This is a genomic window from Sphingomonas swuensis, assembly GCF_039538045.1.
Classification (GTDB): Bacteria; Pseudomonadota; Alphaproteobacteria; order Sphingomonadales; family Sphingomonadaceae; genus Sphingomicrobium; species Sphingomicrobium swuense.
The window spans coordinates 1-112,261 of sequence record NZ_BAABBQ010000001.1 but is presented as its reverse complement, the minus strand read 5'-3'; the positions used below and the strand labels follow the sequence as shown (position 1 = coordinate 112,261).

General features: G+C 67.3%; 110 protein-coding genes, 2 tRNA genes and 1 pseudogene. 64 read left to right on the top strand and 49 right to left on the bottom strand.

The genetic code is table 11. The features are described 5' to 3' along the window. Positions 1–22 precede the first annotated feature (22 nt). The 6 genes from ABD727_RS00560 to ABD727_RS00535 all read left to right on the top strand — a co-directional run bounded on the left by ABD727_RS00560 (position 23) and on the right by ABD727_RS00535 (position 3,115). Entirely contained in the window at positions 23–253 is a 231-nt protein-coding gene (locus ABD727_RS00560) for a hypothetical protein (protein WP_344705442.1), read from the top strand. 100 nt (positions 254–353) lie between these two features. Further along, on the top strand, positions 354–668 hold the full coding sequence (locus tag ABD727_RS00555) for a UrcA family protein (RefSeq protein ID WP_344705441.1): 315 nt from the start codon (positions 354–356) through the stop codon (positions 666–668). A 21-nt stretch (positions 669–689) separates the two neighbouring features. Further along, positions 690–1,418 carry an alpha/beta fold hydrolase gene (locus ABD727_RS00550; RefSeq protein ID WP_344705440.1) on the top strand — a complete coding sequence of 243 codons (729 nt, stop codon included), beginning with the start codon at positions 690–692 and terminating at the stop codon, positions 1,416–1,418. Positions 1,419–1,486: 68 nt separating this feature from the next. Then, positions 1,487–1,903: a VOC family protein gene (locus ABD727_RS00545; protein WP_344705439.1), complete on the top strand. Its 417-nt coding sequence runs from the start codon at positions 1,487–1,489 to the stop codon at positions 1,901–1,903. After that, positions 1,870–2,619 carry a hydroxyacylglutathione hydrolase gene (gene gloB / locus ABD727_RS00540; RefSeq protein WP_344705438.1) on the top strand — a complete coding sequence of 250 codons (750 nt, stop codon included), beginning with the start codon at positions 1,870–1,872 and terminating at the stop codon, positions 2,617–2,619. Before ABD727_RS00545 ends, gloB begins: the two co-directional genes overlap by 34 nt. A gap of 64 nt (positions 2,620–2,683) precedes the next feature. After that, positions 2,684–3,115 (top strand): DUF6491 family protein, encoded by a 432-nt coding sequence (locus ABD727_RS00535; RefSeq protein WP_344705437.1) that lies wholly within the window; start codon positions 2,684–2,686, stop codon positions 3,113–3,115. Between the two features lie 3 nt (positions 3,116–3,118). Here ABD727_RS00535 and ABD727_RS00530 read toward each other — a convergent pair whose 3' ends face one another. Beyond that, on the bottom strand, positions 3,119–4,888 hold the full coding sequence (locus ABD727_RS00530; RefSeq protein WP_344705436.1) for an AMP-dependent synthetase/ligase: 1,770 nt from the start codon (positions 4,886–4,888) through the stop codon (positions 3,119–3,121). A gap of 83 nt (positions 4,889–4,971) precedes the next feature. On the opposite strand from ABD727_RS00530, the gene ABD727_RS00525 reads away from it, so the two are divergent. Next, positions 4,972–6,690, top strand: a complete 1,719-nt coding sequence (locus tag ABD727_RS00525) for a gamma-glutamyltransferase family protein (protein ID WP_344705435.1) — start codon at positions 4,972–4,974, stop codon at positions 6,688–6,690. Here the strand turns inward: ABD727_RS00525 and ABD727_RS00520 are convergent. After that, positions 6,680–7,720 (bottom strand): quinone-dependent dihydroorotate dehydrogenase, encoded by a 1,041-nt coding sequence (locus ABD727_RS00520; protein WP_344705434.1) that lies wholly within the window; start codon positions 7,718–7,720, stop codon positions 6,680–6,682. The genes ABD727_RS00525 and ABD727_RS00520 overlap by 11 nt on opposite strands. Before the next feature lie 118 nt (positions 7,721–7,838). On the opposite strand from ABD727_RS00520, the gene ABD727_RS00515 reads away from it, so the two are divergent. The 10 genes from ABD727_RS00515 (at position 7,839) to thrS (ending at position 17,827) form a co-directional block, all read left to right on the top strand. Continuing rightward, positions 7,839–9,704 (top strand): DUF885 domain-containing protein, encoded by a 1,866-nt coding sequence (locus ABD727_RS00515; protein ID WP_344705433.1) that lies wholly within the window; start codon positions 7,839–7,841, stop codon positions 9,702–9,704. Between the two features lie 58 nt (positions 9,705–9,762). Then, the gene (locus ABD727_RS00510) at positions 9,763–10,188 is read left to right on the top strand and encodes an SUF system Fe-S cluster assembly regulator (protein ID WP_344705432.1); all 426 of its coding nucleotides are present in this window, start codon (positions 9,763–9,765) and stop codon (positions 10,186–10,188) included. Continuing rightward, positions 10,185–11,666 carry a Fe-S cluster assembly protein SufB gene (gene sufB, locus ABD727_RS00505; protein ID WP_344705431.1) on the top strand — a complete coding sequence of 494 codons (1,482 nt, stop codon included), beginning with the start codon at positions 10,185–10,187 and terminating at the stop codon, positions 11,664–11,666. Before ABD727_RS00510 ends, sufB begins: the two co-directional genes overlap by 4 nt. Next, the gene (locus ABD727_RS00500; RefSeq protein ID WP_344705430.1) at positions 11,663–12,049 is read left to right on the top strand and encodes a hypothetical protein; all 387 of its coding nucleotides are present in this window, start codon (positions 11,663–11,665) and stop codon (positions 12,047–12,049) included. Before sufB ends, ABD727_RS00500 begins: the two co-directional genes overlap by 4 nt. After that, a complete protein-coding gene (sufC, locus tag ABD727_RS00495; RefSeq protein ID WP_344705429.1) occupies positions 12,049–12,789 on the top strand; it encodes a Fe-S cluster assembly ATPase SufC in 741 nt (246 codons plus the stop codon). Before ABD727_RS00500 ends, sufC begins: the two co-directional genes overlap by 1 nt. Further along, complete coding sequence (locus ABD727_RS00490; protein WP_344705428.1) at positions 12,786–13,535, top strand: SufD family Fe-S cluster assembly protein; 750 nt, start codon at positions 12,786–12,788, stop codon at positions 13,533–13,535. Before sufC ends, ABD727_RS00490 begins: the two co-directional genes overlap by 4 nt. Beyond that, positions 13,532–14,722 (top strand): aminotransferase class V-fold PLP-dependent enzyme, encoded by a 1,191-nt coding sequence (locus ABD727_RS00485; RefSeq protein WP_344705427.1) that lies wholly within the window; start codon positions 13,532–13,534, stop codon positions 14,720–14,722. The genes ABD727_RS00490 and ABD727_RS00485 overlap by 4 nt, the downstream gene beginning before the upstream one ends. Continuing rightward, the gene (locus ABD727_RS00480; RefSeq protein WP_344705425.1) at positions 14,719–15,189 is read left to right on the top strand and encodes an SUF system Fe-S cluster assembly protein; all 471 of its coding nucleotides are present in this window, start codon (positions 14,719–14,721) and stop codon (positions 15,187–15,189) included. Before ABD727_RS00485 ends, ABD727_RS00480 begins: the two co-directional genes overlap by 4 nt. Then, the gene (locus tag ABD727_RS00475) at positions 15,189–15,551 is read left to right on the top strand and encodes a HesB/IscA family protein (RefSeq protein WP_344705424.1); all 363 of its coding nucleotides are present in this window, start codon (positions 15,189–15,191) and stop codon (positions 15,549–15,551) included. Before ABD727_RS00480 ends, ABD727_RS00475 begins: the two co-directional genes overlap by 1 nt. Positions 15,552–15,817: 266 nt before the next feature. Beyond that, a complete protein-coding gene (gene thrS, locus ABD727_RS00470; protein WP_344705423.1) occupies positions 15,818–17,827 on the top strand; it encodes a threonine--tRNA ligase in 2,010 nt (669 codons plus the stop codon). On the opposite strand, the gene ABD727_RS00465 is transcribed toward thrS, so the two are convergent. Then, positions 17,828–18,349, bottom strand: a complete 522-nt coding sequence (locus ABD727_RS00465; protein ID WP_344705422.1) for a hypothetical protein — start codon at positions 18,347–18,349, stop codon at positions 17,828–17,830. 214 nt (positions 18,350–18,563) lie between these two features. Between ABD727_RS00465 and infC the strand changes: the two genes are divergently transcribed. Continuing rightward, entirely contained in the window at positions 18,564–19,067 is a 504-nt protein-coding gene (gene infC / locus ABD727_RS00460) for a translation initiation factor IF-3 (protein WP_344705421.1), read from the top strand. A 156-nt stretch (positions 19,068–19,223) separates the two neighbouring features. Next, positions 19,224–22,121, top strand: a complete 2,898-nt coding sequence (locus tag ABD727_RS00455; RefSeq protein ID WP_344705420.1) for a TonB-dependent receptor — start codon at positions 19,224–19,226, stop codon at positions 22,119–22,121. A gap of 81 nt (positions 22,122–22,202) precedes the next feature. On the opposite strand, the gene ABD727_RS00450 is transcribed toward ABD727_RS00455, so the two are convergent. Then, positions 22,203–24,824, bottom strand: coding sequence for a [protein-PII] uridylyltransferase (locus ABD727_RS00450; RefSeq protein ID WP_344705419.1), 2,622 nt, complete (start codon positions 24,822–24,824; stop codon positions 22,203–22,205). Then, positions 24,821–27,409 carry a DNA mismatch repair protein MutS gene (mutS, locus tag ABD727_RS00445; protein ID WP_344705418.1) on the bottom strand — a complete coding sequence of 863 codons (2,589 nt, stop codon included), beginning with the start codon at positions 27,407–27,409 and terminating at the stop codon, positions 24,821–24,823. Before mutS ends, ABD727_RS00450 begins: the two co-directional genes overlap by 4 nt. 104 nt (positions 27,410–27,513) lie before the next feature. Here mutS and ABD727_RS00440 point away from each other — a divergent pair, with 104 nt between their 5' ends. Beyond that, complete coding sequence (locus ABD727_RS00440; RefSeq protein ID WP_344705417.1) at positions 27,514–29,793, top strand: NADP-dependent malic enzyme; 2,280 nt, start codon at positions 27,514–27,516, stop codon at positions 29,791–29,793. On the opposite strand, the gene ABD727_RS00435 is transcribed toward ABD727_RS00440, so the two are convergent. Beyond that, positions 29,790–31,880, bottom strand: coding sequence for a RelA/SpoT family protein (locus ABD727_RS00435; RefSeq protein ID WP_344705416.1), 2,091 nt, complete (start codon positions 31,878–31,880; stop codon positions 29,790–29,792). The genes ABD727_RS00440 and ABD727_RS00435 overlap by 4 nt on opposite strands. Before the next feature lie 152 nt (positions 31,881–32,032). Between ABD727_RS00435 and ABD727_RS00430 the strand changes: the two genes are divergently transcribed. After that, entirely contained in the window at positions 32,033–32,545 is a 513-nt protein-coding gene (locus ABD727_RS00430; protein WP_344705414.1) for a winged helix-turn-helix transcriptional regulator, read from the top strand. A gap of 15 nt (positions 32,546–32,560) precedes the next feature. Here ABD727_RS00430 and rpoZ read toward each other — a convergent pair whose 3' ends face one another. Next, complete coding sequence (rpoZ, locus tag ABD727_RS00425) at positions 32,561–32,902, bottom strand: DNA-directed RNA polymerase subunit omega (RefSeq protein ID WP_344705413.1); 342 nt, start codon at positions 32,900–32,902, stop codon at positions 32,561–32,563. Between the two features lie 151 nt (positions 32,903–33,053). On the opposite strand from rpoZ, the gene ABD727_RS00420 reads away from it, so the two are divergent. Further along, the gene (locus ABD727_RS00420) at positions 33,054–34,229 is read left to right on the top strand and encodes a phospholipase D-like domain-containing protein (protein WP_344705412.1); all 1,176 of its coding nucleotides are present in this window, start codon (positions 33,054–33,056) and stop codon (positions 34,227–34,229) included. A gap of 3 nt (positions 34,230–34,232) precedes the next feature. On the opposite strand, the gene ABD727_RS00415 is transcribed toward ABD727_RS00420, so the two are convergent. Continuing rightward, positions 34,233–34,865 (bottom strand): class I SAM-dependent methyltransferase, encoded by a 633-nt coding sequence (locus ABD727_RS00415; protein WP_425566738.1) that lies wholly within the window; start codon positions 34,863–34,865, stop codon positions 34,233–34,235. Positions 34,866–34,961: 96 nt separating this feature from the next. On the opposite strand from ABD727_RS00415, the gene ABD727_RS00410 reads away from it, so the two are divergent. Continuing rightward, positions 34,962–36,257 (top strand): MFS transporter, encoded by a 1,296-nt coding sequence (locus tag ABD727_RS00410; RefSeq protein WP_344705411.1) that lies wholly within the window; start codon positions 34,962–34,964, stop codon positions 36,255–36,257. Here ABD727_RS00410 and ABD727_RS00405 read toward each other — a convergent pair. Further along, complete coding sequence (locus ABD727_RS00405) at positions 36,254–38,554, bottom strand: CDC48 family AAA ATPase (RefSeq protein WP_344705410.1); 2,301 nt, start codon at positions 38,552–38,554, stop codon at positions 36,254–36,256. The two genes, ABD727_RS00410 and ABD727_RS00405, sit on opposite strands and share 4 nt — an antisense overlap. Before the next feature lie 168 nt (positions 38,555–38,722). On the opposite strand from ABD727_RS00405, the gene ABD727_RS00400 reads away from it, so the two are divergent. Further along, a complete protein-coding gene (locus ABD727_RS00400; RefSeq protein ID WP_344705409.1) occupies positions 38,723–39,970 on the top strand; it encodes a DUF418 domain-containing protein in 1,248 nt (415 codons plus the stop codon). On the opposite strand, the gene ABD727_RS00395 is transcribed toward ABD727_RS00400, so the two are convergent. Further along, positions 39,967–40,425: a peptidylprolyl isomerase gene (locus tag ABD727_RS00395; RefSeq protein WP_344705408.1), complete on the bottom strand. Its 459-nt coding sequence runs from the start codon at positions 40,423–40,425 to the stop codon at positions 39,967–39,969. The two genes, ABD727_RS00400 and ABD727_RS00395, sit on opposite strands and share 4 nt — an antisense overlap. Before the next feature lie 143 nt (positions 40,426–40,568). Between ABD727_RS00395 and mgtE the strand changes: the two genes are divergently transcribed. After that, positions 40,569–42,017, top strand: coding sequence for a magnesium transporter (gene mgtE, locus ABD727_RS00390; RefSeq protein ID WP_425566737.1), 1,449 nt, complete (start codon positions 40,569–40,571; stop codon positions 42,015–42,017). Positions 42,018–42,064: 47 nt separating this feature from the next. Further along, positions 42,065–42,466 carry a DUF1489 family protein gene (locus ABD727_RS00385; RefSeq protein ID WP_344705407.1) on the top strand — a complete coding sequence of 134 codons (402 nt, stop codon included), beginning with the start codon at positions 42,065–42,067 and terminating at the stop codon, positions 42,464–42,466. Here the strand turns inward: ABD727_RS00385 and ABD727_RS00380 are convergent. From ABD727_RS00380 to dinB, 4 genes are all read right to left on the bottom strand, one after another. Continuing rightward, complete coding sequence (locus ABD727_RS00380; RefSeq protein ID WP_344705406.1) at positions 42,463–43,161, bottom strand: GIN domain-containing protein; 699 nt, start codon at positions 43,159–43,161, stop codon at positions 42,463–42,465. The two genes, ABD727_RS00385 and ABD727_RS00380, sit on opposite strands and share 4 nt — an antisense overlap. A gap of 34 nt (positions 43,162–43,195) precedes the next feature. After that, a complete protein-coding gene (locus ABD727_RS00375; protein WP_344705405.1) occupies positions 43,196–43,918 on the bottom strand; it encodes a head GIN domain-containing protein in 723 nt (240 codons plus the stop codon). 118 nt (positions 43,919–44,036) lie between these two features. Then, positions 44,037–44,588, bottom strand: a complete 552-nt coding sequence (locus tag ABD727_RS00370) for a CarD family transcriptional regulator (protein ID WP_344705404.1) — start codon at positions 44,586–44,588, stop codon at positions 44,037–44,039. 161 nt (positions 44,589–44,749) lie between these two features. Continuing rightward, a complete protein-coding gene (gene dinB / locus ABD727_RS00365; RefSeq protein ID WP_425566736.1) occupies positions 44,750–45,862 on the bottom strand; it encodes a DNA polymerase IV in 1,113 nt (370 codons plus the stop codon). Positions 45,863–45,900: 38 nt separating this feature from the next. Here dinB and sucC point away from each other — a divergent pair, with 38 nt between their 5' ends. The 3 genes from sucC (at position 45,901) to ABD727_RS00350 (ending at position 48,895) form a co-directional block, all read left to right on the top strand. Further along, entirely contained in the window at positions 45,901–47,100 is a 1,200-nt protein-coding gene (gene sucC, locus ABD727_RS00360) for an ADP-forming succinate--CoA ligase subunit beta (protein ID WP_344705402.1), read from the top strand. Between the two features lie 116 nt (positions 47,101–47,216). After that, positions 47,217–47,966 (top strand): electron transfer flavoprotein subunit beta/FixA family protein, encoded by a 750-nt coding sequence (locus ABD727_RS00355; RefSeq protein ID WP_344705400.1) that lies wholly within the window; start codon positions 47,217–47,219, stop codon positions 47,964–47,966. Beyond that, a complete protein-coding gene (locus ABD727_RS00350) occupies positions 47,963–48,895 on the top strand; it encodes an electron transfer flavoprotein subunit alpha/FixB family protein (protein WP_344705399.1) in 933 nt (310 codons plus the stop codon). The genes ABD727_RS00355 and ABD727_RS00350 overlap by 4 nt, the downstream gene beginning before the upstream one ends. 36 nt (positions 48,896–48,931) lie before the next feature. Here ABD727_RS00350 and ABD727_RS00345 read toward each other — a convergent pair whose 3' ends face one another. From ABD727_RS00345 to ABD727_RS00320, 6 genes are all read right to left on the bottom strand, one after another. Beyond that, entirely contained in the window at positions 48,932–49,390 is a 459-nt protein-coding gene (locus ABD727_RS00345) for a hypothetical protein (protein ID WP_344705398.1), read from the bottom strand. A gap of 75 nt (positions 49,391–49,465) precedes the next feature. After that, on the bottom strand, positions 49,466–50,740 hold the full coding sequence (gene lysA / locus ABD727_RS00340) for a diaminopimelate decarboxylase (RefSeq protein ID WP_344705397.1): 1,275 nt from the start codon (positions 50,738–50,740) through the stop codon (positions 49,466–49,468). 9 nt (positions 50,741–50,749) lie between these two features. Further along, positions 50,750–51,757, bottom strand: coding sequence for a histone deacetylase family protein (locus ABD727_RS00335; protein WP_344705396.1), 1,008 nt, complete (start codon positions 51,755–51,757; stop codon positions 50,750–50,752). After that, positions 51,741–52,955, bottom strand: coding sequence for a Na+/H+ antiporter NhaA (gene nhaA, locus ABD727_RS00330; RefSeq protein ID WP_344705395.1), 1,215 nt, complete (start codon positions 52,953–52,955; stop codon positions 51,741–51,743). The genes ABD727_RS00335 and nhaA overlap by 17 nt, the downstream gene beginning before the upstream one ends. Before the next feature lie 52 nt (positions 52,956–53,007). Then, entirely contained in the window at positions 53,008–53,433 is a 426-nt protein-coding gene (locus ABD727_RS00325) for an OsmC family protein (protein ID WP_344705394.1), read from the bottom strand. Between the two features lie 67 nt (positions 53,434–53,500). After that, positions 53,501–56,332, bottom strand: coding sequence for a M16 family metallopeptidase (locus ABD727_RS00320; protein WP_344705393.1), 2,832 nt, complete (start codon positions 56,330–56,332; stop codon positions 53,501–53,503). 144 nt (positions 56,333–56,476) lie between these two features. Between ABD727_RS00320 and ABD727_RS00315 the strand changes: the two genes are divergently transcribed. Then, positions 56,477–57,496: a phosphoesterase gene (locus tag ABD727_RS00315; protein WP_344705392.1), complete on the top strand. Its 1,020-nt coding sequence runs from the start codon at positions 56,477–56,479 to the stop codon at positions 57,494–57,496. Beyond that, positions 57,493–58,671 (top strand): UV DNA damage repair endonuclease UvsE, encoded by a 1,179-nt coding sequence (uvsE, locus tag ABD727_RS00310; protein WP_344705391.1) that lies wholly within the window; start codon positions 57,493–57,495, stop codon positions 58,669–58,671. The genes ABD727_RS00315 and uvsE overlap by 4 nt, the downstream gene beginning before the upstream one ends. On the opposite strand, the gene ABD727_RS00305 is transcribed toward uvsE, so the two are convergent. The 7 genes from ABD727_RS00305 to ABD727_RS00275 form a co-directional block, all read right to left on the bottom strand. Next, positions 58,668–59,759 carry a histidine kinase dimerization/phosphoacceptor domain -containing protein gene (locus tag ABD727_RS00305; RefSeq protein ID WP_344705390.1) on the bottom strand — a complete coding sequence of 364 codons (1,092 nt, stop codon included), beginning with the start codon at positions 59,757–59,759 and terminating at the stop codon, positions 58,668–58,670. The two genes, uvsE and ABD727_RS00305, sit on opposite strands and share 4 nt — an antisense overlap. A gap of 59 nt (positions 59,760–59,818) precedes the next feature. After that, positions 59,819–59,894: transfer RNA gene (locus ABD727_RS00300), tRNA-Phe, on the bottom strand. A 44-nt stretch (positions 59,895–59,938) separates the two neighbouring features. Next, on the bottom strand, positions 59,939–60,115 hold the full coding sequence (locus ABD727_RS00295; protein WP_344705388.1) for a DNA gyrase inhibitor YacG: 177 nt from the start codon (positions 60,113–60,115) through the stop codon (positions 59,939–59,941). Next, entirely contained in the window at positions 60,099–61,049 is a 951-nt protein-coding gene (locus tag ABD727_RS00290) for a ribonuclease (RefSeq protein ID WP_344705387.1), read from the bottom strand. The genes ABD727_RS00295 and ABD727_RS00290 overlap by 17 nt, the downstream gene beginning before the upstream one ends. Then, positions 61,042–61,614 (bottom strand): Maf family protein, encoded by a 573-nt coding sequence (locus ABD727_RS00285; protein WP_344705386.1) that lies wholly within the window; start codon positions 61,612–61,614, stop codon positions 61,042–61,044. Before ABD727_RS00285 ends, ABD727_RS00290 begins: the two co-directional genes overlap by 8 nt. 9 nt (positions 61,615–61,623) lie before the next feature. Beyond that, the gene (gene infA, locus ABD727_RS00280) at positions 61,624–61,875 is read right to left on the bottom strand and encodes a translation initiation factor IF-1 (protein WP_029941555.1); all 252 of its coding nucleotides are present in this window, start codon (positions 61,873–61,875) and stop codon (positions 61,624–61,626) included. A gap of 77 nt (positions 61,876–61,952) precedes the next feature. After that, a complete protein-coding gene (locus ABD727_RS00275) occupies positions 61,953–63,278 on the bottom strand; it encodes a hemolysin family protein (RefSeq protein ID WP_344705385.1) in 1,326 nt (441 codons plus the stop codon). 137 nt (positions 63,279–63,415) lie between these two features. Here ABD727_RS00275 and ABD727_RS00270 point away from each other — a divergent pair, with 137 nt between their 5' ends. Next, entirely contained in the window at positions 63,416–64,084 is a 669-nt protein-coding gene (locus ABD727_RS00270) for a YiaD family glycine zipper/OmpA-like lipoprotein (protein WP_344705384.1), read from the top strand. Here the strand turns inward: ABD727_RS00270 and ABD727_RS00265 are convergent. The 3 genes from ABD727_RS00265 to ABD727_RS00255 are packed head-to-tail and all read right to left on the bottom strand — an operon-like array spanning position 64,081 to position 65,092. Continuing rightward, positions 64,081–64,308 (bottom strand): hypothetical protein, encoded by a 228-nt coding sequence (locus ABD727_RS00265; protein WP_344705383.1) that lies wholly within the window; start codon positions 64,306–64,308, stop codon positions 64,081–64,083. The genes ABD727_RS00270 and ABD727_RS00265 overlap by 4 nt on opposite strands. Then, positions 64,308–64,736, bottom strand: coding sequence for a nucleoside deaminase (locus ABD727_RS00260; RefSeq protein ID WP_344705382.1), 429 nt, complete (start codon positions 64,734–64,736; stop codon positions 64,308–64,310). Before ABD727_RS00260 ends, ABD727_RS00265 begins: the two co-directional genes overlap by 1 nt. 44 nt (positions 64,737–64,780) lie before the next feature. Beyond that, entirely contained in the window at positions 64,781–65,092 is a 312-nt protein-coding gene (locus ABD727_RS00255) for a hypothetical protein (RefSeq protein ID WP_344705381.1), read from the bottom strand. Between the two features lie 161 nt (positions 65,093–65,253). Between ABD727_RS00255 and rpmB the strand changes: the two genes are divergently transcribed. Next, complete coding sequence (gene rpmB / locus ABD727_RS00250; RefSeq protein WP_344705380.1) at positions 65,254–65,547, top strand: 50S ribosomal protein L28; 294 nt, start codon at positions 65,254–65,256, stop codon at positions 65,545–65,547. A 30-nt stretch (positions 65,548–65,577) separates the two neighbouring features. Here the strand turns inward: rpmB and ABD727_RS00245 are convergent, their stop codons facing one another. From ABD727_RS00245 to ABD727_RS00230, 4 genes are all read right to left on the bottom strand, one after another. After that, positions 65,578–66,516, bottom strand: a complete 939-nt coding sequence (locus ABD727_RS00245) for an esterase-like activity of phytase family protein (RefSeq protein WP_344705379.1) — start codon at positions 66,514–66,516, stop codon at positions 65,578–65,580. A 156-nt stretch (positions 66,517–66,672) separates the two neighbouring features. Then, positions 66,673–68,493: a cobaltochelatase subunit CobT gene (gene cobT / locus ABD727_RS00240; protein ID WP_344705378.1), complete on the bottom strand. Its 1,821-nt coding sequence runs from the start codon at positions 68,491–68,493 to the stop codon at positions 66,673–66,675. Further along, on the bottom strand, positions 68,494–69,498 hold the full coding sequence (gene cobS, locus ABD727_RS00235) for a cobaltochelatase subunit CobS (RefSeq protein ID WP_344705377.1): 1,005 nt from the start codon (positions 69,496–69,498) through the stop codon (positions 68,494–68,496). Positions 69,499–69,530: 32 nt separating this feature from the next. Continuing rightward, positions 69,531–70,202: a winged helix-turn-helix transcriptional regulator gene (locus ABD727_RS00230; RefSeq protein ID WP_344705376.1), complete on the bottom strand. Its 672-nt coding sequence runs from the start codon at positions 70,200–70,202 to the stop codon at positions 69,531–69,533. 91 nt (positions 70,203–70,293) lie between these two features. On the opposite strand from ABD727_RS00230, the gene ABD727_RS00225 reads away from it, so the two are divergent. The 8 genes from ABD727_RS00225 to ABD727_RS00190 are packed head-to-tail and all read left to right on the top strand — an operon-like array spanning position 70,294 to position 74,791. Then, positions 70,294–70,725: a VOC family protein gene (locus ABD727_RS00225; protein WP_344707989.1), complete on the top strand. Its 432-nt coding sequence runs from the start codon at positions 70,294–70,296 to the stop codon at positions 70,723–70,725. A 2-nt stretch (positions 70,726–70,727) separates the two neighbouring features. Next, a complete protein-coding gene (locus tag ABD727_RS00220; RefSeq protein WP_344705375.1) occupies positions 70,728–71,402 on the top strand; it encodes a glutathione S-transferase family protein in 675 nt (224 codons plus the stop codon). Then, on the top strand, positions 71,399–71,788 hold the full coding sequence (locus tag ABD727_RS00215; protein ID WP_344705374.1) for a DUF1428 domain-containing protein: 390 nt from the start codon (positions 71,399–71,401) through the stop codon (positions 71,786–71,788). The genes ABD727_RS00220 and ABD727_RS00215 overlap by 4 nt, the downstream gene beginning before the upstream one ends. 3 nt (positions 71,789–71,791) lie before the next feature. Then, entirely contained in the window at positions 71,792–72,154 is a 363-nt protein-coding gene (locus ABD727_RS00210) for a DUF1428 domain-containing protein (protein WP_344705373.1), read from the top strand. Then, positions 72,147–72,941 carry a VOC family protein gene (locus tag ABD727_RS00205; RefSeq protein WP_344705372.1) on the top strand — a complete coding sequence of 265 codons (795 nt, stop codon included), beginning with the start codon at positions 72,147–72,149 and terminating at the stop codon, positions 72,939–72,941. The genes ABD727_RS00210 and ABD727_RS00205 overlap by 8 nt, the downstream gene beginning before the upstream one ends. Continuing rightward, a complete protein-coding gene (locus ABD727_RS00200) occupies positions 72,938–73,435 on the top strand; it encodes a VOC family protein (protein WP_344705371.1) in 498 nt (165 codons plus the stop codon). The genes ABD727_RS00205 and ABD727_RS00200 overlap by 4 nt, the downstream gene beginning before the upstream one ends. Next, complete coding sequence (locus ABD727_RS00195) at positions 73,428–74,150, top strand: dihydrofolate reductase family protein (protein WP_344705370.1); 723 nt, start codon at positions 73,428–73,430, stop codon at positions 74,148–74,150. Before ABD727_RS00200 ends, ABD727_RS00195 begins: the two co-directional genes overlap by 8 nt. Beyond that, on the top strand, positions 74,147–74,791 hold the full coding sequence (locus ABD727_RS00190) for a glutathione S-transferase family protein (protein WP_344705369.1): 645 nt from the start codon (positions 74,147–74,149) through the stop codon (positions 74,789–74,791). The genes ABD727_RS00195 and ABD727_RS00190 overlap by 4 nt, the downstream gene beginning before the upstream one ends. Positions 74,792–74,838: 47 nt before the next feature. On the opposite strand, the gene ABD727_RS00185 is transcribed toward ABD727_RS00190, so the two are convergent. Further along, positions 74,839–75,420, bottom strand: coding sequence for a J domain-containing protein (locus tag ABD727_RS00185; RefSeq protein ID WP_344705368.1), 582 nt, complete (start codon positions 75,418–75,420; stop codon positions 74,839–74,841). A 38-nt stretch (positions 75,421–75,458) separates the two neighbouring features. Here ABD727_RS00185 and ABD727_RS00180 point away from each other — a divergent pair, with 38 nt between their 5' ends. The 9 genes from ABD727_RS00180 (at position 75,459) to ABD727_RS00140 (ending at position 83,983) form a co-directional block, all read left to right on the top strand. Beyond that, positions 75,459–75,746 carry a BolA family protein gene (locus ABD727_RS00180; protein ID WP_344705367.1) on the top strand — a complete coding sequence of 96 codons (288 nt, stop codon included), beginning with the start codon at positions 75,459–75,461 and terminating at the stop codon, positions 75,744–75,746. Next, on the top strand, positions 75,743–76,645 hold the full coding sequence (locus tag ABD727_RS00175) for a pirin family protein (RefSeq protein WP_344705366.1): 903 nt from the start codon (positions 75,743–75,745) through the stop codon (positions 76,643–76,645). The genes ABD727_RS00180 and ABD727_RS00175 overlap by 4 nt, the downstream gene beginning before the upstream one ends. Beyond that, positions 76,642–77,241: a hypothetical protein gene (locus ABD727_RS00170; protein ID WP_344705365.1), complete on the top strand. Its 600-nt coding sequence runs from the start codon at positions 76,642–76,644 to the stop codon at positions 77,239–77,241. Before ABD727_RS00175 ends, ABD727_RS00170 begins: the two co-directional genes overlap by 4 nt. Further along, entirely contained in the window at positions 77,238–78,137 is a 900-nt protein-coding gene (locus tag ABD727_RS00165; protein WP_344705364.1) for an alpha/beta fold hydrolase, read from the top strand. Before ABD727_RS00170 ends, ABD727_RS00165 begins: the two co-directional genes overlap by 4 nt. A gap of 10 nt (positions 78,138–78,147) precedes the next feature. Beyond that, entirely contained in the window at positions 78,148–78,618 is a 471-nt protein-coding gene (gene nusB / locus ABD727_RS00160; RefSeq protein ID WP_344705362.1) for a transcription antitermination factor NusB, read from the top strand. A gap of 1 nt (position 78,619) precedes the next feature. After that, entirely contained in the window at positions 78,620–79,555 is a 936-nt protein-coding gene (gene thiL / locus ABD727_RS00155; protein WP_344705361.1) for a thiamine-phosphate kinase, read from the top strand. Positions 79,556–79,684: 129 nt separating this feature from the next. Beyond that, a complete protein-coding gene (locus tag ABD727_RS00150; protein ID WP_344705360.1) occupies positions 79,685–81,841 on the top strand; it encodes a sodium-translocating pyrophosphatase in 2,157 nt (718 codons plus the stop codon). Positions 81,842–81,972: 131 nt separating this feature from the next. Next, positions 81,973–82,749, top strand: coding sequence for a nuclear transport factor 2 family protein (locus ABD727_RS00145; protein WP_344705359.1), 777 nt, complete (start codon positions 81,973–81,975; stop codon positions 82,747–82,749). Between the two features lie 82 nt (positions 82,750–82,831). Then, the gene (locus tag ABD727_RS00140; protein WP_344705358.1) at positions 82,832–83,983 is read left to right on the top strand and encodes an aspartyl protease family protein; all 1,152 of its coding nucleotides are present in this window, start codon (positions 82,832–82,834) and stop codon (positions 83,981–83,983) included. Positions 83,984–84,144: 161 nt separating this feature from the next. On the opposite strand, the gene ABD727_RS00135 is transcribed toward ABD727_RS00140, so the two are convergent. The 4 genes from ABD727_RS00135 to purD are packed head-to-tail and all read right to left on the bottom strand — an operon-like array spanning position 84,145 to position 86,444. Beyond that, positions 84,145–84,684, bottom strand: coding sequence for a hypothetical protein (locus tag ABD727_RS00135; protein ID WP_344705357.1), 540 nt, complete (start codon positions 84,682–84,684; stop codon positions 84,145–84,147). After that, a complete protein-coding gene (locus ABD727_RS00130) occupies positions 84,677–84,802 on the bottom strand; it encodes a hypothetical protein (RefSeq protein ID WP_344705356.1) in 126 nt (41 codons plus the stop codon). Before ABD727_RS00130 ends, ABD727_RS00135 begins: the two co-directional genes overlap by 8 nt. Next, positions 84,802–85,191 (bottom strand): hypothetical protein, encoded by a 390-nt coding sequence (locus tag ABD727_RS00125; RefSeq protein WP_344705354.1) that lies wholly within the window; start codon positions 85,189–85,191, stop codon positions 84,802–84,804. Before ABD727_RS00125 ends, ABD727_RS00130 begins: the two co-directional genes overlap by 1 nt. Beyond that, the gene (gene purD, locus ABD727_RS00120) at positions 85,188–86,444 is read right to left on the bottom strand and encodes a phosphoribosylamine--glycine ligase (RefSeq protein ID WP_344707988.1); all 1,257 of its coding nucleotides are present in this window, start codon (positions 86,442–86,444) and stop codon (positions 85,188–85,190) included. Before purD ends, ABD727_RS00125 begins: the two co-directional genes overlap by 4 nt. Here purD and xseA point away from each other — a divergent pair. From xseA to ABD727_RS00095, 5 genes are all read left to right on the top strand, one after another. Beyond that, positions 86,443–87,825, top strand: a complete 1,383-nt coding sequence (gene xseA / locus ABD727_RS00115) for an exodeoxyribonuclease VII large subunit (protein ID WP_344705353.1) — start codon at positions 86,443–86,445, stop codon at positions 87,823–87,825. The two genes, purD and xseA, sit on opposite strands and share 2 nt — an antisense overlap. 14 nt (positions 87,826–87,839) lie before the next feature. Further along, complete coding sequence (locus ABD727_RS00110) at positions 87,840–88,046, top strand: DUF2093 domain-containing protein (RefSeq protein WP_344705352.1); 207 nt, start codon at positions 87,840–87,842, stop codon at positions 88,044–88,046. Between the two features lie 367 nt (positions 88,047–88,413). Further along, entirely contained in the window at positions 88,414–91,527 is a 3,114-nt protein-coding gene (locus ABD727_RS00105) for a TonB-dependent receptor (RefSeq protein WP_344705351.1), read from the top strand. 85 nt (positions 91,528–91,612) lie between these two features. After that, entirely contained in the window at positions 91,613–93,073 is a 1,461-nt protein-coding gene (locus tag ABD727_RS00100; protein WP_344705350.1) for a sulfotransferase, read from the top strand. 31 nt (positions 93,074–93,104) lie between these two features. Continuing rightward, positions 93,105–93,440 (top strand): hypothetical protein, encoded by a 336-nt coding sequence (locus ABD727_RS00095; protein WP_344705349.1) that lies wholly within the window; start codon positions 93,105–93,107, stop codon positions 93,438–93,440. On the opposite strand, the gene clpB is transcribed toward ABD727_RS00095, so the two are convergent. Both clpB and ABD727_RS00085 read right to left on the bottom strand, forming a co-directional pair. Continuing rightward, a complete protein-coding gene (gene clpB, locus ABD727_RS00090; RefSeq protein ID WP_344705348.1) occupies positions 93,437–96,037 on the bottom strand; it encodes an ATP-dependent chaperone ClpB in 2,601 nt (866 codons plus the stop codon). The two genes, ABD727_RS00095 and clpB, sit on opposite strands and share 4 nt — an antisense overlap. A gap of 61 nt (positions 96,038–96,098) precedes the next feature. Continuing rightward, a complete protein-coding gene (locus ABD727_RS00085; RefSeq protein WP_344705347.1) occupies positions 96,099–96,956 on the bottom strand; it encodes a hypothetical protein in 858 nt (285 codons plus the stop codon). Between the two features lie 58 nt (positions 96,957–97,014). Between ABD727_RS00085 and ABD727_RS00080 the strand changes: the two genes are divergently transcribed. From ABD727_RS00080 to ABD727_RS00070, 3 genes are all read left to right on the top strand, one after another. Further along, complete coding sequence (locus ABD727_RS00080) at positions 97,015–97,338, top strand: polyhydroxyalkanoic acid system family protein (RefSeq protein ID WP_344705346.1); 324 nt, start codon at positions 97,015–97,017, stop codon at positions 97,336–97,338. 70 nt (positions 97,339–97,408) lie between these two features. Further along, complete coding sequence (locus ABD727_RS00075) at positions 97,409–98,722, top strand: FAD-dependent oxidoreductase (protein ID WP_344705345.1); 1,314 nt, start codon at positions 97,409–97,411, stop codon at positions 98,720–98,722. Between the two features lie 78 nt (positions 98,723–98,800). Continuing rightward, positions 98,801–98,877, top strand: a tRNA-Pro gene (locus ABD727_RS00070). Positions 98,878–99,255: 378 nt separating this feature from the next. Here the strand turns inward: ABD727_RS00070 and ABD727_RS00065 are convergent. Genes ABD727_RS00065 through ABD727_RS00050 form a run of 4 tightly spaced genes read right to left on the bottom strand, consistent with a single transcriptional unit; the run spans position 99,256 to position 104,333 of the window. Further along, the gene (locus ABD727_RS00065; RefSeq protein WP_344705344.1) at positions 99,256–100,125 is read right to left on the bottom strand and encodes an MlaD family protein; all 870 of its coding nucleotides are present in this window, start codon (positions 100,123–100,125) and stop codon (positions 99,256–99,258) included. Further along, entirely contained in the window at positions 100,125–101,606 is a 1,482-nt protein-coding gene (locus ABD727_RS00060) for an efflux transporter outer membrane subunit (RefSeq protein WP_344705343.1), read from the bottom strand. The genes ABD727_RS00065 and ABD727_RS00060 overlap by 1 nt, the downstream gene beginning before the upstream one ends. 16 nt (positions 101,607–101,622) lie before the next feature. After that, positions 101,623–103,185 carry a DHA2 family efflux MFS transporter permease subunit gene (locus ABD727_RS00055; protein ID WP_344705342.1) on the bottom strand — a complete coding sequence of 521 codons (1,563 nt, stop codon included), beginning with the start codon at positions 103,183–103,185 and terminating at the stop codon, positions 101,623–101,625. Between the two features lie 5 nt (positions 103,186–103,190). Beyond that, positions 103,191–104,333: an HlyD family secretion protein gene (locus tag ABD727_RS00050; protein ID WP_425566796.1), complete on the bottom strand. Its 1,143-nt coding sequence runs from the start codon at positions 104,331–104,333 to the stop codon at positions 103,191–103,193. A gap of 83 nt (positions 104,334–104,416) precedes the next feature. Here ABD727_RS00050 and ABD727_RS00045 point away from each other — a divergent pair, with 83 nt between their 5' ends. Both ABD727_RS00045 and ABD727_RS00040 read left to right on the top strand, forming a co-directional pair. Continuing rightward, positions 104,417–104,905, top strand: a complete 489-nt coding sequence (locus ABD727_RS00045) for a MarR family winged helix-turn-helix transcriptional regulator (protein ID WP_344705340.1) — start codon at positions 104,417–104,419, stop codon at positions 104,903–104,905. Next, the gene (locus ABD727_RS00040) at positions 104,902–106,518 is read left to right on the top strand and encodes an ABC1 kinase family protein (protein ID WP_344705339.1); all 1,617 of its coding nucleotides are present in this window, start codon (positions 104,902–104,904) and stop codon (positions 106,516–106,518) included. The genes ABD727_RS00045 and ABD727_RS00040 overlap by 4 nt, the downstream gene beginning before the upstream one ends. A gap of 280 nt (positions 106,519–106,798) precedes the next feature. On the opposite strand, the gene ABD727_RS00035 is transcribed toward ABD727_RS00040, so the two are convergent. Together ABD727_RS00035 and ABD727_RS13930 are read right to left on the bottom strand one after the other, a co-directional pair. Further along, positions 106,799–107,071, bottom strand: coding sequence for an Lrp/AsnC ligand binding domain-containing protein (locus ABD727_RS00035; RefSeq protein ID WP_344705338.1), 273 nt, complete (start codon positions 107,069–107,071; stop codon positions 106,799–106,801). A 60-nt stretch (positions 107,072–107,131) separates the two neighbouring features. Then, positions 107,132–107,275, bottom strand: a pseudogene (locus ABD727_RS13930) (Lrp/AsnC family transcriptional regulator); the annotation flags it as partial. Between the two features lie 150 nt (positions 107,276–107,425). On the opposite strand from ABD727_RS13930, the gene ABD727_RS00030 reads away from it, so the two are divergent. Genes ABD727_RS00030 through ABD727_RS00020 form a run of 3 tightly spaced genes read left to right on the top strand, consistent with a single transcriptional unit; the run spans position 107,426 to position 109,640 of the window. After that, positions 107,426–108,283 carry an EamA family transporter gene (locus ABD727_RS00030; protein ID WP_344705337.1) on the top strand — a complete coding sequence of 286 codons (858 nt, stop codon included), beginning with the start codon at positions 107,426–107,428 and terminating at the stop codon, positions 108,281–108,283. A gap of 31 nt (positions 108,284–108,314) precedes the next feature. Then, positions 108,315–108,998: a B3/B4 domain-containing protein gene (locus ABD727_RS00025; RefSeq protein WP_344705336.1), complete on the top strand. Its 684-nt coding sequence runs from the start codon at positions 108,315–108,317 to the stop codon at positions 108,996–108,998. A gap of 9 nt (positions 108,999–109,007) precedes the next feature. Beyond that, entirely contained in the window at positions 109,008–109,640 is a 633-nt protein-coding gene (locus tag ABD727_RS00020) for an FMN-binding negative transcriptional regulator (protein WP_344705335.1), read from the top strand. 14 nt (positions 109,641–109,654) lie between these two features. Here the strand turns inward: ABD727_RS00020 and sugE are convergent, their stop codons facing one another. Beyond that, on the bottom strand, positions 109,655–109,972 hold the full coding sequence (gene sugE / locus ABD727_RS00015; protein ID WP_344707987.1) for a quaternary ammonium compound efflux SMR transporter SugE: 318 nt from the start codon (positions 109,970–109,972) through the stop codon (positions 109,655–109,657). Positions 109,973–110,178: 206 nt separating this feature from the next. Next, positions 110,179–111,180, bottom strand: a complete 1,002-nt coding sequence (locus ABD727_RS00010) for a tyrosine-type recombinase/integrase (RefSeq protein ID WP_344705334.1) — start codon at positions 111,178–111,180, stop codon at positions 110,179–110,181. 221 nt (positions 111,181–111,401) lie between these two features. Between ABD727_RS00010 and ABD727_RS00005 the strand changes: the two genes are divergently transcribed. After that, entirely contained in the window at positions 111,402–111,974 is a 573-nt protein-coding gene (locus ABD727_RS00005) for a hypothetical protein (protein ID WP_344705333.1), read from the top strand. Positions 111,975–112,261: the final 287 nt, after the last annotated feature.

The following is a 112,261-nucleotide window of genomic DNA, read 5'->3' as shown; positions in this document are numbered from 1 at the left end:
CCGGACCCATCGTCAGGCCGCCTTGCTTCGCGCATCCGCCGCCAACGACCGGGGGGATCCGAGCGATGAACCGCGTCCCTGGCTCGGGGTGGTGCCCTACGCGCTGCTGATGATGGGCCTGGCGATCCTCGCGGTCGGGATCATGGTCGTGGCCTGGCCCGGCAAGCAGTCGCCGACAAAGCCTCCCGCGGCTCAAAAGGTGACCACCATCGAGGTCGGGACCGCGCCTCCAGGGTGGCTCGACGAGAAGTAAGCGGTTCAACGTTTCTGCAGAACGGCAGCGCAACATCGTTGCTCCCGACCAGCGTTCCCAAGGCGCATAGCGCTCCCGAACAGGACAGGGAGCGCGACTCATGAAGCAGGTTTCGATCATCATGGCAGCGGCCTCGATCGCTGCTGCAAGCCTTGCCCAGGCCCTTCCGGCGGCGATGCCGGGGCCAAGCGCTTCGGCGCGAGTGGTGACCAGCGATCTCGATCTCACGAGCAGGTCCGGCCAGGCGACGCTTCGTCACCGGCTCGCCATCGCCGCGGCAGAGGTCTGCGGGGAGGCGAGTTCGGCCGATCCCGCCGGCAGGCGCGCGATCCGCGACTGCCGGGTTGCGGTGACGGATCGTGCCCTCGCCGAACTTGCCGCAAGAGAAAGCGGCGGGCGGCTCGCCGCGCGCTGAGCGGACGGGTAAGGGGAGGGCATGGATCCGACCTGGCTTTCCCTTCCCGGCGACCGTCGTCTCGCCGTTCGCCATCGTTCCGGAAGCGGGCCGACGCTGCTTTTCCTGCCCGGCTATGCCTCGGACATGATGGGCAGCAAGGCCGTCGCCCTCGATGCGCTGGCAGAGAAGCGCGGCCTGCCGATGCTGAGGTTCGATTATAGCGGCACCGGCGAATCGTCCGGCACCTTTGCCGAGGGTACGCTCGACCGCTGGCTGGAAGAGGCCGAAGCGGTCTCGGCGCTGGCCGACGGACCGCTGCTCCTCATCGGCTCGTCGATGGGCGGATGGCTGATGCTGCTGCTCGCCGAGCGGCTCGGTCCACGAGTACAAGCGCTCGTCGGAATCGCCGCGGCTCCCGACTTCACGAGCTGGGGCTACTCCGACGATGACAAGGCCGAGCTGGAGCGGTCCGGAGAACTTCGCCGGCCCAATCCTTATGGCGGCGAAGCCGAGCTGACGACGCGCGCCTTCTTCCGGTCCGGCGAGCAGTTGAAGCTGCTCGATCGGCCAATCGATTTCGCGGGGCCGGTGCGATTGCTGCACGGCGACCGCGACGCCGAGGTCCCGCTCGAGGTGGCGTTCCGGACCAAGGATGCGCTCGTCTCGGCCGACGTCCAGCTCACGGTGGTCAAGGGCGGAACCCACCGCCTGTCCGAACCGGCCGAGCTGGCGCTGCTCCGCCGAACGGTGATCGACCTGCTGGACTAGGAACGAACCTTGAACTCCGGCGCTTCGTCGTCACCTTGGCGATCAACCACCCCCGGGAGTTCGACACCGTGAAGTTTCTCCACACCATGATCCGCGTCAGCGATCCCGACGCCACCATCCGCTTCTTCAACCTGCTCGGACTCGAGGAAAGGCGGCGGATCGACAATGAAGGCGGCCGTTTCACGCTCATCTTCCTCGGCGTTCCGGGCGACGAGGGCGGCGAGGTCGAGCTGACCCACAATTGGGATCCGGAGAAATATGACGGCGGCCGCAACTTCGGTCACCTCGCCTATGAGGTGGACGACGTCCACGCGACCTGCCAGCGGTTGATGGACGCCGGCGTGACGATCAACCGCCCGCCGCGCGAAGGACGCATGGCGTTCGTCCGGACGCCCGACAATATCTCGATCGAGCTGCTCAACAAGGGTGGTGCACGGACCCCGGCCGAGCCGTGGATCTCGATGCCGAACACGGGCGTGTGGTGATGGAGGTCGTCGCGCTTCCTGCGCTCAGCGACAATTACATCTGGCTGCTGCACGACGAGGAGCATGGGCACACCGCGGTGGTCGATCCGGGCGACGGCGAGGTTGCGCTTGCGGGTGCCCGCGAGCGAGGCTGGTCGATCGATCAGGTGCTGATCACCCACTGGCACCCCGACCATACCGCCGGAATTCCGGCGGTCGTCGCCGCGACGGGAGCCGGCGTCTGGGGACCCGAAGCCGAGCGCGACCGCTTCGCCGGGCTCGATCATGGCCTCGGCGACGGCGATCGGGTGATGATCGGGGCCCGCGAGGCCGAGGTATGGGCGGTCCCGGGCCATACGCTCGGGCATATCGCCTTCATCCTGCCCGACCGCGCCTTCGTCGGCGACACCCTCTTCGCAGGCGGTTGTGGACGACTGTTCGAGGGAACGCCCGAACAGATGCACGCCTCGCTCCAGAGGCTTTCGACCCTGCCCGACGAAACCATCATCTACCCGGCGCACGAATATACCCTCTCGAACTATCGCTTCCTGGCCGCGGAAGCGCCCAGCGACGAGGCGGTGAACCGCCGTTTCGCCGAGGTCGAAAGGCTGCGCGGGGAGGGGAGGCCGACCCTCCCGACGACCATCGGCGAGGAGAAAGCGAGCAATCTGTTCGTCCGCGCCCGCGACGCCGAGGAATTCGCGCGCCTGCGCTCGGCCAAGGACAGCTTCCGTTAAGCGAGGAGACAGCAAGCTCGGCCATGCGTTCAGCACACGAACCTCGCTTGAAGGATCGATCGACATGCGCCGCCTGACCCTTGCCGCCACCGCCGTTCTTGCCGCTACGCTCGGCCTTGCCGCCTGTGCGACCACCGACCGCGAGCCCGAGCAGCGTTCCGCCTCCGCCCAGAAGGAACTTGACCGCCTGCTTGGCGGAAAGGTCGCCGGGCAGCCGGTGTCATGCCTGCCGAGCTACCGAAGCCAGGACATGGTCGTCATCGACGAGAACACCATCCTGTTCCGCGAGGGCGGCAGCAGGGTCTGGCGAAACGATGTCACCGGCCCGTGCAGCGGTCTCGGGACGTCCGGCCGGGCACTCCTGACCAAGCAGTTCAGCAGCGGATCGCTCTGCCGCGGCGAGATCGCCCAAGTGATCGACACCTCGCAGGGTGCGACCGTCGGAAGCTGCGCGCTCGGCGACTTCGTGCCCTATACCGCACCCGGGCGCAGTTAGGCCCTACTTCCCGTAGAGCGCGTCGAGCCGCTCGCCGTACACGCCCTTGAGGACGTGTCGGCGGATCTTCATGCTCGGCGTCATCTGCTCATTGTCGACGGTAAAACCCTCGTCGGCGAGGGTGAAGCGGCGAACCTTCTCGACGACGCTCAGTTCGGCGTTCACCCGGTCGACCGCTTTCTGCAGGCGATTGCGGATCGCCGCGTCGTCGCGCTTCAGCTCGCTCACCAGCTCGGGTTCGGGGACGAGCAGCGCCACGAGGTGCGGCCGGCGGTCGCCATAGATCATCGCCTGCGCGATCTCGGGCTGGAGGGTGAGCATCCCTTCGACTCGCTGCGGCGAGACGTTGTCGCCCTTGTCGTTGACGATCAGGTCCTTTTTGCGGTCGGTGATGACGATCCGCCCCTGGTCGTCGAAGTGACCGATATCGCCCGTGTGGAGCCACCCGTCCTTGAGGACTCGGCGGGTCTCCTCCTCGTTGTTCCAGTAGCCGTGCATGACCAGCTCGCCGCGCACCAGCAGTTCGCCATCGTCGGCAACACGGACCTCGGTGTTGAGCAAAGGCGGGCCGACCGTCTCGATCCGGATGCCGACCTTGGGACGGTTGCAGCTGATCACCGGGCCGGCCTCGGTCTGGCCATAGCCCTGGAGCATGGTGATCCCGAGCGAATGGAAGAACATGCCGACGTCGGGATTGAGCGGCGCTCCGCCCGAGACCATCGCCTTGATCCTTCCGCCGAATTTCTGGCTGACCTTGCGCTTGAGGAGCAGCCTGATCGCGAGGTCGGCGGGCCAGTCCTTGAGGGGGATCGAACCCTGTTCGTAGCGTTCCTTGCCGATTTCGAGGGCACGGTTGAGCAGCTTCTGCGGGAGCCCGCCCTGCTTCTCGATCGCCTTGAGCATGCGCTGTCGGAGCATCTCGAACAGCCGCGGGACGACCACCATCAGGGTCGGCCGGACTTCCTCGATGTTGGCAGCGAGCTTCTCGAGGCTTTCGGCGAAGTAGATCTGCGCGCCGAGCCCGATCGGGAACATCTGCCCGCCGCTATGCTCGTAGGCGTGGCTCGCGGGCAGGAAGGAGAGGAAGATCTCGTCGTCCCAGCCGAAGTCGTTCGCGATGACGTCGATGCAGGCCGCGACATTGTGGAGAATGGCGCCATGGTGCTGGCGAACGCCGCGCGGTGCGCCGCCGGTGCCGCTGGTGTAGATGAGGCAGGCGAGGTCGTCGCGGCCGGTCGTCGCTGCGCGGGCACGAATCTCGGAAAGATCGCCCCCGGTGCCGACGAGCTCGGCCCAATGATGGAAGCGCGCGCCGTTGACCGGCTGGCCGGTGCGGATGTCCTCGATCCCGATCACGTCGTGGCAGTCGGAGGAGAAGAGCACCGCCGGAATCAGGGCCTTGGCCAGCTTCTGCGAGGAGACGATGACCGCCCGCGCTCCGCTGTTGGTGAGGATGTGCGTGTGGTCTCGGGTCGTGTTGGTCGTGTAGGTCGGGACCGTGACGCAGCCCGCCGCCATGATCGCGAGGTCGGCGATCAGCCACTCGGGCCGGTTCTCGCTGACCAGCATGACCCGGTCGCCGGGCTTGCAGCCGAGCCTCTGCAGGCTGGCAGCGAGTGCCGCCACCTGCCGCGCGGCCTCGTTATAGCTGGTCGAGTTCCACTGGCCGCCGCGCTTCGCCCACAGGAAGGGCGCATCACCGCGCTGGTCGACCCGGTCGAGGAACATGGCGACGAGGTTGGGAAACTGTTCGAGCTGTGTGCCTTTGCGCATGGTCGTCCTTCTGCCCGCGCGCCCGCTTCTAAGACGATATCGTGACATGCGCCACACCCCCGCCTAGCAGCGTTGTCATGCTCATGCGCTTGCTCCTCGCCCCTTTGTTCGCCCTTACCGCCACCGGTTGCGCGACCCTTTCCACGCGTCCGCCGGCAGCGCCGGTCCGCGACGGCTTCGTCATCGCCGCCAATCCGCTCGCCGCGCAGGCCGGGTTGGAGGTGCTCCAGCGTGGTGGCAGCGCCGCCGACGCAGCAGTGGCAGTGCAAGCGATGCTGAGCCTGGTCGAACCCCAGTCGAGCGGACTCGGCGGGGGTGCCTTCATGACCTGGTACGACGCCGGCAGCGGCAAGGTCATTGCCTACGACGGGCGCGAGATCGCGCCAGCGGGGGCGAGCCCGACCATGTTCATCGGCACCGACGGCAAGCCGCTCCCCTTCGCGACGGCGGTCATCAGCGGTCGCGCGACCGGTGTCCCGGGCGCGCTGCGGATGCTCGAGATGGTGCAGCGCGAGCATGGCGCGCTGCCCTGGTCGTCGCTCTTCACCACGGCCGAGCGTACCGCCGACGCCGGCTTCGTGATCAGCCCGCGGCTCGGCCGGATGATCGCGGGCGACTGGCCCGAGCTGACCGTGCCCGACGCGGTCAAATATTTCAGCAAGCCCGACGGTACCCGGCTCAAAGCCGGCGAGACGTTGCGCAACCCCCTCTACGCCGGCTTCCTCCGCCGCCTCGCACGCGGCGGCGCCGACGTGCTCTACCGCGGCGAGACCGCGGCGCGGCTGGTCGAGCGCGTGCGCCAGGGCCCCTTTCCAAGCGCGATGACCAGCGCCGATCTTGCCCGCTATCGCCCGCTGAAGCGCGAGGCGCTCTGCCGCGACTGGCAGTCCTACGTCGCCTGCGTGCCGCCGCCGCCCTCGAGCGGAGTGGCGACGCTCCAGCTGCTCGGCATGCTCGACCGGACCGACATCGCGCAGCGCAACGCCACCGACCCACAGGCCTGGTACCTGTTCGCCGAAGCCTCGCGCCTGATGTACGCCGATCGCGACCGCTATGTCGCCGACCCGCGCTTCGTGACGGTGCCGGTCGAGGGGCTGCTCGAGCCCACCTATATCGAGGGACGGGCTCGGCTGATCGCGCCCACCGCCGGAGTGGCACCGCAAGCGGGAACGCCGCGCGGCGCCGTCATGGCCGGCATCGACGGGACTCGAGAGCCCGCTGGAACCTCGCACTTCATCATCGGCGACAGCGCCGGCAACGTCGTCAGCATGACCACGACGGTCGAAAGCATCTTCGGCTCGGGCCGGATGGTCGACGGCTTCTTCCTCAACAACCAGATGACCGACTTCAGCTTCTCGCCGGTCGAGGCGTCCGGCCGTGCGGCGGCCAATGCGGTCGCGCCGGGCAAGCGCCCGCGTTCGTCGATGACCCCGCTCGTCCTGCTGACGAGGGATCGCCAGTTCGCCGGTGCCTTCGGGAGCCCGGGCGGAAGCGCGATCCTCGCTTATGTCGGAAAGACGCTGGTGGCGTCGGTGCTGTGGAAGATGCCGGTGCAGCAGGCGATCGAGCTGCCCAATCTCGTTGCACGTGGAACCAGCTTCAACGGCGAGGTGCCGAAATTCGCGCCGGGGGTCGTTGCCGGGCTGCGCGCCAGGGGCGTCGAGGTGAAGCCGGGGCAGGGGGAGGACAGCGGCATCCATGCCGTCCTCCTTCGTGACGGCGGGCGGCTCGACGCCGGCTTCGATCCGCGCCGCGAGGGCGTGGTCCTGATCGACGAACGCCGGACCCCGGTCAGGCGCTAGAGCCGACCGCCTCGGCGAGGGTGGAAAAGCGCGTCCGGGCAAGGCGTCCTAGCAGATAGTCGGCGATCGTCCGCGCGATACCGGGACCCTCGTAGACCATCGCCGAGTAGAGCTGCACGAGGTTGGCGCCGGCGCAGATCCGGTTCCACGCGTCATGACCCGAGGCAATGCCGCCCGCCGAGATCAGCGGGATCTCGCCGTCTGCGACCGAGCGGAACGCCTTCAGCTGGTGCATGGCGAGGCTGGCGAGCGGCATCCCCGACAACCCGCCGGCCTCGTCGCGGTGGCGCGAACTGAGCGGGGGACGGGTCACCGTCGTGTTCGACACGATGATCCCGTCGATGCCATGGTCCACCACTGCCCGGACGATCCGGATCGGGTCACCCTCGTCGAGGTCGGGGGCGACCTTGAGGAAGACGGGTGGGTTCGTCGTCAGCGACCCGCGCGCCTCGCGTACCGCAGCCAGCAGTTCGGCCAGCTCGCCCCCCGCCTGGAGGTTGCGAAGACCTGGCGTGTTGGGCGAGCTGATGTTGATCGTCAGATAATCGGCCACGGGCGCCATCCGACGGACGCCCTCGGCATAGTCGCGGATGCGGTCAGTGCTGTCCTTGTTCGCGCCGATGTTGACCCCGACAACCCCTCCGCCGCGCCGGGCGCGGAGCTTGGCGAGCGCCGCCTGCTGGCCCTGGTTGTTGAAGCCCAGGCGGTTGATCACCGCCGCATCCTCGACCAGCCGGAACATGCGCGGCTTGGGATTGCCCGGTTGCGGAAGCGGGGTGACCGTCCCGATCTCGACGAAGCCGAAGCCCAGGCCGAGCATGGCGTCGAACACCTCGGCGTCCTTGTCGTAGCCTGCGGCGAGGCCGACCGGCGACGGGAAGGACAGGCCGGCGACCTCCATGCGCAGCGCCGGATCGAAGGCGGGCTGCCGCGCCGCCGGGAGCGCCTTCAGCCCCGCGATGCTGAGCCGGTGGGCGCGTTCGGCATCGAGCCGGAAGACCAAGGGGCGGAGGAGGGGATAAAGAGCCATGCGTTCCCGCTGTTGGTCGAAAGCCTGCCCGACCCGGCTTGAGCCGGACCATCCCGCCTGCAACAAGCGGGGGGCTTGCCGGCTGTAGGTCCGGCGCGACGAACCGGAAAGGCCCGACTTGAAGCACATCCTTCTGCTCGCCTCCACCGCGCTGCTGGCAGCCTGCGCAACCACCGCGCCCGACCCGCTGGTCGTCCCTCCGGCGCTTGCCGAAGCGCCGCCGGAAGCTGTTCCGGCACCGGTGTCGATCCCCGCTCGGAATGCGGCTCTCGCGGCCTTCTTCGAGGAGTATGACAAGGCCGAACTCGCTTTGTCGCCACTGTCCAAGGCCTATCGCGGGATCAAGGACGCGGACTATGGCAAGTGGGACGAGCTGAGCGACGCCGCCGACGAGCGCGACCGTGCGCTCGACCGGCGCTACCTGGCCGAGCTTCGGAGCCGCTTCCCGCGGGCCACGCTCAGCCCCGAGGACCAGCTGAGCTTCGACCTGTTCGAATATCGGGCCGCGCGCCGCGAGGTGGTCGAGCCGTTCCGCAAGAACGGTCTGGTGTTCGACCAGATGAACGGGGCGCAAAGCGACGGCCCGGCATTCCTCATCAACATCCACAAGGTCGACAATGTCTCGGACGCCGAGGCTTACGTCAGCCGCATCTCCGCCATTGCCGTCTACCTCGACGAGGCGATCGCCGAGGCGAAGGCGCGCGAAGCCGGCGGCGTGCTCGCGCCCAAGTGGGTCTATCCCTACGTCATCGCCGACAGTCGCAACCTGATCCGCGGCGCACCCTTCGACAGGCAGGCCGACAACGACCTGTGGGCGGACTTCCAGGCCAAGGTCGGAAAACTCGACGCAGACGCTCCGACCAAGGCACGGCTGCTCGCGGCCGGACGGACCGCGATGGTCCGTGACCTAAAGCCTGCCTACGAGCGGGTCATCGCCGCGATGCAGGCGCAGATGGCCCGGGCAGGTACCGACGACGGAATCTGGCGCTTCGCCAACGGTGCCGCGGAGTATCAGGCGCGGACCAAGTTCTACACGACTACCGACCTGACGCCCGACCAGATCCACGACCTTGGCCTCGCGCAGGTGGCGCGGATTCACGGCGAAATGACCGCGCTCAAGGACCGGGTCGGATTCAAGGGTTCGCTTCAGGACTTCTTCAAGTTCATGCGCGAGGACCGGCGCTTCTATTACCCGAACAATGCAGCGGGAAAGCAGAAGTATCTCGACGAGAGCCTCAAGGCGCAATCCGCGGTGCAAACCGCGCTTCCGCGTTTCTTCGGCCGCCTCCCCAAGGCGCCGCTGCTGATCAAGCCGGTCGAGCCCTTCCGTGAGAAGAGCGCGGGCAAGGCCTTCTACCAGGATCCGCCGCCCGACGGCTCGCGCCCGGGCACCTACTACGTCAACCTCTACGACATGGACGACATGCCTTCGATCGAGGTCGAGGCGCTGTTCTGCCACGAGGGCATTCCGGGTCACCACCTCCAGGGCGCGCTGCTCAGCGAGCTCGGCAAGGGAGAGGTGCCGCCCTTCCGCCAGTTCAGCGGCTACACCGCCACAGATGAAGGCTGGGGGCTCTACGCCGAGAAATTGTGCAAGGAGATGGGACTCTACGAGGACCCCTATCGCGACTTCGGTCGGCTGCAGCTCGAGCTTCACCGCGCGATCCGGCTCGTGGTCGACAGCGGACTTCACCACAAACGCTGGAGCCGCGAGCGGGCGATCAAATATGTCGAGGACAATAGCGCCGACGCCAAGGGTGGGATCGTCAAGGCGATCGAGCGTTACGCCGTCTATCCCGGCCAGGCGACCGCCTACATGATCGGCAAGCTGAAGATCGAGGAACTGCGCGCCAAGGCCAAGGCCGCGCTCGGGCCGAAGTATGACGACCGGCAGTTCCACGACACGGTCCTGCTCGCCGGATCGATGCCGTTGAGCATGCTCGAGACCCGCGTCGACGAGTGGATCGCCCGGACCAAAGCCTAGGACAGGACCGGTTGTAGAATCGGGTGCTCCGGCCTAAATAGGACCGGAACACTCCATTATGCGACTGACCCACCTTGCCGACTATGCGGTCGTGATCCTGACCGCTGCCGCCGCCCGCTCGGGTGGCGAACGGCTCAGCGCGTCCCTGCTTGCGGCAGAGACCGGGGTTCCGTTGCCGACCGCCCAGAAGGTGCTGGGCAAGCTCGCGACGGCCGGCCTGCTGCAGACCAGCCGCGGGGTCGGTGGGGGATTCGTCCTCGCCCGCGAAGCCACGACGATCACGCTCGCCGACATCATCGAGGCGGTCGAGGGGCCGATCGCGATGACGCAGTGCAGCGGGTCGGACGAAGTCAGCGACTGCGCACTCGACAGCCGCTGCCGCCTGAAGCCGCACATGAATATTGTCAGCCGGACCGTGCGCGACGCGCTGGCCGGTATCACGCTTGAGCAATTGGCGTCCGAGCGCCGCATGGAAATCGCATGAACGAAGCCACCACCATCCGGAACCAGGAAGCGCACGAGGCCGCCGAGAAGCTCGCCACCTACGAGTGGGGCTTCACCAGCGACATCGAATCCGAGTTCGCGCCAAAGGGCCTGTCCGAGGACACCGTCCGCTTCATCAGCGCCAAGAAGGGCGAGCCCGAGTGGCTGCTCGAATGGCGGCTGAAGGGTTATCGCGCCTGGCTCGAGATGGAGGAGGTCGACTGGGCCAAGCTCGACATTCCGCCGATCGACTATCAGGACGCCTATTATTACGCCGAGCCGAAGAAGCGGCCGACGATCGCGAGTCTCGACGAGCTCGATCCCGAAATCCGCCGGACTTACGAGAAGCTCGGCATCCCGATCGAGGAGCAGAAGGTGCTCGCCGGCGTCGAGGGTGCGCGCAAGGTCGCGGTGGACGCGGTGTTCGACAGCGTCTCGGTCGCGACGACCTTCCGCGAGGAGCTCGACCGCGCAGGCGTCATCTTCCGCTCGATCTCGGAAGCGGTGAAGGAATTCCCCGATCTCGTCCGCAAGTATCTCGGGAGCGTGGTCCCGCAGCGCGACAACTTCTTCGCCTGCCTGAACTCGGCCGTCTTCTCCGACGGCACCTTCGTCTACATCCCCGAGGGCGTCCGCTGCCCGATGGAGCTGTCGACCTACTTCCGCATCAATGCCGAGAATACCGGCCAGTTCGAGCGCACGCTGATCGTCGCCGACAAGGGCAGCTACGTCAGCTACCTCGAGGGCTGCACCGCGCCGATGCGCGACGAGAACCAGCTTCACGCTGCGGTGGTCGAGATCTTCGCCCACGAGGATGCGGAGGTGAAATACTCCACCGTCCAGAACTGGTACCCGGGCAACGCCGAGGGCGTCGGCGGGATCTACAATTTCGTGACCAAGCGGGCGATGTGCTCGGGAGCGCGCTCGAAGGTGTCGTGGACGCAGGTCGAGACCGGCTCGGCGATCACCTGGAAGTACCCCAGTTGCATCCTCAAGGGCGATGGCAGCGTCGGCGAATTCTACTCGGTCGCGCTGACCAACAACCGGCAGCAGGCCGACACCGGCACCAAGATGATCCACATCGGCAAGAACACCCGTTCGACCATCGTTTCGAAGGGCATCTCGGCCGGCCGCTCCGACAACACTTATCGCGGGCTGGTGAAGGTCATGCCGGGCGCCGAGAACGTCCGCAACTTCACCCAGTGCGACAGTCTGCTGCTCGGCGACCAGTGCGGCGCCCACACCGTGCCTTACATCGAGGTCAAGAACCCGACCGCGACGATCGAGCATGAAGCGACCACGTCGAAGATCAGCGAGGATCAGCTGTTCTACGCCATGGCTCGCGGGCTCGACCAGGAAGCGGCGGTGGCCCTCATCGTCAACGGCTTCGCCCGCGAGGTGCTGAAGCAGCTGCCGATGGAATTCGCGGTCGAGGCGCAGAAGCTGCTGGGGATCAGCCTCGAGGGGAGCGTGGGGTGATTTCGCTCTTTCTTCTTGCGTCGGCCACGACGGCCGCGGATCTCGACATGCTTGGCAAGGCGGTAGCAACTTGCGACCGCAGCCTGACCAATCCGACCTTCTCGGCGGAGGCGGCTCGACGTAGTGAATTCATGCTCTCCACCTTCCGCGAGCAGGAGGCAATTGTCGCCCAACGGCGCGATCTAGTCGCGCGCCGAATGGCCTTGCGGCAACAGCCGTCGGTCGCCGCCGAACAGGACTTATCGTTGGCTGAGGCCGCGGCTGAGAACCGTCAGCGCAGCTTGAACGACGAGCGACTGCTGGAGAGCCTCCGTCGCGAGACCATCGACACCATGCGCCACCAATTTCTGCAGACATGCCCCGCTGGAAAGCCAAAGAACTGATGTTGGACATTCAGAACCTCCAGGCGACCGTCGCCGACAAGCCGATCCTGAACGGCCTTTCGCTCGCCGTTCCGGCGGGCGAGGTGCATGCGATCATGGGACCAAACGGAGCGGGCAAGTCTACGCTGGCTTACGTGCTGGGCGGACGGCCGGGCTATGAGGTCACCGGCGGTTCTGTCACGCTCGACGGCACCGACCTTCTCGCGCAGGAGCCGCACGAGCGCGCCGCCGCCGGGCTGTTCCTCGGCTTTCAATATCCCGTCGAGATCCCCGGCGTTTCCTCGATGCAGTTTATCCGCGAGAGCCTCAACGCCCAGCGCCGCGCGCGCGGCGAGGCCGAGCTGTCGGGCGCCGAGTTCATCCGCCTCGCAAAGGCCGAAGCGGCCGAGCTGGGTATGGACGTCGATATGCTCAAGCGTCCGGTCAACGTCGGCTTCTCGGGCGGCGAGAAGAAGCGCGCCGAGATGGTCCAGATGGGCATCATGCGGCCCAAGTTCGCGGTGCTGGACGAGACCGACAGCGGGCTCGACATCGATGCGCTGCGGATCGTCGGCGCCGGCATCAACCGGATCATGCGCGCGCCCGACAAGGGCGTGCTGCTGATCACCCACTATCAGCGCCTGCTCGACTATGTGCAGCCCGACCGCGTCCACGTCCTGACCGCGGGCCAGATCACCCGTTCGGGCGGTCCCGAGCTTGCGCATGAGCTTGAGCGCGGAGGCTACGCCGAGGTCGCATGAGCGTCGCCACTCTTCCGACCCGCAAGGACGAGGCCTATCGCTACGCCGACCTGGCGGCGCTCGACCGCGTCTGGCACGGCCTCGCGCCCGCACGCCGCATCGACATTCCGGCCGGCGAACAGGATGCCCACGTTCTGATCGTCAATCAGGACAGCGTGGAGGTCCACCGTGCCGAGATCGTGCTGGAGCCCGGCGCCACACTGTCGCTGTTCGTCCTCAATGGCGCGACCGACTATGGCAGGGTCGAAGTCGACGTGACGGTCCGTGACGGCGCGCATTTTGCGCTTCATGCCGCCAATATCGCTGGGGGCAAGGCGACGCAGGAAATCGTCACCGTCGTCCGTCATGAGGAGCCGAACGGCACCTCCAACCAGGTCGTTCGAAGCGTCCTCGCCGGGACTTCGACCGGCTCCTACCTCGGCAAGGTCGCGGTCGCGCGCAACGCGCAGAAGGTGGACGGCGAGCAGTCGGTCAAGGCGATGCTGCTTGACCGCGGCGCCACCGCCAACTGCAAGCCCGAGCTCGAGATCTACGCCGACGACGTGAAGTGCGCCCATGGCGCCTCCGTCGGCGAGCTCGATCCCGACCAGCTCTTCTACGCCCTGTCGCGCGGGCTCGACCCTGCTAGCGCCAAGGCGCTTCTGCTCGAGGGTTTCGTCCTGCAGCTGTGGGACGAAGCACCCGCTGATCGTCGCGACGAGTTGATCGCCGAAACCCGTCGCCTGTTGCGCAAGGTGGCGCGGTGAACGTCCAGGCGCCGATCAGCGCGGCGCTCGACGTGCGCGACCAATTTCCCGCAATCGCCGGCTGGCATTATCTCGACAGCGCCGTTTCCGCCCAGAAGCCTCGGGCGGTGATCGACGCGATCACCCAGGCCTATGCGCGGGACTATGCCTCGGTGCATCGCGGCGTCTACCAGCGCAGCGCCGACATGACGCTGGCTTATGAGGCCGCCCGCGCCCGCGCCGGCAACTTCATCGGCGGCGCGGCCGAGGAAACCGTCTTCACCCGCGGCGCGACCGAGGCGATCAACCTCGTCGCGCAGGTGCTCCCGAAGGAGGGAAGGGGTCGAGTCCTCCTTTCTGCGCTCGAGCATCACAGCAATATCGTGCCCTGGCAGCTCGCCGGCTACGCGATCGACGTCGTGCCGCTGACCGCGGATGGCCGGATCGACCTCGACGCCGCCGAGGCGATGATCAGCGACGAGCATCGCCTTGTCTCCTTCGCGCATGTTTCGAACGTGCTCGGCTCGATCCTCGACGTGGAACGCGCGGCTCGGATCGCGCACTCCAGGGGCGCGCTGCTGCTGCTCGACGGGTGCCAGGCCGCGCCGCGAGTCGCCATCGACGTCGCTGCCAGCGGCGCTGACATCTACACCTACTCGGGTCACAAGCTCTACGGGCCGACCGGGATCGGCGTGCTGTGGGCGCGCAAGGCGCTGCTCGAGAGCATGCCGCCGTGGCAGGGCGGCGGCGCGATGATCGACAGCGTCTCGTTCGAGCGCACCACCTTCATGCCGCCGCCGCAGCGGTTCGAGGCCGGCACCCCGCACATCGTCGGCGGGATCGGGCTCGCCGCCGCGATCGATTGGGTCGAGGGCATTGGGATCGACCGTATCCACGCCCATGAGGCACGCCTCGTCGCCGAATGCCGCGACGCGCTGCGCGCTCTTGGCTTCGTCCGCCTCTTAGGGCCCGAGGAAAGCGCCGGGATCGTCAGTTTCGAAGTCGAGGGGGTGCATCCGCACGACGTCGGCACCATCTTAGACGATGAAGGCGTGGCGATCCGCGCCGGCCACCATTGCGCGCAGCCGTTGATGCAGCTGCTCGGTGTTCCGGCGACCTGCCGCGCCAGCTTCGCCGCCCATTCCGACAGCAGCGACATCGCCGCTCTGGTCGAGGGCCTCAGGAAAGTGAAACGGATCTTCGGATGAACGAGGAACGCAAGATCAACATCGAGGAAGTCGAAGCGGTCAGTCCGCCGCCCAAGGCGCGGGTCGAGGCGGAAACGCCGGCCGAGACCTTCGAACGCAAGCGCGACTATCTTGCCGGCTTCCTTGCCGAGCAGCCCGCGCAGGCGTCCCCGGCCGGCCCCGGCGGCGACCTGCAGGCGGCGATCGTCGAGACGCTCAAGACCATCTACGATCCCGAGATCCCGGTCGACATCTACGAGCTCGGGCTGATCTACGACGTTGCGGTCGATGCCGACGGTGACGCGGTGGTGACGATGACGTTGACCACGCCGCATTGCCCGGTGGCCGAGTCCATGCCCGGCGAGGTCGAGCTTCGGGTGCTGTCGGTCCCCGGCGTGCGCGATGCCGAGGTCAAGCTCGTCTGGGATCCGCCCTGGGATCCGTCCAAGATGAGCGACGAGGCCCGGCTCGAACTGGGGATGCTGTGATGAGCCAGGCGACCACCACCCGCCGCCCTCGCCCAGCCGCGATCACGCTGACGCCTGCCGCCGAGCAGCGCGTCGCCAAGCTCATGGCGCAGGCGCCCGCCGACGCGATCGGCGTCAAGCTGTCGACCCCGCGCCGCGGCTGCTCGGGTCTTGCCTATTCGGTCGACTACGTGACCACCGAAGACAAGTTCGACGAGAAGATCGAGACTTCCGGCGGGACCTTCTACGTCGACGGTGGCTCGATCCTCTATCTCATCGGATCGACGATGGACTGGGTGGAGGACGACTTCACTGCCGGCTTCACCTTCGCCAATCCCAACGCCAAGGGTGCCTGCGGCTGCGGCGAGAGCTTCACGGTCTAGGCTTCGACCCAGCTTCTGACGCAGGTCGGATCATGTTGATCTGCGGCCTCCCCGGAAAGGGAGCTTGCCATCCGGGCCGAGGAGCGTGACCTCGTCGGAGTATTCGGCGCGGACTATGAGGAATATCGGCAGCGGGTCGGGATGCTGATGCCTTGGCTCCAACTACAGACAGGTTCGGCGCCGCATCCGGCCGAGTAGTAGTGCGCAGGCCGCTCGTCCGGCGGGGGGGGTGCACAGTCGTTGCCGCACCCGCTAAGGGGCGAGCCATGTCCAGGATGTTTCGAATCTCGCTTCCCGATGGCTCCGTTCGGGAGATGCCCGAAGGATCGACCCCTGCCGACGTGGCTGCGGCGATCGGTCCGGGTCTGGCCAAGGCCGCGCTCGCGGCGCGGGTCGATGGCGAGGTCCGCGACATCATGCGCCCGTTCGAGGGCGATTCCGAGCTCGCGCTGATCACCGCGCGCGACGAGAAGGATGCGCTCGAGCTGGTCCGGCACGACTTCGCCCATGTCCTCGCCGAAGCCGTGCAGAAGCTCTTTCCCGGTACGCAGATCACCTTCGGTCCGGCGACCGACGATGGCTTCTACTACGACTTCGCTCCGGCCGAGGGCCGCGGTCCCTTCACCGAGGAGGACCTTCCCGCGATCGAAGAGGCGATGCGCCAAGTCATCGCGGCCGACGAACCGATGATCCGCGAAGTGTGGACGCGCGAGGACGTGCGCGACTATTTCGCCCGCACCGGCGAGCGCTTCAAGGCCGAGTGGGTGATGGAGCTGCCCGCGGGCGAGACCATCACCATGTACCGCTCGGGCAAGGGCGACGACGCCTGGATGGACCTGTGCCGCGGGCCGCACCTCGCCTCGACCGGGAAGCTCGATCCGCAGGCGTTCAAGCTGACCCGCGTGTCGGGTGCCTACTGGCGTGGTGACCCCGCCAATCCGATGCTTTCGCGGGTCTACGGCACCGCCTGGCTCAACAAGAAGCAGCTCGCCGAGCACCTCACCCGGCTCGAGGAGGCTGCCAAGCGCGACCACCGGCGGCTGGCCAAGGAGATGGACCTGTTCCACCTCCAGGAAGAAGCCCACGGCTCGGTCTTCTGGCACCCCAACGGCTTCCGCGTGTACCGCGAGCTCGAGGCCTACATGCGCCGCAAGATCGACTCGGCGGGCTATCGCGAGGTCAAGACCCCGCAGATCATGGACGCGCGCCAGTGGGAGCAGTCCGGCCACTGGGGCAAGTATCGCGAGAACATGTTCGTCATCCCCGACGAGGTTCCGAACACCGAGGACGAGGGCCCGGTGGTCAGCGGCGACGCGCGCTGGATGGCGCTCAAGCCGATGAATTGCCCGGCGCACGTCCTCATCTTCCGCCAGGGTATCAAGAGCTACCGCGACCTGCCGCTACGGCTCTATGAAAACGGCTGCTGCCACCGCAACGAGCCGCACGGCGCGTTGCACGGCCTGATGCGGGTCCGGCAGTTCACCCAGGACGACGCGCACATCTTCTGCACCGAGGAGCAGGTGGTCGAGGAGGTGAAGGCCTTCTGCGCGCTGGCCGACACCATCTACCGCGACTTCGGCTTCACCTATTCGATCAAGCTCGCGCTCCGTCCCGAGAAGCGGTTCGGCTCGGATGCCGACTGGGACAAGGCCGAGAACGAATTGCGCGACGCCGTCACCGCGGCCGGGTTGGCGACGCCGGAATATGGCTGGGAAGAGCTGCCGGGCGAGGGGGCCTTCTACGCGCCAAAGCTCGAGTGGCACCTGACCGATGCAATCGGCCGTACTTGGCAGGTCGGCACCATCCAATCGGACCGGGTGCTCCCCGACCGCCTCGATGCGACCTTCGTCGGCGAGGATGGCGAGCGGCATCGGCCGGTCATGCTTCACCGCGCGATCTTTGGCAGCTACGAGCGCTTCATCGGGATCCTGATCGAGCATCATGCCGGCCGCTTCCCGGTGTGGCTCGCGCCCACCCAGGCGGTGGTCGCGACGATCGTGTCGGACGCCGACGATTATGCCAATGAGGTGGTCTCGAAGCTGCAGGCGGCGGGCTTCCGGGCTGAAGCCGACACGCGCAACGAGAAGATCAACTACAAGGTTCGCGAGCACAGCCTCGCCAAGGTCCCGCTGCTGCTGGTCGTCGGCAAGCGCGAGGCCGAGGAAGGTAGCGTTGCGATCCGGCGGCTCGGCTCGGAGGAGCGCCAGCAGGTGATGAGCCTCGACGAGGCGATGGCCATGCTCCGCGACGAGGCGACGCCGCCCGACCTTCGCTGATCAGCGCGGCTCGCGGGTCGCCACCGCATCGAAATAATGGTGCATGGTGGTGAGCTGCTGATCGTCGCGCTCGCGGATGGCCCGCCGTGCGGCCTCGGCTTCCTCGCCGATCCGGACGAGCCGCTCGAGGGTCGGCGCGGCATAGTCGCAGCGCTCGTCGGTGCGCGCGGTACGGCAGCGCTCGAGGCAGGTGTCGAGCAGTTCGGGCACGCGCTTCTCGCAGCTGATCATCAGTTGCGCCTCGTGCGGGGTCAGCGCGGCCGAATTGCGCTCCGCCAGGAAGGCGCGGATCCGCTCCCGTGCGACCCGCGCCTGCTCGCGCTGCCGTCGATCGAGCAGGGCCGACAGCCGTGACCAGCGCGGATCGGGCACTCCGTTGAAGCCCGCCATGGACGGCGTGAAGAACGCTGCCGTTCCCTGGAAAACGCCGATCACCCGACGCGCGACCTTGAAGCCGAGCCATACGAGGGCAAGCACGAACAGCAGGAACATCAGCAGCAGGACGCCAAGCACTTCAAGCATCGTCGTTCGTCTCCTGCTTCCTATGTAGGGCGCGGTCGCGCGGACGCGAGGGTATCTGACGCCACTCCGCCACAGGCTGGCACAAAAAGGAGCCCTGCCGGCTCCGCCCCCTTTTCAGCGCAGGTCCGAGCGCCTAGCTGCCATGCTCACCACAATTGCATATGGAGATTGCGCTATACCCCCGCCATTTCGTCGCCCGCTGGCCCCGCCGCAGATGACCGGTCCCCGCTATAACGAGTTCATCCAGAGCCAGAAGGTGCGGGTGATCGACGAAAATGGCGAGAACCTTGGCGTGATGTTTACGCGCGAAGCATATGAGCAGGCCGTAAGTGTCGGCCTCGACCTCGTCGAGATCAGCCCGAACGCCGATCCGCCCGTCGCCAAGTTCCTCGATATCGGCCGCTTCAAGTACGAAGCCCAGAAGAAGGCCAACGAGCAGCGCAAGAAGCAGAAGACGCAGGAGATCAAGGAGATCAAGATGCGTCCGAACATCGACGACCATGACTACGACACCAAGATGAAGAAGGTGGTCGAGTTCCTGGGCGAGGGCGACAAGGTGAAGCTCACCATGCGTTTTCGCGGTCGCGAGATGGCCCATGGCCAGCTCGGCATGGCGGTCCTGCAGCGCGCTTCGGAGCAAGTCTCTGAGATTGCGAAGATCGAGGCCCATCCGCGAATGGAAGGCCGGCAGATGCTGATGGTGCTCGCGCCCAAGTAGGGTGCGTTGCAGCAAGATTGTTGCTGCACTGCAATATGTTGCAGACCGGTAACAGCCTGCAACTTACCACTTTGTTAGCAGGCGGCGCGCTTCCCAAGAGGCGCGCCGCCGCTCTATCCCTCCACCGGATACGTATTCACCGGAGGGGTCTCTATTATGCGCAAGTCCATCTGGCTGCTTTCGGCCGGCCTGTTCGCCATCTCCACGCCGGCCTTCGCCCAGTCGACCGACACCGACAAGGGCGCTGCTCAGCCGACCGACGGCGCAACCGCCGAAGCCGCCGCGGTTGACCAGACCGCGACCGAGCAGACCGCCGAGCAGGCGAACACCGCCGACACCGGCGACATCATCGTCACCGCCACACGCCGCAACGAAGCGCTGTCTGACGTTCCGCTGGCCGTCAGCGCGATCACCGCGCAGACCCTCGAGAACTCGGGCGTCGCCGACATCCGCCAGCTGGTCCAGGTCAGCCCCTCGCTGCTCGTCTCCTCGACCTCGTCCGAAGCCGGCGCGGGCGTCGCCCGTATCCGCGGCGTCGGAACGGTCGGCGACAACCCGGGTCTCGAGAGCTCGGTCGCGGTGTTCGTCGACGGCGTCTACCGCTCGCGCACCGGCGTCGGCCTGACCGAACTCGGCCAGATCGACCGCATCGAGGTCCTCCGCGGTCCGCAGGGCACGCTGTTCGGCCGCAACGCCTCGGCCGGCCTCATCTCGATCATCACCGCCAAGCCGTCGTTCAAGACCGCGATCAACGGCGAACTGACGCTCGGCAACTACGACCTGCGCCGTGTCGAAGTGGGCGCCACCGGCGCAATCACCGACGGCTTCGCGGTTCGTGCCGACGCCGTCTACCTCAAGCGCGACGGCTACCTGACCGACGTGGTCTCGGGCCGCGACGTCAACAACCGCGATCGCTACCTTCTTCGCCTCCAGAGCCTCTACAAGCCCAACGACAACTTCAGCTTCCGCCTGATCGGCGACTATTCGAAGCGTGACGAAGAGTGCTGCGGCGCGACCTATCTGCGCGCCCGCAACTACGCCCGCGTCGGCGGCGTCACCGTCGAGCAGCCCTCGACGGTCGCAGGCCTCGAGCGCGCGCTCGGCGGAATCATCAACGACGACACCTTCTCGCGCAAGATCGCGATCACGCCCGGCCGCGACTATGATTCGCAGGTCAAGGACTATGGCGTGTCGGGCGAGGCGGTCTACGACTTCGGTGGCGCCGAGCTGACCAGCATCACCGCCTACCGCTACAACAACTACGTCCGCGGCCAGGATGCCGACTTCAACAACCTCGACATCATCTACCGCGCCTCGGACGGCGACGCGTTCAACAAGTTCAAGACCTTCACCCAGGAGCTTCGTCTCCAGGGCTCGGCGCTGAACGATCGTCTCGACTGGCTGGTCGGCGGCTACTTCGCTCGCGAGAACCTGCGCGTCTCGGACAACCTCAGCTACGGCGCCGACTACGACCGCTATGCCAACTGCCTGCTGTTCAGCGGCAATCCGGCGCTCACCAGCTTCTTTCAGCCGAGCTCGTCGACCTGCGTCAACAGCGGCGCCCTGGGCACCGCGCTCGGCCAGATCCAGGGTGGCATTGCCGCACTGAGCGCCATCCCGGTCGGATCGCGCACCCCGGCGCAGGTCGCGCAGCTTGCGACCCTGCAGGGCCAGTTCGCACAGCTCGCCCCGCTCAACGCCAATCCGGCGCGTCCGGGTTTCGGCTCAATCGCGGCGACCCTCGGCGTCCCGGGCTTCACCTTCAACGGTGTCGGGCTGCGTGACGACTTCGACCAGAAGAGCCACAACATGGCGCTCTTCACCCACAACATCTTCGCGCTCACCCAGTCGCTGAAGCTGACCGTCGGCGCCCGCTACACCCGCGAGCGCAAGACCCTCGACGCCACCTTCAACGACAACAACACCCTCTGCCGCGCACTGACCGCGCTCAACGGCACCACGAACCCGCTGGCCGGCCTCCAGGCTGCCCAGCAGCTGCCGTGCATCATTCCGAGCGTGCCGGGCGGAAGCTTCGCGCCCGAGCGCGGCAAGCGCACCGAGAGCAAGCTGTCGGGCACCGTCGTCCTCAGCTGGAAGCCGGTCGACGACATCCTGACCTACGCCAGCTACTCGAAGGGCTATAAGGCGGGCGGCTTCAACCTCGACCGTTCGGGCCTGAACCGCACCATCTTCGGCAACACCACGACCAACCCGGGCGCACCGGGTGGCATCACCGCCAACTCGTCGCTCGACCTCCTCGAGTTCAAGCCGGAGCTGAACGACGCTTACGAGCTCGGCATCAAGTACAATGGTCGCGGCGTCGACATCAACTTCGCCGCCTTCCAGCAGCTGTTCCGCGACTTCCAGCTGAACACCTTCAACGGGCTCAACTTCTTCGTCGAGAACATCAACAGCTGCAAGAAGTCGGTCCTGCTCGGCGACACCGACAACATCATCGGCAACGGCGCCTGCGACAAGGACGACCTGCGTGCCGGTGTCCGCAGCCGCGGCGTCGAACTGGAGATCTTCACCCGCCCGGTGCAGGACGTGACGCTCAACGTCGGCACGACTTTCGTCAGCACCCGCTACCGCGACAATCTGGTCGGCGCCGATGGCCGTCCGCTCAGCGTCGCGCTGTTCCAGCTGCCGGGTCGCCGCCTGTCCAACAGCTCGGGCCTGTCGGTCACGGCTTCGGCGGGCTTCAACCCGCGGATCACCGCCAGCGGCATTCGTGCGCTGTTCTATGTCGATGCGCGTCACGCCTCGCAGTTCAACACCGGCTCGGATCTCGACATCGAGAAGCGCCAGTCGCCGTACACAGTCGTCAACGGCCGCATCGGCCTGCAGGGACCCAACGGAATGTGGGGCGTCGAGCTGTGGGCGCAGAACCTGTTCAACGAGGACTATCTGCAGGTGGCGTTCGACGCGACCCTGCAGGGCACCGGAACCCGCCGCGCGGTGGACAACGGCTTCGCCACCTCGTCGAGCCAGCTGTTCGGCGCCTTCCTGGCCGAGCCGCGCACCTACGGGATCACCCTGCGCACCCGCATGTAAGGGGACGCAAAGAGTTGACAGGGGGAGGGCCTCGCGAGCGATCGCGGGGCCTTTTTCCTGTGCGTTGGAGAGAGTGCCGCGTCAGGCGGCGGCAGCGCCCTTCGGCCGTTCGTCCGCCGCCGCGGCAAGCAGGGCAGGGCGGAGCAGCGCCACCTTTTCCGCTCCAAGCTTGGTGCCATTTGCCGTCGTCAGGTAGAAGACGTCGACGCCGCGATTGCCGTAGGTCGCAATATGCGCCGAGTGGACGACCAGCCCGCACTCGTGGATCGCCAGCGCCAGGGCGGCGAGCAGGCCGGGACGGTCGGCGGCCTGGACCTCGACGACGGTGAATCGCCGCGACGCCCCTTCGGCGATGGTCACCGACGGGGCGACCGGGAATGCCGGCGCAGCCTGGCCGGCAGGTAGGCTCGGTAGGCGCTCGTCTAGAAGCGCCGCCGTCACCTCGCGAGCGACGCGCAAGCGTCGGCGCTTGTCGCCATAGGGTCGACCCTGCCCGTCGTGGATCAGGAGATTGTCGAGCGCCATCCCATCGCGCGTGGTGTGAATCCGGGCATCGACGATCGAAGCCCCCGCGGCCGCGAGCCCGGCGCAGACCCGGTAGAACAGGCCGGGCCGGTCGGGCGCGAAGACGCTGACCCGGGTGGCACCTTCGGTCTCGCCCTCGACGCTGACCGAAGGTTGCGGCGGTCCGATCCGCGCCTCGGCCGCGGCGATCTGGCGCGCATTGTCGTGGATCCAGTTCTCGGGCTCGGCGAGCCAGTAACTGTCGGGCAGGCGCCGGGCATGAGCCCTGGCCGCGGTTGCGTTCCAGCCGAGAGCCGCGCGCACCTTCTCCTGCTTGGCGGCGACCTCTTCGGCACGGCCGCGCTGCTTGTGACCCAGCCGAAGCCGCTCCTCGGCAAGGTCGTGGAGATTCCTGATCAGCCGCCGCTTCCATTCGGTCCAGATGCCCGGCCCGACCGCGCGAATGTCCACGACCGTCAGGATCAGCAGCAGCCGCAGCCGCTCGGGACTTTGCACCACCGCCACCAGGTCATCGATCGTCTTGGGATCGGCAAGGTCGCGCTTGAAGGCGACGTGGCTGAGCAGCAGATGATGCCGGACGAGCCAGACCACCGTCTCGGTCTCGCCGGGGTCGAGTCCGAGGCGCGGGCAGAGCTGCTGCGCCACTTCGGCGCCGAGCAGGCTGTGGTCGCCGCCGCGCCCCTTGGCGATGTCGTGCAGCAGCACCGCGACATAGAGCGCGCGCCTCGATCCGATCTGCTTGAACAGGGCGGTAGCCAGCGGATGATCGTCAGCGAGTTCTCCCCGCTCCACCGCCGCCAGCAACCCGACCGCACGGATCGTATGCTCGTCGACGGTATAGTGGTGGTACATGTCGAACTGCATCTGCCCGACGACGCGGCGGAAGTCGGGAACGAAGCGGCCGAAGACATGGGCCTCGTTCATCCACCGAAGCACCAGTTCGGGATGGTCGCGAGTGGTCAGCACCTCGAGAAACAGGGCGTTGGCGGCAGGATCGTCGCGGACCTGCTCGACCAGCCTCGCGTCGCGGGTCGCAGCCCGCATGGCGCTCGGATGCACCTCCATCTTCTCGCGTGCGGCGAGCGCGAACACCTCGAGGAGGCGGCGAGGGTCTTCACGGAAGAAGCGCTCGTTCGGAATGGCGATCCGACCGCGATCGATGACGAAGCCGCCGAGCCGTCGAGGGCGACGAAGGAAGGTCGGAAGGGCGAAGCGCCGGCCCTTGGCGCCGAGTTGCTCGTCCAGTTGCGCGAGGAACTGACCGGTCAGGTCACCGACGGTCCGCGCCTGCAGGAAGTACATCTGCATGAAGCGTTCGACCGCATGCTTGCCTGGCCGATCGGCATAGTTGAGCGCCTCGGCCAGCTCGCGCTGGTGTGCGAAGCTCAGCCGCTCCTCGGCACGCCCGGCCGCACGGTGAAGCAGGCATCGGACCGACCAGAAGAAGCGCTCGGCGCGATCGAAGCGGGCGAACTCGGCCGATGTCAGGAGCCCGGCTTCGACCAGCTCGGCCGAGCGTGTGAGCCCACGCACATATTTGCCGACCCAGGTCAGGGTGTGAAGGTCGCGCAGGCCTCCCTTGCCGTTCTTGACGTTGGGTTCGACGAGGTAGCGGCTGTCGCCCATCTTCTCGTGCCGCTCGTCGCGCTCGGCCAGCTTGGCGGTAACGAAGTCGGCGGCGCTCCCCGCGACGACCTCCTTGTGGAACCGTGCACGGGCCTCCTCAAACAGCAGGGGATCGCCCGCGACAAGGCGGCTTTCGAGCATGGCGGTGCGCACCGTCAGGTCGGAGCGGGCGAGGCTCAGCAACTCGGGCACAGTGCGGATCGCCTGCCCGACCTTCAGCTTGGCGTCCCACAGCGCGTAGAGCGTCGCCTCGATCACCTGCTCGCACCAGGGCGCGCGCGGGTGCGGGGTGAGGAACATGAGGTCGACGTCGCTGAACGGCGCCATTTCGCCGCGTCCGTAACCGCCCAAGGCGACCAGCGCGACGCGCTCGGAGCTGGACGGGTTGGCACTGGGGTAGGCGGCCAGCGCACGGGCGAAGGCCTCGCGCACGACCTCGTCGGTCAGCCTGGCGAAGGCGGCGGCGTGCGCGCGTCCCTCGTGCGGGCAATCGTCCATCGCGACGAAGATGGCGGCGCGACCGTGCTCGACCATGTCCGCCAGCGGCGTCATCCGTCCCGCTCGTCGGCCAGCCGCTTGAGCGCGTAGAGCTGCTCGAGCGCTTCGCGCGGCGTCAGGCTGTCGGGCTCCACCGCTGCCAGCGCCTCGGCCAGCGGGTCCTTGGGCGGCTCCTTGGCAGCAAAGGCCGCGAACAAGGGAAGGTCGTCGAGCCCGGCGGCGATCCCGCCGGTCGCGTCGCGTCCGGCCTCGAGCTTGGCGAGCACCGCCTTCGCTCGCGACAGGACGGACGGCGAGAGGCCGGCCAGCCTCGCCACGGCGATTCCGTAGCTGCGATCCGCCGCGCCTTCGGCGACTTCGTGGAGCAGCACCAGCTCGCCCTTCCATTCGCGCGCCCGGACATGGTGGAGCGAGAGCGCGTCGAGCCGTCCAGCAAGCCGGGTCAGTTCGTGATAGTGGGTGGCGAACAATGTCCGTGCCCTGACCTCGTCGTGCATCGCCTCGACCACAGCCCAGGCGATCGCCAGTCCGTCGTAGGTCGAGGTCCCGCGGCCGATCTCGTCGAGGATGACGAGGCTTTGCTCGGTTGCCTGGGCGAGGATGGCCGCGGTTTCGACCATCTCGACCATGAAGGTCGAGCGGCCCCTCGCCAGATTGTCCGACGCGCCGACCCGGCTGAACAGCCGGTCGACCAGCCCGACCCTGGCGCGGCTCGCGGGAACGAAGCTTCCAGCCTGCGCCAGCAGCGCAATCAGCGCCACCTGGCGGAGAAACGTCGACTTGCCGCCCATGTTGGGGCCGGTGATCAGCCACAGCCGGTCGCCGCTGCCGAGGCAGCAGTCGTTGGCCACGAAGCGCTCGCCCGACGCGGTCAGCGCGCGCTCCACTACTGGGTGACGACCGCCCTCGATCTCGAGGCAGGCGCCCTCGTCGAGCGACGGGCGGGACCAGCGGCCCTCGGTAGACCGCTCGGCGAGACCGGCGGCAACATCGATTCGGGCAAGGGCATCGGCCGTGTCGGCGATCGGGCCGGCACGCCCGACGACCTGCCCGGTGAGCCGCTCCAGATGGGCATGCTCGAGGGTCAGCGCGTGGCCACCTGCCTCGAGCACCCGGCTCGCCTCCTCGTGCAGCGCCGGGCTGTTGAAGCGCACCGCGCCGGCCATGGTCTGGCGGTGCGTGAACCCGCTGTCCGGCGCGAGCAGCCGGTCGGCATGCCTGGCGGGTACCTCGACATGGTAGCCGAGCACAGCATTGTGCCGGATCTTGAGTGCCGAGATGCCCGTGGCTTCGCGGTAGCGACCCTCGAGCTCGGCGATCGCGCGCCGCCCGTCGCTCGAAGCCGAGCGAAGCTGGTCGAGTTCGCGGTCATAACCTTCGGCGATGAAGCCGCCCTTGGCCGGATCGAGCGGAGGGGAGGCGATCAGTGCGCGCGCCAGCTCGGATATGGCTTCGTCATGGCCGCCAAGCTCCGGCAACAGCTGGTCGAGCAGCACGGGTTTGAGTGACTGACGCTCCAGCATGTCGGCGAGCGATGCCGCTCCGGTTAGTCCGTCGCGAAGCGCGGCGAGGTCGCGCGGACCGCCACGCCCGGCGACCAGCCGACCCATCGCGCGCCCGATGTCGGGCAGGCTGCGAAGCGCCGATCGGACCCGCTCGCGGCGAATAGCATCCTCGTGCAGCCAGGCCACGAGGTCGAGCCGCTGCTCGATCGCCTGCCGGTCGGTGAGCGGCGCGGAAAGGTCGCTGCCGAGCAGCCGGCGGCCGGCGGCGGTGACGCAGCGATCGACCTCGGCGAGGAGCGAGCCCGCGATCCCGCCATCCTGCGCCCGGCAAATCTCGAGGCTGGCGCGGGTCGCCGCATCGATCGCCATGTGCTGCGCGCGCGACACCCGCCGCGGCATGGCAAGGAAGGCGGTCGAATCGCGTTGGGTGGTGTCGAGATAGGCGAGGAGCCCGCCGCAGGCCGCCAGCTCGGCGCGTCCCGGCCCGCCCAACCCTTCGAGGTCGGCGAGGCCAAACCGCCGCTTGAGCGCGCGCTCGCCCTCGGCGCTATCGAAGCCGTCGTGCCCCCAGCGTCCCGTGATCCCGCTGACCGGCTCCGCGCCGACTACTTCGGAAGGGGCGAGCCGGGCCAGTTCGGCGGCAAGCTCGTGGGCCGCGCAGGCGACGAGTTCGAAGCGTCCGGTCGAGATGTCGCAGGCGGCGATCGCCCACTCCTCGCCGGCGCGGCCGACCGCCGCCAGCCAATTGGAAGCCCCGCTCTCGAGCAGCGTGTCCTCGGTCAGCGTGCCCGGCGTGACCAGCCGGACGATCGCCCGTTCGACCAGCGCCTTGGAGCCGCGCGCCTTGCGTGCTTCGGCCGGGCTTTCAATCTGCTCGGCGATCGCGACCCGGTGGCCGGCTCGAATCAGCCGGGCGAGATAGCCTTCCGCCGAATGAACCGGCACGCCGCACATCGGCACCTCGTCGCCACGCTTTGTCAGCGCGATGTCGAGGCAGGAGGCGGCGACCTTGGCGTCGTCGAAGAAGAGTTCGAAGAAGTCGCCCATCCGGTAGAAGAGCAGCGCGTCACCGGCCTCGGCCTTGAGGCGGTGATATTGCTTCATCATCGGAGTGTCGGCGTCGGCCCGGGCCATTCGACCGTCCTAGCTGCTCGGCGCGTCACGCGTAACCACCTCGTTCGTCGCAAGTCGAAGACGAGGTTTGGGAATGACGCCAAAACTGGGCTAGAGCCCGTGCCATGTCCGAAAGCAATGTGAAGTTTTCCGAAGCCGAGGCGCTGCATTTCCACTCGCGTGGGCGGCCCGGCAAAATCGAGATCGTCGCCTCCAAGCCGATGGCGACCCAGCGCGACCTCAGCCTCGCTTATTCGCCGGGCGTGGCCGTGCCCGTGCGCGCGATCGCCGAGGATCCCGCAACCGCCTACGATTACACCGCCAAGGGCAACCTTGTTGCGGTGATCTCCAACGGAACCGCCATCCTCGGCCTCGGCAATCTCGGCGCGCTGGCGTCCAAGCCGGTGATGGAAGGCAAGGCGGTGCTGTTCAAGCGCTTCGCCGACGTCGATTCGATCGACCTCGAGCTCGCCACCGAGGACCCGCAGAAGTTCATCGAGGCGGTGGCGCTGCTCGAGCCGACCTTCGGCGGAATCAACCTCGAGGACATTGCCGCACCGGACTGCTTCGTCATCGAGCAGACGTTGCGCGAGCGGATGAACATTCCGGTCTTCCACGACGATCAGCACGGCACCGCGATCATTACCGCCGCCGGGCTCATCAATGCGTGCCTGCTGACCGGCCGCGACCTTCGCGATATCAAGGTCGTGGTGAACGGCGCGGGTGCCGCCGCCATCGCCTGCACCGAACTGATCAAGGCCATGGGCGTGCGCGGCGACCATGTCATCATGTGCGATCGCAGCGGGGTCATCCACAAGGGACGCACCGACCTCGACCAGTGGAAGAGCGCGCATGCGGTCGAGACCGAGCGGCGCAGCCTCGCCGACGCGCTCGATGGGGCGGACGTCTTCCTCGGCCTGTCGGCGGCCAAGGCGCTCAAGCCCGAATGGGTGCTCAAGATGGCGCCGTCGCCGATCATCTTCGCGATGGCCAATCCCGATCCCGAGATCACCCCGCCCGAGGCCAAGGCTGCGCGTCCCGACGCGATCGTGGCGACCGGCCGCTCTGACTATCCGAACCAGGTCAACAACGTCCTCGGTTTCCCCTTCATCTTCCGCGGCGCGCTCGACGTGCGCGCCACCGCGATCAACGACGAGATGAAGATCGCGGCCGCCAACGCGCTCGCGGAACTGGCCCGCGAAGCCGTTCCGGAGGAAGTGGCGGCCGCCTACGGCGGGGTCAGCCACCGCTTCGGCGCCGACTACATCATCCCCGCGCCGTTCGATCCGCGCCTGATGGAGGTCGTCCCCGCCGCGGTTGCCCAGGCGGCGATGACGTCCGGAGTGGCGCAGCGCCCGATCGAGAACATGGCGGCCTATCGCCAGTCGCTTCGGGCCCGGCTCAATCCGACCGTCAGCGTGCTCAGCCTCGCCTATGAGGCGGCCAAGGCGAATCCGAAGCGGGTGCTGTTCGCCGAGGGCGAGGAGCATGTCGTGCTGCGCGCGGCGATCGCCTTCAAGGAAGGGGGTTACGGGACCCCCGTGCTGGTCGGGCGCGATGACGTCCACGACCGCCTGCGCGAGCTGGGGATCGACGATCCCTCGGGCTACGAAGTCCTCAACAGCCGCAACTCCCCGCTCGTCGGGCGTGCGGTCGACCACCTCTACGCGAGGCTCCAGCGCAAGGGATTCCTGCGTCGCGAGATCGAGCGGATGGTCAACCAGGATCGCAACTACTTCGCCGCGGCGATGCTCGCATTGGGCGAGGCGGACGCGATGATCACCGGAGTCACCCGGCCGTTCAGCCAGTCGCTGCGCCAAGTCGAGATGGTCATCGATCATGAGCAGGATTCGGCACCCTTCGGGGTCAACATCATCGTCGGCCAGAACCAGACGGTCCTGATCGCCGACACGGCGGTGACCGAGCGGCCCAGTGCCGAGCAGCTCGCCGCCATCGCCATCCGCTCGGCGGCGTTCGCCCGGCGCATGGGCCAGGAGCCGCGGGTCGCCTTCACCAGCTACACGACCTTCGGCAACCCGCCCGGCGCCTACATCGGCGAGCTTCGCGAGGCGGTCGCGCTACTCGACGGCCGCAAGGTCGATTTCGAGTATGAGGGCGAGATGTCGCCCGACCTCGCGCTCAACCACGATCAGCAGCGGCGCTTCTACCCGTTCAGCCGACTCTCGGGTCCGGCCAACATCCTGATCATGCCCGGCCTCCAGTCGGCCAGCCTGTCGGCCAAGCTGCTCCGCGCGCTCGGAGGCGAGAATGTCCTCGGGCCGTTCCTCCTCGGAATGAAGCTGCCGGTCCAGATTGCGCCGATGACCGCGGGCGCAAGCGACCTCGTCACGCTCGCGGTGCTCGCCGCGGGCGGGGTCGAGGGCAATCGCAAGCGGCGGAGCTAGACCCGCTCGACGCTCGACACCTGGTCGGCGGCGCGCAACGCCGCCATGATCGCGTGGAGGTGGGCAAGATCGTGCACCTCGACGTCGACGTGGAAGGTGTGGAAGCTGCCGTCGCGGTGGACCTGCGCGAGGTTGACGATATTCGCGCCCTTGGTGCCGAGGATCGTCGCCATGGTGCCGAGTGCTCCGGCGACGTCGCGAAGGATGATGCACAGGCGCGCCGCCGCGCCGTCGGAGTCGTCGCTCCAGCTGAGGTCGAGCCAGTCGGCGTCAATTCCGCTCGCCAGCAGGTCGCAGCCGATCGCATGCACCTCGATTTCCTCGTCCTCGCGGCGCAGGCCGACGATCCGGTCGCCCGGAATCGGGTGGCAGCAGGGAGCGAGATGGAAGGCGACACCCGGGGTCAGCCCACGGATCGAGATGGCGCGGCGCTGCGCCGCAGGCCGCGGGGCGACGTCGCCTCCGGTCGAGCCCGGCATCAGCGCTTCCATCAACGCCTCGTCGCCGACCCGCTTGCGGGCGATGGCGATCATCAGCGCGTCCTCGTCCTCGAGCTTGAGCTTCTTGAGCGCGCGGCCGAGCGCCTCCTTGGCGAGCGGCACCGGTAGCCGGGCGACGATTTCGTCGTAGATCTTGCGTCCGAGCTCGACCGTCTCGTCGCGTTCCTTGTGGCGGACAAAACGGCGGATCGCCGAGCGTGCCTTGCCGGTCGCGACGAAGCGCAGCCAGCTCGGCTGGGGAGTCTGTGCGTCGCTGGTCAGGATCTCGACCTGGTCGCCATTGTCGAGCAGCGTCCGCAGCGGCACCACCCGGCCGTTGACCTTGGCGCCGACGGTCTTGTCGCCAAGCCGCGTGTGCACCGCGTAGGCGAAGTCGACCGGAGTCGCGCCCTTTGGAAGCTGGATCAGTTCGCCCTTCGGGGTGAAAGCGAAGATCCGGTCCTGGTACATCGCCATCCGGGTGTGCTCGAGCAGCTCCTCGGGGCTGTCGGCATGGTCGAGAATCTCGACGAGATCGTCGATCCAGGGAACGTGGATGTCGGCGGCGGGCTTGCCCTCCTTGTAGGCCCAGTGCGCGGCGAGGCCCTTCTCGGCCTGCAGATGCATCGCCCGGGTGCGGATCTGCACCTCGATCCGCATCTTGGCCTCGTGGATCACCGAGGTGTGGAGACTCTGGTAGCCGTTGCGCTTGGGCGTCGAGATGAAGTCCTTGTAGCGGCCCGGGACCATCGGCCAGCGGCGGTGGATGAGGCCGAGCGCGCGGTAACAATCCTCCTCGCTGTCGACGATCACCCGGAAGGCCATCACGTCCGACAGTTGCTCGAAGCTGATGTGCCGCTCGGCCATCTTGCGCCAGATCGAGAAGGGATGCTTCTCGCGCCCGGTGACCTCCGCCTCGAGGCCATTGTCGGCAAGGTGCAGTCGCAGCCCAAGCCCGATCCGGCTGACGAGGTCGCCGCCTTCGGCATGCAGCTGCGCGAGACGGCGGGTGATCGAGGCGTAGGCGTCCGGCTCCAGTTCGCGGAAGGCCAGCGTCTGCATCTCGTTCATGATCTCGTACATGCCGATCCGCTCGGCCAGCGGGGCATAGATATCCATCGTCTCGCGGGCGATGCGGCGACGCTTGTCCTCATTCTTGATGTGGTGAAGCGTGCGCATGTTGTGCAGCCGGTCGGCCAGCTTCACGAGCAGCACCCGGATGTCGTCGGACAAGGCGAGCAGGAACTTGCGGAGGTTCTCGGCGGCGCGCTCGTTCTCGGACTGGGCTTCGATCTTGCTGAGCTTGGTCACGCCATCGACCAGCCGGGCGACATTGGCTCCGAACAGTCGCTCGACCTCGTCGGGTGTCGCGACCGTGTCCTCGATCGTGTCGTGAAGGATGCCCGTGACGATCGTCTCGTCGTCGAGCTTCAGGTCGGTCAGGATTCCCGCCACTTCGATCGGGTGGCTGAAGTAGGGATCGCCCGACGCCCGCGTCTGCGATCCATGCGCCTTCATCGAGAAGACGTAGGCGCGGTTGATCAATCCCTCATCGGCATCGGGATCGTAGGAGCGAACCCGCTCGACCAGCTCATATTGGCGCAGCACTCTCTCTATGTGGGCCGGGCACGGGGCCTGTTGCAAGTGCGAAAAGGTGCGTCGTGGCGGCAACACTGATGCAGGTTAGTGCCGACTCGGGTGGCGAGCCCGAATGAACTATGCTCAAAGCACAATCGCTTATCGTGGGGGGTTCACAACCGATGGCGCGTGATGTCGGACATGTCAGGGCCTTCAAGCTTTCGTCCGAAGCTTGCCCGATCCCCGCTGCAATACAGTTGATCGGTGAGCGCTGGACCTGCTTGATCCTGCGCGGAGCGATGCTCGGCCTGTGCCACTTCGAGGAATTCCAGGCGTGCCTCGGCATCGCCCGCAACATCCTCAGTGATCGTCTGGCCCGACTCGTCCGTGCGGACATCCTCGCCCGCACGCCCGATCCGCACGATCGCCGCAAGGTCATCTACGCATTGACCGAGCGCGGCGCCGGCCTCCTGCCGGTACTGGTCGCGATACGGCAATGGGGGCTTGAGGCAGGGCTCGGCAAACCCTCGCATCCCGCCTTGGCTGATCGCCGGGACCGCCGACCGGTGGCGCCACTCAGCGTTCGCGCGCACGATGGTCGCGTGCTGGCGATGGAGGATCTGGTGTGGATCGGTGCAGACGGCGAGGAGCTGGCGCCGCCGCTCCCCCCGCTGGCTAAACGGGACGCCGCCTGAGCGGCATCTCCTCAGTTATTCGTAGTCGCCGCCCGACGGGGTCGGACGCGGCGGAGCGGCCGCGGTCAGGCGCAGCGCCTCTGCCGATTCGCTGAGCGAAGCCAGCTCGTCGGTCGCATCCTCTTCGTCGATCTGGACACGCTGCAGGCTCGAAACCACCGCTTCGTGAAGCTCGCGAGGACGGACCGTCTCCTCGGCAATCTCGCGCAGGGCGACAACCGGGTTCTTGTCACGATCGCGGTCGATGGTGAGGTCCGCGCCACCCGAAATCTGCCGGGCGCGCTGCGCCGCCAGCAGGACGAGATCGAAGCGGTTCGGGATCTTGTCGACGCAATCTTCGACAGTGACGCGTGCCATATGGCGTGGCCTTCACAATTTGCTGACGGGAAGAGAAGGTCGCGGACCTAGGTGGAAGAGGCTTCCAAGTCAAGGAAAGCAGCCTCTGAGCCGGCTCGAACGTTGTCTCGCCATGCTTGCGCGCACCACCACAACAGCTACCGAGCCGGCCATGCCCGCCGAGGACCCGAAGCCACCCGCCCCAGGCGAGCGAATCTGCGCCGAGATCGCGGGTACCAGGCTGACCCTGCTCGAGCATGGCGGCGAGCGGCTTCAGGTCCTGCTCGAGATGATTGACGGCGCCCGCCAGTCGATCCGGCTGCTGTTCTACATGCTCGATGCCGACGCCGCGGGCGAAGCCGTGCGCGACGCGCTGATCAGGGCCGCGCGCCGCGGGTGCGAGGTGAGGGTGGTGCTCGACGGTTTCGGCTCGGACATTCCCTCCGGCTACCTCGATGAGCTCAAGACCGCCGGGGGCCACAGTTGCCTGTTCCATCCCCGGCTCGGTGCGCGCTACCTGCTGCGCAATCACCAGAAACTGGTCGTGGTTGACGACCGTCAGGCGCTGACCGGGGGCGCCAACGTGACGGTCGACTATGTGAGCGACCATTCCGATGAGCGCTGGCGCGACCTCTGGCTCCATCTCGACGGGGCGGCGGTGCGCGCGGCGGCCCGCTACTTCGACGCGATCCAGCGCTGGACCACGTCCACGCGCCCTCGGCTCCGCGACCTGCGCCGGCTCCTTCACCGCCACACCCAGCACAAGGGAGCGCTTCAGTGGCAATATTCGGGGCCGGTCCGGCGCGGCCACCCCTGGACCGTCGGGATCGCCCGGGACCTCGTCCAGGCCGAGCGGCTGGACATGATCTCGGCCTATTTCTCGCCGCCTTTCGCGATGCTCCGCCGGCTGTGGCGGCTCGGCGACCGGGGCGAGGTGCGGATCGTCACCGCGGCACGAAGCGACAACAATGCGACGATCGCCGCGGCCCGGCACACCTATGCCCGGCTGCTCCGCCACAAGGTACGGATGTTCGAATTCCTGCCCGAGAAGCTCCACACCAAGCTGCTGATCGTCGACGATGTCGTCCATATCGGCTCGGCCAACTTCGATTTCCGCAGCCTTTATCTCAACCTCGAGATGATGCTTCGCATCGACGACAAGGGATTCGCCGACCAGATGCGCGGCTATTTCGAGCGGCAGCTCGCGGAATCGCAGGAGATTACCCCGGCGCTCCACCGCGCGCGGGCGACCTGGTGGAAGCGGCTCAAGTGGACGCTTTCCAACTTCCTGGTGACCGCGGTGGACTATACCGTGACGCGCCGGATGAACTTCGGCGCCGAGGGCTGACCTCTATTCGGCGGGCTCGCGCCAGGCCCAGAACAGCGTCGCGGGCGGAACGTTGATCCATTCGAAGCCGCGCTCGATCCGCTCGAACACCGGAGCGATGAAGTCACGCACCTTGGGGCTGAACTGGTAGACGAGGAACGCGCCGCCCGGCCGGATCGCGCGTGCCGTAGCCGCGCCGATCTCGTCGCCCACGCCCGGCGGCAGGGTCGAAAAGGGCAGGCCCGAGAGCACATAGTCGGCCTTGCCGAGCCCGCGGTCCTCGAGCACCTTCTCGACGTCGGCAGCGCTGGCGGTCACCGCCACCAGCCGCTCGTCGTCGATGCTTTCCTTGAGGAAGGCGGTAAACTCGGCATTGGTGTCGATCGTCACCAGCTTCGCATCGGCCGGAAGCCGGTCCAGGATGATGCGGGTGAACGTGCCGACACCCGGGCCATATTCAACGAACAGCCGGGTCTCTTCCCACTTCACCGGACCGAGCATGCGGTCGATCAGCTTGCGACTGCTCGGGATCACCGAGCCGACCATCACTGGGTTCTTGAGGAAGCCGCGCAGGAAGGCCAATCGTTCGGAGCTGGAGCGACCTTGGCGGGCATGGCGGCGCCGTTCCTTGAGCGCTCGGGCAGTCGTGGCTTGCATGGGGGCTCCGGCTAGGGCGTCGTCGGTAGACAAGCAACCGAAAAGCAAATGCCTGCCGCCTTGGCAAGTTCCGGCGAGCCGCTAGGAGCGGGGCGCATGGCGAACCGTTCTCCATCGCGGCGGAAGGTGGCCGGCTCGGCGCTGACCACGCCGCATTTCCTGCTGCTCTACTCCGCCATGCTGGTCGCCGCCGCCGGCAATACCGCGCTGCAGTCGGTGATGCCGGCGATCGGGCGCGAGATCGGGATCGCCGATCTGTGGGTCGCCATCGCCTACACCTGGAGCGCCGTGCTGTGGGTGTGGCTGGCGCCCTTCTGGGCGGAAAAGAGCGACCATCACGGTCGCAAGGCCCTGACCCTCCTCGGACTCGGCGGCTTCATCATCTCGATGACCCTGTGCGGGCTGGTGCTGATCGCCGGCCTGTCAGGCTGGCTTGCACCGGCGGTGACCTTCCTCCTGTTCGGGCTGTTTCGAGCGATCTACGGAGCGCTCGGCTGCGCCACGCCGAGCGCGACCCAGGCCTATCTCGCAAGCAAGACCCGGCGCTCGGCCCGCACGGCGCAACTGTCGGCGCTTTCCTCTTCCTTCGGCCTCGGGACGATCGTCGGCCCGGCGCTGGCGCCGCTCTTCGTGCTTCCCCTCATCGGCCTGCCGGGGCCGCTGTTCGCCTTCGCCATCATCGCTATCATCGTCTATGTCGCGATCAAGGTCGGCCTGCCCGAGGATCGCGGCGCACCGGGCAGGGGGCGCGGGGCGGCGATGAGCTATCCCAGCCTCGCCTCGATGATCACCGGCGCGAGCGTGAGGGCGGCGACCACGCCCACCCGGCAGAAGCGATTGTCGTGGAAGGATTCGCGCATCCGCCGCTGGATCCTCGCCGGAGTGATCGCGGGGCATGCCCAGGCCGCGACGCTGACCTGCCTCGGCTTCTTCATCATCGACACGCTGTCGCTTCAGCCGCGCGGGGCCGAGGGTCCGATCGCGATCGTCATCATGGCCGGCGCTGGCGGCACGTTGGCGGCGCAGTGGGGGCTGATCCCGAAGCTCGACCTCAGCCCCCGCGCGCTGATCGTCTGGGGCTCGGCGATCGCCGCCGCCGGGCTCGGCCTCACCGCCCTCGCCACCAGCCTCTACGGGCTGGTGCTCGGCTTCGGTATCGCCTCGATCGGCTTCGGCTTCACCCGCCCGGGCTTCACCGCCGGCGCCAGCCTCGCCGTCCCGCTTGCCGAGCAGGGCGGCGTGGCCGGGGTGATCACCTCGGCCAACGGGATCAGCTACATCGCCGCCCCGACGGTGGGGATGGCGCTCTACGCGCTCGACCCGCACCTGCCCTTCGCGCTGGCGGTGCTGGTCGTGCTCGCGCTCGCCTGGTGGGGGCGAACCCTCCGCTAGCCCTTGCCGCCAGGCCGAGGGGTCAGCATGCCCGGACTGATGAAGCCGATGCCGCCACGATCCGGGCGCACCGCGTCGCTCTTCAACGTGTCCTGGATGCGCTCATATTCCGCCAGCATTTCGGGGGTCACGCTGGCCCGCGTGTCCGTCAGCGCCTTCTCGAAGTCGGCCATGGTGACTTCGGTGCTGTCGAGCGAGCGGCGAAGTGCGGTCAGGCCCGCCCGCCGGGTGAGATCCTCGAGGTCGGCGCCAGTGAAGCGATCGGTCCGCCGGGCCAGCGTCTCCAAGTCGACGTCGGCGGCCAGCGGCATGTCCTTGGTGTGGATGGCAAGGATCCGGCGGCGTCCGGCGACGTCGGGCGGACCGACGTAGACGAGTTCGTCGAAGCGACCGGGCCGGAGCAGCGCCGGATCGATCAGGTTCGGCCGGTTGGTGGCGCCGATCAGCACGACACCCTGCAGCTCCTCGAGCCCGTCCATCTCGGCGAGAATGGTGTTGACCACCCGCTCGGTCACCTGCGGCTCGCCCATGCCGCCGCCGCGGGCGGGGACCAGGCTGTCGAGTTCGTCGATGAAGATCACCGTCGGCGCGACCTGGCGGGCACGGGCGAACAGCCGGGCGATCTGCTGCTCGCTCTCGCCATACCATTTGCTCAGCAGGTCCGAGCTCTTGGTCGCGATGAAGTTGGCCTGGCTCTCGCGCGCCGCCGCCTTGGCGAGCAGGGTCTTGCCGGTGCCGGGCGGACCATAGAGCAGGAAGCCCTTGGCCGGGCGGATTCCGACGCGGCGGAACGCCTCGGGGTTCTTGAGCGGTAGCTCGACCCCTTCGCGCAGTTTCGAAGCCGCGGCATCGAGACCTCCGACATCGTCCCAGCCGATGGTCGGGACCTGCACCATCACCTCGCGCATCGCCGAGGGCTGGACCCGCTTCAATGCATTGTCGAAGTCGGACTGCAGCACGCTCAGCCGGTCGAGCACTTCGGTTGGCAGGCTGCCGTCGCCAAGGTTGATCTCGGGCATGATCCGCCGGACCGCCTCGAGCGCAGCCTCGCGGGTCAGCGCGGCAAGGTCGGCACCGACGAAGCCATAGGTCCGCCGGGCGAGCGCATCGAGGTCGACGCCGTCGGCAAGCGGCATGCCTCGGGTATGGATCCCAAGGATTTCGCGGCGACCGGTCTCGTCGGGCACCCCGACCACGATCTCGCGATCGAACCGGCCCGGGCGGCGAAGAGCCTCGTCGATCGCCTCGGGCCGGTTGGTCGCGGCGATCACCACGAGGTTCTGGCGCGGTTCGAGGCCGTCCATCAGCGTCAGCAGCTGGGCGACGAGGCGCTTCTCCGCCTCGCCCGACACTTGGTCGCGCTTGGGCGCGATCGAGTCGATCTCGTCGATGAAGATGATCGACGGCGCGGCCTGGCTCGCTTCCTCGAAGATCTCGCGGAGGCGCTTCTCGGACTCGCCATAGGCCGAACCCATGATCTCGGGTCCGGCGATGTGGAAGAATTGCGCGTCGCTTTCGTTCGCGACCGCGCGCGCCAGCCGGGTCTTGCCGGTGCCGGGCGGTCCGTGCAGCAGCACGCCCTTGGGCGGATCGACGCCAAGGCGCTGGAACAGTTCGGGATGGCGCAGAGGAAGCTCGACCATCTCGCGCAGCGCGTCGATTGTGCCCTTGAGCCCGCCGAGATCGTCATAGGTGACGTCGGCCCTGCGCTCGCCATGCTGCTCGGTATATTCGGGCAGAAGCTCGACCACGGTGTTGTTGTCGATGTGGACGATCCCGCGCGGCGCGGTGCTGACCACGTTGAGCCGGATTTCCTGCAACGCGAAGGCGGGCGCGTTGAGCAGCTGCCGGACATGGTCGGGCATGTCGGCATTGACCCGTTGGTGCCCGGCGGTCGCGATCGTGTCACCGGCGGTCAGCGGCCGGGCGGCGAAGCTGCGCTTCAGCGCCTCGGCCGAGCCCTGAAGCCGGATGTTGTTCTGCGCCGGGGCGAAGACCACGCGGGTCGCCGGCTTCGACGTTCCCCGCCTGACCTCGACGAAGTCGCCCGAGCCGACCCCGGCATTTGCCCGCTGCAAGCCGTCCAGCCGAATGATGTCGAGCCCTTCGTCGTCGCCATAGGGCCGCACCGCCCGCGCCGGAGTGGCGCGCTTGCCCTCGATCTCGATCACGTCGCCGTCGCTGAGCCCAAGCGCATCCATGATCGTCTTGGGTACCCGAGCGATTCCGCGGCCACTGTCCGCCGGCGGCAGGTTGGCCACTTGCAGGCGGCGAATGTCGGTTTCCACGTCGGCCATATTTTCTCCTTGGGCCGCCCAACGGAAAGCGGGCCCGGGCGGTTCAATTGGGGGCGGGGAGGCGCGTAAAAAAGGGGCTGTGCCGAGACGTGCCACGGTGTCCGCCTCTCTGGCGTTCGCTCATCGCCTGTGAGACACTCGCTCCAGACAGACGTGCGGGGGCAGGTCATGACATCCAGCGCAGCCACACCGGTCGGCACGAACGAGCGCCACAACATCCTCGACGCGTTGCGCGGCTGGGCCCTGCTCGGTGTCCTCACCGCCAACATGACCACCTTCATCGGCTTCGGCTACGCCTCTGACCCCGAACGCGATGCTGCACTGGCCAGCCGTTTCGACGATCTGGCCGAACTCCTCATCGAGTGGCTGGTCGTCGGCAAATTCTACTCGCTCTTCTCGCTCCTGTTCGGGATCGGCTTCGCGCTCCAGCTTGACCGGCTCCAGCGACGCGGGGAGGGCGCGGCCCGCTTTGCCCGACGGCTGCTTGTCCTGTTCCTGTTCGGCCTTGCCCACCTCTTCCTGCTGTGGATGGGCGACATCCTCGCCCTTTACGCGCTGATGGGGTTCGCGCTCCTGCTGTTCCGCCAGGCGAGCGACCGTGCGCTCCTCCGCTGGGCGGTATTCCTGTGGCTCGTTCCGATCGGCTGGTCGGCGATGATCCACCACGCCGGGATCGACCCCGCCGGGCCGATATACGAATTGGCGATGCGCGAGTTTGCCGCCCGCGGCGTGGACCTGTCGATCAGTCCCGCGGCCTGGCTGAACGACGCCGACTATCTCGAGCAGCTCAACGCCAACCCTGCCGCCGTCCTGCTGAGAATCGGCGACCTCACCTACCAGCTGCGGCCAGCCAAGGTGCTCGCCATGTTCCTTCTCGGACTGTGGATCGGACGCCGGTCGCTCTTCGCCGACCCTTCGGCACATCGGCCGCTGCTGTTGCGGGTCGCGAAGACCGGAATGGGAGTCGGTCTTCCGCTCGCGCTCGTTCGCGCGATCCTTCACATGAACGCGGGCGACAGCCATCCGCTGCGCTTCGCCGAGGAGACGCTCTACTGCATCTCCACCCCGCTGCTCGCGCTCGGCTATGCCGCCGCCTTCACCCTGCTGTGGAGCCGTGGCCGTCGGGCAATCCTCTCCTGGCCCGACCCCGCCGGTCGCATGGCGCTCACCAACTATCTGGCGCAGTCGCTGGTGCAGAGCCTCGTCTTCACCGGCATGGGGTTCGCGCTCGCTACCCGTTTCGGGCTCGTCTTCGTGCTGCTGTTCGCTCCGGCGCTGTTCGCCGCGCAGGTCGTGCTCAGCCGGTGGTGGCTGGCGCGCTTCCGCTTCGGGCCGTGCGAATGGCTGTGGCGCAGTGCCACCTACGGCCGGGCGCAGCCGATGCGGCTCGCCCGGCCGGTGGTTGGGACAGCCTAGGCGACGGTCGCCTTGACGATGGTGCCCGGCTCGCGCGGCGGCTCGCCGACCGGAAGCGCGTCGACATGCTCCATGCCGCTCTCGACCTTGCCCCACACGGTATACTGCCGATCGAGGAAGCGGGCGTCGTCGAAGCAGATGAAGAACTGGCTGTTGGCCGTATTCGGCTGATTGGTCCGGGCCATCGAGCAGGTGCCGCGGACGTGCGGCTCGGCGTTGAACTCGGCCTTGAGGTCGGGAAGCTCGCTTCCGCCCATGCCGGTGCCGGTCGGATCTCCGCCCTGCGCCATGAAGCCCGGGATGACCCGGTGGAACTTGACGCCGTCGTAAAAGCCTTCGCGCGCAAGGCCGGCAATGCGCTCGACATGGCCCGGCGCTAGGTCGGGGCGAAGCCGGATCACGACATCGCCGCCGCTCGAGAGGGTCAGGGTAAGGGTCTGGGCGTCGTCGGCCATCGGGCAAGCTCCTGGGAAACGTTGAATGCGCGCCACTTAGGGACGCGGCCCGCCAAGCGCCACCCTTGGCCGGGGGTGACAAGTCGGCTGCCCCATGACAGGAGGCGCCGGACGACTTGCGCCAGCGGAAAGGGAGGGCAAAGATGAGCGAGCGTGATCCGCTTGATCCCGTTCTCCTGCCGCCCGGCGAGGCGGACACCGCGGAAATTGATCGCCCCGACCACGACCATGAGGTGATGGACGACGAGGATCGGCTCCGGCCGGAATTTGTCAGCCAGGTTCTCGACGCGGTCGACGAAGGCGACAATGAAAGCGCGAGGGCGCTGGTCGAGCCGCTCCACCCCGCCGACGTTGCCGACCTCATCGAGCTTGCCCGCGCCGACGAGCGCGAGGGACTGGTCGCAGCGCTCGCCGAACTGGTCGACGCCGAGGTGCTGGCCGAGCTCAACGAGCACGTCCGCGAAATCCTCATCTCTGAAATGTCGCCCGAGCGGGTCGCAGAGATCGCGGGCGAACTCGACACCGACGATGCAGTCGCGATCATCGAGGATCTCGAAGAGGACGAGCAGCGCGCCGTCCTGAGGGCGATGGAGCCCGACGACCGCGCCGCGATCGAGGAAGCGCTCACCTACGGCGAGGAGACCGCCGGCCGCCTGATGCAGCGCGACCTCATCGCGGTGCCCGAGCATTGGACCGTCGGCCAGGTGATCGACTACCTCCGCTCCGACGCGGATCTCGCCAACGACTTCTGGGAAGTGTTCGTCGTCTCGCCGATTCACCACCCGGTCGGGACCTGCAAGCTGTCCACCATCCTGCGCTCCAACCGGCAGGTGATGGTCAGCGACATCATGGCGCTCGAGCAGACCCTCATCCCGGTCGACATGGACCAGGAAGACGTCGCGCTTCGCTTCCAGAAATACGCCCTCGTCTCGGCCGCGGTAGTCGATGGCTCGGGCCGGCTGGTCGGCATGATCACCGTCGACGACATCGTCCACATCATCCAGGCCGAGGCGAGCGAGGACGTGCTGCTCCTGTCCGGTGCGGGCGAGGGCGACATCAACGAGCCGGTGCTCGACAGTTACAAGGCGCGGGTGCGCTGGCTGATCGCCAACCTCCTCACCGCTCTCCTCGCCTCGACCGTCATCCGCATGTTCGAAGGCTCGATCGAGCGACTGGCGATCCTTGCGGCACTGATGCCGATCGTCGCCGGCGTCGGCGGTAACGCCGGGACCCAGACCCTCGCGGTGACCGTCCGCGCGCTTGCCACCAACCAGCTGACCGGCTCCAATCGCTGGCGCGCGGTCGGGCGCGAGATGCGGGTGGCGCTGATGAACGGCGTCACCGTCGCCACCCTGGTCGGGATCGCGGTCAGCCTGATCCTCGGCTCGCCGCAGCTCGGCGCCGTGATCGCCGCGGCCATGCTGTTCAACGTGCTGATCGCGGGCTTCGCCGGCGTGCTCGTTCCGCTGACCCTGGAACGCTGGGGTGCCGACCCGGCGGTCGCCAGCTCGATCTTCGTGACCATGGTCACCGATTCGATGGGCTTCCTGCTCTTCCTCGGCTTCGCGACCGCATCGGGTCTGACCGGCTAGACAAGACAGCATTGGAAAGACGCGACTTTCCACCCTATCTGCCTTTCGTGCCGCTTCACCTCACCAAAGTCGCCGTCGGTTGCCGGACCATCGAGAGCCTCGAGAAACGCACGGTTTCGCGCGCCGCGAACGGCGAGGTACGGGTGGTGACCCGGATGCGGCCCAAGCGCATGCCCGAGCTTGTCGGCGGCTCGCTCTACTGGATCGTCCGTCACCGGCTCGTCGCCTGCCAGACCATCCTCCGCTTCGAGGATCGCCCGGACGGTCGGCTCGATATCGTCTGCAAGGACCGGCTCGATCTCGTGCCGCCGCAGCCCAAGCGCGGCCATCAGGGCTGGCGCTACCTCGAGCCCGACGGCGCGCCGCTGCCGGGTGACCATGACGAGAGCGGTCTGGGCACGCTCCCGCCCTTGCTGTTCGTCAAGCTGTCGGCGCTCGCTTTGGTCTAGCGGCGCGCGGCCCGGCAGCCGGTGACGCTTGCCGATCCGCTCGACTTGAGAACGCAGGCCGGGTTGCCCGCCAGGCGAACTTGGACGGGCCCCGAGGCGGTCACGGTTGCTCGGCTGCGGGCGAAGACGCTGGCCTCGCTCGAGCCCTCCGCGGCGATGGTCGCCTCGTCGCTGAGCAGGCGCTCGGCATCGAGGCTTGCCGATCCCCGCGCGGCCAGCGTCGCGATCTTGGCCCGTCCGGCCAGCCGGAGCGCGCCGCTGCCATTGACCGACGCCGCGACCCGGTCGGCATCAAGATCGGCGACGCTCAGCGATCCGGGTCCCGACAGGCGCAGCTCCACGTCGAGGCCGCGAAGGCGGTCGATCGCCAGACTGCCCGAGCCCGACAGGCTCGCCGAACGGAGATCCGGAGTGCCGAGCGCGATCCGCACCGGCTCGCCGCTCTCGCGCGCACCCTGGTTGGCGCGCTGGCGCAGGATCAGGGTCCTCCCCTCGACCCGAAGGTCGATCGCGTCGAGGTCGACCGATCGACCCGTCGCACGGCCGAAGGACGAGCGCCCCACTACCAGCGTCACCGCATAGGGTCCCTCGATCCTTATCCGGTCGAAGCTGGTGACGGTGAAGCTGCGCGGAAGGCCGGCAGCGCTGAGCGGCGTCGTTGCCGCGAGCAGGAAGAGGGCAAGGTGACGGGTCATTTCGTCACCTTGCCCCCGCATGGTTAAGAGTTGCTCAAGAGCAGCGGATGTCGCCGCTGCCCTGCTTGCTCGACTGGCACTTGGCGCCGCCGCTGATCTCGATGTCGCCCGATCCGGCGATGTTCGCCTTGGCTTCACCGGTAACCCGGGCCTTGATGTTGCCGCTGCCCGCGATGTTGGCCTCGGCCCGCGCCGCTGTCAGCCCGCTGGCATCGAGGTCGCCCGAGCCGGCGATCGAATATTCGGCGCGGTCGGTCTGACCCGCCGCGTGGACCTCGCCCGAGCCGGCGATCGCGAGCTTCAGTTCCTTGGTGGAAAGCGCGCCGAGCGTCAGGTCGCCCGAGCCCGCCACCTCGCCTTCGAAGCGGTCGGCGGTGATCCGGTCGATGGCGATGTTGCCCGAGCCGGCGACCGCCGCATTGGTCAGCGCGGGAACGGTGATGCTCACCTTGGCCGTGCCGCCGCTCCACTGCATCCCGCCGAACCAGCCTTTCTTCTGCGGGCGGATCACGAGCTTGCCGCGCTCGACCACCGCTTCCATGCCCTCGATCAGCTTCTGCGGGCCTTCCGCCCGGATCGAGGCCGCCTTGCCGGTCGACACGGTGACATCGAACGGACCTGCGACCTCGAGCCCGTCGAACGCCCCGACCTGGAAGCTGCGTGAGACGGTCGGGCCGTCATTCTCCTTCGCCCCGGCCGAGCAGGCGGCGGTGGCGAGAAGCACGGTCGTGGCCGAAGCGAGAAGCAAGTGACGCATGGAAGTCCCCTTTCAAGCTGTATTGCATGCGTAATACAGCACGGCGAGGGAGCGCGCAAACAAAAAGGCGCCACCCTCGCGGGCGGCGCCTCCTTGATCCTGGATCGATGGAGAAGCCTCAGGCTTCCTCCACCTCTTCCTTGTCTTCCTTGCTCTTGGCGTGGACCAGCACGGCCTTGTTGAGGATCTCGTGGATCTTCGCCAGGGCCGACTTCTCGTCGGTCTGCTCCATCGCGCCGAGTTCGCGCGCCAGGCGCGAGGCGGCGGCCTCGAAGATCTGCCGCTCCGAATAGCTCTGCTCGGGCGCATCGTCCGGACGGAACAGGTCGCGGGTCACCTCGGCGATCGACGACAGGTCGCCCGAGTTGATCTTGGCTTCATATTCCTGGGCGCGGCGCGACCACATGGTGCGCTTAACCTTGGGCTTGCCCTTGAGGATCTCGAGCGCAGCGGTCATCGTCTTGTCGCTCGACAGCTTGCGCATGCCGACCGAGTCCGCCTTCAGCACCGGAACGCGAAGGGTCATCTTCTCCTTCTCGAACCGGAGCACGTACAGGTCGAGGCGAGTGCCCGCGATCTCGGTGCTCTGCAGTTCCACGACACGCCCGACACCATGCTTGGGGTACACGACATAATCGCCAACATCGAAGCTAAGCGCTTTCGCTGCCATTCTTCACCTTTCCAGATACGCAGATATGAGACATTGACTGCGGCGCCCCCCAAGTCGCCCCGCGGCCCTGTGTCTCCTCTTGCGGACAATGGTTGCATGACTGGCCGCGCGCATGCTCTTGCGATACGACCTTCCGACTTCAGTATTTAACACAAACCCAATCAGATTTCCAGTCCAAGCTGGAGTGGAACGCTTCCATTAACCTCGGTTAAGTTTGACAACCCGAGCCCCAGCAGGCGGATGCCCTTGGGCACGGGATGCAGCTGCTCGAGCAGATAATGTCCGGCAGCCGACAGCCCGGCGAGGTCGGTGATAGGGTCGGCGAAGCTCTTGGCGCGGCTGATTAATTCGAAATCGGAGTATTTGACCTTCAGTGTGACGGTACGCCCGGTGACGCCCGAGCGCGCGATCCGCTCCCAGGCGAGGCCCGCCACCCGGTCGAGCTCGCGGCGGAGGTCGTCGGGTGACCGATAGTCGGTGTCGAAGGTCCGCTCGGCGCTGACCGACTTGGCCCGGCGGCTGCTCCGCACCGGCCTCTCGTCGATCCCCCGGCAGATGCGATAGTACCAGTCGCCCGAGTTGCCGAACCGGCCCCTGAGCTCGTCGAGGCTGAGCTGCTGGAGATCGGCACCGGTCTCGATCCCCATCGCCTGGAGCCGCTCGGCGGTTCTCGGCCCGATACCATGGAAGCGCCCGACGGGGAGGGAGGCGATGTAGCGCTGCGCCTGCTCCGGACGGATGACGCACAGCCCGTCGGGCTTGTTCTGGTCGCTCGCCAGCTTGGCCACGAACTTGCAGTAGGACACCCCGGCCGAGGCGGTCAGCCCAGTGTCCGCCCGGATGCGCGCCCGGATCGCCTCGGCGATGGCGCGGGCCGAGCCCAGGCCGTGGCGGTCCTCGCTGACATCGAGATAGGCCTCGTCGAGGCTCAGCGGCTCGATGAGCTCGGTGTAGTCGGCGAAGATCGCGCGGATCTGATGGCTCACCGCCTTGTAGGCGTCGAACCGCGGCTTGACGAAGACGAGATCGGGGCAGCGCCGCTTTGCAGTCACGCTCGGCATGGCGGAGCGCACTCCGAACACCCGCGCCTCGTAGCTTGCCGCCGCCACCACCCCGCGATGACCGCCGCCGACCGCGACCGGCCGACCCTTGAGCGAAGGATCGTCGCGCTGCTCGACGCTCGCATAGAATGCATCCATGTCGACATGGATGATCTTCCGGGTCGGCGGCGCGTTCACCTCCCGTTCCCTAGCTTGGCTTGGAGGAAGAGTCATGCTTTAGGGCCCGCAAACTCCATTTCCCGGGACCGACCATGAACATCCACGAATATCAGGCCAAGGAACTGCTCGCGAAGTACGGCGTGCCCGTTCCCGCCGGCTTTGCCGCCATGACCGTCGAGGAGGCCGTTGCGGCAGCGGGCAAGCTCCCGGGGCCGCTGTGGGTGGTCAAGGCGCAGATCCACGCCGGTGGTCGCGGCAAGGGCAAGTTCACCGAGCTCGGCCCCGACGCCAAGGGCGGCGTCCGCCTCGCCAAGTCGGTCGAGGAAGTCCGCGCCCACGCCGAGGAGATGCTCGGCAAGACGCTGGTGACCATCCAGACGGGCGAGCATGGCAAGCAGGTCCAGCGCCTCTACATCACCGACGGCGTCGACATCGCCAAGGAGTTCTACCTCGCGCTGCTCGTCGACCGCGAGACCGGCCGGATCGCGGTGGTCGCCTCGACCGAGGGCGGGATGGACATCGAGACCGTGGCGCATGACACGCCCGAGAAGATTCACACCATCACCATCGATCCCGCGACCGGCCTGATGCCGCACCATGGCCGTGCCGTGGCCGCCGCGCTCGGCCTGACCGGCGACCTCGCCAAGCAGGCGTCGAAGGTTCTCGCCGGCCTCTACGCCGCCTTCCTCGGCAGCGACGCCGAGCAGATCGAGATCAACCCGCTCGCGGTCACCGACGGCGGCCAGCTGATGGTGCTCGATGCCAAGGTCGGCTTCGACGGCAACGCCATGTTCCGCCACAAGGACATCGCCGAGCTGCGTGACCTGACCGAAGAGGATCCGATGGAAGTCGAGGCGTCCAAGTACGACCTCGCCTACATCAAGCTCGACGGCGACATCGGCTGCATGGTCAACGGGGCTGGCCTCGCCATGGCGACGATGGACATTATCAAGCTGAACGGCGCCTTCCCGGCCAACTTCCTCGACGTCGGCGGCGGCGCCAACAAGGAGAAGGTCACCGCGGCGTTCAAGATCATCCTCGCCGATCCGGCGGTGAAGGGAATCCTGGTCAACATATTCGGTGGCATCATGAAGTGCGACATCATCGCCGACGGCATCGTCGCCGCCGCGCGCGAGGTCGACCTCAAGGTCCCGCTGGTGGTCCGCCTCGAGGGCACCAACGTCCAGCAGGGCAAGGACATCCTCGCCAACTCGGGCCTGCCGATCGTCGCCGCCAACGACCTCGGCGATGCCGCTGCCAAGATCGTCGCGGAAGTGAAGAAGGCGGCCTGAACAATCCAACCGTCACCCCGGCCTTGAGCCGGGGTCCGCCTTTCTTCCGAGATCGTTAGAGGAAAGGTCAGGCGGATGCAGGGTCAAGCCCGGCATGACGAAGAAGAGGGACGGAAATGAAGGTACTCGTCGCAGTCAAGCGCGTCATCGACTACAACGTGAAGCCGCGGGTGAAGATGGACGGCACCGGCGTCGATCTCGCCAACGTCAAGATGAGCATGAATCCCTTCGACGAGATCGCCGTCGAGGAAGCTATCCGCCTCAAGGAAAAGGCCGGTGCGACCGAGATCGTGGTCGTGTCGGTCGGCCCGCAGAAGGCGCAGGAGACGATCCGCACCGCGCTCGCGATGGGTGCCGACCGCGGCATCCTCGTCCAGACCGACGACGAGGTCGAGCCGCTCGGCGTCGCCAAGATCCTCGCCAAGATCGTCGAGGAAGAGCAGCCGCAGGTCGTGCTCCTCGGCAAGCAGGCGATCGACGACGATTCGAGCCAGGTCGGGCAGATGCTCGGCGCGCTGACCGGCTACGGCCAGGGCACCTTCGCCTCGAAGGTCGAGATCAGCGGCGACACCGCCAACGTCACCCGCGAAGTCGACGGCGGGCTCGAGACGGTCGCGATCAAGCTGCCGGCGATCGTCACCACCGACCTTCGCCTCAACGATCCCCGCTATCCCTCGCTGCCCAACATCATGAAGGCCAAGTCGAAGCCGCTCGCGGCCAAGACCCCGGCCGACTATGGCGTCGATATCGCGCCGCGGCTGGAGACGCTCAAGGTCGCCGAGCCGGCCAAGCGCGTCGGCGGTGCCAAGGTCGGCTCGGTCGACGAACTGGTGTCCAAGCTCAAGTCTCTCGGAGTTGTCGCATGAAGATCCTGGTTCTCGGCGAGCACGCCAACGGCAAGGTCAAGGATAGCACGCTCGCCACCCTCGGCGCCGCCGCCAAGCTGGGCGGCGAAGCGCATCTGCTGCTGATCGGCTCCGATGCCGCCACCGCGGCCGAGGATGCGAAGACCATCGCCGGCATTGGCAAGGTCCATGTCGCCGCCGACGCCGGCCTTGACCATGAGCTTGCCGAAAGCGTCGCCCCGCTCGTCGCTCGGCTTATGGAGATGCACGACGTCCTCCTCGCCAGCTCCACCACGACCGGCCGCAACATTGCTCCGCGCGTCGCGGCGCTGCTCGACGTCGCCCAGATCAGCGACATCATCGCGGTCGAGGGCCCCGACACCTTCCAGCGCCCGATCTACGCCGGCAACGCCATCGCCACCGTCCGCGCGAAGGATGCCAAGAAGGTCATCACCGTCCGCGGCACCGCCTTCACCAAGGCCGAGCGCGGCTCGGGTAACGCCGAGATCGAGAATGTCGATGCGGGCATCTCGAACGCCGTGTCGAGCTTCGTCTCGATGGAAGCCTCGGAGAGCGAGCGGCCCGAGCTGACCAGCGCCAAGATCATCGTCTCGGGTGGCCGTGCATTGGGCTCGTCGGACCAGTTCCACGCGCTGATTGATCCGCTTGCCGACAAGCTCGGCGCCGCGGTCGGTGCCAGCCGCGCCGCGGTCGATGCGGGCTATGCCCCCAACGACTATCAGGTCGGACAGACCGGCAAGATTGTCGCCCCCGAGCTCTACGTCGCGGTCGGCATCTCGGGCGCGATCCAGCACCTCGCGGGCATGAAGGACTCCAAGGTCATCGTCGCCATCAACAAGGACGAGGAAGCGCCGATCTTCCAGATCGCCGACGTCGGCCTGGTCGGCGACCTGTTCAAGCTGGTCCCGGAACTGACCGAGAAGCTCTGAGGCTGCATGCCCGGCGGGCCATCGCGCCTGCCGGGCTTATTCCTTCTCCTCTTCCGCGGCCTTGGCGCGCTGGTAAAGTTCATAGTCGGTAGGACCCTGGCGAAGGGCCGGCCGCAGATCCTCTCCGCGGATGGCCTTCACCGCCAGGCCGATCGCCCGGAGCGCCATGGCGCTTACCGGGATGTCGCCACTGCAATTGGCCATTGGTCCGATCCCGCTGCAGCTCTGCGTGATCGCGTTCGGGCGTGGCCGTTTGCCCGGATCGTCGCGATCCTCGATGGTCCGGAGCGTCTGCAGGGTCGAAGTGTCGATCCGGTAGCGGCGATCCTTGCGACCGCAGACGGTCACCACGTCCGCGTCCGTGCTTCGCTCGCAGCCGGGCTGGACGATCGGAAGGACAATCTGCTGCGGCGGCGTGGAGCTTACCGGCTGGAGAGGTTCGGAGCTCGAAGGCGTCCCGATCAGTGCCGCCGCGAATACCACCGCAAGCTCCATCGCAATACCTCCAGCGACTTCTCCGCGCCACGCTAAGCGGCAAGCGCCGCGACCACAATGCCGCGCCTCAGTCCGTCAGTCTGCCGGATTTTCCCAGGCGAGATCCTGCACGGCTGCCAGCGCATCCACGTCGACACGCCTGCGGACCAGGGCCCACCGCTGGCCGTCGACCAGCACCTCGGGCGTCAGCGGCCGGCTGTTGTAGCTGTTGGCGAGCGTCGCCCCATAGGCGCCTGCGGTGCGGAAGACGATCAGGTCGCCTTCGCTCACCTCGTCCATCTCTCGGCCCATGGTGAAGGTGTCGCCGCTTTCGCAGACGGGGCCGACGACGTTGACGGTCGAGCGGTGCCCGGTCGGGCGCACCGCTTCGATCCGATGATAGGCATCGTAGAGCGCCGGGCGCATCAGGTCGTTCATTCCGGCATCGACGATCAGCCACGGGTCGCGCGCGCCAGGCTTCACCCGCACCACCCGGGTGAGCAGCACGCCGGCATTGCCGACGATCAGCCGCCCGGGCTCGAACAGCAGCCGCGTGTCCCAGGTCGCCGTCACCCTCCGGACCATTGTGCCGTAGGCGGCGGGGCTCGGAGGCTCGGGCTGCCCCGGACCGTGCGGCACCCCGAGCCCGCCGCCGAGATCGGCGACGCTAATCGAATGCCCCTGGCGCCGAAGCGCTCCGATCAGCTCGCCCAATCGCTCGAACGCCTGCTCGAGCGGGTCTAGGCTGGTAAGCTGGCTGCCGATGTGGACGGTGATGCCCCGCACCGCGAGCCCCGGCAGCCCGGCGGCCTCGCCATAGGCGCCGAGCGCCTCTGCGGCGGGGATTCCGAACTTGTTGTCCGCGGTCCCCGTCGTGATCTTGGCGTGGGTGCCCGCCGCGACGTCGGGGTTGATCCGGAAGCCGATCGGCGCCTCGCGGCCCTGTGCGGTAGCCACCGCCGACAGCATACGCGCTTCCTCGATGCTCTCGACATTGAACTGCAGCAACCCGCCGGCGAGCGCTTCGCCCATCTCCTCGGCGGTCTTGCCGACCCCGGAGAAGACGATGCGCTCCGCCGCAATCCGCGCCGCCCGGGCCCGGCGATATTCTCCGATCGATACCACGTCGGCGCCGAGCCCGGCGTCGCCAAGCGTCTTCAGGACCGCGGCATTGGGGTTCGCCTTGACCGCATAGGCGACCAGCGGCGCGCCGCTGCCGCAGCCCGACACCGCTTCCATCATCACCCGTGCGTGCCGCACCATGGTCGCGGTCGAATAGACATAGACCGGTGTCCCGACCGCCGCGGCGATTGCCTCCAGCGGCACCCCCTCACAGTGCAGCGCCCCGCCTCGAAGCTCGAAATGGTCCATGGCTCCGGCCTAGAAGCCGGACAGGAAGCTCGCAACATTGTGGCCGAGCGCCTCGACGGCATAGCCGCCTTCCATCACCACCAGGGTCGGCAGCCCGAGCCCCGCGATCCTTCTGGCCAGCCGTGCATAATCCTCGGTCCGAAGCGCGAAGTGGCTGATCGGGTCGCCTTCCCAGGTATCGGCGCCGAAGCTCACGACGAGCAGCTCGGGCGATTGTTCGCCGATCCAGGCACAGCCCTCCGCCAACGCCGCATCATAGGCTTCGAGCAGGGTGCCCCGCGGCAACGGCCAGTTGCGGATGTTGTCGCCATTCTCGTCGGCATGGCCCCAGAAGTAGGGGTAGTCGGAGACCGGGTCGGCATGGATCGAGGCGAAGCTCAGGCCTTCGCGCCCGGCCAGCATGTCCTGCGTGCCGTTTCCATGGTGATAGTCGATGTCGAGCACCGCGGTCCGCCGGCCCGAACGGATCGCCGCGATCGCTGCCCAATTGAGATAGCTGTAGCCGCCCATCGTGTCGGTGCCGGCATGGTGTCCCGGCGGCCGGGTAAGGGCGAAGGCATGCTCGCCGCCAAGCACCGCCTCGAGTGCGCCGAGCACGGTCGCGGTCCCCGCCAGCAGCGCCGGCCAGGTTCCCTCGGCGACCGGTGTGCAGGTGTCGTAGCTGTGCTGTCCGAGCCGGGCATCGATCCGCTCGAGCCGCAGCGGACGCCGCCGCACCGGAAAGGCGTAGGGCATCGCGTCGCCCTCGCGTCCCGCCGCGCGCCACTCGGCATGCGCGGTCGACAGAAGCGCCAGATAGTCCGCGGAATGTACGTCCTCGAGGATCGCCTGCAGCGTGGCCTCATCGGGCAGGTGCGGGGCTTCGGTCCGCCCAATCGCCGCGAGAATATGTTCGGCGCGTTCGACCTTGTCGGCGGCCGGATGAAGCGCGCCGTTGAAGAACTCGCTTGCCGGCCGGTGTGCCAGCTGGCCCTCGTGCCAGAAGGTGCGCATCAGCCGGTCACCTCGGTGCCGCATAGGGATCGTTGCAGACGGTCGGATCCTTGTCGGCATCCTCGCCGAACACTTCTTCGGCCTCCTCCTGGTCGCGGTCGCTATCGGTGATGGGCTGCGTGAAGAAGAGCATCGCATAGCCCGCCACTCCGGCCAGCAGCGACCCCGCCAGCGTGCCGATCTTGGCCTCGTCGATCAGGGTGGCGTCGGTAAAGGCGAGTTCGCCGATGAACAGGCTCATGGTGAAGCCGATCCCGCACAGCAGCGCCGCGCCATAGATGTGGCTCCAGCGCAGATTGTCGGGCTTCTTCGCGAGCCCCGCCCGGTCGGCAAGCCAGATGGCGCCGAGCACCCCGACCTGCTTGCCTATGAGAAGCCCGAGCGCAACGCCGAGCGGAAGCGGCAGGAGAAGCTCGCCGAGGCCACCGATCGTCACCCCCGCGCTGGCGAAGCCGAAGAGGGGAACGATCCCCAGCATCACCCAGGGATGGATGCGGTGCTCGAGCCGCTTCAGCGGCGAGTGCGCCTCGCCCCGGCCGAGCGGCACCGTCAGCGCCGCCAGCACCCCTGCGATGGTCGCGTGGATACCCGACTGGAAGACCGCCAGCCACAGCGGCACGAACAGCAGCAGATAGGGCCACAGCCGCCTGACCCCGAACATGTTGAGCGCCGCCATCGCCGCGAGGATCAGCCCGCTCGCGGCGAGCGCGGTCATGTTGATGTCGGCGGTATAGAAGATGGCGATGATCGCCACCGCGCCGATGTCGTCGATAATCGCGATCGTCACGAGCAGCACCTTGATCGACGCGGGGACCCGCTTGCCGACCAGCGCGAGCACGCCGAGCGCGAAGGCGATGTCGGTCGCCGCGGGGATCGCCCAGCCGCGGGCAAGTTCGGGATGGTTCCGGGTCACCAGCACGAATACCAGTGCCGGCACCGCCATTCCCGCCGCGGCGGCAATCATCGGCAGCCGCCGCGCTTCTGGCGTGGCGAGCTGCCCGTCATACCATTCGCGCTTCACCTCCAGCCCGACGAGCAGGAAGAAGACCGCCATCAGCGCGTCGGCGATCCAGTAGTGCACCGACAGCGGCCCGACCTCGGCGTGCAGCAGCTGCCGGTAGGCCTCGGCCAGCGGAGAATTGGCAACGACGAGCGCGGCCGCCGCTGCCGCCATCAGCACCAGTCCGGCGGTGCGTTCGTTGCTGTGGGCAGGTCCGGCCATGGCCGCGGCATGCACAGCAACTTCTACTCACGCAAGTTGGGCGCCGAGCGAACTAGCCGACCGTCACGTCCAGCGTCATCTCGGCGTTTAGAAGCTTGGAGATGGGGCAGCCGGCCTTCGCCTCGTCGGCGAGGCGGCGAAGCTCGGCTTCCTCGATGCCCGGGACATTAGCGGTGAGCTTGAGGTCGGAGCGGCTGACCTTGAAGCCGGCACCATCCTGATCGAGCTTGACCCTCGCCTCGGTTTCGAGCGTGCCTTCATCGTGCCCCGCGCCGGCCAGCGCGAAGCTCAGCGCCATGGTGAAGCAGCTTGCATGGGCGGCGGCGATGAGCTCCTCGGGATTGGTCCCGGGCTCGCCTTCGAAGCGCGTGTTGAAGCCGTAGCGGCTGTCCTTGAGCACGCCCGACTGGGTGGAGATCCACCCCTTGCCGGTCTTGCCCATGCCCTCGTAGCGCGCGCTTGCGGTGCGGGTGATCATTCGGTTCAGTCCTCTTTTGAAATCCGATTGATCAACCCACACCGATGCGTTGCGGTTGCGTCGTCGCCTAGCGAAGCGTCGGCTTGTCGAGAGACACCTGCGCCAGCGGGATGACCGTCACTTCGCCGAACCGCTTGCGGAGCGCATCGCCGAACAGCTTGGCGTCCCCCACGATCACCGTGGTGGTCCCGGCGGGCGCCAGCAGGGTCCGCGCCATTTCGCCCGCCTGGCCGGGCGTCACCTCGCGCACCTGCTGCATGAAGCGGCCGATCTCGGATGGATCGACCCCGCTCTGGACATAGCCGGCAACGATGTCGCCAAGTCCGTCGACCGTTTCGAGCTGCCGTCCGAAGCTGCCGGTGATGAAGGCCTGGCGGGTGCCAAGCTCGGCCGCCGGGATCGGCTCGGCCCCGAGCCGCTTCATTTCGTCGAGGATGATGCCGAGCACTTCGGGCGCGGTGGCATTCTTGGTCTGCACCGCCGCCACCACCGCGCCCGCACGACGGCTGGCGGACAGGCTGCTGCTCGCGCCATAGGAGAGGCCGCGCTTGATCCGGATCTCGCGGTTGAGGCGCGCACTGTAGCCGCCGCCGAGCACCGCATTGGCAAGAACGGTCGAATAATAGCGCGGGTCGGAGCGGACCAGCGTGTCGCGCGCAACCGCGACCGCCGCCTGGCTCGAGCCCGGCATGTCGATGACCACGACCTTGCCCCTGAGCGGCGCCTCGCCCGCGGCCGGCCTCGCGGCGGCCGTCGCGGCGCTGCCCTGCGCGCGCCAGCTCCCGAACGCCTTCTCCGCCACTTCGCGGGCACGATCCGGCGTGATGTCGCCGCTCAGCACCAGGACGCTTCCATCGGGACGGAGCGACTGTCCCGCCGCCGCGACCACGTCGGCGCGGTCGATATTCTTGAGCGATTGGGTGGTTCCGCCCGCCGGAGCGCCATAGGCGCCGGTTCCGTACAGCGCCCGCGCGACCGCCAGGCGCGAGAGCGCGCCGGGGTTCTGCAGCGCCAGTGCCGCTTCGTCGGTCGCCTGGCCCCGGGCCCGCTCGACCTCGTCGCCGGCGAATGCCGCGTTGCGGGCGACGTCGGCCATGATCCCGAGCGCCTTGTCGAGCTCGGATGTCCGCACGGTAAGGTCGAGAGTGATGCCCTCGGCGCCCGCGCCCGATCCCAGCTGTCCGCCGAGCGCCTCTACCGCCGCTGCGATCTGGGTGGCGCTACGGGTTGCCGTGCCCTTGGTTAGCAGGGTCGCGGCGAGCGCATGAAGCCCGGCCTTGTCCACCGGATCGGCCGCCGAGCCGCCGAGCGACACCAGATTGGCGCTGACTAGCGGCAGGTTGGACCGAGGCACGGTGATCACCGTCAGCCCGTTGGCCAGCTTGGCCGTGACCGGCTGCGGCACTCGCACGGCGACCGCCGCCGCCGGCTCGGGCGGACGGACCCGGGCCGCGTCGCTTGCCGGCGTGACCAGCTTGATATCGGCCGGTGCCTTCAGCGGGCTGGTCACCACGCCTTGAGCGAGGGCGATCCTGTCGCCCCCGCTGGCGGTCGCGCCTTCCGCCGCCGGCAGGTAGCGAATCGTCACGGCGCCATTGAGGTCGAGGTAGCGCCGGGCGACGCGTTGGACGTCCGCCGCCGTCACCTTCGCCAGCGCCGCGAGTCGCTTGTCGGACGCGCGCGGATCGCCCTCGAGCAGGACGCCGTTCGCCAGCAGCTCGGCCTTGCCTTCGACCGTTTCGCGATCCTTGAGGGCCCCGGTCAGCAGCTCGTTGCGCGCTTCCGCCAGCTCGGCCGCGCTGACCGGCTCGGACGCCAGCCGCATCAGCTCGCGGCGGAGCACGGCCTCGACCTCGGCGACCGTGCGACCGCCTGCGAGGATGGCATAGGGTGCCAGCAACCCCTGGCCCTGCTTCTCGTCGATGTAGACCGACGCATCGGTCGCCAGACGGGTCCGGACGAGCGCCTCGTTCATCCGGCTGCTGTCCCCGCTCGCAAGCACCGCCTGGAGTACCTCAAGCGCTGCGAAGTCGGGCGAGGTGGCGGGTGGAAGCAGGAAGCTCATCACCAGCGCCGGGAGCGGCGTGTTGGGCTCGGTCACCGTATAGCTTCGCGCGGCGGTCCGGGCAGGCTCGGTGACCTTTACCCGCGGGATCGCGCCGGCGGGTCGCCTGATCGGAGTGAAGTAATCGTCGACCCATCGGTTGAGCTCGGCGGGGTCGAAGTTGCCACTGACCACCACCACCGCATTGTCGGGCCGATAGTAAGTCGCATGAAAGGCGCGCACATCGTCGATGGTGGCGGCATCGAGCTCCTCGATGCTGCCGATCCCGGGCCGGGCATAAGGGTGGCGCTGGTAGCTCGCCATCGGGATGTAGTGGCTGAACAGGCGCCCGTAGGGCCGCGCAAGCCCGGTGCGGAGTTCTTCCTTCACCACGTCGCGCTCGGGTTTGAAGTTGGCGTCGTCGACAACCAGGCTGCCCATCCGCTCGGCCTCGGCCCACAACAGCCGGCGGAGGTGGTTGGCGGGTACCGTCTCGTAATAGTTGGTGTAGTCGTCGGCGGTGCTGGCATTGTTGAAGCCGCCGACATCCTCGGTCAGCCGGTCGACCTGCTCGGGCACCATGTTGCGCGTCGCCTTGAACATCAGATGCTCGAACAGGTGCGCAAAGCCCGAGCGGCCGCGGGGATCGTCCTTCGACCCGACGTCGTACCACACTTGCACCGACACGTTCGGGCTGGCCGTGTCGCGCATCGCATAGACCCTGAGCCCGTTGGCGAGCGTCCGCTCGGTATAGGCGAGCGCCGGGATCGACGCGGTCTGCGCCGTGGCCGGCGGGGCGTGGAGCGTGGTTCCGGCAAGGAGCAGGGCGGCAAGCAGGCGGACGGGATTGGACAAGGTCAACTCTCCGATAGGATCGGCCAAACGGTGCGGTCCCGCCCGCGCCCGGTCAAGCGAGGCTTCGACCGACCGACGAACGATCCGCTACGGTCTTGAGGCCACGGCGCGGCACCGAGTGCCGCCAGGCTCGTTCCCTTGGACATGATCGCCGACCCACAGGACATCGAGTGCCGCTTCCAGCAATGGCTCGGCAAGCTGGCCGGACCACCCCTGATCCTCGGCCATTTCGATGCCGACGGCCTGTCGGCGGTGGCGATCCTCGCCCGCTCCATCCCGGGCTCGGAAGTCCGCCTGGTCGGCAAGGGTGAGACTCCGTGGACGCCCTCGGTCCGTGCCGAGCTCGAGCAGCGTCGCCCGGCCGCGATCATCGCCACCGACCTTGGGGTCCGCGAGGGCGACATCCTGCCCGGAACCCCGACCTGCCTGATCGATCACCACGTTCCGACCGGATTGCCGGGCGATGCGCTGGTGCTGAGCGGCAATGGCTGCGAGCCCGAGCCGACCTCCGCGCTGATGGCCTGGTGGGCCTGCCGAAGCCCCGAGCCGCTGCTGTGGCTCGCCGCGCTCGGCCTGATCGGGGACATGGCCGAGGATGCGGGCTTTCCCGAGCTCGCCGCTGCCCAGGCCCGCTATGGCAAGACCGCGCTGCGCAACGCCGTCAGCCTGGTCAACGCGCCTCGCCGTACCGCTTCGGCCGACGCGTCTCCCGCGCTCGCCTTGCTGATGAAATGCGACAGCCCCAAGGAGCTGCTCTCTGGCACGCATCCCGAGACCGCGCAGCTCCATGCCGCCAAGGAAGAGGTGAAGGCCGAGATGGAAGTCGCCCGCCGGGTCGCGCCCAAGGTCCGCGGCGAGGTCGCGCTGATCCCGCTCGACAGCGCATGCCAGATCCACCCGCTGATCGCGCAGCAATGGCGCACCCGGCTCAGGGACAAGGTCGTGATCGCCGCCAACAAGGCCTACCGACCCGGCTGGGTCCACTTCGCCGCGCGCACCGGCGCCGGGCATGACCTCATTCGCTTCTTCGCCGAGCGCCGTCCCGATGGGGCGGACAGCGAATATGGCAGCGGCCACAAGGCCGCGAGTGGTGGCGCGCTGCGGATTCCCGAGTGGAACCGCTTCGTCGCCGACCTCGGCTTTCCGGAGGAACAGATCGCGTGACCATCGACCCGACCCGTCCCCTTCGCCTCGGCTTCCCGGTCAAGGTGATGGGCGTTCCCGGCCTCAAGAGCGGCGACACCCGCCGCTGGCAGAAGGACCCGCACCTCAAGTGCAGTCTCGAGCATCTCGATGCCGTCCTCGACTATCTAAAGAAGGTCGAGATCGACATGTACCGGCTGAGCTCGGACATCGCGCCCTACGCCACCCACCCCGACATGCCGCAGTTCCACAAGATGGTGGAGGAAAGCGACGCCGAACTCGCCGCCTTCGGCAGGAAGGCGCGCGAACTGGACATCCGGCTAAGCTTCCATCCGAGCCAGTTCGTCCTCCTCAACAGCCCCAATCCCGAGCTGACCCGCAAGTCGATCTGGGACCTTTCGAGCCAGGCCGAGATGCTCGACCGGATGGGCTGCGGCCCCGAGGCGGTGCTCGTCACCCATGTCGGCGGGGTCTATGACGACCGCGAAGCGGCCCGCGCCCGCTGGCTCGACGGCTACGAACAATGCCCCGAGCATGTGAAGCGCCGGCTCGTGCTCGAGAATGACGACATTCGCTTCTCCGCCGCCGATGTCCTCTGGATCACCGAGCGCTGCGGCGTTCCGTGTGTCTTCGACTATCAGCATTTCTGGTGCCTCAACACCGAGCGGCTCGAGCTTCGCGACACGTTCGAGAAGTTCCTCGCGACCTGGGCCGAGGGCGTCCGGCCCAAGATGCACTTTTCCAGTCCTCGCACCGAGATGCGCGAGCTCAAGCGCAAGATCACGCCCAAGCAGCGCGAGGCGGCGATGGCTGGGAAGGGCCGCAAGTCGAAGGAGCTGACCAAGGCACCGGTCAAGGCGACCGCGCGGGTCAAGACCGTGCTCGTGCCGCCGATCTGGACCGGGCACAGCGACTTCACCAACCCGTTCGAGTTCGCGACCTTCATGCGGATGGTCGACGGGCTCGAGTTCGACGTGATGATGGAAGGCAAGGCCAAGGACGTCTCGATCATCAAGCTTCGCCCCGACCTGCTCCGGTTCGCGCCCGACGTGGCGGCCCGCTTCGGCATCTACCCGGCCGACGCGGACGAGCTGTACGCCGAGGAGCGGGCTCTCGAGCAGGGGGTCAGCAGCGAGGAGGAGCCCGACGTCGACGAGGGCGGCCTCGTCGAATCACCAGAGGAAGAGCTGGCCTAGGCCGGCGTGATCTCGATCACCGTGCGATACCCTTCATCGCCCTGAACGGTGGTCAGCGTTCCATTGATCTGCCGGACCGAGTTGGCGATCAGTCGCAACCCGAGGCCGGTTCGCTTGCTGGGCTCGGCCGGCGCTTCCGCGCTGGTCGCTTTTCCGGCGTCGCGGCAGGTCAGCCGATAGTGGCCGTCGCCGGTCGTTTCGCCAAGGAAGGTGATCGCTCCGCCGGCCTCTCGGACCGAGTGCTTGACCGCGTTCGCGGCGAGCTCGTTGACGATCGTCCCCAGCACCGAGGCGTCGCGCGCACCCATGTCGAAGCTGTCGAACTCGCCGCGGACCTCGACATTGTCCGGCAGGGTGCTGTCGATCAGCCTGGTGACTTCCGAAAGATAGTCGCTGAGGTCGATCCGCTGCGATCCTGCATCGCTCAGCTGGCGGTGCAGCAGCGCCACCGTGTTGATCTGCTGGCCGACCCGATCGAGCAGCTGCCGGGCTTCCGGATCCTCGACGCCGCGCCGTTCCAGCGCGACGAAGCCCGCAACCGCCGCGAGGCTGTTCTTGACCCGGTGGTCGATCTCGTTGCGCTGGATCTGCTCGGCCGCGAGCGAGCGACGAAGGTCGAGCTGGGTCATCACCTGCCGCGCGAGAACCTGGATTGCGTTGCGCTGCAGGGCGGTCAATTGGCGCGGCCGCTTGTCGAGCACGCACAGCGTCCCGATCGGCAGGCCTTCCGGAGTCGACAGCAACGCGCCCGCGTAGAATCGCAAGCCATCCTCGTCGACGCACAAGGGGTTGTCGCACATTCGCGGATCGGCAAGCGTGTCGGGGATCTCGACGAAGCTGCGTTCGAGGATGACGTGCGAGCAGAGCGACGTCTCGAGCGGCGTTTCGCGCACACCCAGCCCGACCTCGGCCTTGAACCACTGGCGCTCGGCGTCGATCAGGTTGATGACCGCGATCGGGGCGTCGCAGATGCTCGCCGTCAGCTGCGCGATCTCGTCGAACTCAGCTTCGCGCGGCGTATCGAGGATCTCGTATCGACGAAGAGCGGCGAGCCTGAGCTCCTGTCTAGGATGCGGCGCCGCTTTCATGTGCGCTCCCGCTCAAGCGCAAACCGAAGCCGCTGGCAAGGTCAGGATGTGGGGAGGAGTGGTGCCCAGAGCCGGGATCGAACCAGCGACACTGCGATTTTCAGTCGCATGCTCTACCAACTGAGCTATCTGGGCCCACGTTCCCGCAGGCAGGCCCGAGGGCCGTGCGAGGCGCTCCCCTAACGGTCGTCGTTATCGCTGTCCAGCCCGGGATCGGCCGGCGGTCCCGGAATCCGGTATCCCTCGCCGAGCCATTGCAGCAGGTCGCGGTCCTTGCAGCCGCGGCTGCAGAAAGGGGCATGAAGCGGATCGGCCGGCTTCTTGCACAGCGGGCAGGGCTTAGACGGGTTCGGCATGGCTGCCCGACATGGCGAGGCCGGGGTCGACCCGCAAGCTGATCGCGCCTCCGCGCTGCCGGGCGAGTTCGTCCAGCCACCCCCCGTTGCGCTCGAGCACCGCCGCGACCGTCGGATGTGCTGCCAGCCTCACTGGGCCGTGGCCGCCGAGCGCCGATCGTCGCAACAGGGCACGCGCGGCAAAAGCGGCGGCGTCATGCGCCAGTTCGAGCAGCGAGGGCCTGCGACGCGGACGAACCACCTGGAGCAGGCCGAAGCCGTTCACGCCCGTCCGCTCGAACGCCTCGCCCCCAAGCGACTCGTCGAGCGCCTCGGCGGCGGCCTGCCGCGCTGCCTTGCCGGCGACGCTCGGCAGATCGATCCCGATGTTGCCTTGAATGTCGAGACGGCGGATCGCCGCTCCCGCGGCTCGGGCACCGGCGATGGCCAACTCTTCCGGTGCAAGCCAGCCATCGACGTCGATCACCGTCATCGCGGGGGTGAGAGCAAGCAGCAGTTCGCCGCCGGCGAAGGCCACTCGTCCGTCGGCCGCTTGCCCCAGCAGCTCGTCCCAGCCCGCCTTGCCGAGCCGATCGGCGACGTCGGGGACCATCAGTGCCGCGGCGTCGAGCGTGTCGAAGGCCGCCGGAGCATCCGCCGCGGCCCGCCCCAGCGCGCGCTTCCACGGCTCGGGCCCGGGAAGCGCTGGCCGGGTGATCTCGAGCATGAAGCGGCCACCCTCGGTGACTCCGCGCGGAGCCGCCTTCAGAAGCACCTCGCCTCCATTCTCCAGCAGCGCGACAGGGCGCGGGCGCGTGACCTTCAGCCGCGCCTCGACCCGCGTCCCCGCGGCCATCATGCCCTCGGGTTCGACCCGCGCCGCAAGGATGTGGTCGCCGTCAAGCAGGGCGAAACGGGTTTCCCCTATTCCCTGCTCGGAGACCCACTCAGGCAAGCGGATATCCCGCGCTTTTCAGGAGATGCCTAGTCTCGGCCAACGGCAGGCCGACGACGTTCGACCAGCTTCCGGCCATGAAGCGGACGTAAACCTCGCCATAGCCCTGCAGCGCATAGCCACCGGCCTTGCCGCGCCATTCGCCATGGCCGGCATAATAGTCGATCTCCTCGGCCGAGAGGCTCTTCATCGCAATGACGGTCTCGACCAGCCGGCTCTTGAGCCGGCCGCCGGGCACCGCCAGCGCGACCCCGGTCAGCACCTTGTGCCGGCGCCCGCTGAGCAGCCGCATGCAGTCGCGAAGGGTGGCCTCGTCCTCGACCTTGGGGAGGATCCGTCGGCCGACCGCGACCACCGTGTCGGCCGCCAGCACCAGCGCGTCGGGCTCGAGCGCGGCCACCGCCGCGGCCTTCTCGCTCGCGAGGCGCAGCGCATGCGGCCGTGGCAGCTCGCTCCTGCCCGGTTCCTCGTCGATGTCTGGAGGACGGATGGCGTCGGGAGTGACCCCGATGCGGGCGAGCAGGTCGACCCTGCGCGGGCTCGCCGAGGCGAGGACCAGGCGCATGGCCGCGCCTTAGCCGTTGTAGCCGGGCGGGCCCCCGCGGCCGGGCATGAAGCGGTAGGTGATGCGACCCTTGGTGAGGTCGTAGGGCGTCAGCTCGACCAGCACCTCGTCGCCGGTCAGCACGCGGATGCGATTCTTGCGCATCTTGCCCGCGGTGTGACCCAGGATCTCGTGACCGTTCTCGAGCTCGACGCGGAACATCGCGTTGGGGAGCAGTTCGACCACCCGCCCGCGCATCTCGAGAAGTTCTTCCTTGGCCATGCAATTCCTGAAGTTGTGCTGTGAAGCGGTTTGGTCGCGCGCCCTTAGCGGCACGGGCGCGAAAAGGCAAAGCCGGGCTAGTCCTCGACCGGTTCGCGCCGCCGCCGGCGCGTGGCCAGCAGCTTGTCGATCTTGCGCCCGTCCATGTCGACCACCTCGAAGCGCCAGCCGTCATGGTCGAACCGTTCGCCCGTCTCGGGCAGATGCTTGAGCACCGACAGGGCGAAACCCGCGACGGTCGAATAGTCGCGCTCGGCCGGAAGGTTCACCCCCAGCCGGTCGTCGAGCAGGTCGGCGGTCGCGGCCCCCGAGACCAGCCAGCTGCCGTCCTCGCGCTCGACCAGTGGCGGATCCTCGTCCTCCTGGTCGTTGGCAAAGGTCCCGGCCAGCGCCGCGAGGATCGAGCCCGGGGTGCAGATGCCGTCGAGATGGCCATATTCGTCGTGCACCAGCGCCAGTGGCACCTCGGCCGAGCGCAGCACGCCGAGTGCATCCATCGCGTCCATCATGTCGGGGATGACCGGTGCCTTGCGCGCCAGCGCCCGAAGGTCGAGTGGCCGTCCGGCGAGAAGCGCGTCGAGCATGTCGCGGGTCTGCACCACCCCGACGATTTCCTCGACCGAACCTTCGGCCACGGGAAGCCGGCTGTGCGGGGTCTCGGCGAGCGCCGCCTTGATCTCCTCGACGCTCGAATCGATGTCGATCCAGTCGACCTCGGTCCGCGGGGTCATGACCTCGCGAACCGGACGGTCGGCCAGCCGGACGATGCCCGAGATGATCGCGCGCTCGGATTCCTCGAGCACGCCCGCGGTCTGCGCCTCGGCGACGACGAGGTGGAGTTCCTCGGCGGTGACCTGGTTCTGGCTCTCGCGGTTGAGTCCGAGCGCGCGGAAGATCAGCGCCGACGTCTTGTCGAGCAGCCACACGAACGGCGCGGTCGCCTTGGACAGCCAGAACATCGGCCGCGCCATGGTCGCCGCGATCGGCTCGGGATTGCGCAGCGCGAACTGCTTGGGCACCAGCTCGCCGACGATCAGGCTGGCGAAGGTGGTCAGGACGATCACGATTCCGAAGGCGACGCTTTCGGTCGTCTCCGCGGACAGGCCGAGGAAGGTCAGCCGCTGCGCGACGGGGGTCCCGAGGCTCGCGCCCGAATAGGCACCGGCCAGGATTCCGATCAAGGTGATCCCGATCTGCACCGTCGACAGGAAGCGGCTCGGGTCCGACGCCAGCTGGAGCGCGGTCTTCGCGCCGCCGCTGCCCGCCTTGACCATTGCCTTCAGCCGCGCCTCGCGCGCCGAGACGATCGCGAGTTCGCTCATCGCGAACACGCCGTTGAGCGCGACCAACGCCAGGATCAGGATCAGGTCGAACCAGGGAAAGGGGAGCAGGGTGCCGCTCATCGAGGGGTCAGCTTCTAGCCTTCAAACAGAGCAGGCGGCAAGGTGCCGATCGTTGTGGAAGTGGAACCATCCGCGAGCCCGACCGGTTTCCTCAGCCTGAGAAAAAGAATGTCCGAACAACACGGAGTGGACTTGTGATGACCAAGGGGAAGAAGCTCACCGTCGGCCTGATGGCCGCCTCGCTGGTGGCGACCAGCGCCTGCACCACCAATCCCGAGACCGGCAACCGCCGGATCAGCCAGACCGGCCTCGGCGCCATCCTCGGCGCGGCCGGCGGCTATCTCGTCGGTGATATCGTCGGCGGTCGCAACAGCCGCACCGAATCGATCATCGGCGCGGGCATCGGCGCCTTGGGTGGCGCCGCCGTCGGCCGCTACATGGACCAGCAGGAAGCCGAGCTCCGCCGCGAGACCGCAGGCACCGGCGTCGACGTCATCCGCCAGGGCGACGACCTGATCCTGCGCATGCCGAGCGGAATTACCTTCGCCTACGACCGTTACGACATCCAGCCGCAGTTCCAGTCGACCCTCAACGAAGTCGCGGGGACGCTCGCCCAGTACAATCAGAGCTACATCGACATCTACGGCCATACCGATTCGAGCGGCTCGGACGCCTACAACCAGACGCTTTCGGAGCGTCGTGCCGGGGCGGTCGCCAACTATCTCACCGCGCGCGGCGTCGCCCGTGCCCGCATGGCCACCCGCGGCTTCGGCGAATCGCAGCTGCTGGTGAACCCGGAACGCAGCGAAGCCGACCGCGCGGCCAACCGCCGGGTCGAGATCAAGGTCGTTCCCTTCCGCGGCTAATCGATGCGCGGGGCGCCTTCCTTGAGGGAGGCGCCCCGCTGCGCCCGCTTAGCCGGGAGATCAGGGCGCTTCTGCCAGCGGATCCGGATCGCCGCGGCGAACAGCGGCACCAGCAGCAAGCCCGTGACCAGCCGCTCGGTCGGTACCGGGCGAGCACCTCCGATCCACCAGAACAGCACGGCGGACGCGACAATCAGCAGCGAGTAGATCGCGATGCCCCGCATCAGCGTCGTTCCTTGAAGAAGTCGCGAAGCATCGCCGCCGCTTCCTCCTCACCGATCCCGCCAAGCACTTCCGGGCGGTGATGGCACGTCGGCTGGCCGAACAATCGCGGCCCGTTGACCACAGCGCCGCCCTTTGGATCCTCCGCCGCGAACCGTAACGCCTCGATGCGGGCAAGCGCGATCGCACCCGCGCACATCGCGCAGGGTTCGAGACTGACCCACAGGGTGCAGTCGTCGAGTCTGCTCGTGCCAAGGAAAGTCGAGGCTGCGCGCAAGGCGACGATTTCGGCATGGGCGGTGGGATCATGCCCTTCGCGCATGCCGTTGCGGCCTTCGCCGACGATCGTACCTGCGCGGGTCACGACCGCGCCAACCGGCACCTCGCCGGCCGCTGCCGCCTCTGCGGCAAGGTCGAGCGCGCGGCGCATGGGCGGGGGAAGCGGAAAGCTCACCCCGCCCGCTTGGCGCAAGCCTAGCGCTGCGTCGAGTCGGTGGTGGCGACCGGCGGCTGCGCCGGAGCAGCCTGGTTCGCGGCCGGAGCAGTGGCCGGCTGGGTCTCGTCGCGTCGCGGCGTGACCTGGATCTCGGGCGGCTTGACCTGGACCTTCCCGGTCTCGACGCGAATCGCGGGGGCCTGGCCTCCGCGCGCCGTGATCCCGTTGCCGGTCACCTCGACCTTCGGCGCGGCTGCCGGCCGGACGACGTCGAGGTTGATGAGGCCGGTCGCCAAGGCCGCGATCGCTGCCACCACCAGCAGGATGAGGATGAGAATGATGCCCCGCATGTGCCCATGAACTCCTGTTCGTTTCATGGCCGCAACGCACGGGGTTCGTCCCGGTTGCGACGTGCGAAGCGTTGACGGGAAGGGGAGGAGAGGTTAGGGGGCGGCGCTTTCGCAGGAACGCTCGCTACGAGCGGCCCTCGACCAATCACGGGATAAGACAAATGGCGCGCGTGTGCGAGCTGACCGGCAAGGGCCGGCAGGTGGGCAACAATGTTTCCCACGCGAACAACAAGACCAAGCGGACCTTCCTGCCCAACCTGCAGAACGTCACGCTGATCAGCGACGAGCTGGGCAAGAGCGTCAAGCTGCGCGTCTCGACCCATGGCCTGCGCTCGGTCGAGCATGTCGGCGGCCTCGACAACTGGCTGATCAAGACCAGCGAAGACAAGCTCGGCACCGAGGCGCGCAAGCTCAAGCGCGAGCTCGCCAAGAAGGCCAAGTCGGCCGCCGCCTGATTCGTTTCGTCCCGGCTCGCGCCGGGGCTTCTAGCGACCTTGAGCCCCGGCCTTCGCCGGGGCTTTTGTCGTGTCCAGCTCCATCCGAAGCAGCAGGGTGCGGCGCCAGCCGTCATTGTCGGTGACCGCCCAGATCCGGGTGCCGCCTAGCGATCCCGGATCGGCGGCGAGCCCCTCGACATTGTCAAGCGGGCCGAGCGGAAGGGTGGCGAACGGGGTCAGCCGGTAGCCGAGCCCCCCTCGGCGTAGCCAGGCCAGGCGGTTGCGGATTCCGAGCAGCCCGATCTCACGTACCGCAACGACCATCCGCCCGTCGGGCAGCCGCACCGCATCGGCGATCCCGCCGGTCGCTCCGCCAAGCGGGACTTCGCCGACCCCGTTCTTCATTCGCACCACGACCCGCCTGTCTTCGGGGATCAGGAGCAGGGCTCCGTCAGCCGGATCCTCGACCATCGCCTCGATCCCTCCGTTCGCGGTCCAGCCGCGCCCGCGCAGGCTCATGACCTCGCGCCCGCGGCCGTCCGCCTCGAAGCGCCACAGGCCGTGCCGGTTCTCGAACGACACCCAGCGACCACCCCCGTTACGGTCGAGCAGCATCGCCTCCGAATCACGGTAGCGCTTGAACGTCGGATAACCCGGCCCGGCGGGGAGGTCCGAAAGGCGGGCAGTGTTTCCCTCTCCTGGTCGCGGGAGGTCGACCAGCACGCCCGAATCGGTCAGCGCCTGGAGCCGGCGGCCGGGCACGGCGACCAGCGCCGACAGTCCCGCGAAGCGCCCGTCGGCCGCTTCCACCCGCCAGATGCCCGTGATCCGTACTGGCCCATCGCGCGCCTCTCCGCCGGCAGGAGAGTATCGTACCGCAGCAACCCCGGCCGGGGACGGCACGCGGTCGGGCCAACCCGATCGCGAATCGGCAGCGAGCAGCGAAAAAGCCAGCGCAATCAGCAGCTTGCTTAACAAAGACTGCAAAGGCCGTTCAGTCTCGTTCAACTGCGAATCGGACATAAGTCCTTCAACGGACGAGCTTTTCCCCCTGTCGGCTCGTCCGCCCCTATCCCTCGCGTCGCGTAACGAGGGGGACCCGGCGGTCGGTGGCGTATCGCCGCCGGGTCCATCCCTTCGACCTCAGCCCTTGAGGTCGAACAGGCCGGCCAGCTGCTCGACCAGCGCCCCGCCCAATTGCTCGGCATCCATGATCGTCACCGCCCGCTCGTAATAGCGGGTCACGTCGTGACCGATCCCGATCGCCGACAGCTCGACCGGCGAGCGGGTCTCGATCCAGCCGATCACCTGGCGCAGATGCTTTTCCAGATAGGCGCCGCCATTGGCGCTCGCGGTCGAATCGTCCACCGGCGCGCCGTCGCTGATGACCATCAGGATTCGCCGCTCCTCGGGCCGTGCGATCAGCCGGCCATGCGCCCAGAGCAGCGCCTCGCCGTCGATATTCTCCTTGAGCAGTCCCTCGCGCATCATCAGCCCGAGGTTGCGCCGCGCATGGCGATAGGGCTCGTCGGCGCGCTTGTAGACGATGTGCCTGAGATCGTTGAGCCGCCCCGGCGAGGGTGGCCGGCCGTCCCCCAGCCACGCCTCGCGGCTCTGTCCGCCCTTCCACGCCCGGGTGGTGAAGCCGAGGATCTCGGTCGCGACCCCGCACCGCTCGAGGGTCCGCGCGAGGATGTCTGCGCTGATCGCGGCGATGCTGATCGGCCGCCCGCGCATCGACCCGCTGTTGTCGATCAGCAGGCTCACGACCGTGTCCTTGAACTCGGTCTCGCGCTCGATCTTGTAGCTCAGGCTGTGGCCGGGCGAGACGATCACCCGCGCCAGCCGTGCCGCGTCGAGCAGCCCTTCCTCCTGGTCGAAGTCCCATGAGCGCGCCTGTTGCGCCATCAGCCGCCGCTGCAGCCGGTTGGCGAGTCGTGTCACCACCCCCTGCAACGCCCCGAGCTGCGTATCGAGATAGGCGCGCAGCCGGTTCAGTTCCTCCTCGTCGCACAGGTCGCTGGCCTCGACCACTTCGTCGAAGCGAGTGGTGAAGGCGCGATAGTCGCCCGCAAGTTCGGGTTCGTTCGGCCGACGGTTCGGGCGGGCGGCGGCGCTGCTCTCGCCCTGCTCGCCGGGCTCGCCGGGCTCCTCGTCGCTGTCGTCGGCGTCGAGGTCCTCCTGCTCCTCGTCGGACTGTTCCTGCTGGGCGCGCTGCTCCATCTCGCCGCCCTGCGGCCCGGCATCCTGCTCCTCGTCGTCCGAGTCGTCCTCGCCTTCGTCTTCGCCCTGCTCGTCCTCGCCGCCCTCGTCCGGATCCTCCTCGGGAGTGTCTTCGGCCGCGACCAGCTCAAGATCCTCGAGCAGCTTGCGGGCTAGCGCAGCGAAGGCGGCCTGGTCATCGAGCGCAAGCGCAAGCGAATCGAGGTCGCCAGCCGCTTTCTCCTCGATCCAGGGGCGCACCAGTTCGAGCCCGCGCGCGGCCGCCTCGGGCGGCGCCTCGCCGGTCAGCCGCTCGCGCGCGAGCAGTCCGATCGCGGTCGCGAGCGGGACTTCCTCCGCGCTCCGGGCCCGGGTGATCGCATCGCTCCGGATCCGCGCCTCGGCCAACTCGGAGAGGTTCCCGCGAACCCCGGCCATGGCCCGGGCGCCCAGCGCCTCGACCCGTGCTCCCTCGAGCGCGTCGAACACTGCCCGTGCCTCGGGGTCGGCCGGCGCCTGAGTGCCGTGCAGCTTGGCATCATGGTGACGAAGCCTCAGCGCGACCGAATCCGCCGCGCCGCGCGCTTCGGCGACCAGTCGCGGCGCCAACCCCGGCCCCGGCGACACCACTCGCGCCAGCTTGCCGCCCTGCGCCCCGCTCTCGGAAGCGAAGGCGACCTCCACCTCGGGGTCGCGCGCGATCGCTCGCGCGGCGCCCGCAAGCACCTGGCGGAAGCGATCGAGCGGCGTGGTTTCGGCCACTCAGGCCTTGCCCGCGATGCTCTCCGGCAGGTCCTTGCCGAACACCCGCTGATACATTTCCGCGATCAGGCCACGCTCGGCCTCGTCGCACTTGTTGAGGAAGCTCACCCGGAAGGCGAAGCCGACGTCGCCGAAGATCAGCGCATTCTGGGCCCAGCTGATCACCGTGCGCGGGCTCATCACGGTCGAGATGTCGCCGTTGATGAAGGCGCTCCGCGTCAGGTCGGCGACCTTGACCATCTGCTCGACCGTCTTGCGACCGTCGGGCTTGTCATATTCGCCCGACTTGGCGAGCACGATCTGAGCCTCGGTCGCCGCCGGCAGATAGTTCAGCGTCGTGACGATGTTCCAGCGGTCGAGCTGACCCTGGTTGAGCGCCTGCGTGCCATGATAGAGCCCGGTCGTGTCGCCCAGCCCGATCGTGTTGGTGGTCGCGAACATCCGGAAATTGGGATTGGGACGGATCACCCGGTTCTGGTCGAGCAGGGTCAGCTTGCCCTCGACCTCGAGCACGCGCTGGATGACGAACATCACGTCCGGGCGGCCGGCGTCATATTCGTCGAACACAAGCGCGACCGGGTGCTGGAGCGCCCACGGCAACAGGCCCTCGCGGAACTCGGTCACCTGCTGGCCGCCGCGAAGCACGATCGCGTCGCGGCCGATGAGGTCGATTCGGCTGATGTGCGCGTCGAGGTTGATCCGGATGCACGGCCACTTCAGCCGCGCCGCGACCTGCTCGATGTGGGTCGACTTGCCGGTCCCGTGATAGCCCTGGACCATCACCCGCCGATTGCGCGCGAAGCCGGCGCAGATGGCGAGGGTGGTATCGGGATCGAACACATAGGCGGGATCGAGGTCGGGAACGCGCTCGTCGGCCTCGGAGAAGGCCGGCACCTCCATGTCGCTGTCGATCCCGAAGGCGTCGCGCACCTTCAGCATCTTGTCGGGCGCGGTCATCAGCGTCTCGCCCGAGGGAAGCTGGGTTTCGTTCTGGAGGTCGGACATGAGGCAGGCTCTAGCTGGGGCGGCCATGTGTCTCAACCGGGGCGGGCGTCGACCTTGGGCGGCAGGGTGAAGAGGGTGAGGAAACGCCGTGCCAGCGCTTCGTCTCCCGCGAAAGCCAGCATTTCGACCGGTGCGCCGCCATAGACCACGCCCGCGACCACTTCCGGCGTTCCGGTGATCACCGCCGGGCAGGCGTCGACCGCGCCGCGCGAAACGGTGATCGCCGGGCCCTGGACGTCGGCGATGAAGGGCTCGTCGTTCAGGACCAACCCGATCCGCCCCGAGAAGCCGTCCGCCTGGCCGGCGTCGATCATCGTCTCGAAGCTCATCATGATCGAGACCGGGCTTAGCGGAAGCGTCGGATCGTGCCCCGGCGAGCGCGCGGCGAAGCGGCCGAGTTCCATAATGACCGGCTTGACCTCGAGACCCCACTCGGTCGCCCGGTAGGCGTCGCGCGCTGCCGGTGGCGGAAGCCGAACCTTGCTGAGCAATCCGCGCCGCTCGAGCTCCTCGAGCCGCTGGCTCAGCACGTTGGCGCTGATCCCGAGCATGTCGCGCTTGAGGTCTGAAAAGCGCCGCGGCCCGTACATCAGCTCGCGCAGCAGCAGCAGCGTCCAGCGGTCGCCGACCAGCTCGAGTCCGTGCGCGGTCCCGCAGGCATCGTCGTACAGCCGCTTCGTCTCGGCCGTCGCTCGCTTGGTCACTTTTCCTAACTGCACGGTTGCAATATATGACGAATGGAGGCAGCCTTCAAGCGTTCCGAGTCGCACATGGAAGGGGAAGCCAGTGCCCAAGATGATCTTCATCAACCTGCCGGTGAAGGACGTCGCGCGATCGACCGCCTTCTACGAGACCCTTGGCTTCACCAAGGATCCCAAATTCTCGAACGAGCAGGCCAGCATGATGGCGTGGAGCGACGAGATTAAAGTCATGCTCCTCGCGCACCCCTTCTACTCGACCTTCACCAGCAAGCCGGTGGCCGACGCCCACGCGACCAGCCAGGTTCTGCTGTGCGTGTCCGCCAACAGCCGTGCCGGCGTGGACGCGATGGTCGCGACCGCCGAGGCCGCGGGCGGCCTGCCCGATCCGGGTCCGACCCAGGAAATGGGTGAAATGATGTACGGCCGCAGCTTCGAGGACCCCGACGGGCACCATTGGGAAGTCGGCTGGATGAACCTCGATGCCATGGCGGAAGTCCCGCACCAGCCGATCGTCGAAGAGGCCTGACCGTGGCCCTCGTCGAGCAAGCGGGAATCGAGCTGACGACGTTCGGCTGGGTCCCGCCCTTCGCCCGCGGCCAGGTCCGCGATCTTCGAGTCCGCTGGGCACTCGAGGAGATCGGCGCCGACTATTGCGTCCGGACGGTCGGGCCCATCCCGCCCGGCTACGAACGCGAACAGCCCTTCTGCCAGGTGCCCGCCTATCGCGAAGGCGACCTCCAGCTGTTCGAGAGCGGGGCAATCGTCCAGCACATCGGCGAGAAGGACGAGCGACTGCTGCCGAGCGACCCCGCCGCTCGCGCCCGCGCCATCCAGTGGACCTATGCCGCGCTCAACAGCGTCGAGCCATGGGTCATGGGCTATGCCGCGCTTGATGCTTTCTACCCGGGTGAGGAGTGGGCCAGGCTGCGCAAGCCGAGCGCCCGCGAGGAGCTGGTCAAGCGGCTTGGCCGGGTGGCCGAATGGCTCGGCGGCTCCGAATGGCTCGAAGGCGATCGCTTCACCATCGGCGACCTGATGATGGTCGCCGTCCTGCGCATCATGGGCGACGAGCGCGGCCCGGTGGCCGAATATCCGACGCTCGACGCCTATCGGGCGCGCGGCCTTGCCCGTCCCGCCTTCCAGCGCGCGCTGGCCGACCAGATCGCGCTCTACTCCGACAAACCGAAGGGAGAAGTCGCATGAGCTACGTCGATGGATTCATCCTGCCCCTGCATCCCGACAAGCATGACGCCTACAAGGCGATGGCAGAGACCTTCGCCCGCGAAGCGGCCAAGCTCGGTGGCGTATCGATCGAGACCCTCGGCGACGGACTGAAGCCCGGCACCCTCACCAGCTTTCCCCGCTCGGTCCACGCCGAGGAAGGCGAGAATGTCGTCTTCTCCTTCGTCATCTGGCCCGACAAGGCAGCCCGTGACGCAGGCTGGGAAAGGATCATGGGGATGCCCGAGCTTCAGCCCGAGGGCGAGATGCCGTTCGACGGCAAGCGCATGTTCTGGGGCGGCTTCACCCCGCTGGTCGGGAATGAGGCGCTGGAGGCGCTCCTCGCCGCCCGCAAATCGGAGGCCTGAGCCATGGCCTACGTCGATGGATTCGTCATTCCTGTGAAGGTCGGCGACCGCCAGGCCTTCATCGATCACGCGCGGCAGATGGACGCGATCATGATCGAGGAAGGTGCGCTCAGGATCGTAGAATGCTGGGCCGACGATGTGCCCGAAGGCAAGCAGACCGACTTCCATCGCTCGGTCGACCGACAGGAGGGCGAGACGGTCTGCTTCTCCTGGATCGAATGGCCGGACAAGGCGACCCGTGACGCCGCTTTCGCGCGCATGGGTCAGAATGAGGTGATGATGAAGACGCCCATGCCGTTCGACGGCAAGCGGATGATCTTCGGCGGCTTCGAGCCCATCGTCCTGCTGGAGAAGGCCAATGGCTAATTCGACCGGAAGCTTCATCTGGTACGAGCTGATGACCCCCGATCCCGACGGGGCCAAGGCCTTCTACGACGCCGTGGTCGGCTGGGACATCGAACCGAAACCCGCCGGAGAGTTCGACTATCGGATGATCCGGCGCGGCGATGGCGGCAATGCCGGCGGCGTGCTTCGCCTCGATCCGGCGATGGCCGAGCATGGCGCCACCCCGTCCTGGCTCGGTTACCTGTCCGTCGAGGATGTCGACCGTGCGGTCGCCGACGCGGTCGCGGACGGCGCGGCCACGCTGATGCCGCCCTGGTCGGCACCCGGTGTCGGCCGGATGGCGATGATCGCCGATCCGACGGGCGCTCCCCTCTACCTGATGAAGCCCGACGGACCGGCCGACGCGACCAGCGACGTCTTCTCGGTCGACCAGCCGCAGCATGTCCGCTGGAACGAGCTTGGCAGTGCCGATGCCGAGCGCGCGGTCGCCTTCTACACCCGTCACTTCGGCTGGACCCAGCAGGGCTCGATGCCGATGGGCGAATATGGCGACTATCGCTTCATCCAGCATGGCGAGACGGGCATCGGCGCAATGATGGGGCTGATGCCGGGCGTGACCCGCTCGGCCTGGACCTATTATCTCGGCGTCGACGACATCGACCGAGCGACCGCCGCGGTGAACGCGGGCGGCGGCAAGGTGCTGATGGGCCCGCACCAGATCCCCGGCGGCGAGTTCAGCCTTACTGGGATCGACCCTCAAGGCGCGGCCTTCGGCCTCGTCGGCCCCCGCCATGGAGAAACGGCATGACCGACAAGCTTCGCACCTGCCTCTGGTTCGATCGCGGCGAGGCCCGCAAGGCCGCCGAATTCTACGCCGCCACCTTCCCCGACAGCCACGTCGGACCCGCGATGGGCGCTCCCGGCGACTATCCCGGCGGCCACCAGGGCGACGAGCTGACGGTCGACTTCACCGTGCTCGGGCGCCAGTTCCTCGGCCTCAACGGCGGCCCCGACTTCAAGCCCAACCTCGCGGTGAGCTTCATGGTGCTGACCGAAACCCAGGAGGAGACCGATCGCTACTGGGACGCGATCGTCGGCAACGGAGGGCAGGCCAGCGACTGCGGCTGGTGCTCCGACCGCTGGGGCTTCGCCTGGCAGATCACCCCGCGCGCGCTGATGGAGGGGAACAACGATCCCGATCCGGCGGTCGCGCGCCGCGTCTTCGAGGCGATGATGACCATGCAGAAGATCGACATCGCCACCATCGAGGCCGCGCGCCGGGGGGACACGGTCGATGCGTAAGATCCGCGGCTGCGCCTTCGTCAGCCTCGACGGCGTGATGCAGGCACCCGGCGGTCCGACCGAGGACCCGACCGGCGGTTTTGCCCATGGTGGGTGGCTGCCTCAATTCTTCGACGAGGCGGTGGGCGAGGCGATCGATGCCTTCTTCGCCGCGCCCTATGACCTGCTGCTCGGGCGGCGCACCTACGACATCTTCGCCGCCTACTGGCCCTATGTCGGACAGGATCCGACCGGTCACGGCGAGCTGTTCGAGATGACCGGCAAGGACGAGGGCGAGGCGGCGGCCATGCAGATGGGGCAGGACTTCACGCGCGCCACCAAATACGTCCTGACCCGCGGCGAGCAGGACCTTCCCTGGTCGAACAGCGTGAAGGTCGGCGGCGTGGACGAGCTTGAGGCGATCAAGGCCGGTGACGGACCCGACCTCCTCATCCAGGGCAGCAGCACCCTTTATCCCCAGCTGATCGCGGCCGGCCTGCTCGACCGGCTGACCCTGATGATCTTCCCGGCCATCCTCGGCGGCGGCAAGCGCCTGCTCGGCGACGGGCCAAGTGCGAAGGCCATGCGCCTCGTCGAGCAGAAGGCGACCAGCGCCGGCGCGATCATCGCCACCTACGAGCCCGCCGGCGAGATCGGCGCCAACTGGGCCGGACCCGAAATCGTCAGCGAGCGCGAACGCGCCCGCCGGGCGGCGATGACGGAGGGTAGCTGGTGAGCCTCATCCTCTTCGGCCACCCGTTCAGCAGCTACACGTGGAAGGCGTTGATCCCGCTCTGGGCCAACGACACGCCGTTCGAGTTCCGCTCGGTCGAGCAGCATGGCCCCGAGTTCGCCGCGCTTTCGCCCTTCGGCCAGTTCCCGCTGCTGGTCGACGGCGGACAGGTGATCGCGGAGAGCTCGATCATCATCGAGCATCTCGACCGCCACCATCCCGGCTCGAACCGCTGGATCCCCGACGGCGACGAGGGGCTTCAGGTCCGCTTCCTCGATCGCGTGTTCGACAGCCGGGTAATGGACAAGGCCACCGTTCCTGTCGGCAACGCGCTCCGGCCCGAGGACAAGCGCGATCCGCATGGGGTCGAGCAGGCGATGGTCCAGCTCCGCCGCGCCTATGACTGGCTCGAGGGGCGGCTCGGCGATGACGGCTGGGCGGTCGGCGAGCGCTTCACCATGGCCGACTGCGCCGCCGCGCCCGCGCTCTTCTACGCCGACTGGATCGAACGCATCGGACCCGATCGTCCCAGGCTCGCCGCTTACCGCGCCCGTCTCCTCGCCCAACCGGCGGTCTCGCGGGCGGTCGAACAGGCGCGGCCATACCGCCACTATTTCCCCTTGGGCGCCCCCGACCGCGACTGAGACGGGAGCGGGACGCTTCCTTGGGCAGGGCCCCGTAATCTTAAACTTTAAGCGAAGGCCGCCGCGCTCCTCAGCGTCTGCCAGGCGTCGATGACCCCGCGCAGCTTGGCTTCCTGCGTCCGGTCGCCGCCGTTGCGATCGGGATGGTAGCGCCGGACCAGTTCCGAATAGCGCTTGCGGACATTGGCGAGCTCGGCATCCTCGCCGAGGCCGAGCACCGACAAAGCGCTCTTCTCGCCCGGCGAGAAGCGGCTGGCCGGCCCGCTCGCCGCTCGCATCCGCGCACCGAAACGGCCAGAGATGGCGTCCAGCGGATCGCGGAAGTCGGCCCAGTTCGGCGCCGGATCGCCCCCGCCGACATGGGCGAAGGCGCGGGTCGAGCGATCCCAGCCGGCGACCGGTGACTGCGCCGCCTCGATCTCGTCCGGGCTCATCCCGGCGAAGTAATTGTAGCGCGCATTATGCTCGCGGACATGCTCCAGGCACAGCCACTGCCACTCGCCCGGCCCGTCGAACGACGGAGCGGTGAGCGGGGCGCGAAACTCGCCGGCTTCGTGGCAGCCCGGCACCGCGCAATGGGCGGCGGCGCCTTCTACCCGGCCGTGGAACTTGGGGGATCGTGATGCCATCGGTCGTCAATAACTGTCAGTCCTACTATATAGGCGCGATGAACGCCCCTGCCATTGGCCCGGTCGCCCGCGAGATGCTGGTTCGACTGCAAAATTCGCTCGCTCCAACGCGGATCGAACTGCGCGACGACAGCGAGCAGCACCGCGGGCACGGCGGCTATCGCGGGGAAGGGGGCGAATCGCACTTCTTCCTGGCGATCGAGAGCGCCGCCTTCGCTGGCCAGTCGCGGGTGCAGCGGCAGCGCGCGGTCTACAAGGCGCTCGGCGAGTTGATGCACGAACAGGTTCACGCACTGGCCATGGAAACGAGGGCACCCGGCGAATGACCAACGACGATCCCCGCCTGCTCAGCCTCGCCCCGGTCACTCACGACCTCGGCGGCTTCAAGGTTCACCGCACGCTCCCGCACAAGCAGCGGACGATGGTCGGCCCGTTCATCTTCTTCGACCAGATGGGCCCGGCCCAACTTGGGGTCGACGAGGGCATCGACGTTCGCCCGCACCCCCACATCAACCTCGCCACGGTCACCTATTTGTTCGAGGGCGCGATCGACCATCGCGACAGTGTCGGCTCGATCCAGCGGATCGAACCCGGCGCGGTCAACCTGATGACGGCGGGCAAGGGCATCAGCCATTCGGAGCGCTCACCCGCCGACGAGCGCGCCGCGGGGCCGAGGCTCGACGGAATCCAGACCTGGCTTGCGCTTCCGCAGGACAAGGAGGAGGTCGACGCCGCCTTCCAGCACGTCCCCGCCAATCGCATCCCGGTGGTCGAGGGCAGCGGAGTCCGTCTCGACCTCATCATGGGGTCGGCTTTCGGCGTGACCTCGCCCGTCATCCAGCATCACCCGACGATCTACGCGTCGATTCAGCTTGCGCCCGGCGCGAGCATTGAGCTCGAGCGCGAGGCCGACGAACGCGCACTCTACCTGCTCGACGGCGATGCAAGCGTCGACGGCTTCGGCCTCGAGCAGATGAACCTCGTGCTCCTCCGCCCCGGTACCCGGCCGGTGCTTCGCTCCGAGCGAGGCGCGCGCCTGATGCTTGCCGGCGGCGCGCCGATGGACGGCGAACGCCATGTCTGGTGGAACTTCGTCTCCTCTCGCCGCGACCGCATCCAGGAAGCCAAGCGCGCCTGGAAGGCCGGCGAATTCGCGCTTCCGCCGCAGGACGATCACGAATGGATCCCGCTTCCCGAAGTCCCGCTGACGGTCAGCTATCCGTGAGGTCGCTCGCGGTCCTGCTCCCCCTCGCACTCGCCGGCTGCGCCACCACGGGCGGCGGTGGAGGGGCGCCAGGCTGGTCCTGCGCGGCGCAATCCGCCGAGGGCCCGGTCCGCGCAGGCAGCGTCCGCGCGCTCGGATCGCGCGGCGAGCTTCGCTCGGGCCGGACCGATTTCGACCTCAACCTGGCCGGCACGGCGCCCGCCCGCCTGCTCGCCGAGTGGCAGGCCGAGGAAGGCGTGCTCGAGATCGCCGAAGGCCGCTTCCGCTTCCGAATGTCGCCCGGCACCAGCGCTGGCGAGCCCGGACAGCTGGTCCTCGCCGGCGGCACCACCACCTATCGCAGCCGCGCTTTCTCGCCCGGCCTGTCCGAGCTCGCCGTCTCGGGCCGCGATCTCGCCGCGCTGCTGGCGAGCCGGGCGCCGCTCCGGCTGGTGAGGCTCGCCCGCGACGGACGCGAGCTCGGCTCGGCTCCGGTCGATCGGTCGACCTTCGATCTTGCGCTCGAGCGCGCCCGGCAGGCCGATGCCGCGGCCCTCGCCAGCGCCGCCGACTACCGTCGCCTGTGCCAGCGAGAAGAGAGGATCATCCCCACGTGACGACCTTCACCCGCCACGCACTGTCGACCGGGGTCACCCTCAACGTCGCCACCGCCGGACCCGAAGACGGCCCGGCGATCGTCTTTCTCCACGGCTTTCCCGAGAGCCACCGCACCTGGCGCCGCCTCGTACCCTTGCTCGAGGACCGTTACCGGCTGATCATGCCCGACCAGCGCGGCTTCGCCGCTTCGGGCGCGCCGCAGGACAAGGCCGATTATGCCACCGACAAGATCGTGGGCGACCTGTTCGCGCTCGTCGACCGGCTCGGCCTCGATGCGTTCACCCTCGTCGGTCACGACTGGGGCGGGGCGGTCAGCTGGGCGGCGGCGCTCCGCGGCGACCCGCGCCTCAAACGCCTCGCCATCGTCAACGCGCCCCATCCGGTCCTCTTCCAGAAGAGCCTGATCGAGGATTCCGACCAGCGCGCCGCCTCGCAGTACATCACCGCCTTCCGCGCCCCGGGCTTCGAGCATTACCCCGAGACAATCGGCTGGGAGGCGTTCTTCGACAAGAGCTTCTCGGGCCATGTCGACCTCGCCAGCATTCCGGCGGACGATAAGGCGCAATATATCGCCGAATGGTCGCAGCCCGGCGTCTTCAACGCGATGCTAAACTGGTATCGCGGCGCCGCGGTGATGGTCCCGCCGCCGGGTGTCACCGTGCCGCTGCCCGACTTCCTCCTCCGCGCCTTCCCGAAGATTGCCGTCCCGACGCTGGTCGTCTGGGGGATGAAGGACAAGGCACTGCTCCCGCTCCAGCTCGACGGCCTCGACACACTGGTCGAGGATCTGAGGATCGTCCGGATCGAGGACGCCGGCCACTTCGTGCCCTGGGAGAAGCCCGAGCCGGTCGCCGCGGCGCTGCGCTCTTTCCTTGAACTGCCGACAGGCGCATAGGCCCGGCCCCATGTCCCAGCCAAACAGCAAGCCCAAGCCCAAGAAGAGCCGCGCCCGCTCGGCCGCCCGCCTCGCCGCCGTCCAGGCGCTCTACCAGCAGGAGATGGAAGGCACCCCCACGCCCATCCTGCTTCACGAATTCCACCAGCACCGCTTCGGCCAGACGATCGACGAAGTGACGATGGTCGACGCCGAGATGGACTTCTTCGACGACCTCGTCCGCGGCGTCACCGCCCGCGCTGCCGAGATCGACGGGCTGGTCAGCAAGCGTCTCGCCGAAGGCTGGAAGCTGGAGCGGCTCGACCGCTCGATGCGCGCCATCCTCCGCGCCGGCACCTACGAGCTGATCGCCCGCCCCGATGTCACCGTCGGCACGGTGATCGACGAATATCTCGACGTGGCCCACGCCTTCTTCGACGAGAAGGACGTCAAGTTCGTCAACGGCCTCCTCGACGGCATCGCCAGGGACGTGCGGGGATAGGGTGACCTCGGAAGCAAGCCTCCTCGACCAGCTTCGCACCCTCGCCACCAATCCCGCCGCGCGCGGCCTCGCCGACGATGTCGCGCTCCTCGGCGACCTCGTCCTCACTCACGACACGGTCGTCGAGGGCGTTCATTATCTCCCCAGCGACCCGCCCGAGAGCGTCGGCTGGAAGCTCGGCGCGGTGAATCTTTCCGACCTCGCCGCCAAGGGCGCCGCCCCGGTCGGAGCCTTGCTTTCGCTCTCCATCGGCCACGATCCCGGCTGGGAAGAGCGCTTCCTCGCCGGACTCGCGCAACTGTGCGAGCATTACCGGCTGCCGCTGCTCGGCGGGGACACGGTCGCGCTTCCCGCGGGTGCTCCGCGGGTCCTCGGCCTGACCGCGATCGGCCGCGCTGCCGCGGCTGTCCCGTCGCGTTCGGGCGGGCGACCGGGCGATCGGCTGTGGCTGGTCGGAACAGTCGGGGACAGCGCCGCGGGCCTTGCCTGCCTCCTCGCCGATCGCGCCGCCACCGGCCTCCTCGTCGACATCTACCGGCGACCCATTCCATTGCTCGACCTCGGGGCGTCCTTCGCGCCGCACGCGACGGCGACCATGGACGTCTCCGACGGACTTCTGCTCGACTCTTGGCGGCTCGCCCGGGCGAGCGGTTGCGGCCTCCACCTCGACCTTGCCAGCCTGCCGCTGTCCTCGGCCTTCGTCGCCGAGCGCGGGCAGGACCGCGCGGCCCGCCTGTTCGCGGCGACCGGCGGCGACGACTATGCGCTCCTCGTCGCCCTCCCGCCCGCGGTGGATGGGTTAACGCTTTGGCAAGGCGAACCCGTCAGGATCACCCCCGTCGGCGAGCTGGTGGACAACGGGGTCTTCACCCTCGTCGACGACCTCGGCCCAGTGCCGTTGCCGGAGCGCCTCGGTTATGAGCATCACCCATCCTGAGCTGCGGCGGATCAGCTTCGCGCTGGCCGGATTGCTGTCGGGTGCCGTGACCGCCTTCCTGCTGGCCTAGACAGGGCCGAATCGCCGCTTACAACCTTCGTTCACAACAGGACGGGGGAATGAACACCCATGACACTTGTGTTGATCGCGATCGCCTGCGGGGTGCTCGCAGTTGTCTACGGTATCGTCACGTCAGGCCAGGTGCTCCGCGCGCCGGCCGGTAACCAGCGGATGGTCGACATCGCCGCCGCTATCCAGGAAGGCGCTCAGGCCTATCTCGGCCGCCAGTACACCACCATCGGCATCGTCGGTGTCGTCGTCGCCGTCCTCGTCTTCTATTTCCTCGGCCCGATCGCCGCGACGGGCTTCGTCGTCGGCGCAGTGCTCTCGGGCGCCGCGGGCTATATCGGGATGAACATCTCGGTCCGTGCCAACGTCCGTACCGCCGAGGCCGCACGAGTCTCGCTTCAGGGCGGGCTTACCACCGCCTTCCGCTCGGGCGCCATCACCGGGATGCTCGTCGCCGGTCTCGCGCTGCTCGCCATCGCCGGCTTCTTCTACGTGCTGGTCGGCATCCAGGGCCGCGCGCCCGATGACCGGACCGTCATCGACGCGCTCGTCGCGCTGGCCTTCGGCGCTTCGCTCATCTCCATCTTCGCCCGTCTCGGCGGCGGCATCTTCACCAAGGCCGCAGACGTCGGCGCCGACCTCGTCGGCAAGGTCGAGGCCGGCATTCCAGAGGACGATCCCCGCAACCCGGCCGTCATCGCCGACAATGTCGGTGACAATGTCGGCGACTGCGCCGGCATGGCCGCCGACCTGTTCGAGACCTATGTCGTGACCGTCGGCGCGACCATGGTCCTGACCGCGCTGCTGGTGAACTCCAGCGTCGAGGGGCTGACCGCGCTGATGAGCCTTCCGCTGCTGGTCGGCGGGGTCTGCATCATCACTTCGATCATCGGCACCTACATGGTCCGCCTCGGCAAGGGCCAGTCGATCATGGGCGCCCTCTACAAGGGCTTCTGGACCACCGCGATCCTCTCGATCCCGCTCATCTATCTCGCCACGGCCTACGCCCTTGGCGACATGAACGCGGTCATCGGCGGACCCGAGGCGGCCGGCACCGACGTCACCGGCGCGGTCGCCGAGCAGACCGGCGGCTTCACCGGCATGGACCTCTTCTGGTGCATGATGATCGGCCTCGCCGTCACCGGGCTCCTGGTCTGGATCACCGAATATTACACCGGCACCAACTATCGCCCGGTCAAGTCGATCGCCAAGGCGTCGGAGACGGGCCATGGCACCAACGTCATCCAGGGCCTCGCCATCAGCCTTGAGTCGACCGCCATGCCGACGATCGTCATCTGCGTCGCGATCATTAGCTCCTACCTCCTCGCGGGGCTGATCGGCATCGCCTTCGCGGCGACCGCGATGCTTGCCCTGGCCGGAATGGTCGTCGCCCTCGACGCTTATGGCCCGGTCACCGACAACGCCGGCGGCATCGCCGAGATGGCCGGCATGGAGGATGAGGTGCGCCATCGCACCGACGCCCTCGACGCGGTCGGCAACACCACCAAGGCGGTCACCAAGGGCTATGCCATCGGCTCCGCCGCGCTGGCCGCGCTGGTGCTGTTCGGCGCCTACACCACCGACCTCAAGGAGTTCTCGGGCGACCTCGGGATCACCAACGCGGTCGATTTCAGCCTGAGCAATCCCTACGTCGTCGTCGGCCTGCTGCTCGGCGCGCTCCTGCCCTATCTCTTCGGAGCGATGGGCATGACCGCCGTCGGCCGCGCCGCGGGCGACGTGGTGCTCGACGTGCGCGAGCAGTTCCGCACCAATCCGGGCATCATGGACGGCTCCAGCCGGCCCAACTACGCCCGCACGGTCGACCTCGTCACCAAGGCCGCGATCAAGGAGATGATCATCCCCTCGCTGCTTCCGGTGCTCGCGCCGATTGCGGTCTACTTCATCGTCGCGGCCGTCGCCGGGCGTGAGCAGGGCTTCGCGGCGCTTGGCGCACTGCTCCTCGGCGTGATCGTCTCCGGCCTGTTCGTCGCCATCTCGATGACCAGCGGCGGCGGCGCCTGGGACAATGCCAAGAAGTATATCGAGGATGGCAATTACGGCGGCAAGGGCAGCGAGGCCCACAAGGCCGCGGTGACCGGCGACACCGTCGGCGATCCCTACAAGGACACCGCCGGCCCGGCGGTCAATCCGATGATCAAGATCACCAACATCGTGGCGCTGCTCCTGCTCGCCGCGCTGGCCGGCCACGCCGGCTGATCGAACGATCCGTCGACCAGGAAAGCCCCGCCCGGCACGCACCGCGGCGGGGCTTTTCCGTGTCGCTCTTGCGAGACCGTCCCCACGGTGTATTAGTATTGCAAGTCACCTAGCGCCGCAGGGGTATTTGCATGCACGTCTCGCTCAATGGGCGGAGCCCTGGGGCCCTTCTTCTGCCGCTGCTGGTGATCCTCGCCTCCCAACCGGTGGCCGCTTCCGCCCCCGCTCGCCCGGCGCAGGGCCCCGAGGTCCAGATACGGCAGGCGGACTCGGCCTTCTGGGCCGCCTTCGAGCGCTGCGATGCGAAAAGCATGGCGGCGCTCTTCACCACCGATGCCGAATTCTACCATGATCGCACGGGCCTCACCGTCGGGGCCATGCCGATCGCCGCCTCGATGATGCGCGGTCCTTGCGGCAAGCGCGGCGAGCGCGTGACCCGCCGGGCGGTCCCGTCCTCGATCCGCTTCGAACCGCTCGCCGGGGGCTTCGGGCTCCTGACGGGCGAGCACCGCTTCCTCCGCTCGATCGATGGTGGCGCGGCGCAGCCGAGCGGAAGTGCGCGCTTCATCTCCTTGTGGCAGCAGTCCGCCGGTCGATGGCGCATGCGCCGGGTCGTCAGCTTTGGCCATGCGGCGGGCGTTCCGGAACTCGCCCCGGTCAAATTGTCCGCCGCCGCGCTGCTCGATCTCGCAGGCGAATATACGGGCGAGGGCAGCGCGCTCGTTCGAGTCAGGGGCGACGAACTGGTCCTGACCTCGGGCGGCACGGATTTCGTCCTCGTCCCTCTCGCTCCCGATCGCTTCGGCGTGGCCGATCGTCCACTCCAGTTCCAGTTCAAGGGCGACACCCTCATCGTGATGGAGAATGGCAGCGTCGCGGCACGGATGCGCCGGGTGCCACGGAAGTAGACGCGGCGTCATTTCGCGGCTTGCCTCCGCGATGCTTCGGGCTAGCCTGACGGCTCTGTTCCCGCGTTTCCGAGGTGCTCCCTTGAATCGTCGCCATCTCCTGACGCTGCTCGGCGCGTCCGCCGCCGTGGCCGCACTGCCCCGACCCGCGCTCGCCCAGTCGCCGGTCATCGTCAGCAGGATCGCGATCGTCGGGCGCTGGGTCGTCATCCCGACCTCGATCGGCGGGCGGGCCCCGGTGCCCTTCGCCTTCGACACCGGGGCCGAGCTCAGCCTCATCAACCCCGGCTATGCCCGCGAGCTGGCGCTCGTCAGCAAGCGTACCACGCGCTTTCGCGGGATCGGCGGGGTCGCCGAGCTGCCGCTCTACCTTGCGCCCGACGTCGTCCTCGGCGGCGGCATCCGCCAGCCGAGCGTCGCCTTCGCCGGGCTCGACCGCAACCTCGGCGGCGGGATCCAGGGCGCCTTCGCCGCGGGCCTGCTCACCGCGCTCGACAGCGATCTCGACATCGAGGCGGGCGAGTGGCGGGTCTATCCGGGCGGTCGGCCCAACCGTTCGGGCTTCACCAAGCTTGGCGGCGGCATCCAGGGAGGGACCGGGACGGGCTCGCTGTCGCCGCGTCTCTATGGCGACGCCGCGGTGAACGGGCGCAGACTGCGCTTCCTGCTCGACACCGGCGCGCCGGGCAGCCTGTCGCTCCACGAGCGCGCGGCCAAGACGCTCGGCCTGTGGAACGACGACCGGCCCTATGCGCCCCAGCGCACCAGCGGGATCGGTGGCAAGGGCGGAATGGGCCGTCTCGTCCGGCTCGACCATATCGAATTCGGCGGCCAGCGCTTCGAGCGGCCAATCGCACTGCTTCGCCGTGATGGCCTCGGGCAGAACGAGGACGGAATCATCGGCCTCCAGATCATCCGCCACTTCAACCTGTCGACCGACGTCGCGAACAAGGCCCTGTGGGTCCAGCCGCACGGCACGCCTGCGCTTGCCGACGGCTACAATCGCGCCGGTCTGTGGGTCGAGGAGGAGCGCGGCCGGCCGACCGTGATCGATGTCGGGAACGGCAGTCCCGCCGCCGCCGCCGGTGTCCGCCCGGGCGATGTTGTCGTGGGCCAGCGGCTGGCCGAGATCATCCGCCAGACGAGTAGCCGTGCGGGAACTCCGGTCACCCTCGAGATCGAGCGTGGCGGTCAGCGGCGCACGGTCAATTTCACCCTCGCCGACTATCTCTAGGACCGCCGCCGTCGCGGCCCTTGCCTAGTAGGATTTCGCCTGCTTGGCTGCTCCCGGAAGCTCGTGTCCGGCGCTGCGAGCCACCCGAAGTTACCCTCGTGCGCGTCGACCGCTCACCAGGGTAACTTCGGTAACTTCGTAGGATTTGGACGTCTGATTTCTCAGATTTTTCCGAACGTCGCCTCATAGCCCTCGCGATCGTCGCGGGCGAGGAAGCCGGCCTGCTCGACCACCCGGTCACGGGTCAGGCGGCCCTTGAAGGCGCCGAGGTCGGCATCGAGTGCAGTGACCTCTTCCGGGGTCAGCGCGGCAATCTGCTCATAGCGGGTCAGCCCGCGCTCCTGAAGCAGCCCGGCAAGCTTGGGGCCGACGCCCTTCAGGCGCTGGAGGTCGTCGGGCACGCCGTGGCTTCCGGGCAGGTTCGAGTGGACCTTGGCGCCGACGAACTGGCCGACCACGTCGCTGGCAGCCGCCGCGATCTCGTCGCCGACGCCTTCGCCTTCCCCGCCGCCGTCATGGTCGAGCGGGGAGGGGACCGGGCGCTCTTCGGTCACCGCCGCCATGTGCGGACGGACCGGTGCATCGGTCTTGCTCAAGGTCACCTTCTGCTTGGGCCGGCGAAAGGCGACGAGGCCAACGATGAGGCCGATCGCCACCGCGACGAGGATCATCGGCCAATAGGCATTCCACAGTTCAGTCATTCCAACCCCTGGTTTGGCGCCGGCGGTGAAGCTCGGCCAGATAAGCGAGGACCAGTCCGAAGCCGAAACCCCCGAGCCCGAGCAAGGCTGCCTCGACGAACAATGGCAGGGTCGGCATCACTTCGCTCCCTGCTGCTGCTGCTGCTGCTGCTGCTGCTGCTGCTGCTGCTGCTGCTGGCGCCGGGCGCGGCTCGCGGCGAAATGGTCGACGACCGGGCTTCGCGGATCCCAGTGCACCTCGTTCACGCCCGGAAGCCTGCCCATGGTCTCAACCAGCGCGCGGCGCTGGAAGTCGTCGGCCGGACCCGACAGGATCAGCGTCCGTCGGAGCGGCTGCTCGGCCAGGCTTGCCCTGATCTCGGGCACGCCGAAGTTGGCGAGGGCGGTGTTGGCGCGCGTCTCGACACTGCGCTCGAGGTCCGCCGCCGAGCCCAGCGGCCCATGCCAGAGCTCCGCCACGCCGATGGTGGCGAGCGCTCCGAAGAGCAGGATCTGCCTGGGTGTCATTCGGAACGCTCCAGTTCACGCCACCCGATGTCCCGCCGATGGAAGCCGTGGGGATAGTCGATCGCGTCCACCGCCTGATAGGCCCGGGCCCGCGCCTCGGCCAGACTCGGGCCGAGCGCCGTCACCGCGAGCACCCGGCCACCGGCGCCGAGCAGCGCGCCCGACGCATGGCGGGCGGTCCCGCAGTGGAAGACGGTCACTCCGGGCACCCGCTCGGCGGCCTCGATGCCGTCGATCGGCCCACCCCTTTTCGGGGTGCCGGGATATCCCTCGGCGGCGACGATCACCGTCATGCTGTGCGTGTCCGACAGCTGCGGTCGGACATCCCCCATGCGCCCCTCGGCGACGCAGAGCAGCAGCTGGACGAGGTCGCCCTCGAGCCGCGGAATGATCGCCTCGCATTCGGGGTCACCGAAGCGGACGTTATATTCGATGAGCTTGGGCCCGTCGGAGGTCAGCATCAGCCCGGCGTAGAGGACCCCGACGAACGGCGTACCAGCCCTCGCCATCGCCCGTGCGGTCGGGATCACGATCTCGGCCATCGCCCGCTGCTCGAGTTCGCCAGTCAGCACCGGAGCCGGCGAATAGGCGCCCATACCGCCGGTATTGGGGCCGCTATCCCCTTCGCCGACGCGCTTGTGGTCCTGGGCCGAGGCCAGCACCACCGCCTCCTCGCCATGGACCAGCGCGAACAGGCTTGCTTCCTCGCCGCGGAGGAATTCCTCGATCACCAGCGGCCCGCCTCCTGCCGCGCGGACCGCCTCCTCGGCCTCTTCGGCGGTCTCTGCGATGGTCACGCCCTTGCCCGCCGCCAGCCCGTCGGCCTTGATCACCACCGGCAGCCCGAACTCGCTCAGCGAGGCGAGCGCGAAGTCTGTGTCGTCGGTCCGGACATAGCGCGCGGTCGGGATGCTCTCGGCGAGGCAGAGGTCCTTGGTGAAGCCCTTGCTTCCCTCGAGTATCGCGGCGGCGGCGCCCGGTCCGAAGACCGGGATGCCGGCCTCGGCGCAGGCATCCGCGACACCTGCCACCAACGGCGCCTCGGGCCCGACCACCACCAGCCCGGCATTGTGCTCGCGGGCCAGCGCCACCACCTTTTCGGCATCGGTAGGATCGAGCGCGACGCAGGTTGCCCAGCGCGCGATTCCCGGGTTGCCCGGAGCCGCGATCAGCTTATCGCAGCTCGGCGATTGCCTCAGACCCATGGCCAGCGCATCTTCGCGCCCGCCAGAGCCCAGCAGCAGGACAGTGATGGATCCCTTTGACATGCCAGGCGGCCTCCTAGCCGAGCGGAGCCAAGGCGACAATTCACCTGCCATGAGCGTCGGCGAGCTTGCCCAGGCGGTGAAGCGCACGGTCGAGGACCGCTTCGGCCGGGTTCGGGTCCGCGGCGAGATCTCGGGCTGGAAGCGGCACAGCTCGGGCCATTGCTACTTCACCCTCAAGGACGATGCGGCCTGCATCGACGCGGTCATCTGGCGCGGGGCCGCCGGCAGCCTCGCCTTCCGGCCCGAAGACGGGGCCGAGGTCATCGCCACCGGCAAGATGACGACTTACCCGGGCCGCTCCAAATATCAGATCGTAATCGAACGGATGGAGCTCGCCGGCGAGGGAGCGCTGATGGCGCTGCTCGAGCGGCGGCGGAAGGCGCTTGCCGCCGAGGGGCTGTTCGACAGCAGCCGCAAGCGCCCGCTTCCCTTTCTGCCCAGGGTGATCGGCGTCGTCACATCGCCGACCGGGGCCGTGATCCGCGACATTCTCCACCGGCTCGAGGATCGCTGCCCGACACGGGTCATCGTCTGGCCGGTGCCGGTCCAGGGCGAGGGTGCGGCGAGCAAGGTCGCCGCGGCCATTCGCGGGTTCGCCACCTACGAGACCCGGCCCGACCTGATCATCGTCGCCCGCGGCGGCGGCTCGATCGAGGATCTGTGGGCCTTCAACGAAGAGGAGGTGGTGCGCGCGGCGGCCGAGTCGCCGATCCCGCTGATCAGCGCGGTCGGCCACGAGACCGACACCACCTTGATCGATCACGCCTCGGACCTGCGCGCGCCGACCCCGACCGCCGCGGCCGAGCTGGCGGTCCCCGTCCGGGCCGAGCTTCTCGCGCTGCTCGACGACTATATGGCGCGCAAGCGCCGCTGCCTCACTCGCCGCGCAAACGATGCGCGCGAGCGGCTCGCCTTGACCAGCTGCCGGCTGCCCGCGCCGGAGGCGCTGCTCGGACTTCGTCGCCAGCGCTTCGACGAGCTTGGCGAGCGGCTTCCGCGCGGTCTCGCCGCCCGTGCGCACAAGGCCGAGGCCGGGATGAACCTGGTCACCGCGCGGCTTCGTCCGCAGCTTCTCGAGCAGAAGGTGCAGCGCCTGTCAGACCGGCTCGCAAGCGCGGCCAAGATGATCGAGCTGGTTCATCCAGAACGCCCGCTGAAGCGCGGCTTCGTCCGGGTCACCGCCGCCGCCGACGGCCGGACCCTGGTACACGCGGCCGATGCGCAAGCGGCCGGAGCGCTCCGCCTGCACTTCGGCGACGGGCTCGTCGACGCGACGACCGGCACCTTGCCCGCTCCACCGGCCACCAAGGTTGAGCGCACTCTCAAGCGCGCCTATGTCGCCCCGCAACCCAATCTGTTCGACTAGGAAGCGAGACCTCGATGCTCATGGCTGGCAGCGGCCGGGAAGCCCGGATCCACTATATGGCTGGGACCTTTCGCCTGCTCAGCGACGGCGACCACGTCCGTTGCGCGGTGACCGGCGCCAGCATTCCGCTTGACGCGCTGCGCTACTGGAGCGTGGCCCGGCAGGAAGCCTATGTCGACGCCGCCGCAAGCCTCGCGGCGGAGGAGAAGGCGCGCGGTTGAGTCGCTTCGCCGCCGAAAACCTGCCTTCTTGAAGTGCCTCTGGCGCACGGCGGGTGCCGGCCGCGCTTCACGCGAACAAACTGTCAACACCGATGCGGAGCAGCACCACTCCGCTCCGGATGAAGCGCTAAATCACGGAAATCGAAAGAAAAGCTCGCGCCAGAAACCACGTTACAAGGCGCGCAGTTGCATTTGGCGATGTAACACGAACGCAACAGTCCCCCGGCGTTCGACACTGTAGCCCCTCGCCTCGACTTTACTCACACCCTCTTCTCGACGACCAATCGCGGGCGCACGGCTCCCTGGGAAGGGGGTGGCCGGGCAAGACCTGGGGTCCGGGAAGGGCCTAAGTGGGAGAAGTTTTCAGATGAAGTCATACCTTCGCGCTTCGGCTGCGCTGCGGGCAGTCGCCATCCTCGGCGCTGGCCTGACGCCTGTCATGCTCGCGGCGCCAGCGTCGGCGCAGGACTACACCCGTGGTGGTGTCAGCGGCACCGTCACCAACGCGGCCAATGCACCGCTCGCCGGCGCGACCGTGACCATCACGTCGAACGAGCAGGGCTTCACCCGCTCGACGACGACCGATGCCAATGGCCGCTTCGAGATCCAGAACCTGCCGACCGGCGCCTACACGCTGAACATCCGCGGCGCTGGCGGCGAGGTCGTCAACGACCCGACGCTGACCGTCACCGCGGGTCAGACGGCCGGCTTCTCCTACACTGCCGAAGCCAGCGGCTCGCCCGCCGGTGCTTCCACCAACACCGCCGGCTCGGGTGAAACCGGCGCCGTGACCATCACCGGTCGCCGCGTCCGCACCAACGACCTCGGTTCGACCACCACCGGCCTGTCGATCGACGTCGCCCGCCTGGTCGAGAACGTTCCGGTGCCGCGCACCCAGACCGGCCTCATCCTGCTCGCTCCCGGCACCAACCAGGGCGACTCGGGCTTCGCGGACTGCTCGGACTGCGTCAGCTTCGGCGGCGCGACGATCGCCGAGAACAGCTATTACGTGAACGGTCTCAACACGACCAACTTCCGTACCCTGGTCGGCAACAGCACCGTTCCGTTCGAGTTCTACCGTACCTTCGACGTGCGCACCGGCGGCTGGACGGCCGAATACGGCCGCGCGCTCGGCGGCGTCACCTCGGCGGTGACCAAGTCGGGTACCAACAACTTCGAGTACGGCTCGGTCATCACCTGGTCGCCGGACAAGCTGCAGAGCGATTCGCCGAACACCTTCGCGAACCGCAGCGGCCAGATCCGCAACCTCAACGAGCGCGACTATCGTGAGAACCTGCAGGCGAACTTCTACGCCTCGGGTCCGATCATCAAGGACCGGCTGTTCTTCTACGGCCTGTTCACGCCGCGCTACAGCAAGAACGAAGACACCAGCGTCACCGGCGGCTTCCGCTTCCGCACGACCTCGTCGACCCCGTTCTACGGCCTCAAGCTCGACGCCATTCCGATCGACGGTCACCGCCTCGAGGGCACCTTCTGGTCGGACGACCGGACGCTCTACACCGACTATCTCAACGTGTCGGGCAACGACGGCACGCTGACCGGCATCAGCACCGGTCGTGAGAAGAACCGTCTCGGCGGCAAGAACTACATCGGTCAGTTCACCGACTGGTTCACCCTGTCGGCGCTGTACGGCGTCAACAACTACCGCCGCGAGGACGTGGTCGCCGGTATCTCGGTTCCGATCATCCAGTCGAACCTCGGCGCCGGTGTCGGTTCGCCGTCGTTCGGCACGATCACCACGACCACCGCTTCGGGTGTTCCGATCGCGCCGACCAACGGCAAGGACAAGCGCACCGTCTATCGCGTCGATGCCAACATCATCGCGAACTTCCTCGGCCGTCACAACTTCCGCGTGGGCTGGGATCGCGAGGATCTCGAGAGCGCCGAGAACACCTTCTACACCGGCGACCGGATCTATCGCTTTACCGCGAACTACATCCGCGCCCGGACCTACATCAACACGGGTGCCTTCGAGTCGAAGCAGACCGCTTACTACATCCAGGACAGCTGGGACCTCTTCAACGAGCGCCTCAACCTGAACCTGGGTCTTCGTAACGACAACTACGCCAACTATGGCGTGACCGGTGCGAAGTTCATCGAGCAGAAGAACCAGTGGGCTCCGCGTCTCGGCGCCTCGTTCGACCTGTTCGGCGACAAGCGCACGAAGCTGAACGCCTTCTGGGGTCGCTACTACCTCGGCGTTCCGACCAACACGAACATCCGTCTCGGCGGCGCGGAAATCTTCTACGAGCAGCGCTTCAGCTACTTGCCCGGCGTGAACCGCAATGCCACCACCGGCAACGGCATCCCCGTCGGTCAGCTGTTCGGTGCCAACGGCGCTCCGCTGCTTGGGCCGCTCACCGCCGCCAACACCGGCACCTGCCCGAACTTCGGTCCGGGTGCGGGTCAGAACTGCTTCACCACCTTCTCGGATGGTGTCGCGGGTCCGACCGACACGCTGGTCGCGGAGGGTCTCGACCCGATGTACCAGGACGAGTTCATCCTCGGCGGCACCCACCGCATGGGCGACTGGACCTTCGGCCTGCGCTACATCAACCGTCGCCTGAAGACGACGCTCGAGGACGTGGCGATCGACGCCGCGGTGCTCGCCTACTGCGATGAGAATGGCATCGCGGGCTGCGCCGACGTGTTCACCGGCTTCCACCAGTATGTGCTGGCGAACCCGGGCAAGGACATCACCGTCCGTCTCGACGGCGACTGCTCGATCGCCGGGCAGTGCGACGTCGTGACCCTCAGCGCCGCCGACCTCGGCTATCCGAAGCCGACCCGTAAGTATGACGCGGTCGAATTCCAGCTGAGCAAGGCCTTCAACGGAACCTACGGCTTCGACTTCAGCTACACCTGGCAGAAGGTCCGCGGGAACTACGAAGGCTCGGTCAAGTCGGACAACAACCAGGACGACGCAGGCCTGACGCAGGACTTCGATCAGCCGGGTCTGGTCGACGGTGCCTACGGCATCCTCGCCAACGAGCGGAAGCACACCTTCAAGCTGTTCGGTTCGTGGAAGCCGGTCGATACCATCACCATCGGTGGTAACCTGACCGTCCAGTCGCCGCGCAACTTCTCGTGCATCGGCGTCCACCCGACCGATCCGTTCGCTCCGGCCTACGGCGCGGCGTCCTTCTACTGCTCGAACCCGCTCGGCAACGGCGGAAGCACGGACAGCGTGATCGTTCCGCGCGGTTCGGCCTTCAAGGGCAAGTGGCTCCGCAACCTCGACCTCGGCGTGCAGTTCCAGCTGCCGGCGTACCTGGGTCGCTCGAGCTTCCGCGTCGACGTGTTCAACGTCCTCAACTGGGCGTCGAAGACCGACTACATCGAGTTCGGCGAGAACGACGACGGCTCGGTCCGTCCGGACTACAAGCTCGTCAGCGGCTATCAGTCGCCGCGCAGCGTGCGCCTGACCTGGGCCCTCCGCTTCGGCGGTGCCCAGCGCTAAGTCGCCAAGCACGACCAACCAACGGAAAGGGGGCAGGGAAACCTGCCCCCTTTTTGTTGTGCCATCGACCTCGTAGAGCCGGGCGATGACTGCCGAGGTCACCGCCGCGCTGGACCGCCTGAAGCGCGGCCTCACGACCCAGCAGCGGGTCGACGTCAACGAAGGCGCTCGCGGCCTCCTCGCGGCCCGCGCGCCGCTCGGTCCGCAGTGGCAGGCCCTCGCCACCGCGCTCGTCCGCAACGGCGAGATCACGCTCGCCCTGGAGGCGATGGACCGCTTCGTGGAGGCCGCCGCGGGAAGCGCACCCGCTCGCTTTGCCCGCGCGGTGATGCTTGCACAGACCGGCCGGCTCGACCGGGCCGCGGCCGAGATCGCCGCGCTGCCCGCCGACGTTCCCCACGCGGCCTCCAACGCTTTTCTCCGGGGCTCGCTCGCCCTCAATCGCGGCTTCCCCGCCGAGGCCCGGCCATTTCTCGAGCGGGCGGTGGCCAAAAGGCCCGGCGCCGGCCAGGCCTGGCTCGCCCTGACCGAGATCGCCGACTTTCGCGCCGAGCCCGGGCTAGCCGAGCGCCTCGAGCATGCCTGGGCACAACCCGCCGGAACGCCGGCTGATCGGGCTGCGCTCGGCTATGCGCTTGGCCGCGCGCGCCACCAGCGCAAGAACCATGCCGGCGCCTTCGCCGCCTTCGCCGAGGGTGCCGGACTGGCCCGGGCGCAGGCGGGTGGACGGGTCAGCGCCTGGCGCGCTCCGGCCCAGACCGCGCTGGCCTTCCCGCCATCGCTGATCGCCGAGGTCAACGCCCGGATCGACGAGGATCACCGCCGCGTCATCTTCGTCACGGGCTTGCCGCGCTCGGGCTCGACCCTCGTCCAGCAGATCCTGACCCGCCACCCCGCGGTGAGCGGCGGCGGCGAGGAGCTCGGCCTCTTCCGTATTCTCGCCCAGGAAGTCGGCGGGACCGACGCTCCCGCGCTCCGCCGCTGGCTCGATGCCGGCAACGATCCCAACAGCCTCGTCCGCCTCTACCTTCACCTCGCCAGCGAGCGGCTCGGCCCCGACGGTCGCTTCGTCGACAAGACGCTGGAAGCGGGCAGCTACCTCGGCCTGCTGCTCGCGCTCTTCCCCAGGGCGCCGATCTTCTGGTGCCGGCGCGAGCCGATCGACAATGGCTGGTCGGCCTTCAGGACCTACTTCGCGAGGGGGGTGGAGTGGAGCCTCGACCTTGCCGAGACCGGCCGCCGAGTCGCCGCCGACGCGCAGGCGCTCGACCATTGGACCAAGGCCGCCCCGCGACGCTTCATGACCGTCGACAATGCCGACCTGGTGGCGGACCCCGAGCCGATGATCCGGGCCATTTCCGCGGGCGCCGACCTCGATTTCGACGCGGCGATGCTCCGACCCGAGGAGGGTGGGGCGGATGTGACGACCGCAAGCACGGCGCAGGTGCGGCGCCCGATCAACGCCGCCGGCATCGGTGCCGCCGAACCCTACCGGCCGTGGCTCGGCCCGATGATCGAGTCGCATGCGACCGCATCCGGTCAATGAGCGTTAAGCCAGAATCGGTTAGGAGACTTCCATGACCCCGATCATCCTCGCGCTTGCGCTCGCCGTAAGCCCGGCTTCGGCCCCGGGTAACGCCGCCATCGATTATGCAAACACCGATGGCATTCGCGACTTCCATGCCGACAACGATCGCGGCATCTACCTGCGCGATCGGCTCGGCCACTGGTACTATGGCGCGTTCACCGCGCGCTGCCCGGGCGTCCTCGACGGCTTCTCGGTCGGCTTCGACACCAACGGCTTCCAGCGCTTCGACCGGAGCAGCCGGGTGGTCACGCCGACGATGACCTGCGCGCTCGCAAGCCTCGACCGGTCGGTCGCCCCGGCCGCCAAGGGCGGGCCGAAGCGCTAGGCCGCGGCCGCCACCTCTTCCGCGGGTGAGAGGATGAGGGCACCGTCGCCCTCGTCCACCCGCACCCGCTGCCCGTCGCGCACCTTGCCGGCCAGGATCGCGTCGGCCAGCGGATCCTGCAGGAAGCGCTGCACCGCCCGCTTGAGCGGACGTGCGCCATAGACCGGATCGTAGCCGACCCGGCCAAGCCATGCCTTGGCGGCATCCGACAGCTCGAGCACGATCCCGCGCTCCTCCAGCAGCTTGCCGAGACGGCTGACCTGGATGTCGACGATCGGCGCCATGTGGCTGGCCGACAGCCTGTGGAACAGGATGATGTCGTCGAGCCGGTTGAGGAACTCGGGTCGGAAATGGCCGCGGACCACCTCGAGCACCTGCGCCTCGACCTTCTCCGCCGGCTCGTCCTCGCCGAGATTGGCGAGATACTGGCTGCCGAGGTTCGAGGTCAGGATGATCAGCGTGTTGGTGAAGTCCACCGTCCGCCCCTGGCCATCGGTCAGCCGCCCGTCGTCGAGCACCTGAAGCAGGATGTTGAACACGTCCGAGTGGGCCTTCTCGACCTCGTCGAACAGCACCACCTGATAGGGGCGGCGGCGCACCGCCTCGGTCAGCGTCCCGCCTTCCTCATAGCCGACATAACCCGGCGGCGCGCCGACCAGCCGGGCGACCGAGTGCTTCTCCATGAACTCGCTCATGTCGATCCGGACCATCGCGGCGGGATCGTCGAACAGGAATTCGGCCAGCGCCTTGGTCAGCTCGGTCTTGCCGACACCGGTCGGCCCGAGGAACAGGAAGGAGCCGAGCGGCCGATTGGGGTCCTGAAGCCCGGCGCGCGAGCGGCGAACCGCCGTCGAGACCGCCTTCACCGCCTCGGCCTGGCCGATCACCCGCTTGCCGATGATGCTTTCCATCGCGAGCAGCTTCTCGCGCTCGCCTTCAAGCATCCGCTCCATCGGGATCCCGGTCCAGCGCGCGACCACCGAGGCGATGTCCTCGGCGGTGACTTCCTCGCGAAGCATGGCATTGGCCTGGCTGTCGTTGGCCTCCGCCAACTGGCGCTCCAGCTCGGGAATGCGACCGTACTGAAGCTCGCCGGCACGGGCGAGGTCGCCGCCGCGCTGCGCCTGCTCGAGCTCGAGCCGAAGCGCGTCGAGCTGCTCCTTGAGCTTGCTCTCGGCGGCGATCTTCTCCTTGTCGCCCTGCCAGCGGGTGGTCAGCTCGGCCGACTGCTGCTCGAGGTTGGCAAGCTCGCGCTCGAGCACCACCAGCCGGTCGCGCGATCCCTTGTCGGTCTCCTTCTTCAGCGCCTCGCGCTCGATCTTGAGCTGGATGATCCGCCGGTCGAGGTTCTCGATCTCCTCGGGCTTGCTCTCCACCTCCATCCGGAGCCGCGAGGCGGCCTCGTCCATCAGGTCGATCGCCTTGTCCGGCAGGAAGCGGTCGGTGATGTAGCGGTTCGACAGCGTCGCCGCCGCGACCAGCGCCCCGTCGGTGATGTTGATCCCGTGGTGGAGGGCGTATTTGTCCTTGAGCCCGCGCAGGATCGAGATCGTATCCTCGACCGTCGGTTCGCCCACGAACACCGGCTGGAAGCGCCGCTGCAACGCGGGGTCCTTTTCGACATGCTTGCGATACTCGTCGAGCGTGGTCGCGCCGATGCAGTGCAGCTCGCCCCGGGCGAGCGCGGGCTTGAGCAGGTTCGAGGCATCCATGGACCCTTCGCTCTTGCCCGCCCCGACCAGCGTGTGCATCTCGTCAATGAACAGGATGATGTCGCCCTCGGCCTGCTTGACCTCGTCGAGCACGCCCTTGAGCCGTTCCTCGAACTCGCCGCGATACTTGGCCCCCGCGATCAGCGCGCCCATGTCGAGGCTGAGCAGCTTGCGACCCTTGATCCCGTCGGGAACGTCGCCGTTGGCGATGCGCAGCGCCAGCCCCTCGGCGATCGCGGTCTTTCCCACGCCAGGCTCGCCGATGAGCACCGGATTGTTCTTGGTGCGGCGAGCCAGCACCTGGATGGTACGGCGAATTTCCTCGTCGCGACCGATGACCGGATCGAGCTTGCCCTCGCGCGCCGCCGCGGTGAGGTCGCGGGCGAACTTCTTGAGCGCGTCGTAGCGGTCCTCGGCGCCCTGCGTGTCGGCGGTCCGGCCCTTGCGCAGGCCCTCGATCGCGCTGTTCAGGCTCTGGGGCTGGACCCCGGCGCGGGCCAGCGCGTCCGCGACCGGCGTACCCTTGGCCAGCGCCATCGCGAGCAGCATTCGCTCGACCGTGACATAGGTGTCGCCGGCCTTCTGAGCGACCTGCTCGGCCTGATCGAGCAGCCGGATCGTATCGCCGTCGAGCCCCGGCGCCGCGGTCGCGCCCGAGCCGGTCACCGCCGGCTGCCGGGCGACCAGTGCGTCGGCTTCGCGCTTGGCCGCCGACGCATCACCGCCGGCCGCCTGGATCAGGCCCGCCGCCATCCCCTGCTCATCGTCAAGCAGCGCCTTCAGCAGGTGCGCCGGCGCAATCCGCTGGTGGTGCTCGCGGCTGGCAATCGTCTGCGCCGCCTGGACGAAGCCCTTGCTGCGGTCGGTAAGTTTCTCGAAGTCCATGCGGTCAGCTTCCCCTCTCTTCAGTGGGGAAGATAGTGTTGCCTAAACGCCACACAAGGGCTCAGCGAAGCGGTGCGAGCGGGTCCTTGTCGAGAGGGTCGGGCGCGGCCTTCGCGGCCTGCACCGAGGCCGCCCTGGTTGTGGTCGCCCCGCTTCCCGTCGCCGCGGCGATGACGTCGGTCGCGGGCACTGACGGGGCCGGCGGAAGCACCTTGGGACAGGCGACCTCGCCATGGTCGCCGCGACCCCAGGTGCGATACTTCCAGCTGTCCACGTGGAATCGCAGCTTGGTGTAAAAGCCGAGCCCCGCATTGTAGCGCGGTCCCTCGACCTGATGCTCGGCGCAAAGGCGGCGGATCAGCCCGGGGCGATCAATCGGCGACAGCGGCACGAAGTCGACCGCGCTCATGCTGCGATGGACGCTCTCAGGCGCGCCGCCGGCGCAGCGGTTGAGCCCGGCGTTGCGGAAGACGCTGACCGGCTCGACCGGACCGACCCTTGGCACCACATGATCACGCACATAGCGCAGCGTGTTGACGATGTTGGGCCAGTCCTCGCTCGGCGGCACCTCGAACGGCTGGGCGCCGCAGCGCTGCCAGTCGCTCGCGGTGCGGAGCAGTTGCCAGGTCGGTGCGACGAAGGAGACCCCGCTCGCCGTCAGATAGTCATGGAACTGGCGCACCGCCGACTGCCGCCACGGCTGCTCGAGCACCCAGCGGCGATAGCCCGGTTCGTCCTGCCCGGCCGTCACATAGTCGGCGGCGGGGTTCCAGCCGGGAACCCGGGTCCAGCTCTGCACCGGCGCTGGGGTGGGAAGCGGCAGGGTTACCACCGGCGGAAGCGCCGGCACGGGGTGCAGCTGCGCGGCCGACGGAGCGGCGCAGGAAAGTGCCAGGAGCAATGCCGCGGGAAGGCGCATCGGGTCTTATAGCCCGCCGCAGCTTGAAAAGACACTGAACGGCGCTCACTTCGTCGGCATGAGCACCCAGCCCGTCCACGTCGACCTTCCTCACAAGCTGGGTCGTGCCGAAGCCCGCCGCCGCATCGCCGATAATGTCCACAAGCTGGCGAGCTTCATTCCGGGCGGCGCCAGCGTCACCCACGAGTGGCAGGGTGACCGGCTCGACCTCAACATCGCCGCGATGGGCCAGGTGGTCGACGCGAGGCTCGACGTCGAGGATGCGCTGGTTCGCTGCCATCTGCAGCTCCCCGGCCTGCTCGCGATGCTCGCCAAGCCGATCGAGGCGGCGCTCCGCTCCAAGGGCAGCGACCTGCTGCTCGAGGATCGCCGCAAGAAGTAGCGCCGCGCGGCGCATTGCGTCCCCGCCGCGCAAGTGACAGTCTCGTCGCCTTGGCAGGGAGAAGGCACAGATGCGCCATGTTGCCGTCGTCGGATCCGGACCCGCGGGTTTCTATACCGCCGAGGCCCTGACCAAGGCCTATGGCGAGCAGGTCGGGATCGACGTGCTCGACCGCCTGCCGGTGCCCTACGGGCTGATCCGCTTCGGGGTCGCGCCCGACCATCAGTCGATCAAGGCCGTCGCCAGGCGCTACGAGAAGGTCGCACTGACCCCGGGCGTCCGCTTCCTCGGCAACGTCCATCTCGGCGCCGACGTGTCGATCGAGGAACTGCTGCATTATTATGATGCGGTGGTGCTCGCGACCGGTGCGCCTCACGACCGCCGTCTCGGCATTCCGGGCGACGACCTTCCCGGCGTTCTCGGCTCGGCAGCCTTCGTCGGCTGGTACAACGGCCATCCCGACTTCGCCGACCTCGCCCCGCCGCTCGACGTGACGGACGCAGCGATCATCGGCAACGGCAACGTCGCGCTCGACGTCGCTCGCATCCTCTCCAAGACCCCGGCCGAATTCGCCGGTTCGGACATCGTCGCCCATGCCTTCGAAGCGCTTGCCCATTCGGCAATCCGCTCGATCACCGTTCTCGGGCGCCGCGGACCGCACCAGATCGCGATGACTCCCAAGGAGCTCGGCGAGCTCGGTCACCTCGAGGATGCGGCACCACTGGTCGATCCGGCGGACTTCCCGCCGCAGGGCACCGACGCAGCTCTCGATCCCGGGCAGCGCAAGAGCGTCGAGCATCTGCGCGCATTCTCCGAGGCGGCGCCCGAAGCCGGGAAAGGCAAGACCATCAGCTTCGACTTCTTCGCCAAGCCGCTCGCGATCGAAGGCGACGGCCGGGCCGAACGGCTGATCGTCGAGCGGACCGCGCTCGGTCCCGACGGGCAGGCGCGTGGGACCGGCCAGACCTATGCCGTGCCCGCCGGCCTGGTGGTCAGCTGCATCGGCTACAGCAGCCCACCGATCCCCGGAGTCCCCTTCGACGAAGGCCTCGGCCGTTTCCCAAACGAGGGCGGGCGGATCGGTGAGCGGCTCTATGCGGTCGGCTGGGCACGGCGCGGCCCGACCGGCACCATCGGTACCAATCGCCCCGACGGCTACGAGGTCGCCGACGCGATCGCGGCCGCCTTCCCGCCAGATGGCGCCCCGACGGGTCGCGAGGGGGCGGTGGGGCTCGACCGGCTGCTTGCCTCGCGCGGCTGCGATCCCGTTCCCTTCGCCGACTGGCAGAAGATCGAGGCCGCCGAAGTCGCCGCGGCGAGGGCCGGTTTCACCCGCGAAAAGATGGTCCGCGTGCCCGACCTTCTCAAAGCGGGTGGACACTGAGCCGCAAAGGGTTGCGCTCCTGACCGCCCCCGCCTAAAGACCGCCCCGCCTTGGCCCCCGCCGCAAGCGAGGGTCGGTCGGGGAGTAGCTCAGCCTGGTAGAGCACTGTCTTCGGGAGGCAGGGGCCGGAGGTTCGAATCCTCTCTCCCCGACCACTTATTTATGAGAGTACACTCTCGCTATGGCGGCCCAAAAGGACAGGGGTCGAAGGCACACAATGAACCTTCGGCGGTCAAAGGCATACAATCCGAGGGTCTGACAATCCCGGCGTTGAGAGTAACTTTCCGCAATTTCTGTCCTAACTCTCTGCGGAATGGCGTGGGTTCGAATGGCCGATACGCGCCCATGCAGGTCGTTGATAGAATCGCTAAGGGCACCCGATAGCAGACCCTGCAATCCTCGCCGCTAAGATTGGAGGGGCCGGATTGAGGGCATGCACACTGCCGCTGAAGGGCGCTCAATCCGCGTGCTGCCGAGAAAAAAGCGTTCACAATTTGTCGTGCCTACACCGCCGCACGACGCCACAGGCAAGATTATCTTCGTTCTAATCTGTCAGCTTTCTCGCCAAGGTCTTGCACCGGTTTACGGATATCTTGGATGTCCCGTTCTACCCCATCGGCTTGTTCGTCGAGTCGGCGGACCGAACTGCGCTGCTGCTGGACTGCTTGTCCTACTTGATCGGCCTGATTGCCGGCGTTGCGGATCGAGCGCCTGACATTTGCGATGTCGTCACGGCTCGAGACCACGTCGCGCTCAAGCTTTTCGGCGCTGCGAGCAAAGCTGTTGATACCCTCGCTTGCTCCGCGCACCTGCTCAGGGCCCACGCTACCCAACAGCCGCTCTACACTCTGCTGCCATTCTGCTGTCGAACGCCGGGTCTGGTCCAGCTTCCTTGCCGCGTCAGCCTGGCCCGTCTGATCAAGCGCCCGAACCGCACGGTCGAGCGTCTGCGACACCTGCACTGCTTTCGCGGCAGGATCGGTGGCGGTCCCGCCCTGGACGGCGGCAATCGTGCCGACGATGTCCTCATCAGGCGGGTTGATCAACGGTCCGTCGGTTGATGGCAGGAGCACCAGGACTGCGGAGCCATCGAGCAGTGACCGGCTGATGTCCGCTCGAAAGCCGGCGTGCACCGGCAGATCAGTGTCGAGCGCTACTTCGACGGTGGGCCCGCCAACTTCGCCGGCCGACAGATAGATCTTATCTACCCGGCCGACCCGAACCCCGGACATGGTCACCGGCCCTCCGACTGCCAAGCCCGAAACACTTTGGTTGAAGGAGATCCTGTACTTCGCACCATAGGTGCTTGTCCCGGCACCGATGTACCAGGCGAAGAAAACCAGTCCGACAACCAACAGCCCGCAAACGATGGCGACGAGCAAACGGTTGGACCGTGTTTCCATCAGTTGCCAAGTCTCGCGGGCACCACCGGAGGTGCCCAGCCTAGTCCAAGCGACTTCTGCACGGCGATGTAACTGCCGGTGAGCGCCGCTGTGGCGCCTCGCAGGTTCTGCTCAGCAAGGGTCAACTGGCGCTCTGCTTCCAGTAGTTCGGCACGGGCCGTGGTTCCGGCGTTGAACCGCTGCCGGGTCAGCCTGGCCTGGCGCTCCGCGGAAGCTCGGACGTCCGCGAGCGCTGCCACCTGGCGTCGCTGCTGTCCGAAGCGGGCAAGGGAATTTTCCGCATCCTGAAGGGCACCGAGCACTGCCTGCCGGTAGCGCGCCTCGGCTTCCTCGAGACCGCTCCTTGCCTGCCTCACACGAGACGCATTGCGACCGAAATCGAGAAATTGCCACTGTATCTGCGGAATGGCGATGGCGCTGATGTTGCCGAGATCGAACAAGTCACCCGGCTTGGTGCCACCAAGCCCAAGGATCCCCATGAAGCTGATCCGGGGGAAGCGCAGGGCTTCGGCGACCCCGATCCGCGCTGTCGCTGCGGCAAGGTTGCGCTCGGCGGCGCGCACGTCTGGGCGACGCTGAAGCAATTCGGCAGGATTTCCGACCGACACGACCGCCGGCGGAAGCGGCACTTCGGCCGGAGCAGCCAATAGCCCGTCGACACTGCCGGGGGCGCTGCCGGTCAGGGTCGCCAAGGCGTTGAGATACACGTCCCTTTCGGCTTCGGCGGCTGCGACTTCGGCCTCAGTGCTCCGGAGGGCGACCTGCGCACGCTCGACCTCGTAGGCAGCGGTGGTCCCACGCTGGAACCGTTGCCGGGCGGTCGCAACGGCTTGCTCTTGAAGCGCCCGAGCGCGGCCCAGAGTGTCGATCCGGTTCTGCCGTTCGCGCAGATTGACATAGGCCTGACCAACCTCCGCTGTCAGCTGCACCTGAGCGTCGATCGCGTTTGCCTCGGCCGCTCCGAGCTGGGCGTTTAGGCTCTCGATCTGGCGGCGCGAGGCGCCGGCGAACTCCAGCTCCCAGTTGGCGTTCAGGCCAAGATTGAAGAAGTTGAGGGACGAGATGTCGTCTGATCCGCCCTCCGCTGGCGGAGCGCCGGCAGAGCTGCCGTTGTTGTCCGTGCCAAGGTCGACGCCCGGCAACTCGGCGCGCACGTAGGTGCCCTGCGCCGCGACGGTAGGATAGCGGTTCGCCTGTTCCTGACGCACCGACTCGCGAGCTTGGCCAATCCGCGCCCGCGCGATTTCGAGCGACGGATTGCTGCTGAGCGCCCGCGTCTGCAACTCGGTAAGGACTGGGTCGCCGAGCTGCGTCCACCACGAAGACAGTCTGGGCGACTCTGGGGTGACCAAGCCCCCTCCCCGGACGAAGTTTGCGGAAGGTGTTGCCGCACCAAGAGTTCCCGGACCCTTGTAGTCAGGTCCCGAGGTGCAGCCGGCGAGCAGAAGGGCGGCAGTAAGGGCAATCAGCGGGAAGCGCATCTCGATCCTTTGGGCATCAATGCATTGACAGCGACATCCCCTTGGGAAGGGGTCGCAGGAACAGGACAAGGGGAACCGACAGCGTGGTAATGATGGTCATGCCGAAGAAGATGTCGTTGTAGGACATGACAAAGGCCTCGCGCTGAATGGTACCGGCAAGAGTCCGAAAGGCGGCCTCGAGACTGCCGAGCGACTGCTGGAGCCCGCCGAGGTAGGACTGGACGTCCCAACCGTTGGCATTCAGCGACTCCTCCATCCGCCGGCTGTGCAGCCAGCTGCGCTGGTCCTGCACGGTCGCCAGCCCTGCAAGCGCGAAAGACCCTCCCAGATTGCGCGCGGCGTTGAAGATTCCGGAAGCATCACCGGCATCTTCCTTGGTGACCGATGCTACGGTCGCCTGGTTCAGGAACAGCATGCAGAAGACGATGCCCACGCCCCGCATCAGCTGGCCCGGGATGAAGTGAGAGCCGGCGGTCTCGGCCGTCAGGCCGGCGCTGATCCAGCCGCTCCATGCAATGATGGCCAGGCCGCCACCCACTGCAATGCGGATGTCGAGCCTGGGAATGAGGAAGGGGACGATCGGCATCAGCAGAAGCGCTGGAAGCCCCATGTAGAAGATGATCCACCCGGTCTGAAGCGCATTGTAGTCGGCAATGATCGCGAGAAACTGCGGAATGACATAAGTCGTGCCGTACAGCACCATGCCGAGCACGAGACCCATCACCACCACGCTGCCGAACTGCCGGTTGAAGATAAGGCTGAGCTTCAGCACCGGCTTGCGGGCAGTCAGTTGGCCCCAGGCCAGCATGGCGAAGCCAAGCAGGGTCATGATAGTCAACTGAACGATCAGGGTGGATTCGAACCACTCCTCGCGATGTCCTTCTTCTAGCACGACGGTCAGGCCGCCCAAACCCAGGATCATCCCGGCAATGCCGAACCAGTCGGCGAAGCGCAGATAATCCCAGTCAGGCTTTTGGTGCGGCAGGCCGAGCAGCAGCAGCAGCACCAGCACGGCACAAACCGGCACGTTGACGAAGAATGCATAATGCCAGCTGAGGTTCTCGGTCAGCCAGCCGCCCAACAGCGGGCCCACCACCGGACCCAGGATGACGGTGACTCCGAACAAGGCCATGCCGATTGGCTGCTGCCGGGCAGGCAGACGGGTGGCGACGATAGTCATGGCGGTTGGGATCAGCGCGCCACCCATCAGTCCCTGGCCGGCCCGGCCAATGATCATGGTGGTGAGGTCAGTGGCAATTCCGCACAGCATCGAAAAGGCGGTGAACATCACGACGGCGATCAGCAGCAGCGTGCGCAAGCCCAGCAATCGCTCCAGCCAGGCGCTCAGCGGGATGATGATGATCTCCGCGACCAGGAATGACGTCGCGATCCAGGTGCCCTCCGAGCCGGACGCCCCGATCTCGCCCTGAATGGTGGGCAGCGCGGAATTGACAATCGACACGTCGAGGGTGGCGAGCAGCGCGCCGAGGCTGCCTGCCGCAACGGCGAGCCAGGCAGATAGGTCGGCCCGTTCCTCTCCCCGTCGGGCAGGAATGGAGGCGGCGGCGGCGGTCGCCATCGGGTCTAGCGACGCCCTTCCTGCGCCTGACGCACGCGTTCCAGCTCGCCCTTCGCGCCGCGCGTATCCACCGTCACGTGGACCGACATGCCCGGTATCAGCAGCCGGCGGACTTCCGGCCCGGCCTGGATCGCGATCCGCACCGGAATTCGCTGCACGATCTTGGTGAAGTTGCCGGTCGCATTCTGCGGCGGAAGCACGGAGAATTGCGCGCCTGTCCCGGGCGCGAAGCTGGCAACCCGGCCGGTCAGCTCTAGGTCCGGAAGGGCGTCCACTTCAACGCGGACCGGCTGGCCCGCCCGCATTAGCCCGACCTGCGTTTCCTTGAAGTTCGCCTCGATGTAGAGCTGCTGCGTCGGAACGATGGTCATCAGCCGCGTTCCAGGCTGCACGAATTGACCGACGCGGACCGCCAGATCTCCGACTCGGCCCGCGATGCTTGAGCGCAAGACTGTCGATTCCAGGGTCACGTTGGCCGCTTCGAGCTGAGCCTCAGCGGCGCGGCCCTGCGAGTGGGCTTGCTCGACCTGGGTGCGCAGGGTGCCGAACCGGCGCTGCGCCGCCAGCAGGTCGGCCTGTCGTGTCGCCAGCTGTGCACGAGCCTGCTGCTGCTGCTGAACCAGCTGGTCCAATCGCTCGCGCGGCTCCGCGCCGGAGGCCGCCAGCGGGCGGTAGCGCGCGACTTCACGATTGGCGAAAGCGAGGTCAGCCTGCGCTGCCGCCAACTGGGCCTGCGCCCGCTCCGCCGATGCCTGTTGTTCGGCAATCTGCGCCTGGACGGTGTTCGCGCTCGCCCGTGCCGCCTCGATCTGAGCCTGCAACTGCGAGGTCTGGGCACGGTAATCACGATTGTCGAGCAGAGCGAGCTGCTGGCCCCGACGGACTTCCGCATTCTCCTGGACAAACACCCGCTCGACGTAACCGCCGACCCGGGGCGCAACGATCACGCTGTCGGCCTGAACAAAGGCGTCGTTCGTGCTCTGTTGGTATTTGCCGTAGCTTTCGTTCCGCAGATACCACCACAGGACGCCGCCCGCCACGATGACAGCCAAAATCAGCAGGCCGAGACGCACCTTGGGATTCGACAAGGGCGAGCTGCGCTTCTCCTCCCCAGTGTCGGCCGCAACGTCACCCGACTGGGTCACCATGTCCATGTGGGTCCTCGATCAAGACTCGTTCGTTTGAAGCCGCGCATTGCACCAAACTCCATTCTGCCGCAATACCATTTCATATGGCACCTCAGCATCGCCCTATTATCGAAATCTCGAAGCAGCTCGCCTGGACCTACCTGCGGCTGCAGCGGATGCTGGATCGCTGTCTCGCCGGATCGGAGGCGTCGGTCGCGCGGGTGCGGCTGCTCGCCTACGTCGCCGACGGACCCAAGCGTTCCACCGACATTGCATCCTTCTTCGGTCATGCGCCGCGCACCGTCACCGAGGCGATAGATGCGCTCGAAGCGGCAGGACATTTAAGACGCCGAGTTGTTCCCGAAGACCGCCGGGTCAAGCTGGTGGAATTGACCCCTGCCGGACGCGAGGTGCTGGACCGAGCCCAGCCGGAATATGAGCGCCTGCTCGCCGAAACCGTGGGAACGCTGGAACAGTCCGAACTGGCCGGACTGGATGCCGCCTTGTGCAAGCTGTCTCAGCGGATCGAAGCCGTGGAAGCCGAGCTCACACGCGCCAGCGATTGCGTAGGGTCGGGCGGGGAGCGAGAATGAACGAGCGAACTCCCTCCGAGACCAGTATCAGCCGGGCGATCGGCGAACGGGAGCGTTTCGGCCAGATCGTCGGGATCTTCGGACGGCACGGGCTGAGAGGCTTGGCATCCCGTCTCGGCTTGGGCGGTGCTCGCGACGAGGAGATGGAAACAGCCCGCCCTGAAGCGGTGGTCGCCGTGCTTCGCGACCTCGGTCCGGTGGCGGTGAAATTCGGCCAGATCCTGGCGATGCGCAGCGATCTTCTCGGTCCAGACTGGATCCGGGCGCTGTCCGCCCTTCAGGACCGGGTCCCGGCCCTGCCTTTCGACCGCGTCCGGCCTGCGGTCGAGGAGGCGATCGGTGGGCCACTCGACAGCTATTTCGCAAGCTTCGACCACGAACCGATCGCGGCCGCCTCGATCGCCCAGGTCCACGCGGCCACCCTGCCGTCTGGAGAGCGCGTGATCGTCAAGGTCCGCCGGCCGGGGATTGAGCGAACGGTCGATGCCGACCTGCGGCTGCTCCGCCGCCTGGCGCGCACCGCCGAAAAGCGCATTCCCGAAATCGCCCGGATGAAGCCCGACGAACTGCTGCGCTATTTCGCCGAAAGCCTCGACCGGGAAATGGACCTGTCCGCCGAAGGCCGGGCAAGCGATTCGATCGGCGCCTTCCTCGCCGGCCTCGGAGTGCGGACGGCGCGGTTCGAGTGGGAGCTGACCGGGCGCCGGGTCAACGTCCAGGGACGGCTGGAGGCGATCCCCGCCACCGACCTTGCCACCGCGCGAGAGCGGGGAATCGACCTCACAAAAGTCGCCCGCACCTACGCCCAAGCCGTGCTTCGGATGATCATCTTCAACGGTCAGTTCCATGCCGACCCGCACCCCGGCAATGTGCTGATATTTCCGGACGGAAGCATCGGGTTCATCGACTTCGGAGCGGTCGGCACCCTGCTTCCCCGCCGGCGGGAGGAACTGGTCCGGCTGGCCCTCGCCATCGCGGCCGACGATCCGGCCGGAGTGATCGACGTGCTGATGGTCTGGGCCGGCGATCCCCCAGTCGACCGCATCCGGCTGGAATTCGAGCTGGCGGCGCTGATCGACGAATTTCGCAACGTGGTTCTGGAGCAGGTCGACCTCGCCCGCATCTTCAACCAGGTGTTCGGCCTGCTGAGGGACTTCGAACTGGCGCTTCCGCCCGACCTTGCGCTTGTGCTTCGGACCCTGCTCACCGCCGAGGGCTTCGTCCGTCGTATCGACCCATCCTTCGACATTGGTGGCGAGCTGGCGCCGATCGCCCGCCAATTGGTGAGCCAGCGCACCAGCCCCGCCCGGCTAGCCAGGGAGGGGCGCAAGCTGGCGGCTGCGCTCGGCCGGGCGGCGCTCAGCGCGCCCGAGCTTATCGGACAGGTGGAGAAGGTGGCCCGCACCGGCAGTCTGCCGGTCAGCCTCGATCCGCGAACGATTGAACAGCTTGGTCAGCGACGCTCCTCGCACGTGCGGTCCGATCCCCAACTGCTGCCCGCCGCCTTGATCGTCGCCGGAGCCATTCTGGCAGGAACCGAACCGCTGCTGGGCTTGGTAAGCGGTAGCCTGGCAGTCGGCCTGCTCGTCTTCGGGCGCGTGCGCAAGTCGTAAGGACGCGCGGGCGCAGCGGGGCGTGCTCAACATAGTTTCTGCCAGCACTCATTTCGAGCAACTCCGCATGTGCTATTTAGGCACGATGATTTTGCTAGGATCGCTCTCGCAATCGCCCGCAAGCCCAAGCACTGGCAGCGATAACGGTTTCGAGTCAGTGCAGGCTTATGGACTCCGTCTTCGCCAAGCGGCAGCAAGCGCAGTAAGCGTCCGCATGTGACTGCTAGCTCCTCATAAGCAGACGGTCTTCTGTCGGCCACTTCCCGACGCTGCTGCAAGCCTAGCGATCCCAAGCTACTGGCACTGGGCTCAACTCCTTCACCTGTCGGATGATGACCAGCGTCTTGAAGCTTCGGACGCGCTCGTCGGCAGCGAACAGCTTCCTGGCGAGCTCATCATAGCTTTCCATGTCCCGAGCGATCATCCGAACTGCGAAATCATGATCGCCCGTGACGTTCCAGGCTTCCACGACTTCAGGCACTCGCTCAAGAACGCGCATCATTTCATCGACCGTGCTTGCGCCCTCGCGCTCCAAGGTGACGAGCACGATCATGGAGAGTGGCCATCCGAGAGTTCTTGGCCGAACAACCGCCACCTCTCGGGTGATCGCGCCAATCTCCCTCAATCGCCGTATGCGGCGGTAGCAGGCCGGGGTGGACAGGCCGACGTCTTCAGCCAGCGACGAAACCGGACGTTGCGCGTCCGTCTGCAGGGACTCTAGGAGGCGCAGGTCGAATTGGTCGAGCTTATCAGGCATTCTCATGGGGACCCTGTAGCTGATAAAAATTATCGACGCAGCGCGAAAATCGAGCGCCTTTATCTAGTGCCGACCTCTACAAGGCCGGGACCTAGTAAGAGGCAGTCCGACATACTTATGGCTACCACCTTTCCGCTCTCGACCCCCCGCGTGGGCATCGATGTCAGGGCTATTGGAGCCTTGTCGCTTTCCCTCGTCGCGGTCACTTGTGGGGCGTCCTTAGCCAAGGGCTTGTTCCCAGCGGTGGGAGCCGAAGGGGCTACGACTATTCGCCTTCTTGTCGGCGCCATCGTGCTCTCGGCGATCCTGAGGCCGTGGCGTCTCAAGCTTGAGGGAAACTGGCGTTCGCTGGTGCTCTACGGCGTCGTTCTCGGCGCGATGAATCTCAGCTTCTACAAGGCGTTATCGTACATCCCGTTGGGTATTGCGATCGCGATCGAGTTCACCGGTCCTCTTGCAGTCGCTGTTTTGACGTCGCGACGCCGAAGCGACTTCGTATGGATCGGGCTAGCCGCCGTCGGCCTTGCCCTACTCCTGCCCGTTCGAGAGGGGGCAGCAGATCTCGACTGGCGCGGTGTGACACTTGCGCTGATCGCTGGTGGGTGCTGGGCCCTTTACATCGTCATCGGCAAGCGTGCCGGAAACCAGCACGGCGCGGCTGCGGCAGCTGGCGGCATGATCATTGCGGCGCTTCTGACTGCGCCTGTCGGCATCGCACATGCTGGCTGGTCATTGCTGCGCCCCGAGGTGCTCGCCCTCGGCGTGACGGTTGGCATCCTGTCGAGCGCGATCCCGTACGGCTTGGAGATGGTTGCCTTGCAGCGGCTGCCCTCCAACACATTCGGCACGTTGCTCAGCGCGGAACCGGCAATTGGCGCGTTGATGGGCTTGCTACTGCTGGGAGAGGTGCTCTCGGGCGGTCAGTGGCTCGCGATCGGCCTGATCGTCTTCGCGTCCGTCGGTGCCGCGCTAAGCACTAAGGCCCTAAGCCAACCCGAACCGCTCTAACCTCCAATCCAAACCCATCCAGGATAGGCGCATGGTGGCAGGTCCAATCATAGACGATCGCATCTTCGGTCTCGCTCCGGGTTTTCGAGCCCTGAGCATCTTCGTGAATTGCGGCGATAGTGCCGATGGCTCGGCCGCTACGCAGGTTCTCACTGAAGCCTGTGAGGCCGTGCTCGCGGGTGAGCCCGCCTGGGCGGAGGCGCATCTGGCGAGCTGGGGCGAGACGTACTTGAAGTTCGGAGCCAAGCCGAACCGAACGCCATGCTCCGCCCAAGCGCTGAGGAAGCGCGTCCTCAAGGATGGCCGGCTTCCGGCTATCAACCCTGTCGTCGATCTCTACAACGCCGTGAGCTTGCGTTTCGCAGTCCCCGTCGGCGGGGAAAACTTGGATGCCTATGCGGGCAAGCCCCACCTCACGATTGCCGATGGCAGCGAGACGTTCGACACCACCATGAGCGGCGAGGCGATCGTTGAACATCCGGCGGTGGGCGAAGTCATCTGGCGGGATGATATCGGGGTGACCTGCCGGCGGTGGAACTGGCGTCAGGGCAGCCGAACCCGCCTCGACGCGCTTTCGGGGCGCATGTGGTTTGTCCTAGAGGCGCTGCAGACCATGCCGGATACAGCATTGGACGCGGCTGGTGATGCGATGTGCCAAGGCTTGCGCGCGCTGTTACCGACGTGTGAAATCCGGCGACACGAAGTCTCGGCTTGAGGATCGCTGATGTATCGACCGCCAGCGTTCAAGGAGGACCGCGTCGAGGTCCTGCATGCCGCGATCCGCGCTCATCCCCTAGGCACCCTGGTGACACACGGACCGAGTGGTCTGATGGCCAACCTCGTACCGTTCACTCTTGAGGTAGGTAGGGGCGGCACAAACCTGTTGCGGGCGCATCTTTCGAAGGCCAATTTGCAGCTCGCCGAGATTGAACCTGGCGCCGAAGCGCTTGTGATCTTCCAAGGACCCGAGGCCTATATCACGCCCTCCTGGTATCCGGCGAAGCGACAACATGGAAAGGTCGTTCCGACGTGGAATTATGTCGTCGTGCAGGCTTGGGGGTCTGTTCGCGTCATTGACGATCCTGCATGGCTTTCAGCGCAGATCGACGAGCTGACCGGTCAGCAGGAAGAGGGCATGGCAGAACCGTGGGCGGTTACCGACGCGCCCACCGATTTCATCGCCAGCCAGCTGAAGGGCATTACCGGCGTCGAGATCCTGGTGCAGCGTCTGGAAGGCAAGTGGAAGGTGAGCCAGAACCAGACCCCGGCGACCCGAGAAAGTGTTGCTGCCGGCCTGAGAGAACGGAACCCCGCGTCAGCTATGGCTCAACTGGTCGAGAACTCTGGCAGCTCTTAGGGGCTGCCCTCGCCCTAGCCGCTCGACAGCTTCATCAAGACTAGGCCGCTGAGGATGAGCACGGCTGCCAGCATTCGCATTGCAGATGCGCTCTCGCCCAGGATGAGGATGCCGACGAGGAACGCTCCGACAGCCCCGATGCCGGTCCAAACCGTGTAGGCGGTCCCGAGCGGCAGGCTGCGCATAGACCATGAGAGAAGGGCGAAGCTCGCCGCCATGGTGACGAGCGTCACAAGTGTAGGGATTGGTCGAGAGAAGCCCTCAGACAGCTTCATCGAGTAGGCCCAAACGACCTCGAGCAAGCCAGCGATAATGAGCACAAACCAAGCCACAGCAGCCTCCTTATTGGCTGCCGGGGCGTCCCGGTCTTCAACAACCCGTTCTCGGGCGAGGACGTGGCCTCTAGCCGCGACTAAGAGCAACGCACGGCGGGTCAAGGGCGGCTTTCCTCGACCGAGAACGAGAAAGCCGACAGTCTCCTTTCGGCCATGTTCGGTCCAAGCTCCATCGCAGGGTCTCTGGCACCGAAAGGCCTATTTCAGCTGGTGAGCTCGGCCGCTTCCGTTCGCGCCGCCCTCAGCTTCGAGGATACGCCACGCAGATAGCTTGGCGAGAACCTGGCGTAATGTTTTTGGGTAGTGCGATCGTCATCGTGCCCCATAAACTGAGCAAGCTCAGCCATTGGGGTTCCTCGTTCCGCAGCCCACACGGCACCGGTGTGCCGCAGCATATAAGGCGTCACGTGGATGCCGCTTCGAACCGATGCGGCCTGGAACGCTTTCTTGATACTGCTGATCTTCCTCGCGCCGCGTTCGATGATGAAGTCGCTCTGCGCACCCTCGTGCGCCCTTTTCAGGATGGCGATCGTCTCCTCATCGAGAGGCACCGTAGGACGCCGTTTGCGGGTTTGCCGCCTTCCGGCCGGATTGAGATTGATCGTCCCATGATCCCAGTCCACCTGCGCCCACGTCAGTTCGAGGATTGCGGTCGGCCGGGCCATAGTCGCCAGGGCAAGTTCGACGTAGAGGCGAGCGTGCTCAGCCCTGACCTCCTTGAACCACTTGCTGAACTGTTTTTGAGTCAGGTGCCTCTCACGGCGCTCCGGTGCTTCTGGTCTCCAGATCACCGGAACCTTCTCGATAAGGTCCTGTCGCGCGGCCCATCTGAGCGCCACCGAAAGCATCGACAGCTCGTAACGCGTGGTAGCCTGAGCGCGGTCGCGGCGCCGCACATATTCACGTGCCATCTCTTCGTCGATCCTGGTCGGATCGACGTTGGCCCAGAAGGATTGCATGGCCTTCCACGCATCCCGCTGGCGCGCGGTCGAGGCAATGCCTGCCAGCTCGCCGGCTTCAATGTAGCTTTCGACTATCCGGCCAACCGTGCCGCCGACACCGGTTTGTGCCTTCCACCATGCGCGCGCCTCCGCTTCCGCGGTGGATCGATCGGTAGCCTCAAGCCCGAAGCGGCGACGCTTTCCATTTTCCCGCCAGACGAGGGCGTATCCTCCGCGGAACCGTTGGACTGAATACTCTGCCATTCGAAACGCCTGACCTCCTCAACGGGAATTCGAATGAGCGACCCAAGGCGGAAGTGGCCGAGTTCCCCATTCGCGATTGTTTTGCGGATCACTCCCTCTGAGCATTCCCACTCGGCGGCGAGCGATGCGACGGTGTAGGCGCGCGTCATGACGGACACTCCGCCGCGCATCGCCGCGATGCCAAGATCCGCAGCCGTTGGCGGCAGGGCAGGGGTGTTGCTATGGGCTGGGCACTCACGTTCATCGGCCTTCACTGTCTCGATGTACGGGGATGTAGTAACTTCCCAACCAGCCGCAAGAGGGCTTTGTTGAAAAAGCGTCGGCCCATCATCCAAGTTATGCTTCGGCCGGTGTTCCATGAGGCCCTGACCGCGCGCGCGCGGGAGCTCGGCATAACCGAAGCTGAGGCAGTGTCGCGGCTAGTGGAGCAGGGGCTCGAACCGTTCTTGGAATCTGGTGCCGACATTGATCAGGCCCGGGCGGAGCGGCAGTTGCTCAACCTCGTTTCAGATCTTGCGAGACAAGAAGTCGAAAGCTCTACGGATTGGAATGAACGCCTGACTTTCGCCGTATTCGAGCGACTTAGGCTCGAGCACCGACCCCTCTACGATTTGGCAATCCAGGATGGTCATCGCGACGCAGTCAACCGCCGTATAGCGCGCCAGATCAAGACCGCCGTCGGCGCGCAGGTCAAGAAGAGGGGGGACAAGCCTGCCACGGCCCGGGCCCCTCGTGGTTCAGAGGCTTTGATTGGCGATTACACGTTGCTCAGGCCGCCTGCGACGAAGCCTTAAGCACGCGTCGGTAACCTACAGCATCTGGGTGGATGCATTTAACTTTCCCTGTTTTCGCCGGTAACTTTCTTCCGGCCGGACTGAAAATTTTTGCTGTTGCGCTGTGTGGAGCGGATGCATCTCACTATATCCCCGCATCCCCGCCTCCCTCCCTATCCCCCTCCCCCTCCCCCTCCTCCTCCCCTACCTCCCCCTTACCCCCCCCCTTTACCTCCCCCTTCCAATCCCCTTTCACTTCATCTTCCTTCCTTCCTTTCCCCATCTGCCTCACAAGCGCGCCAGGGCCG

Coding starts and splice junctions, on each gene's coding strand:
- ABD727_RS00100 (WP_344705350.1), top strand. CDS start 91,613: ATGACTGCCGAGGTCACCGCCGCGCTGGACCGCCTGAAGCGCGGCCTC.
- ABD727_RS00205 (WP_344705372.1), top strand. CDS start 72,147: ATGGCTAATTCGACCGGAAGCTTCATCTGGTACGAGCTGATGACCCCC.
- ABD727_RS00050 (WP_425566796.1), bottom strand. CDS start 104,333: ATGGTGACCCAGTCGGGTGACGTTGCGGCCGACACTGGGGAGGAGAAG.
- ABD727_RS00275 (WP_344705385.1), bottom strand. CDS start 63,278: ATGAGCGGCACCCTGCTCCCCTTTCCCTGGTTCGACCTGATCCTGATC.
- ABD727_RS00095 (WP_344705349.1), top strand. CDS start 93,105: ATGACCCCGATCATCCTCGCGCTTGCGCTCGCCGTAAGCCCGGCTTCG.
- xseA (WP_344705353.1), top strand. CDS start 86,443: ATGGATCCCTTTGACATGCCAGGCGGCCTCCTAGCCGAGCGGAGCCAA.
- ABD727_RS00395 (WP_344705408.1), bottom strand. CDS start 40,425: ATGGCCGACGACGCCCAGACCCTTACCCTGACCCTCTCGAGCGGCGGC.
- ABD727_RS00355 (WP_344705400.1), top strand. CDS start 47,217: ATGAAGGTACTCGTCGCAGTCAAGCGCGTCATCGACTACAACGTGAAG.
- ABD727_RS00215 (WP_344705374.1), top strand. CDS start 71,399: ATGAGCTACGTCGATGGATTCATCCTGCCCCTGCATCCCGACAAGCAT.
- ABD727_RS00035 (WP_344705338.1), bottom strand. CDS start 107,071: ATGATCGTGCTCGTCACCTTGGAGCGCGAGGGCGCAAGCACGGTCGAT.
- ABD727_RS00110 (WP_344705352.1), top strand. CDS start 87,840: ATGCTCATGGCTGGCAGCGGCCGGGAAGCCCGGATCCACTATATGGCT.
- ABD727_RS00380 (WP_344705406.1), bottom strand. CDS start 43,161: ATGACCCGTCACCTTGCCCTCTTCCTGCTCGCGGCAACGACGCCGCTC.
- ABD727_RS00255 (WP_344705381.1), bottom strand. CDS start 65,092: ATGCGGGGCATCATTCTCATCCTCATCCTGCTGGTGGTGGCAGCGATC.
- ABD727_RS00135 (WP_344705357.1), bottom strand. CDS start 84,684: ATGACTGAACTGTGGAATGCCTATTGGCCGATGATCCTCGTCGCGGTG.
- ABD727_RS00040 (WP_344705339.1), top strand. CDS start 104,902: ATGAACGAGCGAACTCCCTCCGAGACCAGTATCAGCCGGGCGATCGGC.
- ABD727_RS00370 (WP_344705404.1), bottom strand. CDS start 44,588: ATGGCAGCGAAAGCGCTTAGCTTCGATGTTGGCGATTATGTCGTGTAC.
- sucC (WP_344705402.1), top strand. CDS start 45,901: ATGAACATCCACGAATATCAGGCCAAGGAACTGCTCGCGAAGTACGGC.
- ABD727_RS00465 (WP_344705422.1), bottom strand. CDS start 18,349: ATGCTTGAAGTGCTTGGCGTCCTGCTGCTGATGTTCCTGCTGTTCGTG.
- ABD727_RS00480 (WP_344705425.1), top strand. CDS start 14,719: ATGAACGAGGAACGCAAGATCAACATCGAGGAAGTCGAAGCGGTCAGT.
- ABD727_RS00175 (WP_344705366.1), top strand. CDS start 75,743: ATGACCAACGACGATCCCCGCCTGCTCAGCCTCGCCCCGGTCACTCAC.
- ABD727_RS00010 (WP_344705334.1), bottom strand. CDS start 111,180: ATGGCAGAGTATTCAGTCCAACGGTTCCGCGGAGGATACGCCCTCGTC.
- mgtE (WP_425566737.1), top strand. CDS start 40,569: ATGAGCGAGCGTGATCCGCTTGATCCCGTTCTCCTGCCGCCCGGCGAG.
- thrS (WP_344705423.1), top strand. CDS start 15,818: ATGTCCAGGATGTTTCGAATCTCGCTTCCCGATGGCTCCGTTCGGGAG.
- ABD727_RS00195 (WP_344705370.1), top strand. CDS start 73,428: ATGCGTAAGATCCGCGGCTGCGCCTTCGTCAGCCTCGACGGCGTGATG.
- ABD727_RS00405 (WP_344705410.1), bottom strand. CDS start 38,554: ATGGCCGACGTGGAAACCGACATTCGCCGCCTGCAAGTGGCCAACCTG.
- ABD727_RS00295 (WP_344705388.1), bottom strand. CDS start 60,115: ATGCCGAACCCGTCTAAGCCCTGCCCGCTGTGCAAGAAGCCGGCCGAT.
- ABD727_RS00510 (WP_344705432.1), top strand. CDS start 9,763: ATGCGACTGACCCACCTTGCCGACTATGCGGTCGTGATCCTGACCGCT.
- ABD727_RS00225 (WP_344707989.1), top strand. CDS start 70,294: ATGATCTTCATCAACCTGCCGGTGAAGGACGTCGCGCGATCGACCGCC.
- ABD727_RS00415 (WP_425566738.1), bottom strand. CDS start 34,865: ATGCAAGCCACGACTGCCCGAGCGCTCAAGGAACGGCGCCGCCATGCC.
- ABD727_RS00440 (WP_344705417.1), top strand. CDS start 27,514: ATGTCCGAAAGCAATGTGAAGTTTTCCGAAGCCGAGGCGCTGCATTTC.
- ABD727_RS00530 (WP_344705436.1), bottom strand. CDS start 4,888: ATGCGCAAAGGCACACAGCTCGAACAGTTTCCCAACCTCGTCGCCATG.
- clpB (WP_344705348.1), bottom strand. CDS start 96,037: ATGGACTTCGAGAAACTTACCGACCGCAGCAAGGGCTTCGTCCAGGCG.
- ABD727_RS00210 (WP_344705373.1), top strand. CDS start 71,792: ATGGCCTACGTCGATGGATTCGTCATTCCTGTGAAGGTCGGCGACCGC.
- ABD727_RS00260 (WP_344705382.1), bottom strand. CDS start 64,736: ATGCGCCGCGCGCTCGACCTTGCCGCAGAGGCGGCAGCGGCCGGCGAG.
- ABD727_RS00430 (WP_344705414.1), top strand. CDS start 32,033: ATGGCGCGTGATGTCGGACATGTCAGGGCCTTCAAGCTTTCGTCCGAA.
- ABD727_RS00105 (WP_344705351.1), top strand. CDS start 88,414: ATGAAGTCATACCTTCGCGCTTCGGCTGCGCTGCGGGCAGTCGCCATC.
- ABD727_RS00145 (WP_344705359.1), top strand. CDS start 81,973: ATGCACGTCTCGCTCAATGGGCGGAGCCCTGGGGCCCTTCTTCTGCCG.
- ABD727_RS00375 (WP_344705405.1), bottom strand. CDS start 43,918: ATGCGTCACTTGCTTCTCGCTTCGGCCACGACCGTGCTTCTCGCCACC.
- ABD727_RS00150 (WP_344705360.1), top strand. CDS start 79,685: ATGACACTTGTGTTGATCGCGATCGCCTGCGGGGTGCTCGCAGTTGTC.
- ABD727_RS00345 (WP_344705398.1), bottom strand. CDS start 49,390: ATGGAGCTTGCGGTGGTATTCGCGGCGGCACTGATCGGGACGCCTTCG.
- ABD727_RS00305 (WP_344705390.1), bottom strand. CDS start 59,759: ATGAAAGCGGCGCCGCATCCTAGACAGGAGCTCAGGCTCGCCGCTCTT.
- ABD727_RS00535 (WP_344705437.1), top strand. CDS start 2,684: ATGCGCCGCCTGACCCTTGCCGCCACCGCCGTTCTTGCCGCTACGCTC.
- ABD727_RS00005 (WP_344705333.1), top strand. CDS start 111,402: ATGGGCTGGGCACTCACGTTCATCGGCCTTCACTGTCTCGATGTACGG.
- rpmB (WP_344705380.1), top strand. CDS start 65,254: ATGGCGCGCGTGTGCGAGCTGACCGGCAAGGGCCGGCAGGTGGGCAAC.
- ABD727_RS00065 (WP_344705344.1), bottom strand. CDS start 100,125: ATGGAAACACGGTCCAACCGTTTGCTCGTCGCCATCGTTTGCGGGCTG.
- ABD727_RS00045 (WP_344705340.1), top strand. CDS start 104,417: ATGGCACCTCAGCATCGCCCTATTATCGAAATCTCGAAGCAGCTCGCC.
- ABD727_RS00020 (WP_344705335.1), top strand. CDS start 109,008: ATGTATCGACCGCCAGCGTTCAAGGAGGACCGCGTCGAGGTCCTGCAT.
- sufB (WP_344705431.1), top strand. CDS start 10,185: ATGAACGAAGCCACCACCATCCGGAACCAGGAAGCGCACGAGGCCGCC.
- sufC (WP_344705429.1), top strand. CDS start 12,049: ATGTTGGACATTCAGAACCTCCAGGCGACCGTCGCCGACAAGCCGATC.
- ABD727_RS00420 (WP_344705412.1), top strand. CDS start 33,054: ATGCCCGCCGAGGACCCGAAGCCACCCGCCCCAGGCGAGCGAATCTGC.
- infA (WP_029941555.1), bottom strand. CDS start 61,875: ATGGCCAAGGAAGAACTTCTCGAGATGCGCGGGCGGGTGGTCGAACTG.
- ABD727_RS00285 (WP_344705386.1), bottom strand. CDS start 61,614: ATGCGCCTGGTCCTCGCCTCGGCGAGCCCGCGCAGGGTCGACCTGCTC.
- ABD727_RS00520 (WP_344705434.1), bottom strand. CDS start 7,720: ATGGCTCTTTATCCCCTCCTCCGCCCCTTGGTCTTCCGGCTCGATGCC.
- ABD727_RS00185 (WP_344705368.1), bottom strand. CDS start 75,420: ATGGCATCACGATCCCCCAAGTTCCACGGCCGGGTAGAAGGCGCCGCC.
- rpoZ (WP_344705413.1), bottom strand. CDS start 32,902: ATGGCACGCGTCACTGTCGAAGATTGCGTCGACAAGATCCCGAACCGC.
- ABD727_RS00130 (WP_344705356.1), bottom strand. CDS start 84,802: ATGCCGACCCTGCCATTGTTCGTCGAGGCAGCCTTGCTCGGGCTCGGG.
- ABD727_RS00060 (WP_344705343.1), bottom strand. CDS start 101,606: ATGCGCTTCCCGCTGATTGCCCTTACTGCCGCCCTTCTGCTCGCCGGC.
- ABD727_RS00265 (WP_344705383.1), bottom strand. CDS start 64,308: ATGCGGGGCATCGCGATCTACTCGCTGCTGATTGTCGCGTCCGCCGTG.
- ABD727_RS00085 (WP_344705347.1), bottom strand. CDS start 96,956: ATGCGCCTTCCCGCGGCATTGCTCCTGGCACTTTCCTGCGCCGCTCCG.
- ABD727_RS00200 (WP_344705371.1), top strand. CDS start 72,938: ATGACCGACAAGCTTCGCACCTGCCTCTGGTTCGATCGCGGCGAGGCC.
- ABD727_RS00555 (WP_344705441.1), top strand. CDS start 354: ATGAAGCAGGTTTCGATCATCATGGCAGCGGCCTCGATCGCTGCTGCA.
- ABD727_RS00525 (WP_344705435.1), top strand. CDS start 4,972: ATGCGCTTGCTCCTCGCCCCTTTGTTCGCCCTTACCGCCACCGGTTGC.
- ABD727_RS00315 (WP_344705392.1), top strand. CDS start 56,477: ATGATCGCCGACCCACAGGACATCGAGTGCCGCTTCCAGCAATGGCTC.
- ABD727_RS00075 (WP_344705345.1), top strand. CDS start 97,409: ATGCGCCATGTTGCCGTCGTCGGATCCGGACCCGCGGGTTTCTATACC.
- ABD727_RS00270 (WP_344705384.1), top strand. CDS start 63,416: ATGACCAAGGGGAAGAAGCTCACCGTCGGCCTGATGGCCGCCTCGCTG.
- ABD727_RS00550 (WP_344705440.1), top strand. CDS start 690: ATGGATCCGACCTGGCTTTCCCTTCCCGGCGACCGTCGTCTCGCCGTT.
- ABD727_RS00475 (WP_344705424.1), top strand. CDS start 15,189: ATGAGCCAGGCGACCACCACCCGCCGCCCTCGCCCAGCCGCGATCACG.
- ABD727_RS00080 (WP_344705346.1), top strand. CDS start 97,015: ATGAGCACCCAGCCCGTCCACGTCGACCTTCCTCACAAGCTGGGTCGT.
- lysA (WP_344705397.1), bottom strand. CDS start 50,740: ATGGACCATTTCGAGCTTCGAGGCGGGGCGCTGCACTGTGAGGGGGTG.
- nhaA (WP_344705395.1), bottom strand. CDS start 52,955: ATGGCCGGACCTGCCCACAGCAACGAACGCACCGCCGGACTGGTGCTG.
- mutS (WP_344705418.1), bottom strand. CDS start 27,409: ATGGCCCGGGCCGACGCCGACACTCCGATGATGAAGCAATATCACCGC.
- cobS (WP_344705377.1), bottom strand. CDS start 69,498: ATGTCCGACCTCCAGAACGAAACCCAGCTTCCCTCGGGCGAGACGCTG.
- ABD727_RS00025 (WP_344705336.1), top strand. CDS start 108,315: ATGGTGGCAGGTCCAATCATAGACGATCGCATCTTCGGTCTCGCTCCG.
- ABD727_RS00125 (WP_344705354.1), bottom strand. CDS start 85,191: ATGACACCCAGGCAGATCCTGCTCTTCGGAGCGCTCGCCACCATCGGC.
- nusB (WP_344705362.1), top strand. CDS start 78,148: ATGTCCCAGCCAAACAGCAAGCCCAAGCCCAAGAAGAGCCGCGCCCGC.
- ABD727_RS00455 (WP_344705420.1), top strand. CDS start 19,224: ATGCGCAAGTCCATCTGGCTGCTTTCGGCCGGCCTGTTCGCCATCTCC.
- ABD727_RS00180 (WP_344705367.1), top strand. CDS start 75,459: ATGAACGCCCCTGCCATTGGCCCGGTCGCCCGCGAGATGCTGGTTCGA.
- ABD727_RS00325 (WP_344705394.1), bottom strand. CDS start 53,433: ATGATCACCCGCACCGCAAGCGCGCGCTACGAGGGCATGGGCAAGACC.
- ABD727_RS00410 (WP_344705411.1), top strand. CDS start 34,962: ATGGCGAACCGTTCTCCATCGCGGCGGAAGGTGGCCGGCTCGGCGCTG.
- infC (WP_344705421.1), top strand. CDS start 18,564: ATGACCGGTCCCCGCTATAACGAGTTCATCCAGAGCCAGAAGGTGCGG.
- ABD727_RS00055 (WP_344705342.1), bottom strand. CDS start 103,185: ATGGCGACCGCCGCCGCCGCCTCCATTCCTGCCCGACGGGGAGAGGAA.
- ABD727_RS00350 (WP_344705399.1), top strand. CDS start 47,963: ATGAAGATCCTGGTTCTCGGCGAGCACGCCAACGGCAAGGTCAAGGAT.
- ABD727_RS00490 (WP_344705428.1), top strand. CDS start 12,786: ATGAGCGTCGCCACTCTTCCGACCCGCAAGGACGAGGCCTATCGCTAC.
- dinB (WP_425566736.1), bottom strand. CDS start 45,862: ATGACTCTTCCTCCAAGCCAAGCTAGGGAACGGGAGGTGAACGCGCCG.
- ABD727_RS00335 (WP_344705396.1), bottom strand. CDS start 51,757: ATGCGGCACCGAGGTGACCGGCTGATGCGCACCTTCTGGCACGAGGGC.
- ABD727_RS00450 (WP_344705419.1), bottom strand. CDS start 24,824: ATGACGCCGCTGGCGGACATGGTCGAGCACGGTCGCGCCGCCATCTTC.
- ABD727_RS00400 (WP_344705409.1), top strand. CDS start 38,723: ATGACATCCAGCGCAGCCACACCGGTCGGCACGAACGAGCGCCACAAC.